Annotated in this window: 103 protein-coding genes, 1 tRNA gene and 2 pseudogenes (1 of these 106 only partly in view); 59 read left to right on the top strand and 47 right to left on the bottom strand. The window is 64.5% G+C overall.

The window, feature by feature from the left end:
- Positions 1 to 412: the 5' portion of a phospholipase D family protein gene (locus tag IH615_RS17860; RefSeq protein WP_291363994.1), read on the bottom strand. Its footprint begins 815 nt before the window's first position; only the first 412 of its 1227 coding nucleotides appear in the window; the start codon lies at positions 410 to 412; its stop codon lies off the left edge, out of view.
- A 249-nt stretch (positions 413 to 661) separates the two neighbouring features.
- Here IH615_RS17860 and IH615_RS17855 point away from each other — a divergent pair, with 249 nt between their 5' ends.
- Positions 662 to 1822 carry a phospholipase D family protein gene (locus IH615_RS17855; RefSeq protein ID WP_291363992.1) on the top strand — a complete coding sequence of 387 codons (1161 nt, stop codon included), beginning with the start codon at positions 662 to 664 and terminating at the stop codon, positions 1820 to 1822.
- A 357-nt stretch (positions 1823 to 2179) separates the two neighbouring features.
- Here the strand turns inward: IH615_RS17855 and IH615_RS17850 are convergent, their stop codons facing one another.
- Positions 2180 to 2419, bottom strand: coding sequence for a hypothetical protein (locus tag IH615_RS17850; RefSeq protein WP_291363990.1), 240 nt, complete (start codon positions 2417 to 2419; stop codon positions 2180 to 2182).
- A gap of 53 nt (positions 2420 to 2472) precedes the next feature.
- Here IH615_RS17850 and IH615_RS17845 point away from each other — a divergent pair, with 53 nt between their 5' ends.
- Both IH615_RS17845 and IH615_RS17840 read left to right on the top strand, forming a co-directional pair.
- Positions 2473 to 2907, top strand: a complete 435-nt coding sequence (locus IH615_RS17845) for an abortive infection family protein (RefSeq protein WP_291363988.1) — start codon at positions 2473 to 2475, stop codon at positions 2905 to 2907.
- Positions 2908 to 3021: 114 nt separating this feature from the next.
- Positions 3022 to 4662 (top strand): hypothetical protein, encoded by a 1641-nt coding sequence (locus IH615_RS17840; protein WP_291363986.1) that lies wholly within the window; start codon positions 3022 to 3024, stop codon positions 4660 to 4662.
- Positions 4663 to 4749: 87 nt separating this feature from the next.
- On the opposite strand, the gene IH615_RS17835 is transcribed toward IH615_RS17840, so the two are convergent.
- From IH615_RS17835 to IH615_RS17825, 3 genes are all read right to left on the bottom strand, one after another.
- A complete protein-coding gene (locus IH615_RS17835) occupies positions 4750 to 5811 on the bottom strand; it encodes an RES family NAD+ phosphorylase (RefSeq protein ID WP_291363984.1) in 1062 nt (353 codons plus the stop codon).
- Between the two features lie 144 nt (positions 5812 to 5955).
- Complete coding sequence (locus IH615_RS17830; RefSeq protein WP_291363982.1) at positions 5956 to 6534, bottom strand: DNA-binding protein; 579 nt, start codon at positions 6532 to 6534, stop codon at positions 5956 to 5958.
- A gap of 756 nt (positions 6535 to 7290) precedes the next feature.
- The gene (locus tag IH615_RS17825) at positions 7291 to 8760 is read right to left on the bottom strand and encodes a hypothetical protein (protein ID WP_291363980.1); all 1470 of its coding nucleotides are present in this window, start codon (positions 8758 to 8760) and stop codon (positions 7291 to 7293) included.
- A gap of 492 nt (positions 8761 to 9252) precedes the next feature.
- Here IH615_RS17825 and IH615_RS17820 point away from each other — a divergent pair, with 492 nt between their 5' ends.
- The 3 genes from IH615_RS17820 (at position 9253) to IH615_RS17810 (ending at position 12849) form a co-directional block, all read left to right on the top strand.
- Positions 9253 to 10173: a fatty acid desaturase gene (locus IH615_RS17820; RefSeq protein ID WP_291363978.1), complete on the top strand. Its 921-nt coding sequence runs from the start codon at positions 9253 to 9255 to the stop codon at positions 10171 to 10173.
- Between the two features lie 56 nt (positions 10174 to 10229).
- Positions 10230 to 10967 carry a phenylalanine--tRNA ligase beta subunit-related protein gene (locus IH615_RS17815; protein ID WP_291363976.1) on the top strand — a complete coding sequence of 246 codons (738 nt, stop codon included), beginning with the start codon at positions 10230 to 10232 and terminating at the stop codon, positions 10965 to 10967.
- 163 nt (positions 10968 to 11130) lie between these two features.
- Positions 11131 to 12849, top strand: a complete 1719-nt coding sequence (locus tag IH615_RS17810) for a hypothetical protein (protein WP_291363974.1) — start codon at positions 11131 to 11133, stop codon at positions 12847 to 12849.
- 204 nt (positions 12850 to 13053) lie between these two features.
- On the opposite strand, the gene IH615_RS17805 is transcribed toward IH615_RS17810, so the two are convergent.
- Positions 13054 to 14901, bottom strand: a complete 1848-nt coding sequence (locus IH615_RS17805; RefSeq protein WP_291363972.1) for a sigma-54-dependent Fis family transcriptional regulator — start codon at positions 14899 to 14901, stop codon at positions 13054 to 13056.
- A gap of 202 nt (positions 14902 to 15103) precedes the next feature.
- On the opposite strand from IH615_RS17805, the gene adh reads away from it, so the two are divergent.
- A complete protein-coding gene (adh, locus tag IH615_RS17800; RefSeq protein ID WP_291363971.1) occupies positions 15104 to 16624 on the top strand; it encodes an aldehyde dehydrogenase in 1521 nt (506 codons plus the stop codon).
- A 128-nt stretch (positions 16625 to 16752) separates the two neighbouring features.
- Here the strand turns inward: adh and IH615_RS17795 are convergent, their stop codons facing one another.
- The 4 genes from IH615_RS17795 to IH615_RS17780 form a co-directional block, all read right to left on the bottom strand.
- A complete protein-coding gene (locus IH615_RS17795) occupies positions 16753 to 17139 on the bottom strand; it encodes a DUF302 domain-containing protein (protein WP_291363969.1) in 387 nt (128 codons plus the stop codon).
- Positions 17140 to 17224: 85 nt separating this feature from the next.
- Entirely contained in the window at positions 17225 to 17854 is a 630-nt protein-coding gene (locus IH615_RS17790) for a peroxiredoxin (protein ID WP_291363967.1), read from the bottom strand.
- 80 nt (positions 17855 to 17934) lie between these two features.
- Positions 17935 to 18417 carry a cytochrome b/b6 domain-containing protein gene (locus IH615_RS17785; RefSeq protein ID WP_291363965.1) on the bottom strand — a complete coding sequence of 161 codons (483 nt, stop codon included), beginning with the start codon at positions 18415 to 18417 and terminating at the stop codon, positions 17935 to 17937.
- Between the two features lie 122 nt (positions 18418 to 18539).
- The gene (locus tag IH615_RS17780; RefSeq protein ID WP_291363963.1) at positions 18540 to 18875 is read right to left on the bottom strand and encodes a metalloregulator ArsR/SmtB family transcription factor; all 336 of its coding nucleotides are present in this window, start codon (positions 18873 to 18875) and stop codon (positions 18540 to 18542) included.
- A gap of 249 nt (positions 18876 to 19124) precedes the next feature.
- Between IH615_RS17780 and IH615_RS17775 the strand changes: the two genes are divergently transcribed.
- The 4 genes from IH615_RS17775 (at position 19125) to IH615_RS17760 (ending at position 23030) form a co-directional block, all read left to right on the top strand.
- Positions 19125 to 19454 (top strand): TIGR01244 family sulfur transferase, encoded by a 330-nt coding sequence (locus IH615_RS17775; protein ID WP_291363961.1) that lies wholly within the window; start codon positions 19125 to 19127, stop codon positions 19452 to 19454.
- A 121-nt stretch (positions 19455 to 19575) separates the two neighbouring features.
- Complete coding sequence (locus tag IH615_RS17770) at positions 19576 to 20661, top strand: pyridoxal-phosphate dependent enzyme (protein ID WP_291363959.1); 1086 nt, start codon at positions 19576 to 19578, stop codon at positions 20659 to 20661.
- A gap of 339 nt (positions 20662 to 21000) precedes the next feature.
- Positions 21001 to 21663, top strand: a complete 663-nt coding sequence (locus IH615_RS17765; RefSeq protein ID WP_291363957.1) for a response regulator transcription factor — start codon at positions 21001 to 21003, stop codon at positions 21661 to 21663.
- Positions 21660 to 23030, top strand: coding sequence for a HAMP domain-containing sensor histidine kinase (locus IH615_RS17760; protein ID WP_291363954.1), 1371 nt, complete (start codon positions 21660 to 21662; stop codon positions 23028 to 23030). Before IH615_RS17765 ends, IH615_RS17760 begins: the two co-directional genes overlap by 4 nt.
- Here IH615_RS17760 and IH615_RS17755 read toward each other — a convergent pair.
- The 4 genes from IH615_RS17755 to IH615_RS17740 all read right to left on the bottom strand — a co-directional run bounded on the left by IH615_RS17755 (position 23027) and on the right by IH615_RS17740 (position 25504).
- Positions 23027 to 23170, bottom strand: a complete 144-nt coding sequence (locus IH615_RS17755) for a hypothetical protein (protein WP_291363952.1) — start codon at positions 23168 to 23170, stop codon at positions 23027 to 23029. The two genes, IH615_RS17760 and IH615_RS17755, sit on opposite strands and share 4 nt — an antisense overlap.
- 6 nt (positions 23171 to 23176) lie before the next feature.
- Positions 23177 to 23380: a hypothetical protein gene (locus IH615_RS17750; RefSeq protein WP_291363950.1), complete on the bottom strand. Its 204-nt coding sequence runs from the start codon at positions 23378 to 23380 to the stop codon at positions 23177 to 23179.
- Positions 23381 to 23553: 173 nt separating this feature from the next.
- Positions 23554 to 24993, bottom strand: a complete 1440-nt coding sequence (locus IH615_RS17745; RefSeq protein WP_291363948.1) for a DUF6600 domain-containing protein — start codon at positions 24991 to 24993, stop codon at positions 23554 to 23556.
- 67 nt (positions 24994 to 25060) lie between these two features.
- Complete coding sequence (locus tag IH615_RS17740) at positions 25061 to 25504, bottom strand: DUF1236 domain-containing protein (protein WP_291363946.1); 444 nt, start codon at positions 25502 to 25504, stop codon at positions 25061 to 25063.
- Between the two features lie 253 nt (positions 25505 to 25757).
- On the opposite strand from IH615_RS17740, the gene IH615_RS17735 reads away from it, so the two are divergent.
- On the top strand, positions 25758 to 26276 hold the full coding sequence (locus IH615_RS17735; protein WP_291363944.1) for a hypothetical protein: 519 nt from the start codon (positions 25758 to 25760) through the stop codon (positions 26274 to 26276).
- 52 nt (positions 26277 to 26328) lie between these two features.
- Here IH615_RS17735 and IH615_RS17730 read toward each other — a convergent pair whose 3' ends face one another.
- The 9 genes from IH615_RS17730 to IH615_RS17690 form a co-directional block, all read right to left on the bottom strand.
- The gene (locus IH615_RS17730; RefSeq protein WP_291363942.1) at positions 26329 to 27102 is read right to left on the bottom strand and encodes an exodeoxyribonuclease III; all 774 of its coding nucleotides are present in this window, start codon (positions 27100 to 27102) and stop codon (positions 26329 to 26331) included.
- Positions 27099 to 27743, bottom strand: a complete 645-nt coding sequence (locus IH615_RS17725) for an alpha/beta family hydrolase (RefSeq protein WP_291363939.1) — start codon at positions 27741 to 27743, stop codon at positions 27099 to 27101. Before IH615_RS17725 ends, IH615_RS17730 begins: the two co-directional genes overlap by 4 nt.
- A 3-nt stretch (positions 27744 to 27746) precedes the next feature.
- A complete protein-coding gene (locus IH615_RS17720) occupies positions 27747 to 28823 on the bottom strand; it encodes a tetratricopeptide repeat protein (RefSeq protein WP_291363938.1) in 1077 nt (358 codons plus the stop codon).
- A 3-nt stretch (positions 28824 to 28826) separates the two neighbouring features.
- On the bottom strand, positions 28827 to 29729 hold the full coding sequence (locus tag IH615_RS17715) for a Ku protein (RefSeq protein ID WP_291363936.1): 903 nt from the start codon (positions 29727 to 29729) through the stop codon (positions 28827 to 28829).
- Between the two features lie 41 nt (positions 29730 to 29770).
- A complete protein-coding gene (gene ligD / locus IH615_RS17710; protein WP_291363934.1) occupies positions 29771 to 32206 on the bottom strand; it encodes a DNA ligase D in 2436 nt (811 codons plus the stop codon).
- Between the two features lie 212 nt (positions 32207 to 32418).
- Positions 32419 to 32820: a VOC family protein gene (locus IH615_RS17705; protein WP_291363933.1), complete on the bottom strand. Its 402-nt coding sequence runs from the start codon at positions 32818 to 32820 to the stop codon at positions 32419 to 32421.
- A gap of 70 nt (positions 32821 to 32890) precedes the next feature.
- Positions 32891 to 34159 (bottom strand): RNA polymerase sigma factor, encoded by a 1269-nt coding sequence (locus tag IH615_RS17700; protein WP_291363932.1) that lies wholly within the window; start codon positions 34157 to 34159, stop codon positions 32891 to 32893.
- The gene (locus tag IH615_RS17695) at positions 34159 to 34530 is read right to left on the bottom strand and encodes a YciI family protein (protein ID WP_291363930.1); all 372 of its coding nucleotides are present in this window, start codon (positions 34528 to 34530) and stop codon (positions 34159 to 34161) included. Before IH615_RS17695 ends, IH615_RS17700 begins: the two co-directional genes overlap by 1 nt.
- 118 nt (positions 34531 to 34648) lie before the next feature.
- A complete protein-coding gene (locus IH615_RS17690) occupies positions 34649 to 35572 on the bottom strand; it encodes an EamA family transporter (RefSeq protein ID WP_291363928.1) in 924 nt (307 codons plus the stop codon).
- A 94-nt stretch (positions 35573 to 35666) separates the two neighbouring features.
- On the opposite strand from IH615_RS17690, the gene IH615_RS17685 reads away from it, so the two are divergent.
- The 4 genes from IH615_RS17685 to IH615_RS17670 are packed head-to-tail and all read left to right on the top strand — an operon-like array spanning position 35667 to position 39379.
- On the top strand, positions 35667 to 36728 hold the full coding sequence (locus IH615_RS17685) for an aldo/keto reductase (RefSeq protein ID WP_291363926.1): 1062 nt from the start codon (positions 35667 to 35669) through the stop codon (positions 36726 to 36728).
- Positions 36721 to 37404 carry a fumarylacetoacetate hydrolase family protein gene (locus IH615_RS17680; protein ID WP_291363924.1) on the top strand — a complete coding sequence of 228 codons (684 nt, stop codon included), beginning with the start codon at positions 36721 to 36723 and terminating at the stop codon, positions 37402 to 37404. Before IH615_RS17685 ends, IH615_RS17680 begins: the two co-directional genes overlap by 8 nt.
- On the top strand, positions 37404 to 38492 hold the full coding sequence (locus IH615_RS17675) for an AAA family ATPase (RefSeq protein WP_291363922.1): 1089 nt from the start codon (positions 37404 to 37406) through the stop codon (positions 38490 to 38492). Before IH615_RS17680 ends, IH615_RS17675 begins: the two co-directional genes overlap by 1 nt.
- Entirely contained in the window at positions 38489 to 39379 is an 891-nt protein-coding gene (locus IH615_RS17670; RefSeq protein ID WP_291363920.1) for a transglutaminase family protein, read from the top strand. The genes IH615_RS17675 and IH615_RS17670 overlap by 4 nt, the downstream gene beginning before the upstream one ends.
- A gap of 130 nt (positions 39380 to 39509) precedes the next feature.
- Here IH615_RS17670 and IH615_RS17665 read toward each other — a convergent pair whose 3' ends face one another.
- Positions 39510 to 40346 (bottom strand): transglutaminase family protein, encoded by an 837-nt coding sequence (locus IH615_RS17665; RefSeq protein ID WP_291363918.1) that lies wholly within the window; start codon positions 40344 to 40346, stop codon positions 39510 to 39512.
- Positions 40347 to 40619: 273 nt separating this feature from the next.
- Between IH615_RS17665 and IH615_RS17660 the strand changes: the two are divergent.
- Positions 40620 to 42389 (top strand): annotated as a pseudogene (locus IH615_RS17660) (cation:proton antiporter); the annotation flags it as partial.
- Between the two features lie 849 nt (positions 42390 to 43238).
- Positions 43239 to 43667, top strand: coding sequence for an Rrf2 family transcriptional regulator (locus IH615_RS17655; RefSeq protein WP_291363916.1), 429 nt, complete (start codon positions 43239 to 43241; stop codon positions 43665 to 43667).
- Positions 43668 to 43702: 35 nt separating this feature from the next.
- Here IH615_RS17655 and purU read toward each other — a convergent pair whose 3' ends face one another.
- A complete protein-coding gene (gene purU, locus IH615_RS17650) occupies positions 43703 to 44557 on the bottom strand; it encodes a formyltetrahydrofolate deformylase (RefSeq protein WP_291363915.1) in 855 nt (284 codons plus the stop codon).
- 341 nt (positions 44558 to 44898) lie between these two features.
- Here purU and IH615_RS17645 point away from each other — a divergent pair, with 341 nt between their 5' ends.
- A complete protein-coding gene (locus tag IH615_RS17645; protein ID WP_291363913.1) occupies positions 44899 to 45318 on the top strand; it encodes a DUF2267 domain-containing protein in 420 nt (139 codons plus the stop codon).
- Here IH615_RS17645 and IH615_RS17640 read toward each other — a convergent pair.
- The 4 genes from IH615_RS17640 to IH615_RS17625 form a co-directional block, all read right to left on the bottom strand.
- Positions 45315 to 46124 (bottom strand): ABC transporter permease subunit, encoded by an 810-nt coding sequence (locus tag IH615_RS17640; RefSeq protein ID WP_291363911.1) that lies wholly within the window; start codon positions 46122 to 46124, stop codon positions 45315 to 45317. The genes IH615_RS17645 and IH615_RS17640 overlap by 4 nt on opposite strands.
- Before the next feature lies 1 nt (position 46125).
- On the bottom strand, positions 46126 to 47079 hold the full coding sequence (locus IH615_RS17635) for an ABC transporter permease subunit (protein ID WP_291363909.1): 954 nt from the start codon (positions 47077 to 47079) through the stop codon (positions 46126 to 46128).
- Between the two features lie 154 nt (positions 47080 to 47233).
- Positions 47234 to 48382, bottom strand: a complete 1149-nt coding sequence (potA, locus tag IH615_RS17630; RefSeq protein WP_291363907.1) for a polyamine ABC transporter ATP-binding protein — start codon at positions 48380 to 48382, stop codon at positions 47234 to 47236.
- A 50-nt stretch (positions 48383 to 48432) separates the two neighbouring features.
- Positions 48433 to 49524 carry a polyamine ABC transporter substrate-binding protein gene (locus IH615_RS17625; RefSeq protein ID WP_291363905.1) on the bottom strand — a complete coding sequence of 364 codons (1092 nt, stop codon included), beginning with the start codon at positions 49522 to 49524 and terminating at the stop codon, positions 48433 to 48435.
- 430 nt (positions 49525 to 49954) lie between these two features.
- On the opposite strand from IH615_RS17625, the gene IH615_RS17620 reads away from it, so the two are divergent.
- From IH615_RS17620 to IH615_RS17605, 4 genes are all read left to right on the top strand, one after another.
- Entirely contained in the window at positions 49955 to 50902 is a 948-nt protein-coding gene (locus IH615_RS17620) for a pseudouridine-5'-phosphate glycosidase (RefSeq protein WP_291363903.1), read from the top strand.
- On the top strand, positions 50899 to 51783 hold the full coding sequence (locus tag IH615_RS17615; protein WP_291363902.1) for a carbohydrate kinase family protein: 885 nt from the start codon (positions 50899 to 50901) through the stop codon (positions 51781 to 51783). Before IH615_RS17620 ends, IH615_RS17615 begins: the two co-directional genes overlap by 4 nt.
- Before the next feature lie 94 nt (positions 51784 to 51877).
- Positions 51878 to 52360, top strand: coding sequence for a hypothetical protein (locus IH615_RS17610; RefSeq protein WP_291363900.1), 483 nt, complete (start codon positions 51878 to 51880; stop codon positions 52358 to 52360).
- Entirely contained in the window at positions 52357 to 52719 is a 363-nt protein-coding gene (locus IH615_RS17605; protein ID WP_291363898.1) for a DUF1304 domain-containing protein, read from the top strand. The genes IH615_RS17610 and IH615_RS17605 overlap by 4 nt, the downstream gene beginning before the upstream one ends.
- Positions 52720 to 52857: 138 nt before the next feature.
- On the opposite strand, the gene IH615_RS17600 is transcribed toward IH615_RS17605, so the two are convergent.
- On the bottom strand, positions 52858 to 54252 hold the full coding sequence (locus IH615_RS17600) for a M20/M25/M40 family metallo-hydrolase (protein ID WP_291363896.1): 1395 nt from the start codon (positions 54250 to 54252) through the stop codon (positions 52858 to 52860).
- Positions 54253 to 54398: 146 nt separating this feature from the next.
- Between IH615_RS17600 and IH615_RS17595 the strand changes: the two genes are divergently transcribed.
- Positions 54399 to 55181, top strand: coding sequence for a FadR/GntR family transcriptional regulator (locus IH615_RS17595; protein ID WP_291363894.1), 783 nt, complete (start codon positions 54399 to 54401; stop codon positions 55179 to 55181).
- Between the two features lie 30 nt (positions 55182 to 55211).
- Here the strand turns inward: IH615_RS17595 and IH615_RS17590 are convergent, their stop codons facing one another.
- From IH615_RS17590 to IH615_RS17575, 4 genes are all read right to left on the bottom strand, one after another.
- Positions 55212 to 56024 carry a universal stress protein gene (locus IH615_RS17590; protein WP_291363892.1) on the bottom strand — a complete coding sequence of 271 codons (813 nt, stop codon included), beginning with the start codon at positions 56022 to 56024 and terminating at the stop codon, positions 55212 to 55214.
- A 117-nt stretch (positions 56025 to 56141) separates the two neighbouring features.
- Positions 56142 to 56795 (bottom strand): phosphoribosyltransferase family protein, encoded by a 654-nt coding sequence (locus tag IH615_RS17585; protein ID WP_291363890.1) that lies wholly within the window; start codon positions 56793 to 56795, stop codon positions 56142 to 56144.
- Positions 56796 to 56966: 171 nt separating this feature from the next.
- A tRNA-Ala gene (locus tag IH615_RS17580) sits at positions 56967 to 57042 on the bottom strand.
- A 138-nt stretch (positions 57043 to 57180) separates the two neighbouring features.
- A complete protein-coding gene (locus tag IH615_RS17575) occupies positions 57181 to 58185 on the bottom strand; it encodes a Gfo/Idh/MocA family oxidoreductase (RefSeq protein WP_291363888.1) in 1005 nt (334 codons plus the stop codon).
- A gap of 200 nt (positions 58186 to 58385) precedes the next feature.
- Between IH615_RS17575 and IH615_RS17570 the strand changes: the two genes are divergently transcribed.
- Both IH615_RS17570 and IH615_RS17565 read left to right on the top strand, forming a co-directional pair.
- Positions 58386 to 59366, top strand: coding sequence for a zinc-binding dehydrogenase (locus IH615_RS17570; protein WP_291363886.1), 981 nt, complete (start codon positions 58386 to 58388; stop codon positions 59364 to 59366).
- Between the two features lie 161 nt (positions 59367 to 59527).
- On the top strand, positions 59528 to 60049 hold the full coding sequence (locus IH615_RS17565) for an HPP family protein (protein ID WP_291363884.1): 522 nt from the start codon (positions 59528 to 59530) through the stop codon (positions 60047 to 60049).
- On the opposite strand, the gene IH615_RS17560 is transcribed toward IH615_RS17565, so the two are convergent.
- Positions 60040 to 61356 carry an SAF domain-containing protein gene (locus tag IH615_RS17560; RefSeq protein ID WP_291363882.1) on the bottom strand — a complete coding sequence of 439 codons (1317 nt, stop codon included), beginning with the start codon at positions 61354 to 61356 and terminating at the stop codon, positions 60040 to 60042. The genes IH615_RS17565 and IH615_RS17560 overlap by 10 nt on opposite strands.
- A 231-nt stretch (positions 61357 to 61587) precedes the next feature.
- On the opposite strand from IH615_RS17560, the gene IH615_RS17555 reads away from it, so the two are divergent.
- From IH615_RS17555 to IH615_RS17540, 4 genes are read left to right on the top strand one after another with little or no spacing between them, the layout of a single operon-like run.
- The gene (locus IH615_RS17555) at positions 61588 to 61878 is read left to right on the top strand and encodes an STAS domain-containing protein (protein ID WP_291363880.1); all 291 of its coding nucleotides are present in this window, start codon (positions 61588 to 61590) and stop codon (positions 61876 to 61878) included.
- Positions 61875 to 62243, top strand: coding sequence for a response regulator (locus tag IH615_RS17550; protein WP_056233101.1), 369 nt, complete (start codon positions 61875 to 61877; stop codon positions 62241 to 62243). Before IH615_RS17555 ends, IH615_RS17550 begins: the two co-directional genes overlap by 4 nt.
- 35 nt (positions 62244 to 62278) lie before the next feature.
- A complete protein-coding gene (locus tag IH615_RS17545; RefSeq protein ID WP_291363878.1) occupies positions 62279 to 64654 on the top strand; it encodes a chemotaxis protein CheA in 2376 nt (791 codons plus the stop codon).
- 53 nt (positions 64655 to 64707) lie between these two features.
- A complete protein-coding gene (locus tag IH615_RS17540) occupies positions 64708 to 65196 on the top strand; it encodes a chemotaxis protein CheW (protein WP_291363876.1) in 489 nt (162 codons plus the stop codon).
- Positions 65197 to 65290: 94 nt separating this feature from the next.
- Here the strand turns inward: IH615_RS17540 and IH615_RS17535 are convergent, their stop codons facing one another.
- The 3 genes from IH615_RS17535 to IH615_RS17525 form a co-directional block, all read right to left on the bottom strand.
- Complete coding sequence (locus IH615_RS17535; RefSeq protein WP_291363874.1) at positions 65291 to 66097, bottom strand: DUF1206 domain-containing protein; 807 nt, start codon at positions 66095 to 66097, stop codon at positions 65291 to 65293.
- 61 nt (positions 66098 to 66158) lie between these two features.
- Entirely contained in the window at positions 66159 to 66914 is a 756-nt protein-coding gene (locus IH615_RS17530; RefSeq protein ID WP_291363872.1) for a phosphatase PAP2 family protein, read from the bottom strand.
- Positions 66915 to 67047: 133 nt separating this feature from the next.
- Positions 67048 to 67401, bottom strand: coding sequence for a hypothetical protein (locus tag IH615_RS17525; protein WP_291363870.1), 354 nt, complete (start codon positions 67399 to 67401; stop codon positions 67048 to 67050).
- A gap of 164 nt (positions 67402 to 67565) precedes the next feature.
- Here IH615_RS17525 and IH615_RS17520 point away from each other — a divergent pair, with 164 nt between their 5' ends.
- The 18 genes from IH615_RS17520 to IH615_RS17435 all read left to right on the top strand — a co-directional run bounded on the left by IH615_RS17520 (position 67566) and on the right by IH615_RS17435 (position 93561).
- Positions 67566 to 68156: a hypothetical protein gene (locus tag IH615_RS17520; protein ID WP_291363868.1), complete on the top strand. Its 591-nt coding sequence runs from the start codon at positions 67566 to 67568 to the stop codon at positions 68154 to 68156.
- A 270-nt stretch (positions 68157 to 68426) separates the two neighbouring features.
- The gene (locus IH615_RS17515) at positions 68427 to 69947 is read left to right on the top strand and encodes a methyl-accepting chemotaxis protein (protein ID WP_291363866.1); all 1521 of its coding nucleotides are present in this window, start codon (positions 68427 to 68429) and stop codon (positions 69945 to 69947) included.
- Between the two features lie 40 nt (positions 69948 to 69987).
- Positions 69988 to 70836, top strand: a complete 849-nt coding sequence (locus IH615_RS17510; RefSeq protein WP_291363864.1) for a protein-glutamate O-methyltransferase CheR — start codon at positions 69988 to 69990, stop codon at positions 70834 to 70836.
- Complete coding sequence (locus IH615_RS17505; RefSeq protein ID WP_291363862.1) at positions 70833 to 71882, top strand: chemotaxis response regulator protein-glutamate methylesterase; 1050 nt, start codon at positions 70833 to 70835, stop codon at positions 71880 to 71882. The genes IH615_RS17510 and IH615_RS17505 overlap by 4 nt, the downstream gene beginning before the upstream one ends.
- Before the next feature lie 118 nt (positions 71883 to 72000).
- Positions 72001 to 72390, top strand: coding sequence for a response regulator (locus tag IH615_RS17500; RefSeq protein ID WP_056233086.1), 390 nt, complete (start codon positions 72001 to 72003; stop codon positions 72388 to 72390).
- A gap of 256 nt (positions 72391 to 72646) precedes the next feature.
- A complete protein-coding gene (locus tag IH615_RS17495; RefSeq protein WP_291363858.1) occupies positions 72647 to 75190 on the top strand; it encodes a methyl-accepting chemotaxis protein in 2544 nt (847 codons plus the stop codon).
- A gap of 157 nt (positions 75191 to 75347) precedes the next feature.
- Positions 75348 to 77405, top strand: coding sequence for a methyl-accepting chemotaxis protein (locus tag IH615_RS17490; RefSeq protein ID WP_291363856.1), 2058 nt, complete (start codon positions 75348 to 75350; stop codon positions 77403 to 77405).
- Positions 77406 to 77610: 205 nt separating this feature from the next.
- On the top strand, positions 77611 to 79695 hold the full coding sequence (locus IH615_RS17485) for a methyl-accepting chemotaxis protein (RefSeq protein ID WP_291363854.1): 2085 nt from the start codon (positions 77611 to 77613) through the stop codon (positions 79693 to 79695).
- Between the two features lie 281 nt (positions 79696 to 79976).
- Positions 79977 to 82061, top strand: a complete 2085-nt coding sequence (locus tag IH615_RS17480; RefSeq protein ID WP_291363852.1) for a methyl-accepting chemotaxis protein — start codon at positions 79977 to 79979, stop codon at positions 82059 to 82061.
- Positions 82062 to 82210: 149 nt separating this feature from the next.
- Entirely contained in the window at positions 82211 to 84235 is a 2025-nt protein-coding gene (locus IH615_RS17475) for a methyl-accepting chemotaxis protein (protein WP_291363850.1), read from the top strand.
- 168 nt (positions 84236 to 84403) lie between these two features.
- Entirely contained in the window at positions 84404 to 86848 is a 2445-nt protein-coding gene (locus IH615_RS17470; RefSeq protein ID WP_291363848.1) for a methyl-accepting chemotaxis protein, read from the top strand.
- 181 nt (positions 86849 to 87029) lie between these two features.
- On the top strand, positions 87030 to 88634 hold the full coding sequence (locus IH615_RS17465) for a globin-coupled sensor protein (protein ID WP_291363846.1): 1605 nt from the start codon (positions 87030 to 87032) through the stop codon (positions 88632 to 88634).
- Between the two features lie 62 nt (positions 88635 to 88696).
- Positions 88697 to 89077: a DUF1801 domain-containing protein gene (locus IH615_RS17460; RefSeq protein ID WP_291363844.1), complete on the top strand. Its 381-nt coding sequence runs from the start codon at positions 88697 to 88699 to the stop codon at positions 89075 to 89077.
- A gap of 36 nt (positions 89078 to 89113) precedes the next feature.
- Positions 89114 to 89476, top strand: coding sequence for a methylglyoxal synthase (locus IH615_RS17455; RefSeq protein WP_291363842.1), 363 nt, complete (start codon positions 89114 to 89116; stop codon positions 89474 to 89476).
- Between the two features lie 121 nt (positions 89477 to 89597).
- On the top strand, positions 89598 to 90368 hold the full coding sequence (locus IH615_RS17450; protein WP_291364132.1) for an ABC transporter ATP-binding protein: 771 nt from the start codon (positions 89598 to 89600) through the stop codon (positions 90366 to 90368).
- A gap of 52 nt (positions 90369 to 90420) precedes the next feature.
- Positions 90421 to 91125 carry an ABC transporter ATP-binding protein gene (locus IH615_RS17445; RefSeq protein WP_291363840.1) on the top strand — a complete coding sequence of 235 codons (705 nt, stop codon included), beginning with the start codon at positions 90421 to 90423 and terminating at the stop codon, positions 91123 to 91125.
- Positions 91126 to 91276: 151 nt separating this feature from the next.
- A complete protein-coding gene (locus IH615_RS17440) occupies positions 91277 to 92281 on the top strand; it encodes a branched-chain amino acid ABC transporter permease (protein ID WP_291363838.1) in 1005 nt (334 codons plus the stop codon).
- Positions 92278 to 93561: a branched-chain amino acid ABC transporter permease gene (locus tag IH615_RS17435; protein ID WP_291363836.1), complete on the top strand. Its 1284-nt coding sequence runs from the start codon at positions 92278 to 92280 to the stop codon at positions 93559 to 93561. Before IH615_RS17440 ends, IH615_RS17435 begins: the two co-directional genes overlap by 4 nt.
- A gap of 172 nt (positions 93562 to 93733) precedes the next feature.
- Here IH615_RS17435 and IH615_RS17430 read toward each other — a convergent pair whose 3' ends face one another.
- From IH615_RS17430 to IH615_RS17420, 3 genes and pseudogenes are all read right to left on the bottom strand, one after another.
- On the bottom strand, positions 93734 to 94294 hold the full coding sequence (locus IH615_RS17430; protein WP_291363834.1) for a dihydrofolate reductase family protein: 561 nt from the start codon (positions 94292 to 94294) through the stop codon (positions 93734 to 93736).
- A 66-nt stretch (positions 94295 to 94360) separates the two neighbouring features.
- Positions 94361 to 94955: pseudogene (locus IH615_RS17425) on the bottom strand (class I SAM-dependent methyltransferase).
- A 63-nt stretch (positions 94956 to 95018) separates the two neighbouring features.
- Positions 95019 to 96221 (bottom strand): ABC transporter substrate-binding protein, encoded by a 1203-nt coding sequence (locus IH615_RS17420; RefSeq protein ID WP_291363833.1) that lies wholly within the window; start codon positions 96219 to 96221, stop codon positions 95019 to 95021.
- A gap of 227 nt (positions 96222 to 96448) precedes the next feature.
- Here IH615_RS17420 and IH615_RS17415 point away from each other — a divergent pair, with 227 nt between their 5' ends.
- The 8 genes from IH615_RS17415 to IH615_RS17380 all read left to right on the top strand — a co-directional run bounded on the left by IH615_RS17415 (position 96449) and on the right by IH615_RS17380 (position 107691).
- Positions 96449 to 97474, top strand: a complete 1026-nt coding sequence (locus IH615_RS17415) for a glycine betaine ABC transporter substrate-binding protein (RefSeq protein ID WP_291363831.1) — start codon at positions 96449 to 96451, stop codon at positions 97472 to 97474.
- Positions 97475 to 97590: 116 nt separating this feature from the next.
- A complete protein-coding gene (locus tag IH615_RS17410) occupies positions 97591 to 99126 on the top strand; it encodes a bifunctional diguanylate cyclase/phosphodiesterase (protein ID WP_291363830.1) in 1536 nt (511 codons plus the stop codon).
- Positions 99127 to 99460: 334 nt separating this feature from the next.
- Positions 99461 to 100489, top strand: a complete 1029-nt coding sequence (locus IH615_RS17405) for an ABC transporter substrate-binding protein (protein WP_291363829.1) — start codon at positions 99461 to 99463, stop codon at positions 100487 to 100489.
- 125 nt (positions 100490 to 100614) lie between these two features.
- The gene (locus IH615_RS17400; protein ID WP_291363828.1) at positions 100615 to 101484 is read left to right on the top strand and encodes a proline/glycine betaine ABC transporter permease; all 870 of its coding nucleotides are present in this window, start codon (positions 100615 to 100617) and stop codon (positions 101482 to 101484) included.
- Between the two features lies 1 nt (position 101485).
- Positions 101486 to 102532: a betaine/proline/choline family ABC transporter ATP-binding protein gene (locus IH615_RS17395; protein ID WP_291363827.1), complete on the top strand. Its 1047-nt coding sequence runs from the start codon at positions 101486 to 101488 to the stop codon at positions 102530 to 102532.
- A 109-nt stretch (positions 102533 to 102641) separates the two neighbouring features.
- Positions 102642 to 103058 (top strand): TIGR01244 family sulfur transferase, encoded by a 417-nt coding sequence (locus IH615_RS17390; RefSeq protein ID WP_291363826.1) that lies wholly within the window; start codon positions 102642 to 102644, stop codon positions 103056 to 103058.
- 102 nt (positions 103059 to 103160) lie between these two features.
- Complete coding sequence (pyc, locus tag IH615_RS17385; protein ID WP_291364130.1) at positions 103161 to 106601, top strand: pyruvate carboxylase; 3441 nt, start codon at positions 103161 to 103163, stop codon at positions 106599 to 106601.
- A gap of 124 nt (positions 106602 to 106725) precedes the next feature.
- The gene (locus IH615_RS17380; protein ID WP_291363825.1) at positions 106726 to 107691 is read left to right on the top strand and encodes a hypothetical protein; all 966 of its coding nucleotides are present in this window, start codon (positions 106726 to 106728) and stop codon (positions 107689 to 107691) included.
- An 82-nt stretch (positions 107692 to 107773) separates the two neighbouring features.
- Here IH615_RS17380 and IH615_RS17375 read toward each other — a convergent pair whose 3' ends face one another.
- Complete coding sequence (locus tag IH615_RS17375) at positions 107774 to 108076, bottom strand: YkvA family protein (protein WP_291363824.1); 303 nt, start codon at positions 108074 to 108076, stop codon at positions 107774 to 107776.
- 56 nt (positions 108077 to 108132) lie between these two features.
- Complete coding sequence (locus IH615_RS17370; protein WP_291363822.1) at positions 108133 to 108342, bottom strand: DUF4287 domain-containing protein; 210 nt, start codon at positions 108340 to 108342, stop codon at positions 108133 to 108135.
- A gap of 124 nt (positions 108343 to 108466) precedes the next feature.
- Here IH615_RS17370 and ispG point away from each other — a divergent pair, with 124 nt between their 5' ends.
- A complete protein-coding gene (gene ispG, locus IH615_RS17365; RefSeq protein ID WP_291363820.1) occupies positions 108467 to 109708 on the top strand; it encodes a flavodoxin-dependent (E)-4-hydroxy-3-methylbut-2-enyl-diphosphate synthase in 1242 nt (413 codons plus the stop codon).
- Position 109709: 1 nt separating this feature from the next.
- Here ispG and IH615_RS17360 read toward each other — a convergent pair whose 3' ends face one another.
- The 3 genes from IH615_RS17360 to IH615_RS17350 are packed head-to-tail and all read right to left on the bottom strand — an operon-like array spanning position 109710 to position 111744.
- On the bottom strand, positions 109710 to 110192 hold the full coding sequence (locus IH615_RS17360; RefSeq protein WP_291363818.1) for a YbaK/EbsC family protein: 483 nt from the start codon (positions 110190 to 110192) through the stop codon (positions 109710 to 109712).
- Positions 110193 to 110204: 12 nt separating this feature from the next.
- On the bottom strand, positions 110205 to 110840 hold the full coding sequence (locus IH615_RS17355) for an MOSC domain-containing protein (protein WP_291363816.1): 636 nt from the start codon (positions 110838 to 110840) through the stop codon (positions 110205 to 110207).
- A gap of 1 nt (position 110841) precedes the next feature.
- On the bottom strand, positions 110842 to 111744 hold the full coding sequence (locus IH615_RS17350; RefSeq protein WP_291363814.1) for a polyprenyl synthetase family protein: 903 nt from the start codon (positions 111742 to 111744) through the stop codon (positions 110842 to 110844).
- A gap of 270 nt (positions 111745 to 112014) precedes the next feature.
- On the opposite strand from IH615_RS17350, the gene IH615_RS17345 reads away from it, so the two are divergent.
- Entirely contained in the window at positions 112015 to 112704 is a 690-nt protein-coding gene (locus IH615_RS17345; RefSeq protein ID WP_291363813.1) for a transglycosylase domain-containing protein, read from the top strand.
- A 103-nt stretch (positions 112705 to 112807) separates the two neighbouring features.
- On the opposite strand, the gene IH615_RS17340 is transcribed toward IH615_RS17345, so the two are convergent.
- On the bottom strand, positions 112808 to 113353 hold the full coding sequence (locus IH615_RS17340) for a gamma-glutamylcyclotransferase (protein WP_291363811.1): 546 nt from the start codon (positions 113351 to 113353) through the stop codon (positions 112808 to 112810).
- Positions 113354 to 113523: 170 nt separating this feature from the next.
- Between IH615_RS17340 and IH615_RS17335 the strand changes: the two genes are divergently transcribed.
- Positions 113524 to 114495, top strand: coding sequence for a DUF2125 domain-containing protein (locus IH615_RS17335; RefSeq protein WP_291363809.1), 972 nt, complete (start codon positions 113524 to 113526; stop codon positions 114493 to 114495).
- Positions 114496 to 114612 lie beyond the last annotated feature (117 nt).

The raw sequence follows: 114612 nt of genomic DNA, 5'->3' as shown, positions 1-114612 counted from the left end.
CATGCGGCAGCGAGGCCCAGATCTCGTCGAACCATTGCCGGATGCCATGCCCCTCCGCTACCTCGAACATGACCTCTCTATTCTGCTGGTATCCGCTGCGGGTCAGGTTGGCGCTGCCGATCCATGCCGTCGTCCGTTCCCCATGGTGGAACAGGATCACCTTCGGATGGAAAAGAGGAGCCTTTGTCGGAATGCGGAGATGACCGCCCTCAGCGAACGCGCGGAGCGCGCTCGGATGCGTCGCCCATCCGGCGATGCCGACAATGGCGCGCAGCGGAATGCTCCCGGCCCGTTCCAGCACGGCGTCCATCGCCTGCCCCGGCGATGCCCAAGCAGTGGCAATATCGATCGCGGTAGCGTCTCGAACCAATTCGGCAAGGCGTCCGAGCAGCATGTCTTGGGTCAGCAGCATGGATTCAGTCCCATCCTTTTGCATCGAGCTTGCACGACTGCCCGAACAAATCCACTGTGGTGCGCATCGCGATTGGACGGCCGCGCTCTGCAGCCGCTACGGCCCCGGGTAGTGCCGATGCGCGCCTCGGTCAGGCGGTGGCATTGCTGGCGCGATCTCAATCGTTGATACAGTAGAAGCAGGCGGCCTTCTCGGGCGTCGACGAAACTGCTGGGCAGCTAAGCCTAGGGGTGGGCACCCGAAGCGGGCATGGAGCGTCAGTTGGAAAGCTTTCGACTCGTCGATTCCGGATGGGCCGAGGAGATCGACCGCGAGATGAAATCGCGGCCGGCGGCCCTGCGGATCATCTGCCCTTTCATCAAGCAGTCCACCGTGCAGCGCTTCCTGAAGCTGGCAGTGCCTCCCACCATCGAGGTGATCACTCGCTTCGACCTGAATGGATTCAATGCCGGTGTGAGCGATCTCGCCGCCCTCGAAACCCTGCTTCGCGCCGGCGCAACGGTGCGCGGCATAAGAGGGCTCCACTCCAAGATGTACGTGTTCGGCACCTCTTCGGCGATCGTCACGAGTGCCAACCTCACGGAAGCGGCGATGTTCCGGAACAAGGAGTTCGGGTTCTGTGCCAGCGATTCCAACATCGTGTCGCATTGCCTCGACTACTTCGCGGACCTGTGGGGGAGGACCTCGGTCGACCTGGATGCAGCACGCCTCGCGCAGTGGGCCAAGACGCTCGCCGGCGTGCGCCTGACTGCGGCTCCGGCCCCCCTGCCGGACTTCGGGGAGGACGTGGACCTTGCATCTCCATTCCTGTCGGCGAGCCCGCTCGATGCGCCCCTCCAGTCATTCGTGAAATTCTTCGGTCGGTCGGAGGACCGAGCCGACCTGTCGATGGACATCGGACAGGAGGTCGCGCGATCGGGGTCGAACTGGGCATGCACCTATCCGACCGGGAAGCGCCCCCGGCAGGTCCAGGACGGCGCGGTCATGTTCATGGCACGGATGGTCCAGGATCGCAGCGACTACCGAATATATGGACGAGCCATAGGAAGGCAGCACGTTCCGGGCACCGACGATGCAACGCCGGGCGATCTCTCGGCTCGAAGCTGGAAGGCCGATTGGTCCCACTACATCCGCGTGCACAGTCCGGTCTTCATCGATGGGCCGCTCTCAACCGGGGTGTCCATGGTGGACATGATGGACGAATTGGGCGCCCTGGCCTTTGCTCCGACCCTCCGCAACCTGTCGGCCGGTTTTGGTAACACGAGCCCTCGGCGCGCCATAATGCGAAAGCCCTCCGTGCAGCTCACGCCCCAGGCCCACGCCTGGATATCAACGCGGCTCGAAGCCGCGCTTCTCAAGCATGGCACGCTGGATCTATCGGGGGCCGCGTTCGACGGACCGCATCCTTGATCGCCGTCCAAGTCCGCGTCAGGGATTTCGCCTGGACTTCCCCGATGAACCACCGACCGCGATCGGGACGCTCTTCGCAGCATTCGCCAAAGGCTTGAAAATTCGTCGGCCGTGACGAATGTATCGATGCCTGTTTCGACTGGAAGGCAAATGCACATCCACTTCGCTCCCCAGCCCATAGATGCGCTGGCCCAGGTCATCTCCGGCGGTGGTGGCAATGACCCCTCGCCTCCGATCGGCATCTACCGGTCGGGCCCCAAGCTCGAGAGCTTCATGCGAGGTTGCAACGTCAGCATGAGCGTCGGAAGCGCATCGCGCCTCCCGACGCTGGTGGACGCGCTGGAAGGCGTGAACCGCTCAGAGGACCAGACAATATTGCGGACCATTGCCGAGCGGGCGGCGGACCCCCGAGACTTCCTCGACGATCCTGAAAGACATCGGGCAGTCCTCGACTATCTCAATGCCAGATTGCGCTACGACGGGCTCGAAATTGCAGCAGATGGGCGGCAAGGTACGACTGACCCAGGCCGGGCAGTCGACGGCCGTGATCGACACGCTGGCCGCGACCGCCGCCGTCATCGATTTCGACACGGTCAACGACCGCCGCCGTCATCGATTTCGACACGGTCAACCACGACCTGGAATGGGCCATGGCGAACGTCGACACCGATCCCGAGGATGCGGTCACCGCGGCATGCTCGGTTCTCGAAAGCGTGTGCCGGTCCATATTGGTGGAACTGGACATTCCGCTGCCGAACCAAAAGGATATACAGGGCCTCTACAAGGCGGTTCGGGATCCCTTGGGGCTCAATCCGGCGAAGACCGGCGTGGCCGACGACATAGCCGACGACGTTCGCACGATTCTGGGGGGATTGAACTCCACCGTCCAAGGCATCGGAGCTCTCAGGACTCACGGCGGCGATGCCCACGGCAAGGAGCGGGGGCGGCCCAGGGCGATCGATCGACGCATAGCGCGTTTGGCGATCCATGCCGCCAGCGCTGCGGCAGTCTTCCTCATCGAGACTTGGCAGTTCAAGTATCCATCCAGGACGCTACGAGCTGCTGTCTCGCCCACGTCAGCTTGAAACCAGTCTGGTAATTCCAACACTTCGCTGTTTCGCCCAGTGCCATGTAGCTGAAGTAGTCGAATTCAACCCAATCTGCCTTGGCCCTGCTCACCTCGTGCCCGGATCATCGTGATGAAAGAACGCGTGAAACTGAAGTTCCGGCGATATCTGTCGAGCGACGAGTTCCTTAGCCAACTATATCGTGGCATCCATCACGGCGACAGCCTTCTCGATTGGTTCGAGGAGAGCGGACTCGTTCGCCCGATCATCAGGCTGGTCTGGCCTGAGGCGATCGCGCGGCGCTGGTGGCGAGAGACTCGCGACTGGGCCGGAGTCATGGTGGACGAAATGGAGCCGGACGGCTTGCGCCTGAACGCTGCGGTGGAGTTGGCCAACGCCCTCTTCAAATTGCGAGGTGCCCACAATGACCTCCCGCACCCGCTCGATGATCCCGATCCGACATGGGAGCCCTTTCTGCAGCGCGATGCAGCTCAGACTTTCGTCCGGCGTGCCGAAAGGCGGTATTCGATCGGGAATGCGCTGCATGCCGTTGCGCACGACCGGGGCCACCTCCGGGACTTCTATTCCGCCTGGCAGGTCCTGGCCGCCGCCGAGATCGCCGAAATGGGCATCTTCTTCCGGCTCGACATGACCAACGACGCCGTGGCCGAGGCGGCGCGCATCGCCCTGCGCGAACGCCGCGCGCCCGACGGACCCGCCCACGAGGTCTTCGCACCAAATCGCGCGCTGCGGGGCCTGCGCGAGCATCGTGCCGCGCTCGACGCTGCGGTTTGGGCGAGCGAGGAAGGAGAAATGGCGCTCCTGCGCGCTGCTCGCAGTCACGGCGGCCGCCGCTTCCAGCTTACCGAAACCGAAGACGCCAGCTATCGCGCCGACCGCGAAACGGCGGCCCGTGTCGCCATGGCGCGACACACGGTCGACGCGAAAGCGGTCCTCGCGCTCTGCCGGTTCCTTGCGGAACAATGGATCCATTGGGACGATCAAGGCCGACCGTTGATCGCAGAGGCATACCGTATCCACCTGGCGGCAGCCGTGCGGATGCTCCAGGTCGCCGAGGGCCTGTCCTTCGAGCAGGTCGTCCAGCAAGCAGATGCGGAAACTACCGGAACCGGCTCGCTGCTCAGGCGGGTTTGGCCGGACTGGAGTGCCGAACAGCAAGAGAGACTGACCCGCACCCTTAGGTCGGCCCTTCCCGTGGAAGGACCAGGCGCTGTGTCGAATGAGGAACTCGAGGAGTTCGCCACCTTCCTCGACCAGGAACGGCAGGACGCGATCTTCCTCCGGCTTGGGTCCTTCGAACGTCACGCCTTCGACACCGATGATCCCGCTGCGATGGGCGGTAGGGCTTCAGACCTTCAAGGGGTGGCGGTGGCGGTGGAGCACGTGGTGCGCGCCATGGGTGGCCAAGGCGACCAGCTCTACGACATGTTCAAGCGATCGTGGCACGGAACGCCAGTCGATCGGCTTCTCAGGGCGAACGAACAGCTCGCCCGCAACGGCGATCGCATGAAGGATTGGCCCGCCCTGAAAGCCGAAATCGCAGCGCTCGCAGCGACGGGCGCCGCTGGCACCGTGGCAGCGAACCTCATCATGGCGCACCGGATGCGCGGGGCGGTGCACAACCCGATGGCTGAGGACGATCAGTTCGAACTCGAGCGAATCTTGGTCCAGGTGCTGGCGGCGGCAGCAATGACCCACGCCCATGTCTCCCGGCAGGCCCTGCGGGCGGCAGCATCGCTCCCGGAGGGTTAGGAGGCCAATGGTGGCGGCAGCAAACACGGTCGACAAGCCCAACCTATCGAGTGGAGGCCGCTTTCCGCCGACCATACCGTCGCGAGATCAGGCGCTAGGTCGGTCCACGCCGACCAGCCTGGTTCGCTCGGCAAAATCCTGCGCGGGATCGAGCAGGACGAAATTCGATCCATTGCTGTCCTTGGTGGAGCCGTACCTTATGGCATCGAAACCGGCCGACCGAGCACAGTCGGCAACGAAGCGGGAGAACACATATTGGGGCTTCGACCAACCCGTACCCGTGTTGGGACCGGCAAGCAGAGCGGAGGATGCGACGGCGCTCAATATCTCGAACGAAGTCGCGTCCTCATCCAGTTCCACCAGATCGAGAACCAGTGAGGGCCCCAACCCGATATCGAGCTCGGCCACGCAAACCTCCTCCGTCTTGCCTCCTATTTCGAGCCTGGCCGTGTTGAGGGTGTCGGCCACGTAGAGCACCGAATTTCCCGCGTGATTGAACCTGCCCTCCCCGACACGATCGGCCGGTGCCGGCCCGAAAGAACCCGCCGAGTCGAACGACTGGCCCAAGCGGATCAGGTCGGCGATCGCACGCGCACGGAACAGCCGGGACGGCAGTGCCTTGCGCGCAACCGCGGCCGAGTGCGAGCGAATGGCGTCGAGAACCTCTTTCGCGAATTGGTGCTCCAGCAGGAGAAAGGGGGTGCGTTTGCCCAGTGCCGAGAGCTCGTCGATGGCGCGCTCGATCTCGGGAACATCGCTGAAGAGGTGCTCGAAGATCCAGAAATTGGTCCGGATGATCGCGTCGCAACGCGGACAGGAGACGAAGTTGATCAACGTCGAGAATTCGGCTTCCGAGTACACTTCGCGCAATCGCGAGGTCTCGAAGAACCACGAGATGTCAGTCGATTGCCGCTGAAACTCCATGTCGCGAAAAGTGACCCCCGGCCAATGGGCGGCAAAATCGTCGTAGCACGCGTCGCAGCAGGCCAAGCTGGACGACATCCAGGAGTCGATCTCGTCGGAGAACGCATCGTTGAACATCGCGATGTCGTGCTGACATACGGGCAAGAACCCACCAATGGCGTGCGCAGGAAGGAAAGTGGCATCGATGTCGGTCGTGACGAGGCGCAAGCCTGAGTCGTCGGTCATTCTTCGTGGTCCAGCAAAGTATTTGCGCCGCCATGGCGACGACATCATGCCACACCGCCACACAACCTTGCAGCCCGATGGAGACGCTATCTCGAGGACATCTTCGGCGGAGACCGCCGAGCAGGCAGGCATCTGCCTGCCCAGCTACTGCTCTTGCAGCGTCCTCGCGCGCTTCGACTTGGCCGATGACGCCTCCTCCACCAAGGCTTCGAAGCATTCCAGCGCTCCAAGCAGATCCGCGGCCGCGGACTCTCGGCCCAAGGCCAGTTCTGCTCTGAGTTCGACGATTGTCCCTTCCGCTGCGGCGAGCCGCTGACCGGATTCTTCCTCACTGGTTCGAGCTTGGTCCAGCAGCAGTTTCAGGCTTTTCACCTCCGCCTCCAGGTTCTGGTTGGCGTCGGACAATTCCTGGATCTGCGCATCGAGATCCTCGAGGGAGCTGGCCAGTCGTTGAGTTGCGGCCCTGGTCCGATCCGCCTCGGCGGTCCGGCCCGCCTGGAAGATGTCCCCGAGGGCCGCTCGGGCCAGCTCAAGCACCGCCGGTGGCACCTCATCGGGTTCGACGGTTCCTGTTCGCAGTGTGCGCAAGTGGTCGAGCACGGTCTTCTTGCCGCCACCGCCGATCAGTTCGATGACGCGGTCGGCGGTGACTCGGACGTCTTTCTTGCGCAATGTTGCGACGGCCTGCCTTACGCGGTCGATCGTGGCGATCTCAGCACTCATGAAGACCTCCCTCGTTGGCGGTGCGGTACTGAACCGTACCGGTGTCGATGGGACTCGAAAATTTTGCACGGGTGACTCCTTATGATTTGAGGACTGCTGGTGGTTCGGTCGCTGCCTTCAGTTGGAAGCGATCCCTGGAACCCTCCCAACCTTTGGCATGCAGCCCCGTTGGACGCAGAAGTAAGCATGCCAACCTGATCGAGGCGCTAGTGCGCCAGGAAGGTTTGTAGGGTCGTCCAGTTGCAGACTGCCATCTGACAAGCGGTGACCGAGACCTTTCTCAGAGCAGATCCGTGCTTCTCAAGTGACGCCGAGGTCAGCTCAAAAAGGACGCAAGGGCCAGAGCGGCCGCGGCGCCGACGGCAATGCCGAGGATGGCCGCAAACCAAACGCGGTAGCCTGAGAGATACATCGCGACCAGATGTGATAGGTTCGAGAAATTCCGGCACCAGCGGCAACAGCACGTTGCGCCCGAAGCCATCCCTTTCGACAATCTACCCGTGACAATCACCCCCGTCATTCCGCCCGTTCCCGCTCTGCACGCTGGTAGAGACCATTACCGGCAGGGAAATTCGCTTTTCGAGATGAAGTTCGACGGGCGATCCGCCTCTATTGATGTCGCCCTTGGTAGCCAACCTAGGCCTATGTTTGAGATGGCCGCCTGATCGGGACAACGGCGACTTTCCGCCGCTTCACCTCTGTCAAACTGCTGGATGGATACCTCACGCATGCCCGAGCGCGAATCCGAGGCGATCCCTATTCTTGGGAGACGAGGGGCGCGAACCTCAAGCTGTTCCAGAAGCTGAACGGTGTCCCCTCGCCGTTGACGAACTTGGGCTTGTTCGGTGTGCCCAGCTCGGAGATGGCTTTTTCGACGTGATGCCGCTCCAAGGCTGCGTGATCGCCATCGGGTTCGCTGATGCGGAAGCTCGCAGGGACCTCCCACTTGGGGCTGTTGTTGGTCAAAGCGGCGATGCGGGAAGCGACATGCCGGGCGTCAAGCTTGAAGCGGTCGCCGTAGCCCGGGAGCGTCTTCTCGACCTCCGCATCGGCCAGCAGGTCCTCCTCCAGCTTGTCTAGAGACACGGGGCGGGCGGTCAGGTCGGTCGACTTGTTGATCGTGGTCGCCCGCAGCGCCAGGCACGAGACCAGGTGGCGACGCTGGTAGGTCGCTGACATCACGACGCCTCCAAATACGTACTCGAAGCTCTCCACGGCGTTCCAGGCAACTGCGATCACCTTAAGCGCGCTCAGAGGCAACTGCTGCAACGGATGGTCCGGATGCCTGAGCCGCTGACCGCCGACGAAGCAGACTCCGTCGTCCAAAGGCAGGACCTCGCCCAGGCTGATCCGATGCTGGGCGCCCATCGATGGCTGCGTGTAGACATGGACAAAACCGAAGGAGTGCTTGTTGCGTGCCTGCGCCTCCTTGCTCCGCTGGTTGGGCGGCTTGATCGCGATGAACGATTTGATGAGTTCGGTCGGGTTCTCGAAGCGTGGACGGTAGCAAATGAAATGAGCGCAGCCGTCGACCGGCGAGGCGTAATGGTCGACGAAGTTCTCCAGCAGCGGAACTTTCTCGCTCTTGAAGGTGTACTCGACATTTATAGAAGGATGGGCGACGCCGGCCTTCGGCGCCTTTCCCGGCGCTTCGAGCCGTGCCAGGACTTCCTCGCGAAGCCTCTCGGGAAGATCGCGCTCGCAATCGGGGGTGGCGAACTCGAGGAACGACACGTCGAATCCCGGCCTGGAATCGGGTTCGCCCTCGTCGGGTTCCGCGTTGCTGTAGTAGTCGTGTTCGAAAAGATCGACGATCAGCAGGACGATGGTGGCGTAGAAGCGAGGGTCCCTGCTGCCCTGCCGCCTCGTGGAGAAGTTCGCGAATGCCTCCAGGTCGGATTCCGCTATGGACTGCGACAGGACCGGTTTGAGGGCGGGATATCGTGCCACGTACCGCTCCAGCTCTCGTTCGAGCTGGACCCACTGCTTCTGCAGGCGTTTGGAGGTTGTACCGCGTCTATGCTCCCCCATGGCAGTGGCGAGATGGTTGAGGTGCCTTCCGACCGGGGCGAAACGGAGCGGGTAGGTGCCGCTGCTCCGCTTTCCATCGTTCTTGATGACGTCGTTCATCTCGAGCAGGAGCGTGCGAACGCTTGCGCCATCGTCGTTCGCGACAGCGCCGACGAGTGTCTCGGCAAGCGTAGCTTTCCCAATTGAGCCAGTCATTTCGGAACCCCCGCCGGAAACTCTAGCGGGACTTTCCGGCACTTGTCATCTTCAATGTAAGTGCCGTGGATTATTTCCAGCGAATTGCAACTCCAGCGGAAACTCGTGTCCGCAGGGATTTCGGCGTGTCTTCGAGAGTGAGAGCGATTCCGGAGATCGCAGGTAGGTAGGCAAGCCGGACTGCCGCCGGCCAGCCAAATGCTTCAAAGCACCATTGACCGGGCAAAATGGGCCGGCCCGGGACCATCGACTTTCCATTTCACAGCAGGGGTCCTGCTGGGGGAGGATCGGGTTAATAAAATGCCGGCGGAGCCTCACGACAACCGCCGGCCGAAGTAGGATCGCCAGAGGCAACCCCTAACACCTCGTCTTTGGCATGGACGGCCCCGCGAGTCAAAGGCCGCCCGAAATCCTCCTTTGGAAAAGCCCGCTCGGCATTCGTGAGGCCGCCGAGCCAACGCCGGGCCGAACAGGCCCTTGGAGGAAAGTCAAATGACGATCGCTGCTGAAAGGCGGCGTGAGCGCGGCTATGCCCGCGCCCGCCAACCGCAACTGAATGCCGAGCTCGCCAAGCTCGACCGTACCAATGCCCTGGTGAGCGTCGCTCACGCGGGCGTCTACCTCGCACAACTCTGGTTTGTTCCGCTCACCGTATGGTGGTTGGCCGCCCAGGGATGGTCCTTCTATCCCCTCGCGGTGCTTACTGGCGGGCTTGCTCTGCTGTGGCAGGCGAGCCGGTTGAGGGCCCTCGAGAACCTCGTCCACGATGGCGCGCACCTCAATTGGTCCCGCCGGAACAAACCGCTCAACGACGTGCTCGTCGACATCTTGGTCGGCGCGCCGGTAATGCAGGTGGTCCAGCTCTACCGTGCTGCCCACGGCTTCCATCACGGCGGGTTCGGCAGCGTGCTCGACCCGTGCATGAAGCGCGCCGTCATGAAGGGGGAGATCACCCGAGGCAACCCTCTTTTCGTCCGCGTCGGGGCAGCCTTGGGAATCCTGCCCGAGCTGGCCTTCGAGTACTACCGCTCCCAGTTCACGGGGACCAAGCAAGGTCCGCTGCGGTTCGTGCTTTGGCACCTCCTGCTGGTCCTGGTGCCCTATTCGCTGCTGCTGGGTGCACCTGCCGCTGCGCTGCTGTGGATCACCTTCTGGGGCATCCCCTTCATCGTCGTGCTGCCCCTGGTGCGTGCCTTGGCGGAGTCGGAGGAGCACGACTACGACAAGGAGGGCGGTGAGCTCCAGGCGACGTTCACCAACGACGGTCCGATCTGGCGCACTTTCGTCCACCCGGCGGGCGATGCATGGCATGCGGCCCATCATGTCCGCATGACCGTGCCGGCCTGGAAGGTCAAACGTCTCCATCGCGTCCTCGCGCAGCACATGCCCGAATACCGCGCGACGCTGGACTGAACGCTGGCGGGCCGCCGGTTGGGTGGCCCGCCGATCACTGCAAACAGGAGGAAAGAATGACAAATCCAGTCGAAACCCATGTCGCAGCCGAAGTCGTCGGGACCGCTCCGTCGCTTCGCGTATTCGGCATGGTCGCCGCAAATCTGCCGAACCACGTCGACGAAGCTGCCCTGTCCGAGATACGGGAGGCAGCCCTGGCGTCGCTGCGCTCGCTCGGCGCCGAGAGCGATAAGCTCTCCGAGATCGAGCCGTTCGCCTCGTGGCGGAAGGTGTTCGGCGCCATGGGGCTGCAACCCTCCAAGTACCGCTCGAGTATCGAGGCACTGGTTCGCCGGGCGCTCAAGGGATCCCTGCCGTCCACTGGTGTGCCGGTGGTCGATATCTACAATGCGGCCTCCACCCGCTTCCTGACGCCCATGGGCGGCTACGATCTGGCAAAGCTGCAGGGGCGTATCGATCTCCGGCCTGTTCGGGAGGGCGACGCATTCGATCCGCTCGGAGGCGATGCCAGCGCCTTCCCGTTGACTGGGCGCGTGCTGGTCTACGCGGATGCCCAGCGCATCATCTGCTACGGTCTCAACCATCGAGACAGCAAGCAGACCTGCATCGAGCCCGTCACCACGGACGCGGTATTCTTCGCCGAAAGTCTCGATCGATCTTCCCCGGCTGCGGCCCGCGCTTCGCTTCGCTGGCTATCGACCGAGCTGGAGGGATTGGGGGCCTTGTGCGGTACCATCTTCGAAGCGACGCCGCACGCCACTCAGGGCGCGGAAAGCTGGGACGAAACCGTCTAGCCGAGGGCTCGACGTCTCGGGCGGCGCCAGCGGTGCCGCCCTGTCTGTCAAACCCGTTCCTGGTCTTGTCGATGATCGCCGCACGCTGCTGAACAGCGAGGAGCCGGGAGCGGGCCACCAGCTTCGACCCCATCCCCGACAATCTTCTTGGAGCTCGTTCGCTATGGAGGATAAGCATTTCTTGGGGGGACATCGAGACATGCTCGGCGCGCGACAGGACCTGCAACGGCGAAAAGCCCTCAAGAAGCTGCACGAACTGGAGGCCATGCTGGCCCTGAGCGATGATCGCGCCTTTCTCCAGCTCGCCTGGGCGGTCAACATCCTGCAGTCCGACTTCGGCGTGAAAGTGGATCGCTTCCTGCGCTTCCCGGCAAGGGCGGCAACCGACGACATGGCGTCCGACCTGGCCGTTCACAAGTGGGATATCGAGGCACTCATCACCCTTCTGCTGACCACGCCGAAGAAGGAATTCGCGCCAGGGGAGCCGCGTCGGTCGCTCCTGACCGACAGGTTCGACACCATGGCGGTGGCGGTCAATCTGCTGCGCGACACTGAGAATCATCAGGCCGGTGCATATCTCGGCGACGGCACCATCCTGCTCGAGATGTCACGCATCGCCCATCGCCAATTCGGTTGGCAGCGCGGGTTCGCCACGACGGAGCGACTGTACCGGTTCCTCTATGTCTACGGCCAAGGCGCCTGTGCGGAGTACTTCTCCGAGCTCAACGGATTGTCGATAGCCGACTTCGTCACCGTGGGTTTCTACCTGTTCACCCAACTCCATCATGCGCCATGGTCGCGACCGGTCGCGATCGAGAAGCTGGGCATCGACGTCCCCTTGGTCGAACGAGCGCTGCCGCTCTTCTCCATGGACGTCGAGGGCATGCGGCGGGAAACGAGGACGTTGATCGATCGCCTGCAAGGGCGGGCGGCGCAGCGCGTGGCCTACCTGCCGAGTGCGTTGCGGCGCTTCCCCATTATCCGGGATCCGCGAACCGACAGCTACATGTCGCCCCTGCCGCAGCTGATCATGTTCCGGATGACCGCGGGTCTCTACTACGATATCGCCTCCGGTCCGCAGAAGCTGATGACCGAGGCGAACGATCGTTTCGAGGCCTATACGAGGAAGCTGGTGGGGGCCTACTTCCCGCGCTTCGACGTCCATCCCAGCCAGGCCTACGGCACTCGCAAGTTCCCGCTCAACTCCCCGGACGTCCTGATCCAGGACGGCGACAGTATCGTTGCCGTGATCGAATGCAAGGCCACGAAGCTCACCTATGACGCCCAGTTCGCCGACGACCCGATGCAGGCCGCCAAGAACGCCTACGCCCAGCTGATCAAAGGCGTGGCGCAGCTGTGGCGCTTCTTCTCCCAGGTCCGCCGCGGCATCTATCGTGGCCCACCGGTGTCGCCCACGGCGCGCGCAGTGCTGCTGACGATGGATTCCTGGATGGAGATGGCAGGCGGCATGCGGCGCGATGCGGTAGCCGCGGCGAGGGCCCTGGTCGAGGGCGAGCCCGAGGTGACCGAGGAGGACATGCGTCCCGTCGTCTTCTGCTCGATGCAGGATCTGGCAGATGTCATGATCGTCTCAAGCGAAGATCAGTTCCTTTCCACACTCGATAATGCCGTCGTCCCCGCGTACGAAGGCTGGAACTTTCGCGAGGTCCACCGGGACAGCGCCGGACCTCAGAACGAGAAGGCCTTTCCCTTCGATGTTGCCGAATTGGCGCCGTCCTGGAAGCTGCTAAGAGCCGATAGGCCTGACCGACTGGGAGTTCTTGCAGGATCGCGCGACCATTGCGCGGGGAGTGGAGCAACCAATGGTGAAGTAAAGCGCGCGCTCCTGTTTCCATCGGTTGCCACGGATACAGTCCGGTGATACAGGAATTGTGATTGACGCGACGGGAAACCCCAGCATTTCCGGGCTTTTTTGGAGCCGGCGGTAGAGTCCATCTCTCTCCGCCACTTTCTAATCCATTGAAATTGCAAGTGTTGAGTCCGGGCGGAGCCGGTCACAGCATCCTGCTTTTTCGCCCAGCCAGAAACAGGCTAGTCAGAGCACCGGTTGAGCCGCCGCGCCTTTCTAGGGTCGAACGTCCTTCCACACGAGGCGGCGATAAAGGGTGGAGCGGTCAATGCCCAGCGCCCGGGCCGCGGCGGACAGGTTGCCCTTGTGTTGCTCGACCGCCCGCCGCATGGCCATGTCCGTCAATGAACCCAGGTCGCCATCGATGGCGGCGGCCGGCGCGCGGGTTGGGTGCGTGGCGCGTGGGAGAGCCGAGAGCGTAATCGGCTCGTCAGGATCATGCAGAGCTGCGATGGCCCTCAGGCAGCCGACCAACTCCCGGAAATTTCCCGGCCAATGATGAGCCGCCAACTGGTCGCGTATCGCGGGGGGCAGGGGAGCATGCCGTTCCGCAAACTGGGACCATAGCGTCTCGACCAACTCGCGTCGGTCCGGCATGTCTGCCAGCGATGGCAAGGCGATGGTGTATTGGGCGATGCGGAAATAGAGATCGGCGCGGAAAGTGCCGGCATCGACCATGGCCTTGAGATCGCGATTGGTGGCGCAGATGGGCACGAAATCCGCTTTTTGGGGACTGCCCCCGCCAAGGGGCGCGACTTCCTTGTCCTGCAGCACGCGGAGCAAGCGGGATTGCAGCAGCAGCGGCATGTCGCCGATTTCGTCGAGAAAGAGGATGCCGCCTTCGGCTTGCTGCACCAGACCCTTTGCGCCGGACTTCTTGGCGCCGGTGAAAGCGCCCGCTTCATAGCCGAACAGTTCGGCCTCGATCAGGGATTCGGGGAGGGCGGCGCAGTTGATGGCGATGAAGGGCTTGCCGGCACGGATGGTCTGGGCGTGAAGGTGACGGGCAAAGACTTCCTTGCCAGCGCCGGTTTCACCGGCGATCAGCAGTGGAATCTGGGCGTTGATAAGGCGGATTGCCTTGGCAAGATCTGCGCGCGTCTGTTGGGTGAAAAATGGTGCGGCCCGGGTCGCCCTGGTGACCCGGGGCAGGGTGCCGGTTACATGCTGTGGGGTGGAGCGGGGTTGCGACACCGCCGCGAAATAGCGCTCGCCGTTGCGGGCGCGCAGTTCGCCACCATCAATGGCAAGGCCTGCGCCTTCGAAGATCTCCTCCCGGGTGGATTGACGCAACGCCTTGCGGTCAAGCCCGACGAGATGAAGGGCACGGCGATTGCCGGCGACGAGCCTGGCCCCGTCAAAGACAAGAATGCCCTCGCGAGCCGTGCCCAGCAGATCGCGGGAGCGGTGAAAGCGGACGACCGTCATCTCGTCGAAGCCGCGATTGAAGAAGCGATGCTCGATCTGCTCGACGGCGAGGCGAACCAGACCCAAAGCGTGGGTGTGCTCGGCCGAGGCGTGGCCGGACATATCAAGGACGCCGGCCAGCTTGCCATAGGGATCAAAGATTGGGCTTGCGGCACAGTGGAGGATGCCGTGCGGCTCGAAGAAGTGTTCGGCGCCATGCACCTCAATGGCGCGGCGCTCGGCCAGGGCGGTGCCGATAGCGTTTGTGCCGGTGACTGTCTCGGACCAGGCAACGCCGGGGCGAAGGGCAACCGTTGCCGCCTGTCCGGCGAATTCAGGGCTACCGGCAGTATCGAGCACCAGCCCCTTGGCGTCGGTGAGGATGACCACGCTATCGGTGAGCTTGGCTTCCGTACGCAGGGAGACGAGCTCGGAGCGGGAGAGCAGGCGAAGCGTTTCGTTCTGCTCGTGCAGGGCCCGCAGTTCGGAGCCGGTCATCGGCTCGGCGCGGATGGCGCTGCCGGCATCGAGCCCCTGCTCGGCGCAACGTTGCCATGAGCGCAGGATGGGCGCCGGGACGAGGCCCTCGGGGAGCGCGGCTCCGGAGAAGAATTTTTCGCGAGCTGTCGCGAGGGCCGCTTCGGACGCGATGTTCACTGCAGTTCCTCCCAGTTGTGGCAGTTTGCAACAGGTGTTGCACCGGCCATCGCTTCTGGTTGTGGCAAAGTGTTGCATCTGAAAATCCGATCCGTCCAGAGAAATGCGGTCCACCAATACTTCCGGTTTTTGATCAACGGCTTAGCCCTTTCTGGCATGGCGGTTGCAACGAGAAGGGCATCCAATAACAAGGGAGGATGCCATGAACAAACCGGAATTCGTCGGCCAGCGGACCAAGTCTCCGTTCAAGGCCAAATATGGCAACTACATCGGCGGACGATGGGTGGACGCGGTGGACGGGGAGACCTTTGAGAACACCTCGCCGGTTACAGGCCAGGTGATCTGCGAGGTGGCACGGTCCAAGGCCGCGGATGTCGAAAGGGCGCTGGACGCGGCGCACAAGGCGGCGCCGGACTGGGGTAAGACCTCGGTGGCGCAGCGTGCGGTGATGCTCAACAAAATCGCCGACCGGATGGAGGAGCATCTGGACGAGATCGCCCTGGCCGAGACCTGGGACAATGGCAAGCCGATCCGCGAGACGATGGCGGCCGACATTCCGCTGGCCATCGACCATTTCCGCTATTTCGCCGGGGCGATCCGGGCGCAGGAGGGCGGGATTTCAGAGATCGACAACGATACGGTGGCCTATCATTTCCATGAACCGCTCGGCGTCGTCGGACAGATCATTCCGTGGAATTTTCCCATCCTGATGGCGGTGTGGAAGCTGGCGCCGGCCTTGGCGGCTGGTAATGCCGTGGTGCTCAAGCCAGCCGAGCAGACGCCGGCCTCGATCCTGTTTCTAATGGAGCTGATCGAGGACATCCTGCCACCCGGCGTGCTCAATATCGTCAATGGCTTCGGCCTCGAAGCGGGCAAGCCGCTGGCCAGCTCGAACCGGATCGCCAAAATCGCCTTTACCGGCGAGACGTCGACGGGCCGGCTGATCATGCAATATGCCAGCCAGAACCTGATCCCGGTGACGCTGGAACTGGGCGGAAAGTCGCCCAACATCTTCTTTGCCGACGTACTGGCCGAAGATGATGACTTCTTCGACAAAGCGCTCGAAGGCTTTGCAATGTTCGCGCTCAACCAGGGCGAGGTCTGCACCTGCCCCAGCCGCGCCCTGATCCAGGAGTCGGTCTATGACCGGTTCATGGAGCGGGCGATCAAGCGGGTGGAAGCGATCAAGCAGGGTTCGCCCTTCGAGATGAGCACCATGATCGGGGCGCAGGCCTCAAGCGAGCAGCTCGAAAAGATCCTGAGCTATCTCGATATCGGCAAACAGGAAGGCGCCAAGGTGTTGACCGGCGGGGAGCGCAACAATCTCGAAGGCGAGTTGGCGGGCGGCTACTACGTCAAACCAACGGTCTTTGAGGGCCACAACAAGATGCGCATCTTCCAGGAGGAAATCTTCGGCCCGGTCGTGTCGGTCACCACCTTCAAGGATGATGCCCAGGCTCTCGAAATTGCCAATGACACGCTCTATGGGCTGGGTGCCGGGGTGTGGACCCGGGATGCCAACCGGGCCTATCGGTTCGGCCGCGGCATCCAGGCCGGCCGCGTCTGGACCAACTGCTACCATGCCTATCCGGCGCATGCGGCCTTCGGCGGCTACAAGCAGTCCGGTATCGGTCGCGAAAATCACCGCATGATGCTCGACCACTACCAGCAGACCAAGAACATGCTCGTGAGTTACTCCCCCAAGAAGCTGGGCTTCTTCTAGGCTGGGCTGTCGATGTCAGGCGAGGGCCGCCCGTGGCCGCCCTCGCCGCACCAGTTCATTCCGGCGGGTGAGCATAAGCGCTGTAAGTCATGCCCAGGCGGCGTTGGCGGACGCCCGGCAAGGGACGTCTAGACCGCGTTAATGGCCTCGCTGAGCAGGTCCTGGACCTTGCTCGCGACGGCCTTAAGCGCATCATTGTCGATGGCGGTCATGGACGCCACCGGATCAATGGCGCTGACTTCAATGACGCCACCTTCCAGCTCTCGCACGATCACGTTGCAGGGCAGCATCGCGCCAGCGCGGGGCTCCAGTTTGAGTGCCTGATAAGCCATCCCCGGGTTGCAGGCGCCCAGGATCACGTAGGCGGGGATATCGGCGTCCAGCCTGGCCTTCATGGTTTTCTGCATGTCGATCTCGGTGAGCACACCGAAGCCTTTCGTGGCGAGCACCTGTTTGGTGCGCGCCACGGCGTCCTCGAACGTGATGCCCCGCAGCTGCTTGTCGAAAGTGTACATGCCGGTCTCCTTGATTGGTTCAATGCGGTGCGGCCACGCGTCCTCCCCAAAAAGTCAAAAGGGTCAGGGCGCAGCCGCTCTCGTCTCAGGTCAAGCTGGTGAGCCGGAGGTATGGACGTGGCGCCTCCCAGCCCTGCGGAAAGTTCTCCCTGGCCATGTCGTCGGTGACCGAGAGAGGGATGATGACCCTGTCGCCCGGGCGCCAGTCTGCCGGCATCGCCACTTTCCTCGCATCCGCTAACTGCAATGCGTCGATGACCCGGAGGATCTCGTCAAAGTTGCGCCCGACATTCATCGGGTAGGTGAGGGTGAGGCGGACCTTCTTGTTCGGGTCGATGATGAACACCGAGCGGACCGCCTCGGTGGCGCTCTGCAAGGGGTGGATCATATCGTAGAGCCTGGCCACTTCGAGCTTGGCATCGGCGAGGATGGGGAACGCGACCGTGGTGTGCTGGGTCGCGTTGACGTCGTCGATCCACTTGAGATGTTCGGCGGCGGTGTCGGTCGAGAGCCCCAGCGGCTTGGTATTGCGTTTGGCGAATTCGCCGGCCAGTTGGGCTGTCCGGCCCATTTCAGTGGTGCAGACCGGCGTGAAATCGGCCGGATGGCTGAAGAAGAACACCCAGGAATCGCCCGCCCATTGATGAAAGCTGATCGGGCCCTTCGAGGAGTCGATGCTGAAATCTGGCGCGACGTCGCCGATGTGAAGTGACATGGTCTTGGTTCCTTTGCGTTCGAAAAGTCGCGCGAAATGGGCCAGCGGGACAGGAGTGGTCGCGACCTTGCTGCCTATGGCTACGCTCTGCCGACCATCCGCTTCAGCACGTCGGTCCTGAACCAGAAGTGCTGGGCAAGCGCGGCCAGCACATGCAGCGCGACGAGCAGGATCAGCAGCTTTTCGGCGATGGAGTGTGCCTGGGCGGCCGGGCTGATGCCGAGTATCCAGGCGGCAGCGCCCGATAGCGGCATGCCGATCAGCAGCGCATAAAACAGGATGTGCGTGCCGGAGGCCACGAGCTTGAGGACGGGGTGCTCACTGGCCGGAAGTGCAGGTACACCGCGCGTAAGGCGAAGCACGAGGCGCCAGATGGCAAGCGCGAGGATGAGGAATCCGACGGCGACATGGACGTTTGGCGTCGCGACGTTCGGTAGCGTGCCATCCATCCGGCCGGTCCAGAGACGCACAATTTCGTCATGCATGACGATCTGAAATAGAACGAGCAGGACGATGATCCAGTGCAGGGCAATCTGGGTCCTGGAGTAGGTCGACGGTGCCATCGGGGCATTCTCCAATTTCGGTGCGCCTGGTTCGTGCAGGCGATGCTATAGACGCTCGCCCATGCCGCACTTGACGGGGATCAATGCGCGACTGACAAACTCGGTGGGGAGCGCTGCGGTGCTCATGCATCCTCCCCGTTTGCACCGGATGGCAGGGCTGCGGCATTGTCCTTGGCGCAATAAATCCCGTGCAGGGTAAAGAGCAGCTGGCCCACCTCTTGGGAGGCCAGCCGGTAGCGGATCGACTGACCAGTGCGACGGGCCGAAACCAGCCGCAGCGCGCGCAGCTTGGACAGATGCTGCGACAGTGGCGACTGCGCCAGATCGACGCGTGCCGACAACTCACCCACACTCAGCTCCGCGTCGATCAGATGACACAGGATCAGCAGCCGCTTCGGGTTGGCCATCGCTGCGAGCAGCTCGGCGGCATCGGTGGCACGGGGTTCCAGATCGATCATTTTCATATTGACACATTAGAATGTACGAATGTATATGTCAATGGAGAGTTGGGCGTCGGGAAATTGCCGCGACACGGGTGGGAGACCACCGTCGCCGACGAGATCGAGCATGCCCAAAACCGATCATCCGTCCTTGCAAGTCCAAATGCAGGCCGGACAACCCCCAGGGATGAGGCTGGCAAGACCTCCTCAAGTCCCCGAAAACGGATTGTGACCATGTGGCCCTTTAGCAGCACGAAAGCCAACAAGATGAACTACCGCTCAATCGATGCCGATTTCGCCGTCGCCGGCCAGGTCCGGCCCGACCAGATCGAGGCGCTGGCCGCCGCCGGCTTCAAGACTATCGTCTGTGCCCGCCCCGACAACGAGGAACCAGGCCAGCCGAGCTTCCGGCAGATTGCCGCCGAGGCCGAGAAACTCGGCATCAAGTCCGTGCATATCCCGATTTCAGGCGGTATCTCGGACAGCGCCGTCAAGTCGATGAAGAAGGCCCTCGCGGGCCTGCCCAAGCCAATGTACGGCTATTGCCGCTCGGGCGCCCGCGCTGGCTCGCTCTACGGCGCTGCTCTCAGGCCCTGAACGGCGGGGCGGCTTCAGCGCCCTGGCGGTTGTCGCCAGGGCACGTTTCCCCGCTTTCTCCCGCGCGCTTTGGCTGTAGGATGGCGCATCCGGCGCGGTCCGGCAGCAAGGGAGACGGGATATGCAGGCTTCAGGCACGCGAACCACCAAGGGACGGGGCAGACTGTTCGAGAGCATTGTCGAGACCGTGGGCGACACTCCGGCAATCCGCGTCAACAATCTGAGCGTCCCGGGCGTCACGATCTATGTGAAAGCCGAGTTCTTCAATCCGGCCGGATCGGTCAAGGACCGGCTGGCCCTCAACATCATCGAGACGGCCGAGCGCAGCGGTGCGCTCAAGCCCGGGCAGACGGTGGTGGAGGCCACCAGCGGCAATACCGGCATTGGCCTGGCCATGGTCTGCGCGCAAAAGGGCTATCCGCTGGTCGTCACCATGGCGGACAGCTTTTCCATCGAGCGCCGCAAGCTGATGCGCATGTTCGGCGCCAAGGTGGTGCTGACACCGCGGGCCCAGAAGGGTCTGGGCATGTATAACAAGGCGGTCGAACTGGCCGAGGCCAATGGTTGGTTCCTGGCGCGACAGTTCGAAACCAGCGCCAATGCCGATATCCACGAGGCCACCACGGCGCGCGAAATCATCAATGACTTTGCCGGTTCGCGGCTCGACTATGTGGTGACCGGCTATGGTACCGGCGGCACCGTGACGGGCCTGTCGCGCGTGCTGCGCCGCGAGCGGCCCGAAACCAGGATCGTCCTCAGCGAACCGGCCAATGCGCAATTGCTGGGCAGCGGCCAGGCGCAGGAACGCGGCCCCGAGGGTGCGCCGACCGTCAGCCATCCTGCCTTCACGCCGCATCCGATCCAGGGCTGGACGCCCGACTTCATTCCCCTGGTGCTGCAGGAGGCGGTCGATGCCAAGGGCTATGACGAACTGGTCCCGGTCGCTGGTCCCGATGGCGTGGCCTGGGCCAAGCGCCTGGCGCAGAAGGAAGGCATCCTGACGGGCATTTCCGGCGGCGCCACCTTCGCGGTTGCCCATCAGGTGGCCGAGCGGGCCGCGCCGGGTTCGGTGATCCTCTGCATGCTGCCCGATACCGGCGAGCGCTACATGACGACGCCGCTGTTCGAAGCGATCGAGGCGGAGATGGACGCCGAGGAGATGGCGCTGTCGCTGTCCACTCCCGGTTACCAGCTACCGCCAGCCTAGGCTGGGTGAGGCCCGGGCGGCACGACACGGGTATGCTTGTGCGGCTGGGCGTAGTGACGGCATCGACAACGCGGGGGGCGGTTGTTGCCGATGCCGGTCACACAGGCACTGACGATCGGGAACGGCATGGGATCTCGGACGTCAATAAACGCATCATAGCAGGGGCCGCGTGAGGGAACCGTGACGGCCCCTGTCAGCGTTCTGTAAGCAAGGGAGGGCTATTCAGGGGCATCAAGAAGCGTCGCCGGGTCCAGCGTTTGGGTCGCGATGCCGGCCCGCCGCAAGAGGCGGTCCGCAGTATCGCGGCGTCCGGTCGGGCCCTAATATGGAGCAGGTGCGATGCGGGTGCTGATTGCGGAAGACGATAACCGGATTGCCGAGACGCTTGAGGCATCGCTGAGCAAGGCCGGATTCGGGGTGGAGCGGGAGCGGGACGGGGAGATTGCCTGGTTCCGTGGCGACACCGAAGCCTTCGACGCGATCGTGCTCGACCTGGGCCTGCCGCAAATCGATGGCCTGACCATCCTCAAGCGCTGGCGCAGCGCCGGGCGGACGACGCCGGTGCTGATCCTGACGGCCCGTGGGCAGTGGGAAGAACGCGTCGACGGGATCGAGGCCGGTGCCGATGACTATGTCGTCAAACCCTTTCATGTGCAGGAAATCGTGGCCCGCCTGCGGGCCCTGGTCCGGCGGGCCAATGGCCTGGCCACCTCGCGCATTCCCTTTGGCAAATATGTCCTGGATCTGCGCACCATGGAGGTCACTGCCGATGGCGTGCCCATGGACCTCACGCCACAGGAGTTCAAGCTGATCTCCTACCTGGTGCATCGGCGGGGGCAGGTGATTTCCCAGCTCGAGATAACCGAGCACATCTATAATCAGGACTACGAGCGCGATTCCAATGCCGTGGAAGTGCTGGTGGCCCGCGTGCGCAAGCGGCTCGGCCCGGATGTGATCAAGACCCGCCGCGGCTTCGGCTATGCCCTGGGTGACGGGTTTTGACCCTGCATTCTCTGCGCCTGCGCATGATGGGGCTGGCGGTTATCTGGGTGGTGGCGTCCCTGATCGCAGCGGGCCTGGCCCTGCAATACCTGTTCAGCATCAATATCGAACGGACGAGCCGCGAGAACATGGAGGCGGCTTTGTCGCGCCTCGCGGCGGTTATCGTTCCCACCACGGCGACGCCCAGCCTCAGCGTGCCCCTGCCCGATCCGCGCTATGCCACCCCGTTTGGCGGACGATATTGGCAGATCGAGGCACTCGACAATGGCGAGATTGCGCGCTCAAGGTCGCTCTGGGATTTTGTCATCGAGGCGCCACTCGGCGACACTGTCACCCATTACGAGATTGGCCCCGACAACCAGCATCTGATCCTGCTGACCCGCCGGCTCGAGATTGAAGGCGAGGACGGCTCCCGCGCCTATCGGGTGACGGTGGGAGAAGATCACGGCCCACTGCACGAGGCCACACTGCGCTTCGGCCGCGACGTAACGCAGGTGCTGCTGCTGCTGGGCGGGCTCATCATTCTGGCCGCCTGGTTGCAGATCAAGCTAGGCCTGGCGCCAATCGGGCGCATCAAACGGGCGATCGAGGCTGTGCGCCGTGGCGATTCCGCCCGGCTCGAGGGCCGATTTCCCTCCGAGCTCAACCCGCTGGTGCAGGAGGTCAATGGCCTGCTGGAAGCCCGCGAGACGATGATGGATCGGGCTCGGGCGCGGGCCGCGGACCTGGCCCATGGTCTCAAGACGCCGCTGGCGGCGGTGCATGGCATTGCCGACCGAATCCGGGAAAAAGGCGGGCAAGCCGATGCCGACCTGCTGCAGGATCTCACCTTCGAAATGTCGGAACGCATCGATTACCAGCTGCGGCTGGCCGCGCTGCGGGTGCGGACGTCGTCACACGCGGCCAGATCCTCGCTCAATACGGCGGTGATCCGCACGCTCACGGTGCTCAAGAAAACCGGGCGGGGCGAGGGGCTGCACTGGACTGCCGAACTCACCGATGACTGCTGGGTCGACATTCACCGGCAGGACCTGATGGAGCTGGTCGGCGTGACGCTGGAGAATGCAGCAAAGTGGGCGTCGAGCCGGGTTACGGTGCGGACGTCCTGCGAGGGTGATCAGGCTGTGATCGAGGTCTGCGACGATGGGCCGGGTATTCCCGAGGCGCAGTTGCAGTCGCTGGGGGTGCGCGGGCGGCGGCTCGACCAGTCCCTGCCCGGTTCCGGCCTGGGACTGGCGATCGCCGCCGAAATTCTCGATATCAACCGCGGCAGCATGGGCTTCAGCCGGGCGCAGATCGGTGGGTTGATCGTCACACTCCGCCTGCCTTTGGCCGGCGGAGCCGTGACGAGCGGCGATGAGGGCTAGCTTTGCGGCTCGCTGTGATCGAGAGCCAGATGAGCCAGAACCTCAGCGGCATCACTGCCGTTGTAGGTGCTGGCAATCAGCCCCGCCGCAGCGGCGCAGCAGGCCGAGATGAAGGTGACGATCAGCACGAGCGTAATCATGGTCGTTTACTGGGTGACGGTGACATTGGGCAGGTCGACGTTGACCGCATCGCCATTGCTGGAAATGCCGCCACTGGCCAGCCAGAGGATCAGCAGTACCGCCACCACGGCGGCGACAATCCAGCCGACGATGGCAAATGGGTTGCCGCCACCGACAACGACAGTCTCGCTCGGCGCACGTTCGATAATGGTTTCGCGTTCAATTGGCATAGTCGCCTCCATCTGATTTGCCGGAACAATGCGCGGGTGCGGCATTGGTTGCCTAAGTGACTGATCTTTAAGGTTTAAAAATGCCTCTGGGCAATGTTATCGCCCTGTAAGGTTTGTCCGGGCGGGGCCGAGCCGAATGCAGATGGGGCGGCCATAAGGCCGCCCACTTTGACTTATTGCTGGGCCGGCTGCTCGCCGGGCAGCGGCGGACACTTTCCATCCACCATCAGCTCTGGCGGGCAGGGCGGCTTCTTGGCCGGCGCTGCGTCTTCGGCAGCAGGTTCGGCCTCAGGGGCAGCCTCCGCTTCGACGGCCGCATCGGCCTCGGACGTCGCTTCGGCATCTGCAGCCGGGGCGGCGTCAGGCGCAGGAGCGGCTTCTTGTGCCGGGGCCTCGGCAGGAGCCGGAGCGGGTTCCTCCACCACCGGTTCAGCTGGTGCCTGCTGCTCGGCTTCGTCGGCCAGGGGCGGGCACTTGCCGTCCACCATCACCTCGGGTGCGCAGAGCAGCTCGTCGCCCGCGGGCTGTTCGGGTGCAGCCTCGTCAGCGGCGGCCGGTTCGGTCGCAGCAGGTTGGTCGGCCTCGGTTGCAGCGTTGGCGTCGGCATCGGCTGCCGGTTCTGCCTCACCCGCCGTGGCGGGAGCCGGTTCGGCCGGCGCATCGTCCGCTGGTGGTGCTTCGCCGGCGGGAGCCGCCTCGCCAGGCTCGGTCGCCGGCACGGTCTCGGCTTCGGCAGCTATTTCGGCTGTTGCGCCGGCCGTGCCACCCTCGGCCTCGATGGTCGCTGCAGCCTCGGTTTCCGCGACGGCTTCAGGGGGAGCCACTTCCTCGGTCGGCTCGGCAACGTCCTGGTCAAAGATGAGAACGGCCTGAGCGTCGACATTCACAGACTGGGCCGCCGGATCGGGGGCGGCTTCGGGCTGGTAGGCGATCACCTGCTGGCCGGTCGCTTGTTCGATATAGTTGACCTCGATCACATTGTTGATGACGAGATCACCCTCGACCACGACCGGTCCGAGGAACTGGGTCTGCGCAAAATAGTCCGGCTGCTGGCTGCCGAGGACGATGCTGACCGAAAGGTCGGGCTCGATGAAGCGCTCGGTCGGCACGAAGACCCAATAGCCTTCGGGCAGGTCGCGCCGCGAAACCTCGATCGAGACGGCATAGCCGTCCCCCTCCGGCGGGAGCGGTGCCCAGCCCACGACGGTGTCGCTGCGCCGCCAGCTGACCCAGGCTGGTGCCCATTTGGTGCCCGGCACCCAGCACCAGCCAAGTGCGGGGTCCGCGAACCAGCGGCCATAGTGATAGGTGGCCCAGGCAAAGGGCTCATCGGAGGCGAAGTACCAGCCGCGCCCCTCGATGTAGAGCCAGCGGCCCTGACTATAGGGGCGCCAGCTGGCGTCGACGCCGGTGGGGCAGAAGACGTGATTGTACCTGGCATGCCTCACCCAGACGCCATGCGGTTCAAGCTGGTCGAAGAACAGCTGGAAGCTGATACTGGCGGTCTGGGCCTGCGCGGCCACCGTACCGAGCGGCAAGCCTGGCGACAGCGCCGCTACAGGCAGACAGAGTGTGGCGAGTGCCACGCCGGTGAGAAGTCGGGACTTTAACATGGCGTTCCTCATGACGGTTGGCCCCCGCAAAAGCCGCGGCGGCCCGCAAGGACCGCCGCGTGAAGGATCAGTCGGCTTCGGCAGCCACGACCACGCCGGGGGAATAGACCACCGTGCGGTCGCTCAGGTTGACGAAGTAGACGCGGTCATTGGTGTAGAAGTAGCCGTGGGTCGCATCGCCCTCGATGGGGTGCAGTTCGATCTCGGCCGGCACGGCGAAGCCGACGTCGATGTCGCCTTCGATCACGACGGGCTCGGTTGGATTGAGACGCACATATTCAACCGAAGACGCCTCGACGCCCGCCGATGCGCCGATCGTGGCGCCGGTGAACCCGCCGATGACTGCGCCGATGGGTCCAAAGATGAGGCCGCCAACCACCGCGCCGGTGGCACCGCCGGCCGTTCCGCCCACCACAGCGCCCGCTTGGGCGTCGGTATCGGCGGTCTGGGCATGGGCGATCGGTGCGCCCAGCAGGGCAATGGCAGAAACACAAATGAGCAGCTTTTTCATGCTGGTTCTCCTCGTTGTATTGGCGAGGACTCAAATGATCGATTCGGCAGCTTGTTCCGCTAGCGCCTATTTTTTCTTTACATTTCAATATGATAACTGGCGACGTCAGCATTCTGTAATGCCGTCGGGCTGGCTCGCCAGATGAACCGCGCCTAAACGAGGGGTTCACGCCAGCGTGAAATGGCCCCGGCTATTAGCAGCCTCATCAAGACCAACGCATCCCCGACGGGGTGCCCCAGATGAGGAAATTATTATGACCAAGACCCTTTCACTGACCATCTCATTCGCCGCCGCCATCCTGTCCATGGCTGCCGCCACGGCGCCCAGCCAGGCCGCTACCCGCCTGATGAGCAGTTCGCTCGAAGGCTTCCAATATCGCTGCGAGAACCATGGCGGCAGCTTCGGCCTCGATGGTGCCCTGGCCAGCTGCCAGACCCCCTCGGTTCCGGTGGCCTGCGAATATTTCGAGGACCGCCAGGCGATCTGCGCCTGGCCGGGCATCGAGCGCCAGATCGACGTGATCCGCGTTATCGGCAGCCTGCCTGCCGGCTATGAGCCCAGCAGCAGCGGCGGGAACCAGGGCAATGGTGGCGGCAATGGTGGCAATGGCGGCGGTGGTATCCAGGGCCCCAAGGACATCAAGGATGCCCCCAACAATCCCGATCCCAAGCCGAACTTCGACGGCCCCGATGATTTCCAGATGGCACCCGACAACAATCCAGACCCGAAGCCCAACTTCGACGGTCCCAAGGACCTGCAGATGGCCCCATAAGGCCTGCATTCTGATCATGGTGGAGGCCCGGCAGCAGCCGGGCCTCTTTCGTCTAGGCGCGCAGCTCGATCCAGGCCGGGGCATGGTCGCTGGCGCCATCCCGGCCGCGCACCTCGCGATCGACCCCGGCGGCCACCAGCTTGCGGGCCAATGACTTGCTCAGCAGCAGGTGGTCGATGCGCAGCCCGGCGTCACGCGGCCAGCGGTTCCGCATATAGTCCCAGAAGGTATAGACGGTCTCGTTGGGATGCTGCTTGCGGATGGCGTCAGTCCAGCCTTGTGCCAGCAGTTGCCCGAACAGCGCCCGGCTCTCCGGCTGCACCAGCGCGTTATCGCGATAGGATGTGGTCTGGTAGATGTCGCGCGGCCCGGGGACGATATTGTAGTCCCCCACCAGGGCGACCGGCAGGCCGGTGTCCCACAGGCCCTGGGCATGGGCCAGGAAGCGCTCCATCCAGGCCAGTTTGTAGCTGAATTTCGGCCCCGGCTGCGGGTTGCCATTGGGGGCATAGAGACAGGCCACCAGCACACCATTGACCGCGGCTTCGATATAGCGGGCCTGCTTGTCATCGGCATCCCCCGGCAGTTCCGACTGGGTCAGCACCGGCTCGCTGCCGCGGGCCAGGATGGCGACGCCGTTCCAGCTCGATTCCCCGCGCCACACCGCGCCATAGCCGGCATCGGCCAGTGCGCTGGCGGGGAACTGGCGGTCGGTGGCCTTGAGTTCCTGCAGGCACACCACGTCGGGCGCGGCATCGGCAAGCCACTCCATCAGGTTGGGCAGGCGCTTGTTGATGCCGTTGATATTGTAGGTGGCGATCTTCACGGCGCGATGGACTTGATCCAGGCGTCGATGCTGCTGGCGATGGTCTGGAGATGATCGCCGGTCGAGAAACCCGACAAAGCCTTGCGCGGCTTGAGGTCATGGTCGCCGTCTTCAAGGAACTGCACCCTGATGGCTGGTGACAGCGTGTAGGTGGCGATCTCCTCGGGCGAGCCGAATTCGTCGCGGGTGCCGTGGAAGATCAAGGTCGGCGTCCTGAGCTCGGCGAGATGGGCGGTGCGCAGCGTTTCGGGCTTACCGGGCGGATGGAAGGGATAGCCGAGGCATACCAGCCCCGCGATGCGGCCGGCATCGAACAGCGCATCGGCCACCATGCTGGCGACGCGGCCGCCCATGGATTTGCCGCCGATCAGCAGCGGACCATTGGTGGGCCCCAGGTCATCCACCGCGACGATGAATTCGGGCATCACCTTGTCGGCGCGCGGCGGCGGCCTCCTGCCGACTTCGGTCCGGCGGCCGGCCATATAGCCGAATTCGAACCGGGCCACGCGAAAACCCTGAGCCGCAAGGGCCTTGGCTGTGGCATTCATCGAGGCCGAATCCATCGGCGCGCCGGCGCCATGCGCCAGGAGGATGGTGACGCGCGCATCTTCAGGGCCGTCGAACAGGAAGCTGGTGGGCATGGACTATCCGACCTTGTTGAGCATCCGATTGGCCAGCCCGACACCAGCGCGGGCACGGCGGGCCCAGTCCGAGCTGCCGTCGAGCTCCAGATAGCGCAGCCACCATCCGCGCGCCGCCGCCAGGTCGTGCGCGTCATATTCGAGCGCGGCGAGGTTGTAGATGGCGTCGGCATAGCTGGGGTCGAGCGCCACGGCCTGACCCAGATGCCAACGTGCGGCGTCGATGCGGCCCATGTCGCGCAATATGCCGCCATGGTTGAACCAGGCTTCGACAAAATCAGGGTCGCGCTTGATCGCGGTAATGTAGGCCGTCGCGGCCTCGCCGAGATTGCCAAGCGCCCGCAGGCAGTTGCCGAAATTGAAGGCGGCCACGGCGTCGGTGGGGTCGATCGCTGCACAATGCTCGTAAAGTGTTGCGGCTTCAGCGAAAAGTTCAGTCGCCTCGGCGGCTTCGGCCAGCCCGAAATAGTCCTCGGCGTCTTCCTCGATCTCAGGCAGCGGCAACAAGCGCTGGCCATCGAGTTCGGCGAGGGAGTGCGCATCCCTGGCGACGATGCGGGCCGGGCCTTCCGATTGGAGGGTCAAGGCGGTGAGCGAGCCGACCGGACCGATCTGGTGCACGGCCTTGGCAATGGCGCTCCAGCTGGCGCCTGACGCCACCAGCCCGGCGTATTTTTTCGCGAGGATCACGTCGCGGAAGGAGAAGGGCTCGGCATGGTGTTCGAAGGCGTCGAACAGTGCCAGCAGGTCCAGCGTGTCGCCATCGAGGCGGGACTGGTCGAGCATGGACTGGCGGGTGATGTTGGCGGTGGCGACCGGGGGCAGGGTGCGGAGGAGGCGCAGGAAGCCGTTTTCGCTCAACAGGGGGATGTTGCTTGCCCGGGCTTTGCCGCAAGCCTGCTCGATGAATTCTTGCGATTTGCTGGCAAGCAGCTTGCGGCCCAGCACAACGGCGGTGGTACCGCGGGTCATGTTGCGGTGCAGCCGCCCACCGAGCGCCTGGACGCGGCGGGTGGCGAGGCGGAGCGGGAAGGCCTGCAGGGCGCCGATGACGCCGTAGCTCTCCCCGCCTGCTCGCATGGTTTAGGCCTTCTTCTTTGCTGCCGCCTTTGGTGCTGCCGCCTTGGATGCTTCCAATGCGGCCTTGAGCGATGCCTTCGCGGCGGATTCCTTGGGTGCGGCCGGTGCCTTGGCCTTGCTGGGGGCGGCCGGCTTGGCCTCGCCCAGGCTGGCCTTGAGCGCATCCATCAGGTTGATGACATTACCGCGTTCGGGCGCCGCTGCAATGATCGGTTTATGGCCCTTGAGCTTTTCCTTGATCATCGACATCAGCGCCACTTCGTAGCGGTCTTCATAGGCCTTGGGGTCGAAATGGGTGACCTTCTGCTCGATCAGCTTCTGCGCCAGGTCGAGCATTTCCGGCTCCGGATTGCCGACCGGAATATTGCCAAAATATTCCGCGGTTCCGCGCACCTCGTTGGGATTGCGCAGCGTGGTGACGAACATGCCGTTGTCGCGGGCGCCGATGGTGACGACGCGCTCGCGGCTTGAGAGCACCAGGCGGGCGATGGCGACCTTGCCGGATTTGCGCATGGCTTCGCGCAGCACGACGAAGGTTTCCTCCGCCATGGCGCCATCGGGGGCCAGGTAATAAGGGGCGTCCTGGTAGATCACATCCACTTCGCTCTCATCGACAAAGGCTTCGATATTGAGCGTGTGGTTGGATTCGATGCGGACGGCCTCGAGGTCAGAATCCTCGATGATGATATACTGCTTGTCTTCGTATTCGTAGCCGCGCACCAGGTCGCTTCGTTCGACTAGGCCCAGTTCGGGATCGACCGGCTTCATGTTGATGCGGTTATGCGTGTCCTTGTGCAGCTGGTTGAAGCTGATGCGTTCCGACGTCGATGTGGCCGGGAACATCTTGACCGCGCAGCTCACCAGGCTCAGCCGGATGTGGCCCTTCCAACTTGCTCTGGGTGCCATTGTCGCCTCCTACGCAAACACTAATCGCAAACAACAGTCATTCATGGCGCCAGATCCCGTGCTGACTCGTTAATGTCGGCCCAGGGGTCGCCCGTCGTGGTTAATAAACCCGGAAGCGTAGAATAATTCAGGTCCTCGGGAGAGTCGATGGACTCCAGATCGCGCCAGTCTATTGGCGTGGAGGCCGGCAGATGCGGCCGGGCGCGCAGCGAATACGCCGCCACCGCCGTCGCGCTGCGGGCATTGCGGTGATAGTCGATGAAGATGCGGCCCTTGCGGTTCTGCTCGCCCATGGTGGTGGTAAACGTATCGCGCCCGGTCCTGGCCAAGGCCACGGCGATGGTGGCGCAGGCGGCGTGAGCCTGCTTCCAGGTGAGTTTCTTGGTCGTGGGCACCACGATGTGCACGCCCCGGCCGCCGGAGGTCTTCACGAACGGCTTGAACCCCATACCTTCCAGTTCGCCGCGCAGGTGGACGGCGGCATTGACCACGTCGCGCCATTGCACGCCTTCGCCCGGATCGAGGTCGAAGATCACCCGGTCGGGCTTGTCGATATGGGCCACATGGGTGCCCCAGGCATGAAACTCGATGACGCCGAACTGGGCGAGCGCCAGATAGCCCTTGGCGTCCTCGACCGAGATATAGACCTGCTTCTCGCCCTCCGAATTCTGCGTTTCGAAGCTCTTGAGTGTCGTCGGCATGCCGGTGAAGGGATGCCGCTGGAAGAAGCAGTCATGCGGCTTGCCAGTGGGGCAGCGAAACAGCGAGACCGGGCGGTTGAACAGGTGCGGCAGTATGTAGTCGCCCACGGCGGCGTAATAGACCGCGATATCGAGCTTGGTCGGCCCGGACTTGCCGAACAGGCGGCGGGTCGGATTGGTCACCCAGATGCCGGCGAGGTCCGCGTCGGAGATGATGCGCCTGACCGGGGTTGCCATGGGGGTGGTCAACTCGGCCTGCCGCAGGCCCTTGAACACGGCATGGCGCAGCATGCCGTCCGTGGTCATGGTGGCATATTGCACCCGGCCGGTGAGGATGGGCCGGACTGCGATGATCTCCTTGGGCGCACCATCGAGCTTGTCGTCGATGCGCAGTTGCGCAAGGCGATTGACCAGCGATTTCATCGTCGCGGCATCGAAGCCGGTACCGACCTTGCCGCGATAGACCAGCTCGCCCTCGACCCATTCGCCCATGGCCAGCGCGCCGATGCCGCCATTGGCGGCACTCTCGCTATAGCCGGCGATGACGAAATCGCCGGTCTTGAGCGCCTTGATCTTGAGCCAGGTGGACGAGCGCCCGGCGGTGTATTTGCCGTCGGCGCGCTTGCTGACGATGCCTTCGAGCCCCAGTTCGGAGGCGTGGTCGAGCAGCGGCTGGCCATCGCCTTCGACATGGTCGGAATATTGGATGGCCGAGCGCGGCGTCACATGGCCCGACAGCAGTTGCGCCAAGAGGCCCTTGCGCTTGAGCAGCGGCACGGAACGCAGGTCCCAGCCATCGAGATGGAGGAGGTCGAAGGCATAGAAGACCAGCTTGTTGCCGGCGCCGGCGGAAAGCGCATCCTGCAGCATGCCGAAGCGGCTGATGCCCTTGCTGTCGAGCACGACGATCTCGCCATCGATGATGGCGGTCTTGCAGTTCAGTTCGGCAAAGGCATCCGGCAGGTCGCCATAGCGCTTGGTCCAGTCGAGCCCGCCGCGGGTGATGAGGCGCGTGGCGCCGCCATCGAGGAAGGCGAGGGTGCGGTAGCCGTCGAACTTGATCTCGTGCAGATAGCCGGCATCGACGCGCGGCACTTTTTCGGCTGGCGAGGCGAGCTGCAGCTCCATGGTCGGGGGCAGTACGGCCTTTACGGCACCGGTCAGTTTCCCCGGCTGCGGCCGGGTGGTCTTCTTGAGCGGCGGTGGCGGTGGGGCCACCAGTTCCTCGATGCGCCGGCCGGTCTTGACGCTTTCAGGGCGGGTTTCGAGGATGTCGATCTCGGTACTCATTGAGGTGTCCCGTTCCTTGAACAGGATCCAGCCCTCCTTGCCCTTGTCCTCGGGCTTGCCCTTGAGCCGGGCCAGCATCCAGCCGCCGCGCAGCTTTTCGCCGACCAGGCGGAACTTGAAGGCACCCTTCTTCAAATCCTCATGTGGATCGCCCATCGGCGCCCAGGTGCCGGTATCCCAGACGATCATCGGCCCGCCGCCATATTCGCCTTCGGGAATGACGCCCTCGAAATCGATATACTCGATGGGATGATCCTCGGTCGCGGCAGCGAAGCGCTTGTCGGCCGGGTTGAGCGAGGGGCCCTTGGGCACGGCCCAGCTTTTGAGCACGCCATCGAGTTCGAGGCGCAGGTCATAGTGGTCCGAGGTCGCATGATGCTTGTGCACGACGAAGCGATTGCTGCCGCTGCCCACCGTGCCGGCGGGCTCGCTGGTGCGCTGGAAATCGCGTTTGGCGCGGTAGGTTTTCAGATTGTCGGCGGCCATGGGGTGAGGTTAGCGCGAAGGGGTGAATGAAGGGCTTAGCAGAGTTTCCCGGCTCCTTCGCCTACTCCCCTCGCCGGATAAGTTGCCCGAAGGGCGGATGAGGGGGCATGCCGAAGCTGCAGTGCCAACCCCCTCACCCGGTTTTCCGCTGGACGCGGAAAACCACCCTCTCCCGCAAAGGGGAGAGGGGAGAACACCGGCGAGAGTGCCGATCAGTCCTGCTTCACGCTCTGGCCGATCGCCCAGGTCACGCCGAACGGGTCCTTGAGCTGGCCGTAGATGTCGCCCCAGAATTCGGTCTTGAGCGGCGAGGTGATCTCGCAGCCGGCGGCAACGGCGCGGTCCCACCACGTTTGCGCGTCATCGACATGGATATGCATGTTGAAGCCCTGCGGGGCGACGGGGGCAAAGCCATAATCGGGAAAGAAGTCGCAGACGAAGACCGGGCTGCCATTGATGTCGATCTGGCTGTGCATCAGCTTGTCGCTGTTTTCGGCAGGAATGGCTTCGCGCTCGATGCCGGCGAAGGCAGTCTTGTAGAAGTCGAGCGCCTTGCGGGCGCCATCGACATTGAGATAGGGCGTCACGCCGCCCTGGGGACGAAACTGGGTCATGGCTGGTCTCCTCTGTTGGCCATGCAAGCACGACGAGCGGCGGCGCGCCAGTTCGACCGACTACTGTCGACTATTTGGCCGACAGGGCGGGTGGCAGCGCCGGCACGGTTCCCAGGCGGTCGAGATGCAGCCGGATATGGGCCGCCTCGGCGGGCGAGCCGGCCAGCGCAATGGCGCGATTGAAGGCCTCGCGGGCGCCCGCAGCGTCGCCCAGTTGCAGCAAAAGGCCACCGCGCACGCCGTGATAGTAGAAGTAGCCATCGAGTTTTTCGCCCAGCTGCATGACCAGAGCCAGGGCGGCGGCGGGGCCGCGGGCCTTGCTCAGTGCCACGGCGCGGTTGAGCGTCACGACAGGCGAAGGCTGCAGCATTTCGAGCGTCTGGTAGAGCCGGTCGATAGCGCCCCAATCGGTATCGGCGGCGCGCTTGGCGCGGGAATGCTGGGCAGCGATGGCGGCCTGCACCTGATAGGTGCCCGGCGCCTGGTGGCGCAGCGCCTTTTCCACCAGGGCCCGCCCTTCGGCCAGCATCGGTCCGTCCCAGAGGCGCCGATCCTGATCCTCCAGCAGCACGATCTGCCCTTCGGCATCGAGGCGCGCCCGGTGGCGGGCGTGCTGCAGCAGCATCAGGGCGAGCAGGCCCATGATTTCGGGCTCGGTGGGGAAGAGGCGCAGCAAGAGCCGGGTCAGGCGGATGGCCTCGTCGCAGAGCCTGGCCGCGTCGGGGTCGGAATGGCCACGCGAATAGCCTTCGTTGAAGACGAGATAGAGCATCATCGCCACGGTGCCGAGCCGCTGTAGCCTGTTGTCGGCATCGGGCGCATCGAAGGGCACGGGATTGGCTGATATGCGGGCCTTGGCACGGGTAATGCGCTGTTCCATGGCGGCTTCGCCGACGAGAAATGCCCGGGCGATCTGGCGCAAGGGCAGGCCGGCGACGATACGCAAGGCCAGGGCAATCTGCTGGTTGGAGGGCAGGTCCGGGTGGCAGCAGATGAACAGCAGCCGCAGGATGTCGTCGCGATAATGCGATCCGTCCAGCCGCTCGGCAATATCGGCCTCGGCGTCGCCCGTGTCGGACAGATGCGCCTCGGAGGGCAGGGCGACATTGTTGCGCGTCCGGCGCACGGCATCGATGCCGCAATTGCGCCCGACGAAGACCAGCCAGGCAACGGTGTCGCGCGGCGGACCCTTGACCGGCCAGGTCCGAACCGCGCGCAGGCTCGCTTCCTGGAAGGCCTCCTCGGCGGTGTCGAGATTGCGGAAATAGCGCAGCAGGGCGCTCAGCGCCTGGGGTCGGGCGGCCATGAGGGCCGCTGCTATCCAGGCGTTGTCGACCATCAGCCAAGCTCACTGGGATGGAAGACGGCCACGGGACGGATTTCGTAGGAGCCCAGACCCGGATTGGCCACCGCAAGGTCCTTGGCGAACTGGATGGCCTCCTCGAGCGAGTCGCAATCGACCGTGTAGAAGCCGAGGAACTGTTCCTTCGTCTCGGCAAAGGGGCCGTCGATGATGAGCGGCTCGCCGGAATTCTTGCGCAGGGTGGTGGCCGAGGTGGTCGGCAGCAGGCGCGCGACCGGGCCGAGCTTGCCCTTGGCCTTCATGGCGTCTTCGACCTTGCCAAGACGGGCCATGACCGCATCGTCCTCCTCCTTGGTCCAGGTGGCGACGGCGTTTTCATCATTGTAGCAGAGGACGGCATAAAGCATTTTCAACATCTCTCATCATGAACATGACGAGCGACTATGCCCAAAACAGACGGCGGGTGAAGGGTTTTCTTACCTCGCTTCGGAGGGGAGAGGGAGCCGGGTCCGGTGGCCGTCAGGATCAAGCCACTGGCGGTGGGGTGTTCCGCGCAATCGTCACCGTGGCGCCGAGCGAGGCGACGATCACCGCCGCAATGCCGGCAAGCTGCCAGATGGTCAGCGTCTCACGCAAAATCAGGAAGCCCGACAGCGCCCCCAGCGCCGGCTGGCCGCTCATCAGGATGCCGAAGAGCCGCGAGGGGATATGGGGCAGGGCCACCATGTCGAGCGCGTAGGGGATGGCGCTCGACAGCAGGGCGACCCCCAGCGCAATGGGCAGGATGGCCGGATCGAGCAAAGCCGTGCCTGCCGTCGCGACGCCGAAGGGCAGGGCGATGATGGCGGCCACCGAGACCCCCAGCGCCGTGATATGCGGCCCGCCGCCGCTGCCGGCGCGCTGGCCGAAGATGATGTAGCCGGCCCAGCAGGCGCCCGCGGCCAAAGCGAACAGCACGCCGGAAAGGCCGATTTCGCCGGTCGATTGCCCGAGCGGCAGCAGCAAGACCAGACCCGCCACGGCCAGCACGATCCAGGCGAAGTCGAGCGGTTTGCGCGAGCCGGCCAGAGCCACGGCCAGCGGCCCGGTGAATTCGAGCGCCACGGCCACGCCCAGGGGAATGGTGGCCAGCGCCGCGTAGAAGAAAAGGTTCATCGCCCCCATGGCGCCGCCATACATCAGCACGGCGCGCCACTGCCTGATATCGAGCCGCTGCCGCCAGGGCTGGAAGATGACGAGCAGCACAATGGCGGCCAGCGTCAGCCGCAGGGTCGTGGCGCCGGCGGCGCCCACCAGCGGGAACAGGCCCTTGGCGAAGGAGGCCCCGGTCTGGGTGAAGACCATGCCCAGCGTGACAAGCGTGACGGAAAGAACGACGGATTGCGGCCGCAAGGGATGGGCTTTCGTGAAGACGGCGGTGCTGTAGCAGGGTTCGCCATACCATGTCACTTTCTCACCTCGTCCTTGGGGGGAGCGGTGAAGAGATTGACCCGACTCTCAATGCGCTTTAGCGCTATCGCGCTGGAACAAACGAGGAATGGCGATGGAATACCGTTATCTGGGCCGCTCCGGCCTCAAGGTCTCCACGCTCACCATGGGCACCATGACCTTCGGCGGCTCGGAAAGGGTCGGCCACACCGAACAGGCAGATGCCAACAGGCAGATCGATCTGTGCCTCGATGCCGGGATCAACCTGCTCGACACCGCCAATGTCTACAATGCCGGCGTTTCCGAGGAGATGATCGGGGTGGCGCTGGCCGAGAATGGCCGCCGGCAGAAGACGCTGGTTGCCACCAAGGTGCGGTTCAGGATGGGCGATGGTCCCAATGAGGCCGGGCTCAGCCGCCATCACATCATCGCCCAGGCAGAAGCCAGCCTCAAACGGCTCAAGACCGACGTCATCGACCTCTACCAGGTGCATGAATGGGATGGGCAGACGCCGATCGAGGAGACGATGGCGGCGCTCGATACGCTCGTGAAATCAGGCAGGGTCCGCTATATCGGCTGCTCCAACTATTCGGGCTGGCATATCAGCAAGGCGCTGGCCGCCGCCGGGGCGCGGCAGGGCGAGCGCTTCGTCAGCCAGCAGATCCATTATACGCTGCATTCGCGCGAAGCTGAATATGAACTGGTGCCAATCAGCCAGGACCAGGGCCTGGGCATCCTGATCTGGTCGCCGCTGGCCGGTGGGCTGCTATCGGGCAAGTATCGCCGCGATGGCGGGCCGCAATCGGGGCGGCATGTCGGTGGCCATCGCGAGCCGCCGGTCCATGACTGGGACAGGCTCTACGACATTATCGATGTCATCGTTGATGTGGCCGAGAAGCGCGGCGTTTCCGGCGCGCAGGTGGCCCTGGCCTGGCTGCTGGGGCGGCCGGGGGTGACCTCGGTCATCATTGGCGGCCGCAGCCTGGCGCAGTTCGAAGACAACCTGGCGGCGGCCGAACTCAGGCTGAGCGCCGACGAGCGGGCGCGGCTCGATGCGATCAGCCAGCCGCCGCTGCTCTATCCCTATTGGCACCAGAGCTTCACCGCACAGGACCGGCTGGGCAAGATCGACCTCGACCTGATCGGGCCCTATGCCGAGGAGTTCAAGCGTGGCTGATTTTTTGTTTGCTCCGCATAGTCCCACAACCATTCCCATCGCGCGGGGCGGGTTGTTCGCGGTGCGCCGCGTCTATTGCGTGGGCCGCAACTATGCCGAGCATGTGGTCGAGATGGGCAATGACACGCGCGATCCGCCCTTCTTCTTCGGCAAGCCGGCCGATGCCATCGTGGTGGGCGGCGCCGACATTCCCTATCCACCGCAGACGAACGACTTCCACCACGAGATCGAGCTGGTCGTGGCCATCGGCAAGGATGGCGCCGATATCGCCGCTGAAGATGCGCTTACCCACGTCTATGGCTATGCCGCCGGCCTCGACATGACCCGGCGCGACCTGCAGGCGGCGGCCAAGAAGGCCGGGCGCCCCTGGGACATGGCCAAGGGCTTCGATGCTTCGGCGCCAACAGGCACGATCGAGCCGGCCAGCGCCATTGGTCACCCCGACCGGGGCGCCATCACGCTCTCGGTCAACGGGGTGGAGCGCCAGCGCGGCGACCTGGCCGACCAGATCTGGGGCGCTGCCGATACCATAGCCTATCTCAGTCAATTCGTGACCCTCAGGGCCGGCGACATCATCATGACCGGCACACCGGCCGGGGTTGGCGCCGTGGTCAAGGGCGACGTGCTCGAGGGTCGCATCGAGGGCGTCGGCACGGTCCGGACGCGCATCTTCTGATGCCGGTCTGGTCACCCCAGCAGGATGCGGCGCTGGTCGCCGTGTCCAATTGGCTCAAGGACAAGAACGGGCCGCAGGTGTTCCGCCTGTTCGGCTGGGCCGGCACCGGCAAGTCGACGCTGGCCGTGCATCTGGCGCAGGATGTCCGCTCGGTCAAATATGCCGCCTTTACCGGCAAGGCGGCCCTGGTGATGCGCAAGCGCGGCTGCAAGGGCGCGCAGACCATCCACAGCCTGATCTATACGCTGGTCAGCGAGAAGGAGGGCGAGCCGCGCTTCGTGCTCGACGATGAAAGCCCGGCCGCCGATGCCGATCTCATCGTCATCGACGAAGTGTCGATGGTGGACGAGCAGCTGGGCAAGGATTTGCTCAGTTTCGGGGTCAAGGTGCTGGTGCTGGGCGATCCGTTCCAGCTGCCGCCGGTGCAGGGCGCCGGCTTCTTCACTGCCGACGAGCCCGATATCATGCTGACCGAAATCCATCGCCAGGCGGCCGACAACCCGATCATCCACCTCTCCATGCAGGTGCGCGAAGGCGGCTATCTCGAACGCGGCACCTATGGTGAATCCGTCGTGGTGGGGCGCGATAATGTCGACCGCAATGCGGTGCTGGAAGCCGACCAGGTGCTGGTGGGGCGCAACAAGACGCGGCTGCAGTATAATGACCGGTTGCGCGAGCTGAAGGGCCTGCCCTTCCATGAGCCGGTGGAGGGTGACCGCATGGTGTGCCTCAGAAACAATCCGCGCAAGAAGCTGCTCAATGGGCAGATCTGGATCGTCACCGAAGTCACCAAGCGCTCCAACGGCAAATATTCACTGCTGCTGGGCGCGGACGAGGGCAAGGGCGAGGCCAAGGTGCTGACCCACAAGGCGTTCTTCTCGGGCGAGGAAGATGCCATGGGCTGGCCGGAGCGCCGCCAGTTCGACGAGTTCACCTTCGGCTATTGCCTCACCGTCCACAAGGCGCAGGGCAGCCAGTGGGACAATGTCTATCTGTTCGACGAAAGCTTCGTGTTCCGCGAGGAGCGGGCGCGCTGGCTCTATACCGGCATTACCCGCGCCGCCGAAAAGATCACGGTCGTCTCGTGACCCTGCTCCAGGTGCGGCACGAGACGGTTTACCGCTATTCGCGGCCGGTCCGGTTCGGCGAGCATCGCATGCTGCTGCGGCCGCGCGACAGCATGGAGCAGACGCTCGAGAGCTTTGGCCTTGCCATCCGCCCCAGGCCGGCCTCGCTGCGCTGGATCCATGACGTCTTTGGCAACGGCATCGCGATTGCCGGATTCGACCAGCCGGGCGAGGAACTCCATATCGTGGCCAATATGGTGCTCGACCATACGCCGGAGCTGACGCCGGCCTTCGAGATCGACGAACGCGTCAAGAGCTACCCCTTCAGCTATGGCGATGTTGATGCCATCGATCTTTCGCCCAACCTGCGGCGGCAGTTCCCTGATGAGATCGAGGTCGACGCCTGGGCGCGGCGGTTCCTCGATCCGCGCGGCGTCACCAATACCGGGCACCTGCTGGCCAATATCACCATGGGCATCAAGGAGAGCTTCAAATATCTCCGCCGCCACGATCCGGGGACGCAGCGGCCCAGCCAGACCCTGGCGCTGCGCCAGGGGACGTGCCGCGACTTCGCCCTGCTGATGATCGAGGCGGTGCGCTCGCTGGGCCTCGCCGCCCGCTTCGTCACCGGCTATCTCTATTCCCCCGCCCGCGACGGCAATCACCGCGGCGGCGGCGCCACCCATGCCTGGTGCCAGGTCTATCTGCCCGGCGCGGGCTGGGTCGAGTTCGACCCGACCAATGGCATTATCGGCACGCGCGACCTGATCCGCGTCGGTGTTGCGCGCGAACCGCGCCAGGCCATCCCCATTGCCGGCACCTTCATCGGCCAGAAGGACGACTATCTGGGCATGGATGTGGAAGTGGTGGTCGAGCGGGTGGTCAGCCCGCAGGACGGGATGGGCTGAGACGGCCTCGAAGGTGCGTTTGTCGCCTCCCTCCCCCCTGAGGGAGGGGTCCGTGGGTGGTCCACCAAGCGCCCCCCACCCCGACCCCTCCCCTCAAGGGGGAGGGGAGGTTGACTGCGGCCAATTATGCCTAGTCCCGCGTCACGCTCACCGCGTCGGTGGTCCATTGCTCGTTCCTGTCGCCATCGAGCGCCTCGCTCCATACCGTGATGGGCTGGGGAACGACCTGGCCGTAGATGGTGGCAAAGGCCGTATCGGCGGCGTCGCGGCCGCAGCCGATGCGAACCATGCCGTCGAGCGCGGCCATGCGCGTGGGGTCGAACAGATACCAGCGGTCGCCCAGATAGGCCTCGAACACGGCATGGAAATCCTGCGGCTCGAGCTGCCAGGCATAGCAGGAGACGAAGCGTGCCGGGATGCCGAGGGCCCTGCAGAAGGTGATGCCCAGATGGGCGAAGTCGCGGCAGACCCCGGCACGCAGCGAGAAGGTATCGGCCGCCGTGGTGGTGGTGTCGCTGGTGCCGAAGAGGTAATCGACCTCGGCATTGATCCAGTTGCAGATTTCCACCACGCGGCCGAAGCCGGGCGCGACATTGCCGAACTGCCTGTTAGCAAAGCGCGCCAGCTGGTCGGACGGGCAATAACGCGAGGGGTTGAGGAAGGGCAGGGTATCGAGCGGCAGCGTCGCTATTGGCACCTCGTCGAGCCTGGCCGGCGCCTGGTGCAGCGGGTCCAGCTCGATCTCGGCGGCATAGCGCAGCTGCACCAGGCCCCTGGGCGCCGTCAGCCGCAGGTAGCGGTTGCCGCTCTCTTCCGAGGTCTTTTCGTCGGCCGCTATATTGGGGGTAATGGTCAGCTGCTCGCTGATCACGCGCTGCCGTCCGCCGCGCATCGCCTCGATATTGAAGATCAGCGTTGCCGCCTCGGCCACGTCGTAGCCGATCTCGCATCCTATGGAAAAGCGCACTGCTTACCCTTTCATGGTCCAGCCTCGACAACATCACGGCGGACCGGAGGTTCCAATCGGGATAGCATGCATCGTGGCAGACACACATGTCCGCGTCATAACAAAGCCAAACTTGAGGCCCCTGCATCGGCAATGGCGAAGCGGAGTTCGCCAAGTCGGTCATATTGCTGAGGTTTCGGTCGCGGGCAACGCTTGCGCATCGCCGTCCGATACCCCATCTTGGCCGTAGAGATTTCCCGCGAGCACCAGGTCGAACCACGCCACGGAGGCAATATGCACCACGACACCCCCCTGATCACAACGATCGTCGCGGGTCTGGTGCTGGCCTATATTTTCGGCATGATCGCCAACCGGCTGAAAATGCCGCCCTTGGTGGGCTATCTCTTCGCGGGCATCCTCGCCGGGCCCTATACGCCCGGTTTCGTCGCCGACCAGGCGCTGGGCGCCGAACTGGCCGAGCTGGGCGTAATCCTGCTGATGTTCGGCGTGGGCCTTCACTTCTCGCTCAAGGACCTGATGAGCGTGCGGGCGCTCGCCATTCCCGGCGCCATCGTGCAGATCGGCTTTGCCACCCTGCTGGGCCTGGGCCTGGCGCTGCTGCTGGGCTGGGGCGTCGGCGCCGGCCTGCTGTTTGGCCTCGCCTTGTCGGTCGCCTCCACGGTGGTTCTGCTCAAGGCGCTGCAGGACAAGCGCCTGATCGAAACCGAGCGCGGCCGCATCGCGGTCGGCTGGCTGATCGTGGAAGATCTCGCCATGGTACTGGCGCTGGTGTTGATCCCGGCCATTGCCGGCCTCAACGGCACCGATACGGGGGTGCATGATCCCTTCGTGTCCTTCGTCGAGCGCCTCATCGGCGACGAGGTCGGCATCTGGGGCGTGCTTGGCCTCACCATCGTCAAGGTCGCCGCCTTTGTCGGCTTCATGCTCATTGTCGGCCGCCGCGTCATTCCCTGGGCGCTGCATGGCACCGCCCATACCGGCTCGCGTGAGCTGTTCCGGCTGGCGGTGCTGGCCATTGCGCTGGGTGTGGCGCTGGGCTCGTCGGTGCTGTTCGGCGTATCGCTGGCGCTGGGCGCGTTCTTCGCCGGCATGATCCTGTCCGAAAGCGAACTGTCCCATCGCGCCGCGCAGGAGACGCTGCCGCTGCGCGACGCCTTTGCCGTGCTGTTCTTCGTGTCGGTCGGCATGTTGTTCGACCCCTCGATCATCATCACCGATCCGCTGCCCGTAATTGCCACGGTCTTCATCATCGTCATCGGCAAGTCGCTGGCGGCCTTTGCCATCGTGCTGCTGTTCCGGCGACCCGTGGCCACGGCCTTGACCATTTCCGCCTCGCTGGCGCAGATCGGCGAATTCTCCTTCATCCTGGCCAGCATGGGCGTGTCGCTCGCCATCCTGCCGCCCGAGGGCCAGGACCTGATCCTGGCCGGCGCGCTCATATCCATCGTGCTCAATCCGGTGGTGTTCTGGGTGCTCGACCTGCTCAAGCCGCGTTTCGAGGCCAAGGTGGCGCAGCGCAGGGCCGACAAGGCCGAGCGTGATGGCGTGCGGGTCGAGCCTACCGACGGGGCTGCAGCCGCCGAGGGCCCTGTCACCACCGACGCGCCCGGTGAAGCCGCGGTGGATCGCGGGGCGCCCGGCGCCGATGACGATACGGCCGAGCCCTCGCGCCAGGTCGGCCACACCGTGCTGGTGGGTTATGGCCAGGTGGGCCGCATTGTCGGCGCCGGCATCAAGGCCGATGGCGGCGGGCTCGTGGTGATCGAGGATTCCGACCATGACGTGGCGGCGGCGCGCGCCGAAGGGTTCGAAGTCGTGTTCGGCAATGCGGCCAGCGAGGATGTGCTCAGGCTCGCCAACCTGCCGCAGGCCCGCAACCTGCTGATCGCGATTTCCAATGGCTTCGAGGCCGGCTCGGTCTGCGAATCCGGGCGCAAGCTCAATCCGGGCATTTCCATCATTGCCCGCGCCTATTCGGAGGAAGAAGAGGCGGTGCTGCGCGGCCTGGGGGCCACGGCTGTCATCCGCGGCGAGCGCGAGATCGGCAAGGGCATCCTGACCTTCCTGCGGGGCGATGGTGGCAACCTGTCCTCGTCAGCCATGCCGGTGCCGGAGGAGCCCAGGCTGCCCGCGGTGGAGAACCTGCTCGAAAAGGCAGCCGCAGGCGCGACTGTGATGGCGGCGTCGGTGGCCGATGCCGCAAGCGGCACGGCTGCTGCTGCCGAGGAGGCCGAGGCGCCCGTGCAGCCGGAAGCAACTCCCGTGGGCGAGCCCACCGATCCGGTCATCATCGATGCCGTGGAGGCTGCGCCGGCCGAGGATGTCATCGCACTGCCTGGCCCGGTTCCGGCAGATGTGCCGCCTGCCGCAGCGCTGGAAACGGTCGAGGCGACCCCGGCCGTCGGCGAGGCGCCGGCCGAAATCGACGAGGTCGTGCCCCCCATGCCCGCCGAGCCAGCCGGCGAAATCGAGGCTGACATCGCCGCCGAAACCGAGGCGGAAGCAGCGGCGGAGACCAATGAGGGTGGCATTGCGCCGGCCGAGCCGCTGAGCGAAACCGAGGCGGAGATTGCTGCCGAAACCGAGGCCGAGGCGGAAGCCGTGGCCGGTGCGGACATGCCCGAAGCCGAACCGGTGGGCGAAACCACCGTCGAAACCGACGCCGAGACAGCGGCCGAAGCGGAGGCCGAGACCAATGAGGGCGGTATTGCCCCAGCCGAGGGCGAAGCCGAAACAGTCGAGAAACCGCCGGTGCCACCGGTGGTGCCCGAGCCGAAAAGCTAGGCTCTTGTCAAAGGCTTGCGGGCTGGCGCATAGATTTTGGCGGGCGGCCGGTCCGCCCTCGATCGCGTATGATGTGCCGGGCGGGTGCGTCGGGAGTGAGTTGGGTCGATGATCTCGCAAAAAGCCAAATATGCCCTGCGCGCGCTGGTCTCCCTTGCCCGGGCCGGGCGTGGCGAGACCATGATGATCGGCGAAATCTCCAAACAGCAGGCCATTCCCAAGAAGTTCCTCGAGCAGATCCTGCTCGAACTCAAGCGGGCCGGCTTCGTCGCCAGCCGCCGCGGCCGCTCGGGCGGCTACGAACTGCTCAAGGCGCCCGAAGAGATCATGTTCGGGGAAGTGCTGCGGCTGATCGATGGGCCGATCGCGCCGCTGCCATGCCTGAGCAAGATCGCCTATCGCAAATGCGAGGACTGCCGGGACGAGGCGAGCTGCGAAATCCGGCATGTCTTCGAGCGGGTGACGCTGGCAACACGGGCGGTGCTGGATGACACCACACTGGCCGATTCGCTGCGGCTGGAGGATTTGCCGGTTTAGCGGGCTTACCTCTCCCTTCGGGGGAGCGGTGACGATTACCCAAACACTACGGTCTTGCGGCCATTCAACATCACCCGGTTTTCGAGGTGCAGCTTGACCGCCCTCGCCAGGACCCGGCTTTCGATATCCCGGCCTGCGGCGACCAGATCGTCGGGGCTCATGGCATGGGTGACGCGGGCAGTTTCCTGTTCGATGATCGGGCCTTCGTCGAGGTCGGGGGTCACGTAGTGGGCGGTGGCGCCGATGATCTTGACGCCGCGCTCATGGGCCTGGTGATAGGGCTTGGCGCCCTTGAAGCTGGGCAGGAACGAATGGTGGATGTTGATGACCTGGCCGAAGAGGCGGGTCGAGAGGTTGTCTGACAGCACCTGCATGTAGCGGGCCAGGACCACTAGGTCGGCGCCGGATTGCTTGACCAGCGCCAGCACCTGTTCTTCCTGGGCGGCCTTGGTGTCACGGGTCACCGGCAGCAGGTGGAAGGGGATACCGGCATCCTCGGCAATTCTGCGGGTATCGGCATGGTTGGAAATGACCGCCGCCACCTCGGCGTCCAGCCAGCCGACGCGGATCTGGTAGAGCAGGTGCAGCAGGGTGTGGTCGAACTTGCTGACCATGATGACAATGCGCTTCCTGCGGGCTTCGTCGGACAGGGAGGTCTTCATCGAGAAGCGCTCGATGGGGGATTTGAGCGCCCGCTCGATGGCCTCGCGGCCGACACCTTCGGGGGCGGTGAAGGCCAGGCGCATGAAGAAGCGGTCGGTCTCGCGATCCCAGAACTGGTTGGACTCGGCGATATTGGCGCCCAGGGCCGCCAGCTCGGTGGTGATGGCGGCGACAATGCCCGGGCGATCCGCGCAGGACAGGGTGAGGACGAAATTGGCCGAGGACATCGCAAGACTCCGAAATCTGGTCAGCGGTATCAATGGCTTGGGCGGCTTCGTCAAGTGCGCAGCAAAAAGGGCCACCCCTGGGGGCGGCCCTTCCTGAGTTTCGGCCTGAGAGCGCAACGCGCTCAATCTCGAATGTTGCGTCAGGCGAGCCCGACGCTTCTGGCCTGGAAGGAGCTGCTAGCCGAGTGACTCCCGAACCAGCACCAAAAATCCAAGACCTTCTTCGAGCGCCGTAATCTCATAAGACATTGGATCACCTCCTTCACGTTGGTTGAACATGACATCAGCATGACATGTTTTTTGCCGAAGTCCAGACAGGGCCGTTCACGAATGCAGCCGCCATGACCAATCCGCGCGACGTCAAATATGCCAATGAGAGCATTGCCCGTTGGCAGGATGCGCTCAAGCAGCGCGCCATGCTGGCGACCCACAACATCACCTTTGCCTGCCTGCGCGGGTTCCTGCACGAACTGCGCGCGCGGCTCGCGCTGGCCGATATCGCGACGGTCGGCAATCATCTGCCGGCCGTGCAGCGCGGGGTGTTTTATCAGGACTGGACACCGACCGACCCGCTGCCGACGCCCGACCTCGCGGCTTTCGAGGCGGCACTCGCAGAGCGGCTGTTGCCGCATGTCCACATGCCCGAGGGGCTGGCGGCAGACATGCTGTGGCTGATCAAGACCGAAAGCGAGCCGTCCGACGCGGCGGCCATTCGCGCCGTGCTCCCTGCGCCGCTGGCGGAGGCCTGGGATCGGGTCTAGGCCCGTGCCTTCTTCGGCCTGCTCCGCAACTGCAGGATGGTCGCGGCCAGTACACCCAGGGCGACGATACCGATGATGATGGTGGCCAGCGCGTTGACGTCGGGTGAGACGCCCAGCTTGACCTTACTGAAGATCACCATGGGCAGGGTGGACGAGCCGGGGCCCGAAACGAAGCTGGCGATGACCAGGTCATCGAGCGACAGGGTGAAGCCGAGCAGCCAGCCCGAGACCAGGGCCGGGGCGATGATGGGCAGGGTGATGTCGAAGAAGGTGCGCAGGGGCGAGGCGCCCAGATCCATGGCGGCTTCCTCGAGGCTGCGGTCGAAATCGCTGAGGCGCGACTGCACGACGACGCAGACATAGGCGGTGCAGAAAGTGGCATGGGCAATGACGATGGTCAGCATGCCACGACCGCGTGGCCAGCCGAGGGTCGATTCCATGGCCACGAACAGCAGCAGCAGCGCCAGGCCGGTGATCACGTCGGGCATGACCAGCGGTGCCGAGACCATGCCGGAGAACAGGGTCCGGCCCTTGAAGCGGCGGAAGCGCACCAGGGCGACCGCCGCCAGCGTGCCCAGCACCAGGGCAATGGAGGCGCTGAGCGCGGCGATCTGCAGGCTCAGCCAGGCGGCGCCGAGCAATTGCGGGTCGCTGAACAGCTCGCCATACCACTTGGTCGAGAAGCCCGACCAGACCGTCACCAGCTTGCTCTCGTTGAACGAGAAGATCACCAGCGAGATGATGGGCGCGTAGAGGAACGAGAAGCCCAGGGCGGCGGCGATGGGCAGGAACCAGCCACGACGCATGCTACTTCTCCACCACGGCGCTCTGGGCGCGTTGCAACAGCATGATGGGCACGACCACGACCACCAGCATGGCCATGGCCACGGCGGCGGCGCGCGGCCAGTTGGTATTGGTGAAGAACTCGTCCCACAGCACGCGGCCGATCATCAGCGTACCGGGGCCGCCCAGCAGCGAGGGGATGACGAATTCGCCGATGGCGGGGATGAAGACCAGCATGGAGCCGGCAATGATGCCCGGCATGGAGAGCGGCAGCGTCACCGAGAGGAAGGTGCGCGCCGGACGAGCGCCAAGGTCGGCGGAGGCCTCGAACAGCGAGACGTCGAGCTTCACCAGAGTCGTGTAGAGCGGCAGGATCATGAAGGGCAGATAGGTATAGACGATGCCGACATAGACGGCGAAATCGGTCTGCATCATCACCAGCGGTTCGATGCCGAACAGGGCCAGGAACTGGTTGATCACGCCATTGCCGCGCATGAAGCCGGTCAGCGCATAAACGCGCAGCAGGAACGAGGTGAAGAAGGGCAGGATCACCAGCATCAAGAGGATATTGCGCCAGCGGTCGGACGACCGGGCGATGGCATAGGCCATGGGATAGCCGATGATCAGGGTAATGATGGTGGCAATGGCCGCGATGCGGATCGAACTCAGATAGGCCGCGACATAGAGGTTGTCGGTAAACAGCCGGATATAGTTGGACAGATGCAGCGTCAGCTGCACCGTGCCTTCTTCGGTCGAGAGCAGAGCCGAATAGGGCGGGCGGCCGAACTGCTTGGTGGCCAGCGAAATGCCGAACACCACCAGCAGCGGCACGAGGAAAAATACCAGCAGCCACAGCACCGGCGCGACCAGCACCAGCATGCGGCCGGTGATGCCGACCCTGGCCAGGCGCCGTTCCACCGCGTTCCAGGGACGCAGGCGGCGCGGTGGCGGAATCGTGGGTTCGTGGGCGGTGGTCATGGCGTTTGCCCCGGAGAAGATTCGGGATCGAAAGTCTGCGCCCCCTCCCCCTTGTGGGGGTGATTCAGTTGGTCACCGACGGACCCCCACCGTCGGTCCCTCCCCTCAAGGGGGAGAGATGCACAAGAGCCGATGCACATGTGCGAATGGTACATCATACCGTCAGCACCGATCCGGCATTGTCGGCCCAGGAGACATAGACCACCTCGTCCCAGGTGATGGCGTCGGGGTTGCCGCGGATGGAATTGGTTTGGCTGACGCGGACGCGTTTGCCGCTGTCGAGCGCCACCTGGTAGAGGCTCATGTCGCCCAGATAGGCGATGTCTTCCACCATGCCCTTGGTGACATTGGCGCCGAACTGGCCTTCCGGCTTGTCGCGGCTCACATGCATCTTTTCCGGGCGGATGGCCCACCACAGGATCTGGTCGGGGGCGCAGTCGACGCCGTGGCCGACATAGATATCGCAGCCCAGTTCCGCCGAGCGGATGCGGACGTGGTCGGGCTCGTCCTCGGTCACCACGCCTTCGACCATGTTGGCCGAGCCGATGAAATTGGCGACGAATTTTGAATTGGGGAATTCATAGATGTCGGTGGGCTCGCCGATCATGGCGATCTCGCCCTGGTTCATCACCCCGATGCGGGTGGCCAGCGTCATGGCTTCCTCCTGGTCGTGGGTGACCACGATGAAGGTGACGCCCAGGCTTTCCTGGATCTTGACCAGCTCGAACTGGGTCTCCTCGCGCAGCTTCTTGTCGAGCGCGCCGAGCGGCTCGTCGAGCAGCAGCAGCTTGGGGCGCTTGGCAAGGGCGCGGGCCAGGGCGACGCGCTGGCGTTGGCCGCCCGAGAGCTGGTGCGGCTTGCGCTTGCCATAGTCCTGGAGCTTCACCAGCGCCAGCAGCTCGGCGACGCGGGCGGCAATCTCTGCCTTGGGCATGTGGTCGCGCTTGAGGCCATAGGCGATGTTCTGCTCCACATTCATATGCGGGAACAGGGCATAGGACTGGAACATCATGTTGACGGGGCGGTTATAGGGCTCCACGTGCGTCATGTCCTGGCCATCGATCTCGATGGTGCCCGAGGTCGGCTGCTCGAAGCCGGCCAGCATGCGCAGCAGTGTCGATTTGCCGGACCCCGAACCACCCAGGAGGCAGAAAAGTTCGCTCTTGTAGATGTCGAGCGAGACGTCGTTGACCGCCGTGACATCACCGAATTTCTTGGTGACGTTCCTGATCCGCACGAATGGCTTCGCCTTGGGATCGCGCCAGGGGCGAGTGTCGACGGCGAGCTGCGGTTTCTTGGCCATTGCGGACTCTGAAAGGCTGAAGGGGCGGCTGATGCCGCCCCTTGGAAAACTTACTGGCCGGTTTTGATGCGGGTCCAGGTGCGGGTCAAGACTTCTTCGAAGGCCGGGTCATGCGCGCCCATGACGAAGGCCTTGGCGATGGTTTCGGCGGGCGCGTAGATGCCGGGGTTGGACTTGACTTCCTCGTCGACGAATTCAAGCGCCGGCAGGTTGGGGTTGGCGTAGAACACGTAATTGGTGATCGCGGCCACGACCTCGGGCTCGAGGATATAGTTGATGAACTTGTGGGCGTTGTCGGGATGCGGCGCATCCACCGGAATGGCGAGGAAGTCGAACAGGGTCGCCGCGCCTTCCTTGGGAATCACATACTGGATCTCGACGCCCTGGCCGGCAGCGGCGGCAGCATCGGCAGCGATGAAGATGTCGCCCGAATAGCCCAGGGCGACACAGGTTTCGCCATTGCCCAGGTCATCGATATACTGGGACGAGTGGAAGTAGCGGATGAACGGCTTGACAGAGTTGAGCAGTGCCTCGGCCTTGGCCAGGTCTTCCTCGCTCTCCGAATTGGCGTCGAGGCCCAGATAGTTGAGGGCGATGCCGACCACTTCGGAGGGGCTGTCGAGCAGGCTGATGCCGCAGGAGGCGAGCTTTTCGGCGAATTCGGGCTTGAAGATCAGGTCCCAGCTATCGGTCGGCGCCTCGGCGCCGAGGATTTCGGTGACCTTGGCGACATTGTAGCCATAGCCGATGGTGTTGATCATATAGGGCACGGCATGGGCATTGTCGGGGTCCTGGCCGGCAGCGGTCGCCATCACGGCCGGGTCGAGATTGCCCAGATTGGTCAGCTTGGACTTGTCGAGCGGCAGGATCAGGCCGGCCTGGATTTGGCGCTCGAGGAAGTTGCCTGATGGCACCACGATGTCGTAGCCGGAATTGCCGGCCAGGAGCTTGGCATCGACGATCTCGTTGTTGTCATAGACGTCGTAATTGACCTTGATGCCGGTCTCCGCCTCGAAATTGGCGATGGTGTCCTCGGCAATGTAGTCGGACCAGTTGTAGACATTGAGCACGGCCTCTTCCTGGGCCAGCGCCGGGCTGGCGACCATCAGTGCGCCGAGGGCAAGTACGAGCGACTTGTTCATCTGGGTTGAGCTCCTTCGGAAAGTTTAGTCTTGGTGTTGCAGCGCCGAGGGCGCGGCAGGTGCCGGCCGCGCGATGCGCGGAAATCAGCTGCGGGCGCTCATCTCTGAGTGCCCGGATCGTCAGATCCGGTCCGACATGCTGGTACGGGAAAACAGCGCTCGGAAGCGCAGGGCAAATCGGCAGGTCCCGGCCCGGTGCCGGGCGCGTATCGATCGCCGCGCAGGGCGGGATCAACAATGATGGTCTGCAGCGAAGTGCCCTTTCCACGCTGAAGTTTTATGAGGGCAACCTAGAGCCAAAATGCAGGGGCGACAAGCGTCGGGGACGGAAGTTTTCGCGGGTATTGACGCCATCCGCCAACAAGGCGCAAAACCCGCGGCAACGGGGCCGCACCGGCCTCAAACCGACATCATACGAGCGAGTGATCACATGACCGCCAAGGCCTATCTTTCCATCAGCCCCGAGGTGAAAAAGGCGCTCGCCGAGGGCAGGCCGGTGGTGGCGCTGGAATCGACCATCATCACCCATGGCATGCCCTATCCGCAGAACCTCGAAATGGCCACCAATGTCGAGGCCGTGATCCGCCAGCATGGCGCGGTGCCGGCAACGATCGCCATCATGGATGGCCGCTTCTGCGTCGGCGTTTCGGGCGAGGACCTGGAGCGCCTGGCGCTCGAGGGCGGCAAGGCGGCCAAGGCGTCGCGCCGCGATGTCAGCGCCTTGCTGGTCAAGGGCGTCATTGCCGGCACCACCGTCGCCACGACCATGCAGATCGCGGCCCTGGCCGGCATCCATGTCTTTGCCACAGGCGGCATTGGCGGGGTGCATCGCGGCGCCGAGGAGACCTTCGACATTTCCGCCGACCTCGAAGAGCTGGGTCGCACGCCGGTTGCCGTCGTCTGCGCCGGGGCCAAGTCGATCCTCGACATCGCCAAGACGCTCGAAGTGCTCGAGACCAATGGCGTGCCTGTTATCGGCTATGGCACCGACGAGTTCCCCGCCTTCTGGGCGCGGCAGAGCGGCCACAAGGTCGATCACCGCTTCGACGACGTCGCCGACATTGCCCGCGTGGTGACGATGCAGACCGATCTGGGACTGGGCGGCGTCCTGGTCGCCAATCCCATCCCCGAGGCCGACGCGCTCGACCCCGCTGCCATTGAGGCGCGCATCGCCGAAGCCATCCGTGGCGCCGAGCAGGAAGGCGTGTCGCGCAAGGATCTCACCCCGTTCCTGCTCAAGCGCATTTTCGAGCTCACCGACGGCAAGTCGCTGGTGTCCAACATCGCGCTGGTCGAAAATAACGCCAAGGTGGCGGCCCAGATTGCCGCGGCCATGGCGGCGCGAGCCACCCCCAGGCCGGCTGTCCGCCGCGCATGAGGAGCAGGGTTCTCGTCGTCGGCGACGTGATGACCGATGTCATCGTGGTTCCTGAGGGTCCCATCGTCAAAGGCAGCGACCGAAGGGCCACGGTGCGCAGCCGCCCCGGCGGCTCGGGCGCCAACCAGGCGGTGTGGCTGGGGGCCATGGGCGCCAATGTGGTGTTCGCGGCGCGGGTCGGGGCTGCCGACAAGGCGATGTATGAGAACTATTTCCGCGGGCTGGGCGTCGTGCCGGTGCTGGCGGGCGACAAGGAGCAACCCTCGGGGGTGCTCGTCACCATTGTCGATCCAGATGGGGAACGCAGTTTCCTGACCGATCGCGGCGCCAATCTCAATCTGTCGCCCGATGACCTGCCCGCGAGCCTGCTCGATGAGATCGGCATGGTTGTCGTCTCGGGCTACAGCTTTTTCGCCCCCGGGCCGCGAGCGGCGGTGCAGGGCCTGCTGGCGGAAGCCAGGGCGCGCGGCATCGCCGTGGCGGTGGATCCGGCATCGGTGGGATTCCTGGTCGAGGTCGGACCGGCGCAGTTTCTGGGCTGGACCGAGGGTGCCGACTGGATATTCGCCAATGAGAGCGAAGCCGAGGCCCTGACCGGCGTGGCTGGCTACGAGGCACAGATGCGGGCGCTGGGCGGGCGGTTTGCCAATGTCGTGATCAAGCGGGGACGCCTGGGCGCTGCCCTGGGCGGGAGCGATGGCGTCCGGGTCCTGCAGCCGGCGCCTGTCGTGACCGTCGTGGATTCCACCGGGGCGGGAGATGCGTTCGCGGCTGGGTTCATCGCGGCGCTGCTGGCAGGCGAGGACGAGACGGCCGCGCTGGCCACGGGCATTGCGGCGGGGGCCAAGGCGGTGCAGTCGATCGGTGGGCAGCCGGCATAGGCCTCTATCCGCCCGCCGCAATTGCGACCTATCCGCCAGCCAGCTTGCCCGCCACCGCCACGGCGTGGCATCACCATATCAGCGGAGACATCACATGAAGCGCTTGCTCGCCATTCTCGCCACCAGCCTCGTGCTGACCATTCCCGTCCTGGCCGATGGCAAGATCTATGTGCAGCTGCCGGACCTGTCGGACATCAGCGGCGCCGAGGCCGAGAAATTCCTCGGCGAGGTGGTGCTGGCCAATGTCATCTCCTCCAATTGTCCCGACTTCGCGGTCACCGACGAGGAATGGTCACTGCTGACCGATTCCGCCGACATGCTGGCGCGCGAGCAGCTGGGCCTCAGCGTCGATGACTATGACAGCCAGTATTACGGGCCGGCCTTTGCGGCTCTCGACAAGGCTGATGCCTGTGCGACACATGGGCCGGATGTGCAGCCTGTTATCGACCGGCTGATCGAGCTGGGCGGCTCGCGCGAGGCGCTGCCCGATCAGGATGCGGCTTACCAGGCCGAGCAGGCGCGGCAGGCATCGTGGGATGCCGGCGCCCAAACCCCACGAAAGACCAAAACCAAATGAGTATCGTCGCCGTCGTCCTTGTCGCCCTCGTGGCGCTGCTGCACCTTTACATACTGGTCCTCGAAATGTTCCTGTGGACCGATCCGCGCGGCCAGAAGGCCTTCGGGACGACGCCGGAATTCGCCCAGCAGACCAAGGTGCTGGCGGCCAATCAGGGTCTCTATAACGGGTTCCTGGCGGCGGGCCTCATCTGGTCGGTGCTGCATCCGCAGCCGGAATTCGGCTGGCAGATCGCCATGTTCTTCCTTGCCTGCGTCGCCGTGGCCGGCATCTATGGCGCGGCGACCGCCAGCCGGAAGATCGTGTTCATCCAGACCGTGCCGGCAGTGATCGCGATGCTGGCGGTGATGTATCTGTAGGGCGGGTTCCCGCGCCAGCAACCATCGTCATCACCCGGCTCGTCCGGGTGATCCATTCATCCAAGCGTGTTGACGGATCGATTGCCCGGACAAGCCGGGCAATGACGACAATGGGGAATCGGAGCCAGCTGTAGGCGACTAACCCGCTAGGCTCGCCAGCACCCGCACCCAGCTGCGGATGCCGCGGTGATAGCTGTCGAGGTCGTATTTCTCATTGGGCGAGTGGATCTGGTCATCGACATGGGCGAAGCCGATCAGCAGCGTATCGAGGTCGAGAATGCGCTTGAAGTCGCCGGCCACTGGAATAGAGCCGCCCGAGCCGGTGATGACAGCCTGCTTGCCCCATTCGCCGGACAGGCCATCCAGCGCCCGGCGCAGATGCACGCCGTCTGATGGCACGGTGATGGCGGGCGAGCCGCCATGGGCGTGGAATTTCACTGAGCAATCGGCCGGGACCATGGCTTGGACATGCTTGCGGAAGGCGGCGCGAATCTTGTCGGGCTGCATGCCGGAGACCAGCCGGAAGGATATCTTGGCGCTGGCCTTGGCCGGGATGACGGTCTTGAAGCCATCGCCGGTATAGCCGCCGATCATGCCGTTGATTTCGCAGGTCGGCCGCGCCCACAGCATTTCGAGCACGCTGCGGTCCTGCTCCCCGGCCGGGACCGAGAGGCCCGCCTCGCCGAGGAACTTGGCCTGGTCGAAGCCGAGGCCGGCCCATTGCGCCTTGAGTTCGGGACTGATTTCGGCCACGTCGTCGTAAAAGCCCGGGAGGGTCACGCTGCCATCGGGCGCGCGCAGGCTGGCGATGATTTCGGCCAGCAGCTGGTTGGGGTTGCGCGCCGCATTGCCGAACATGCCCGAATGGAGGTCCTTGTCGGCGCAGGTGATCTCGATTTCCTCGGCGACGAGGCCGCGCAGCATGGTGGTGATGGACGGGGTCTGGCGGTCCCACATGTCGGTGTCGCAGACCAGCGCGATGTCGGCGGCAGCCAGTTCGGCGCGATTGGCCTCCATGAAGGGTGGCAGGTTCTTGCCGCCCGATTCCTCCTCGCCCTCCAGCATCAGCGATACCCGCACCGGCAGGGCGCCCGTCACCGTCTTCCAGGCGCGGCAGGCTTCGATGAAGGTCAGCATCTGGCCCTTGTCGTCCGATGCGCCGCGGGCCACGATGATCTGGCGGCCACTGGCATCGGTCTTGAGCACGGGCTCGAACGGGTCGGTATGCCAGAGTTCGATAGGATCGACCGGCTGCACATCATAGTGGGCATAGAACAGCACATGCGGGCCGGCCTGCTCGGGGCCATGCGCCACGACGACCGGATGGCCCGGTGTCGGCCGCGCCGCGGCGTCAAAGCCGAGGCCCGTGAGTTCGGCGGCAATCCAGTCGGCGGCGCGCCGGCACTCGGCGGCATAGGCCGGGTCGGTCGAAATGGACTTGATGCGCAGCAGCGCGTAGAGCCGCTCGAGGCTCTGGTCGAGCCCGGCATCGACATGGGCGAGTACGGCATCAAGGTGGCTGGTGGTGGTCATGCAGGTGATTCCCTTTTTGCCGCTACACTCGCCGCCGCTGGGTGCCCTGTCCAGCACCGGTTGCGGTGGGGGCCAGCGTCGGATAGTTCATATAGTAACACTAATGCGGCCAGGGCTGGCTGCGCCGAAGGGCAGGGGGTGCCGTCATGGCCACGCGTGAGACGCCGGAAAGGACGACAGGCGATCTCATCGCCTCCATCGCCGGTCGCGTACCGATGCGGAACCTGCACTCGCAGGTGCTCTGGCAACTGGGCGTCGCCATGGTGCGGGGCGACTATCCGGAGGGCTCCATCCTCCCCTCCGATACCGAATTGCTGGCGCGCTTTTCCGTGTCGCGCACCGTGCTACGCGAGGCGCTCAAGACGCTGGCGGCCAAGGGCATGATCGAGGCGCGGGCCCGTATCGGCACCCGCGTGCTGCCGCGGCAGCGCTGGAACCTGTTCGATTCGGACGTGCTGGCCTGGCATTTCGAAACCGGGCCCGACGTCGAGCTGCTGCGCAGCCTTGCCGAAATCCGTATCGGCGTTGAAGTGGAATCGGCGGCGCTGGCCGCTGCCCGCCGCACGGACGAACAGGCCGAGGCGCTGCTGGCCTGCGCCGGCCGCATGGGGGAAGCCAGGACCGCCGAGGAGTTCGCGCGCACCGACCTGCAATTCCACCGCACCGTGGCGGAAGCGTCGGGCAATCCGTTCATGGCCTCGATCAGCGCCCTGGTCGAACTGGCGCTGACGGCCGCCTTCACCATCAGTTCGCCCGTCGAGGACGAGGCCGCCATGCGGGCCACGGTGCGGGCGCATGGCCGCATTGCCGAGGCGATCAAGGCCGGCAATGCCGACGAGGCGCGCCTGGCCATGAAGGCCGTGATCACCGAGGGCTTCGGCCGCGCCGCCGGTCGCATGGCGGTGACCGAGCCAACCCAGAAGGGCTGATCAGGCGTACAAGCCCGACAGCCCCGGTTATTAGCGGGCCATGAAAACCGGGATTTCCGCGCTGGACAGCACGTGGCGGGTCGCGCCTCCCAATATCCATTCGCGGAACCGCGAATGGCCATAGCCACCCATGACCAGCAGGTCGGCTCCGATCCGGCGTGCTTCTCCGAGCAGGGCATCCCCCGGGCCCTCCATGCTCGCCTCGATCGTGCCGATCACGGCCGCGATGCCATGGCGGCTCAGATGGCGGGCGATATCGCCGCCGAACTCAACCTCGCTTTCCTCCCCGATCGAGACGACGACGACCTGGGTCGCTGCCTTGAGGAGAGGCATGGCCTCGGCGATGGCCCGGGCCGCTTCGCGGCTGCCATTCCAGGCGACCAGGATGGTCCCGAAATTCTTGGGCGCCACGCCCTTTGGCGGGACGAACAGGCAGGCCCGACCCGAACCGAACAATACCGATACTTCCATGTGGACTTCGTCTGCCGGGTCCCCGTAAGGACGGGTGGCGACGAACAGGTCGGCCGTGCGGGCCTCGGCCGCAAGAGCCTGTCCGGCGGTGCCCGACAAGACGTCGAGCTGGCGTACATCATTGGGTAAACGCAGGCGCTCGAAACGCTGGGCAAGCCGCTGCAGGGTCTCCGCGGCCCGAGCATTGGATTGTTCGTACCACACGTCCATTCCGACCATCCCGGCAGAATAGGCGCCGACGACCTCGGGAAGCACATGGACATAGAGGCCCGTCACATGTGCTTCGAAGCGCTCGCCGACAGTCTCGGCATAGGCAAGGCGAACTTCGTCCTCAACCGATCCGGTGAGATGAACCACGATATCCTTGAACAATTCAGGCTCCCTTCAGACGCTGTTGCTGCTGGACGGAGGGTACCGGCGCTCGCCGGAGGACCAGCTCATGCCGGTAGCATAGCTGTTCCGGGGCCGCGGGTTTTGTCCTGGATCAAATCAGGATCGCTTCGCTGATCGCGCCGAAGCCAGGGCCTGCAGCACCGCTTCATCGGGAACCTGCCCGAAGTCGTCATAGTAGAGGCCGATGGCCCCGAATGCCTCATGCGTCTCCAGGCAGATGACGTCGTCGGCCTCGCCCCGCAGGGTGCGCAGCACATCGGGAGCGGCGACGGGCACCGCCACCACGATCCGGCGTGGATGCTTGATACGCAGGGCGCGGATGGCGACGCGGATCGTGGCGCCGGTGGCAATGCCATCATCGACGACGATGAGTGTGCGATCGGCCAGAACCGGGAATGGTCGTTGCCCGAGGTAGCGCTGCCGCCGCCGATCGATTTCCGCTAGCTCCCGGTCGCGTATCGCTGCGAATTCGGACTCGGAGACCCGGGCCATGGCAATGACGTCCTCGTTGCGGAGGGTGACGGGCTCGCTGCCATCCACAACGGCGCCCATTGCCAGTTCGGGCCGCCGGGGCACGCCGATCTTGCGCACGATCAGCAGTTCAAGCGGCGCATCGAGCGCGCGGGCGACCTCGGCGCCAATCGGCACGCCGCCCCGGGGCAGGGCGATGACCACGGGGCGATCGTCCCGGAACATCTGCAGCGCCCGAGCCAGTCGCTCTCCGGCGTCCTTGCGATCGTGGAACGGCATGACGACCCCCCTGCACCGCATTGTCCAGACCTGGCTGGTGCAAGCACTAAAGCCTGCCGAGCGGCGCAGGTTGTTGATGTGCATCAAGAGGCCGGTGACGACCGGCGCGCGCATTCACGGTCGCACACTGCGTGAGAGAGAAGCGCGAAGCCGATTTCACAGAGTCGGAAATGGTGGAGCTGAGCGGGATCGAACCGCTGACCTCGTCATTGCGAACGACGCGCTCTCCCAACTGAGCTACAGCCCCGTTCCGACGGTGGTGATATGGACAATATCACGCCCGAGGGCAAGGGGGATCGTTGATCCCCCGCGCGGCTCCCAGCCAGACCGGGCGGGAGGCGGCGAGGCGGTTTCCCTGGCCGGATCGGGTAGAGCGGGCGCGCGCCTAGACCGTCGCCCATCCCCCCGTTTTCTCGCTTTCGAATATGGCATCGATCACCTTCATGCTGGCGATCGCATCCTCGATGCCCCAGGGCAGCGGCTTTTCGCCGAGCACAGCCAGGGCGAAGGCCTCGGCCTGTTCGGTATATTGATCGACCGAAGGCAGGATTTCGCGGCGGGCCAGCGAGCCGTCAAAGGGGGCGCCGGTATCGATGGTGATGGCCGTGCGCTCATCGGCCGGGGCGTTGAAGGGGATGATGATTTCGAGCTTGGCCTTGCTGCCCAGCACCTGGACGCGCTGGTGCCCTGTCGTCTGGGTGGAGCAGATGAAACTGAGCTGCCGGCCGGCGCCGAAATCGGCAAGGACGCTGGCGAGGCGATCGGTGCCGAAATTGGCATCGCGCTCGACCAGCGAGACCACGCGCTTGGGCTCGTCTTCGAACAGGTAGCGGGCCGCCGTGATCGGATAGCAGCCGATATCCATGATGCCGCCACCGCCGATATCGGCCTGGTTGCGCACATTGGCCGGGTCGGCGTTGAAATAGGTGAAGACCGCATTGATGGCGCGGACCTCGCCCAGTTCGCCCGAGCGAATGATCTCTCGCGCCCGCTGCCACTGGGGATGGAAGCGGACCATGAAGGCTTCGAGCACGATCCGGTCGGGCGGGCACTGACGCAGGGCCTCGGCGTCGGCGGCGCTGAGCGCGATCGGCTTTTCGCAGAGCACATGCTTGCCGGCCTTGGCGGCGGCCAGGGTCATGGGCACATGGAGGTGATTGGGCAGGGGATTGTAGATGGCGTCGATATCGGGATCGGCGAAGAGTTCTTCATAGGAGCCATAGGCCTTGGGGATGCCGAGCTGGGCCGCGGCCACCTGCGCCTTGCCCAATTGGCGCGAGGCGATGGCGACGACCTCGGAATGGGGGGACTTCATGATCCCGGGCGTGACCTTCTGCATGCCTATATTGGCAGTGGACAGAATCCCCCAGCGGACTTTCTTGGTGCTCATTACCGTCTCCCGTGTTGGCAGCAGACTTAGCGGGGCATGGCGGGTTTGGCTAGTATGGAAGAAGTGCGGAAGCGCCGCCTGGAGGCGTGCCGCTGTGCGATGACCTCCCGGCGGGAAGGCATCGATCTCGGTGGGATGGTTGACTGGGTGCGGCGTCGGTCTATCTAGAGGCAACTCCGACTCTGACGAAAGTGGCCGCGATGCGCAGTGCAATTTATGAGACTTTTGGCCCGCCGCAGCAGGTGCTCCATAGCGCCGAGCGCGACAAGCCGGTCGCCGGACCGGGCCAGGCACTGGTGCGCATGGTGCTGTCGCCGATCCACAACCACGACCTGGCGACCATTGCCGGCAATTATGGCTTCAAGCCATCGCTGCCGGCCGTGCCGGGCACGGAGGCGGTCGGGGTGGTCGAGGCGTTGGGCGCCGGTGTCACCCATCTTGCGGTGGGCCAGCGCGTGGCGGGTGGGGCCGCCGAGACCTGGGCCGAGTATTACCTGGCCGATGCGCAGCGGCTGGTGCCGGTGCCTGACAGCGTCAGCGACGAGACGGCATGCCAGCTGGTGTCGATGCCGCTGAGCGCCAAGATGCTGCTGGTCGACCTGCAGCTCCAGCCGGGCGACTGGATCGTGCAGAATGCCGGCAATGGCGCGGTGGGCAAGCTGGTGGCGCAGTTCGGCCCGCAGCAGGGGATCAACGTGGTGAGCCTGGTGCGACGCGACGCCGCCGTGGCCGAACTGGCGGCGCTGGGCATCGGCAATGTCGTTTCCACCGAAAGCGCGGGCTGGCAGGATCGGGTGCGGGCGATTACCGGGGGCGCACCCATCGTGCGGGCCGTGGATTCGCTGGGTGGCACAGGCGCCGACCAGGTGGTCGAGGTGGCGGCGCAGGGCGCCGAACTGGTGAGCTTTGGCGCGATGACCGGGGCGCCGATCACGCTGACGCCGGCGCAATTGCTGTTCAAGGGGCTGACGGTGCGCGGCTTCTGGGGTGCCAAGCCCAGGCTGGCGGGCGAGGTGATCGGCCGGCTGCTGGGGGAACTGGTGGCCAGCGCCGCCAAGGGTGAGCTGATGCTGCCGATCGAGGCCGAATTCCAGATAGCCGACGTGGCCAGGGCGGTGGCCGCCAGCGGCGAGCCGGGGCGCAAGGGCAAGGTAGCAATCCGTGGGATGGCGCGCCGCTAGGCAACGGCGCGCGTCAGATCCAGCCGAACATCTTTCCTGCACTGGCCGTGCGGGCACGGCCCCGATGAGTGAGCGATGGTGGGGTGGCACCCAGGCCTGCGCAGGCGTGGGATGCGTTCGGGTGGCTTTCGCCGGGCTGCGGAGGCAGGTAGCGTGTGGTCATGCTTGCACTGATCGCCCGTTTCATCGCCCGGCACGAACCTCGCAGCGACTGGCGGGTGCATGCCAAGTCGGCGGCGGCGACGGCGGCCAGCGTCACGCTGATCGGCTGGCTGTCGGCGATGACGGGCCTGCCACTGCTATTGGCCCCGCTGGGACCGACGGCGTTGGTGATCTTCGGCCAGCCGCAATCGACCAATGCCCAGCCCATCAACATCTTTGCGGGCTACTTCATCGGCACGACATTGGCGGTGCTTGCCATGTCCGTGGTGCCTGAGCCGTGGTGGCTGGCGACGCTCTGCGTGGGCCTGGCCATGCTGATCATGCTGGTGCTGCGGGTGACGCATCCACCCGCAGCAGCGGTGCCGCTGCTGGCCTATACAGGCCCGGTGGAGCCACTGGTGCTGTTTGGCGTGCTGTTCGTGGCCTGCGCCTTGCTTGTCGCGCTGGGGGTCGTGGTGCATCGGCTACCGCCCCGGGGGCGCTATCCGCTGCCGCTGATCCAGGAAATCGATCAGGAATAGCCCAGCATGCGATCCTGGGCCTGGCGCAGGGCGAAGAGCCGCGTCGTGGTGTCGGGCGTGCAATTGGCCAGGGTGAGCAATTCGCCCTTGGCGATCGCCGTGGTGGTGCGGCCGCCCTCGAGCAGGCCGACCGGCACAGCTCCGGCTGCGCGGCTATCGGTCACGGTCATGGTGTAGCTGCGATAGCAGGTTTCCCCGATGGCATCGAGGCTCTCTCCAGCCTTGAGATCGCGCTTGGCGACGGCGCAGACTTCGGCGACCGGATGGGGCAGCGGCACCATGTCGGGCTTGCCGTAGAGCATGACGCGGGCGCAGGTCAGCGGGACTTCGAGGCTGGTCAGGTGGTAGGGCCGGAAGAAGCTGTAATAGGGGCCATGGCCGATATGGAGATCGTCCATGCGCTCGATGATGCGCGGATGCTCCGCCTTGACGATGACGAAGACGCCAGGCGCGACGCCCTTGCCGACGGTGAAATCGACGACGCCCATTTTGTTCAGGATGCCGCCATCCGCCTTGGGGATCAGCACCCTGGCCATGTCGTCGCGATCGGCCTTGGGGCCGTGCATGCCCGGCACGTCGGGGACGAGCCCGGTGGCATTGGCGATCGCGCACATTTCCACCATGGTCTTACTGCCATCGACAAACTCGACCAGCATGCGCGGGTTCATGTTCCGGCGGGTGGCTTCCTCGCGATAGTCGTCGGGCACGGCATCATGCTTGAGCGGATTGTTCTTGCCCTTGCCGGCGGCAACGATGGGCAGGCCGAGGGCGGAGACGAATTCGATCAGCTCCATGCAGGAGCTGGGTTCGTCGCCGGCGCCGACGGAATAGACGACGCCGAGCCGGTCGGCCTGGGCCTTGAGATAGGGGCCGATGGTGACGTCGGCCTCGACGTTCATCATCACCACATGCTTGCCATGCTCCATGGCGGTGAGATCGTAGTCGGCGGCGACACCGGGCTTGCCGGTGGCATCGATGACCACGTCGATATTGGGGGTGGTGACCAGGGTTTCGGCCGAGGTGATGGCAATCTTGCCGGCCTCGATGGCTGCCAGGGCCTGGGCCGGGCTGTCGGCGACCTTTCCCCTAGAATCCTCGCCATAGGCGATGGTCATGGCGTCGAGCGCGGTATGCGGCCGGCGGGTGGCGATGGCCGCCATTTCGATGCCGGACATCAGCGACATCTGGGTCACCAGGTCCGTGCCCATTTCGCCCGAGCCAATGACGCCCACGCGGATGGGCTTGCCTGATGCGGCGCGGGCGGCAAGGTCGCGGGCAAGGCCGGTCAGGGCTATTGAGGTGGTCATGGCAGGTCCAACGCGAAGAAGCGTGCTTGGGTTACCCCCCTCCCCATTGGCAAGCAAGAGAAAGTGCAGTGGGCGCGCGACACTGCGATTTCAGACGTCGCCCTCAGGATCGGTGCGCTGAATCGCGCCAGTGGTGTGATTTCGCCCCCGAAGGGAGCCGCGTTTAGGCTTCTTAAACCGTTCCCATGGAAAGTGGGGCTTGGAGAGAACTCCCGGGGGCATGCATTCGCAATGGTCAGCCAGGCCAAGAAATCCGTCGCTTTGCCAGCGGTCATCGATCTTGACTCGCTGGACGGCATTCGCGACGGCCTGATCGACGCCATCGAGGAGGGGCCGGTCACGGTCACGGCCGGTGCAGTCGAGCGCGTGTCGACCAATGCGCTGTTCATGCTCATCAGCGCGGCGGAAGCGGCGCGCAGAAACCATTTCGACTTCGCTATTGAGCAGCCAAGCGCGGCCCTTATGACCGCGATCGAGCGCCTGGGTCTCAGCACCCAGTTTTCAGGGATGATCAGAGGATGACGACTTTGCGGGTTCTGACGGTGGACGATTCGAGGACCATCCTCGCCATGCTGCATCACACCCTCTCCAATGCCGGGTTCGAGGTGCTGCAGGCCGAAGACGGCAAGCAGGGGCTCGATGTCCTCAAGACCGAGACGGTCGACGTGGTCATCACCGACATCAACATGCCGGTCATGGACGGCATCGAGTTCATCAAGAATGTGCGGGCGACGGGCAACCACCAGAGCCTGCCCATCCTGATCCTCACCACCGAGACCAGCCAGGACAAGCGCGACCAGGGCAAGGCGGCCGGCGGCACCGGCTGGATCGTCAAGCCCTTCGATCCCGAGAAACTGATCTCGGTCATCCACCGCGTCGTGCACTAACCAGAGACTTACCCAGAAGGGTTGGACGTGTCCGCATGAGCGATCTCGACGACTTCAAAGCCACCTATTTCGACGAATGTTCCGAGCTGCTGACCGAGCTCGAGGAGCAGTTCGCGGCGATCGAGGCGGGCGAGCGCGATGCGGACCGGCTCAATGCGGTGTTCCGCGCCATTCACTCGATCAAGGGCGGCGCCGGTGCCTTCGGCTTCTCGGCGCTGGTCGGCTTTGCCCATGCCTATGAGACGCTGCTCGACTATGTGCGGGATGGCCGCATCGAGATGAGCGACGACGTGGTGGCGCTGTGCATCCGCGCCAACGATATCGTGGCTGATCACGTCAAGGCCGCCCAGACCGGCGAGCCGCTGCCGGCCGATTACGGCATGGATGAAAAGGAACGTTTCGACGCCCTGGCGCGCGGCGATGCCGCGCCCGGCGACGACGAGGGCGGTGATCCGCTCGAGGAGTTCGACATCGAATTCACGCCGGTCATGGTGAACCTGGATGCGCCGCAGGCTGCGGCGGCCGGTGAAGCCCCGGTGGACGATGCCTTCGAGGCGTCCCCCATGCAGGTCGAGCCGGGCCATTGGGAAGTGCGCTTCACGCCGCACCGGGCGCTCTATGCCCGCGCCAACGACCCCCTGCTGCTGTTCCGCGAGCTGGCTGCGCTGGGCGAAATGCATGTCCGCGCGGTGCTGGAAGATATCCCGCCGCTGGCCGATTTCGAGCCGTTTGCCGTCTATTGCTCGTGGGAGATCACGCTGATCTCTCCCGCCCTCACCGAGGCGATGATCCGCGAGGTCTTCGAATTCGTCGAGGGCGACTGCGATATCGCGGTGGTCCAGCTGGGTGGCGCCGCAGTGGGGTTCGATATTCCGCCCGCCGCCGAGCCGGCTGCGGCCAAGCCGAGTGCCAAGGCCATGCTTGCCGCCAACCAGGAGCCCGATCCGGCCGACCTGCTGGCGCTGGCCGATGACGAAGTGGCAAGCCTGCTCGATTTCGACGTGGCGGCACCTGCTGCGCCACAGCCGGCCTTTGCGCCGGAGCCGGAAGCCGCGCCCGTCAGCGCCCAGGACAGTTTTGAGCAGGCACCCGGCCTGAGCTTTGCCGAACTGGCCGAGACCATCCAGCCAAGCCCCGTGGCACGGCCGGCCGCTCCGGCGGCCACGCCGCTGCGCGCTGCAACGCCGACCGCCCCGAGCGAAGGCGAAGAGAGCGGCGGCAATCGCAGCAATGGCGTGCAGTCGATCCGCGTCGATCTCGACAAGGTGGACCGCGTCGTCAACATGGTGGGCGAGCTGGTCATTACCCAGTCCATGCTCACCCAGCAGATGGATGAGACGCTGCGGGCGCGCTACACCGAACTGGTGCGCGGCCTCGAAGTGCTGGCGCAGACGACGCGCGGGCTGCAGGATTCGGTGATGGCGATCCGTGCCCAGCCGGTGAAGTCGGTCTTCTCCAGAATGCCGCGCCTGGTGCGCGAGCTGGCGACCAAGACCGGCAAGAAGATCAAGCTCGAGACGATCGGCGAGAATACCGAAATCGACAAGACGGTGATCGAGCAATTGTCCGATCCGCTGACGCACATGATCCGCAATTCGGCCGACCACGGCATCGAGACGCCGGACAAGCGCCTGGCGCGCGGCAAGAGCGAAACCGGCACGATCCGGCTTTCGGCCGAGCAGGCTGGTGGCAATATCCTGATCATCGTCGAGGACGATGGCGCCGGCATCAACCGCGAGCGCGTGCTGCAGGTGGCGCGCGACAAGGGCGTGGTGGCGCCGGACGTCAACCCGACCGAGGAACAGATCGACCAGCTGATCTTCGCCCCCGGTTTTTCCACGGCAGAAGCCCTCAGCGACATTTCCGGCCGCGGTGTCGGCATGGATGTGGTGCTGAGCAACATCAAGAAGATCGGCGGCTCGGTGCATGTGCGGAGCTGGACGGGCAAGGGTACGCGCATGACGCTGCGCCTGCCGCTGACGCTGGCGGTGCTCGACGTGATGCTGGTCAAGGTCGGCGAGTCGCCCTATGTGGTGCCGCTCTCCTCGATCGTGGAAACCATTCAGTGCTCGCGCGCCAGCTTCGAGCGGGTGCCGTCGGGCGGGCAGGTGCTGCAGGTGCGCGGCGAATATGTGCAGGTCATCGACCTGGCCAGGCGCTTCGAGATGGTCACCGAGACGGATCCGGAAAACCGGTTCGTGGTGCTGTGCGAGGCCGAAGGCTCGGCCAAGGTGGCGCTGATCGTGGACGACATCATCGGCCAGCAGCAGGTGGTGATCAAGTCGCTGGAAGAGAACTTCGAACGGGTGGACGGCATTGCCGGCGGCACGATCCTGGGCGACGGCAATGTCGCGCTGATCGTGGACGTGCAGGGCCTCAAGACCACCATCGTTCACAAGAATGCGGCCTGACAGCCGAATTGTAATGCGTAACCGTCCAGAACAGGCGGTAGAAAGGCAGTAAAATGGAAGCGCTCGGTTTGCGTGACGACATGGGCGACAAGTCGGCCATCGCCGCCCAGAATTCCCTGCAGTTGATCGCCTTCTCGATCGGCGAACAGACCTATGGCGTGGAGATCACCACGGTGCGCGAAATCCGCGCCTGGAACGGCGCGACGCCGCTGCCCAATACGCGTGAATTCGTGCGCGGCGTGATCAACCTGCGCGGCACGATCGTGCCGATCTTCGACCTCCGCGCCCGCTTCGGCGATGGCCAGACCTCGCCCACCAAGAACCATGTCGTGGTGGTGATGAGCGTGGGCGACAAGTGGGTCGGCATTCTGGTCGACGCGGTCAGCGACATTCTCACCGTGTCGCGCGACGACATCCACAATGTGCCGGAAGGCAATTCCATCGACACCGAACTGCTCAACGGCATCGTGACGCATGACAGCCGCATGGTCGGGCTGATCGACCTGCATGCCGTGGTCAGCGGCGCCAAGATGGATGGCTAGGCGGACCAGCCGGTCCTGACGACTGCGACATCGGAAAAGGCGCCCTCGGGCGCCTTTTTCGTTTCAGGCGAAGGGATGCCATTGAGTTGGCTCATCATGCCGGCTTCAACCTGGCCGTGGATGGCGCATTGATGGAGCGGTAGCGCGCTTCGATCAGGCCATAGGCGCCGAAGGCGACAAGGCCCAGGGCGATGAGCCCATAGAGCCAGCGGCCGAATGGCAGGCTGTGGACATAGTCCAGCGCTTCGGCGGTGCCGCCGGCATGTTCGGGTGAGACCGTCCAGGCGGCGTAGAACAGGAAGCCGCCGATGATCAGCAGGACTACCCCGCGGGCGATGAGGCCGAACTTGCACACTTTTTCCATCCAGGACCGGTGCGCATGCGGCAGCGAGAGCCGCTTGCGATAGCCATCGGTGGCGCCGTACCAGATCTGTATGGCACCCGCGGCCAGCACGCCGCAGGCCACCAGTCCGAGGAGAAACGCGCCGAAGGGTTGCTGGATCAGCCATGCGGAGGCTTTCTCCTCTCCGTTGCCGCCCCCCGCGCCGCCGCCATTGATGGCCAGGCGGGCGGCGGTGAGCATCAGGAAGAGGTTGACGCCGGCACTGACCAGTTGGCCGGCGCGGGCCAGGACGCCCTTGGCATCGTCCCCCACGCCATCGGCGTCAAGCAGGCCCTGGGCCAGCTTCCACAAGACATAGCCCAGCAGACCAAAGGCAATGAGGCCGACCAGCACCCGCCCGAAAGGCAGGTCGAGCAGGCCCGACAGCGCGCCCGACGTGTCCTCCGAACCGCCGCCCCAAAGGGCTGAGGTCAGGGCCAGTGCCCCCAGCAGGAGGTAGACAACGCCGCGCGCCGTGTAGCCGGCACGTGCCAAGGTTTCCAATCGATTATGCTGCATAAATACTGCCTCCAGGAGAGGCACTTGCAACGCCGGGAAACGTCGTACGTTCCCCGCCGCCCTAGTTTGCGGGACTGGCGCCCTCGCTGTCCTGCCCGGCGGGACGATCCACTGAACCGCGGCGCTGCAGCACGATGGCGACGCTGCTGCACAGCAGGGCCCAGGCTGAGCCCAGACACCAGCCGGCAAGAATATCGCTGGGGTAGTGAACCCCCATATAGAGGCGACTCAGTCCGACCAGCAGAGTGAGCAACAAGGCGCCGCCAAGGCTGAGGACCTGCAGGCGTCGGGTCGGCGCAAAGCGGGCCAGCAGCGCGCCAAGCGTCAGAAAGGTGACAGCGGACAGCATGGCGTGGCCGCTGGGAAAGCTCGCGGTGAACTGCTCGGACATGGTGGTGAGGTCGGGTCGCGGGCGATTGTATCCCATCTTGAGGATCGTACTGAGCAGGGTTCCGCCCAGCACCGACACCAGCACGAACAGGGCCGCCGACCGCATCCGGGCCAGGTACAGATAGGCGCAGACCGCCAGCACGATCAGGCCAAGCAGGGAAAAGCTGCCGAGCGCGGTGATATCGCGCACCATTTCGTGCATCCAGGGAGGGCCGATCACCAGATCGGGATTGGCGGGGTCGCGGAACATCAACAAGATGGAGCGGTCGAACGCCTCCATCTCGCCCTCGATCATTTCATCGGCGATCTGCAGGAAGGCCAGGATCAGCCCGCTGACGACAGCCAGCGCCATCAGCAGGGGGGCCTCCGCCACCACAAAGGAGGCGAGCTTGCGGGGGTGCAGGGACCGGGGCAGGCGGTTGAGCATGGCTTCTCCTTAGCGCGCTACGGAACGCCCCTGGGGAGGCCGCGTTCCACCGCGTCGTCGGAAAATGGCCCAGCAGGTTCAAAAACGAAACAGGCGTCTTGCGACGCCCTCGATCTACGCGGCAGTGCGGTGCCTAGAACAGTTCGGCGTCGCCGTGGCTCTGATGGGCGGCGATGCCTGACAAAGAGGGGACGCGCAATTCGTCGAGCGTCAGGCTGGACCAGATCTCGTCATAGACGCTGTCAGGGGCATTGGAGGGCAGCAGGGCAAACTGGCGCACGGCCAGCGCCATATTGTGGCAACGCTGCTCGATACGGTCCTGCCCCTGCATGGCAGTGACGATCATCTGTACGGCTTCGCGGATGGACGCGTCCTTGGTCAGGTTCTTGTCGGCGAGCAGTTCAAGCGCTTCCGTGATGCCTTCTAGCATCGACGCGGTCTGGCGCGCCGTCTCATCGAGTTCTCTCGCGAGTTTCTGCAGTGACATAAAGATAGATCCTAGCCCCGTTCAGACCACCCTATCCCAGTATTTCTAAAGCTCTTCTTGCCGATTTTTGGAGGGCCGCATCACTGTGTCGGCGTGGTTAGCGATTGGCTAACGAGTTTTCCCTTAGGATCGCCCCAATGGCACGTTAAGGTAGCACGACGACAATGGCACTGCCGAATTCTCTACCGCCCGAGTTTGACCGTGGGGTGGTTACCACCGTGCATCAAGGCGACTGCCATGTCTCGGACGCTAGTGACCTGACCTACTCCACCGTGCTGGGTTCGTGCATTTCGGCCTGCGTACGCGACCGGGTGGCCAATGTGGGCGGCATGAACCATTTCCTGCTGGCGGAGCAATCCGGCTCGGCCAAGGATCGCTATGGCGCCTCGGCCCGCTACGGCGCCTTTGCTATGGAACAGCTCATCAACAAGGTGCTGAGCAAGGGAACGGGCAAGAAGGCCAATCTCGAAATCAAGGTCTTCGGGGGCGGCAAGATCAATTCATCGCTCGATGATGTCGGCCGCAAGAATATCGAATTCGTGCGCCAGTTCCTGGCCGATGAAGGCTATGTCGCCATGAGCGAGGACCTGGGTGGCAATTATGCCCGCCGGGTGCTGTTCAAGCCCCATTCCGGCCGCGCCTTCGTCAAGCGACTGGACAGCGACGCCGGCGATAACGTGGCGCGCGAAGAAGCCGCAATCGCCAAGCGCCGCATCGTGGTGCCGGCGCCGGTGGACGATATCGAACTGTTCTAGTCTTGCTGTAATTGCGCTGGCGCCGCCTGCATTGGGCCGCTCGCCGCGCGCCCGGTGCTCGCGTAGTTCTTGCGCTGCGCTAGGGTTCGCGAGCCGAGAGGCATGTTTCGCAAATCGGCGCCCCGAAATGGGACAAATGTTCAGACTGTGACAATCAGGCTTACCGAAGTCTTACGCCGGGCCAAGGCTTTATAGACTTGATTAACCATTGCCCGCGTAAAGTCCGGCCATGTCGGAATCGCATCTACTGATTTGTGAATCGGGCGCATCATGCCGAATCTGCGGCTAGCGCTGATCATCACCGGACTATGGCTCGCCAGCATGGTTCTGGCCGCCGGGCTCATGGTCGCGCTCGGTACCGGCCCTGCCTGGCAGGGGAGCGTCGCGGGCCTGGTGCTGGCGGCGCTGATCGGGACCGTCTTCGTTGCGGCGCGACGCGACCGGCAGGACAGTGCCATGCTGGCTTCGGTGGCCCTGGCCGCCGGGCTCTGCGACAAGGCCGGAGAGACATTCACCATTGCCGGCATCGTAGCGCGGCTGGGCAAGCGCCTTGAAAAGGCTCATCATTTCAAGAGTGCCATTGCCGTAATGCACCAGCCGGCTGTGGTCGTGGACGACAATGGCCTGATCCTTGTGGCCAGCGCCGGCGCGTCAGCGCTGGTGAAGGGCACTGTCGAGGGGGCCACGCTGGACCAGCTGTTCGGCGCCGGCTACCTGGCCGCCGGTGGCGGGGCGCCAGAGGAAACCATGATCACGCTAGGCATGGGCCGGTTCACCGTCAGGCGCCGCTCCATCGCGGCCGGACGCTACCTGCTCGAGCTGGTGCCGGCCGGCAGCTACATCGAGGACGATGATCTGGACGCTTTCGCCGGAGCGCTGGCGGGCGGGCAGACCGGGTTCCGCTTCGAAACCCGTGCCGCCGCGACCCATCCGGCCCTCGCCGCCCTCAACACGGGCCTTGCCACCCTCGATAGCGGCCTGCGGCAGCTCGAAGGGCTGGCGGCGGGCAGCGGGGAGATGCCCGATGCGCTCGACGGCCCGCTGGGCTCGCTGGCAAGGCGGCTGCACGACTTCATCGGCGCCATGCTCGAAAAGCTCGACGAGGAACGTGATGCTCGAGCAGGGCTTGAGGAGCGCCTGGCGGCGGTGGGAGGCCTGCTCGATGGCTTCGAGCGAAAGGCGGCCCACTATGGCGCACTGGCCGCTGCGGGGCGGGACGATGCGGGTGCGACCGGCAGGGCATTGAGCGAGGGTGGCGGACGCCTGCGCCAGGCGCAGGCGATGAGCCGCGAGGCGCAGCAGCTGGTGGGCGAGGCGGAGCTGGCCGTGCGGCGCACCCATGCGCTGGTGGGCGAGATCGACCAGATGACCCACGAAATCGACACGATGGTCCAGGCCATTGAAGATGTTTCCTTCCGCACGAACCTGCTGGCGCTCAATGCGGCGGTGGAGGCGGCGAGGGCCGGAGAGAAGGGCGCCGGCTTCGCCGTGGTGGCCGACGAGGTGCGCCAGTTGGCACAGCTGACCAATCGCTCGGCCCGCGATATCCGCGGCGTCGTCAAGCGCGGCAGGGCGCAGTCGGAGACGGGCGTGAACGAGGCGCGGGCGCTGCAAAATATGATTGCCGGGCTCGATCTGCATTTACGCAATCTAAGCAATGAAACCGATATGGTCGCAGCGACACTGGACGAAGGTGATGTGGCGCTCCGGCGCCTCACCGGGCGGATGGCGTCGTTCGGCGAGGCAGAGGAGACCGTTCTGGTACCTCCAGCGCGGCGGGCGCACGCCTGAAACCGGGCCTGCGAACCGGTTGGCAATTGGGGTAAGCCGCATGGAACAGGGAGAAATCTCCCTCAGCGACCGTGAGTTTTCGCGGATCAAGAACCGGGTCTATCAGGTCGCCGGGATCTCGTTGAGCGATGCCAAACGAACGCTGGTGATTTCGCGGCTGAGCAAGATCGTGCGGGCACTCGGCCTGCCGGGTTTTGATGCCTATGTCGATTATCTGGAGCGTGGCGGCTCGGCCCAGGACGGGCAGGACTTCGTCAATGCGCTCACCACCAACCTGACGCGCTTCTATCGCGAGGACCACCATTTCGAGCATCTGCGGTCCTATGTGGGCGCGCTGATCGCCGAAAAGCCGCGCGGTACGCGCTTGCGCCTGTGGTCGGCCGGCTGCTCGACCGGGCAGGAGCCCTATACGTTGGGCATGGACCTGCTGGCGGCCTTTCCCGAGCTCAAGCGCTGGGACTTCAAGATCCTGGCCACCGATATCGACACCGCCGTCATCGCCAAGGCGGCGCGGGGCGTCTATCCGGAAAACGAGCTCAACGGCCTCAGCGCCGAGCGCGCGCGCCATTTCGAAAAGACCGGCGACGGCAGCATTCGCATCCCGGCTGCAGTGCGCGAGCTGGTCTCGTTCAAGCCGCTCAACCTGATCGGGCCGAACTGGCCGATGAAGGGGCCGTTCGATGCCATCTTCTGCCGGAACGTGGCGATCTATTTCGACAAGCCCACGCAGGGCGAAGTCTTCGGGCGGCTGGGCAAGCTGCTGGCGCCGGAAGGCTTCCTCTATATCGGGCATTCCGAAAATCTCGGCTCGGGCGGCGAGGGATTCCGCCTGGTCGGCAAGACCATCTATCAATCCAAGTTGAAACTCAGCAAACGAGAAGCAGCATGAGCATCAAGGTCCTGGTCGTCGACGATTCGGCGCTGATCCGTGAAGTGCTGTCGCGCATGCTGACGCGCGACGCCGATATCGACGTGGTGGGCACGGCGATCGACCCGAACGATGCGCGCGAAAAGATCAAGCAGCTCAATCCGGATGTGGTGACGCTCGACATCGAAATGCCCGGCATGAACGGGCTGCAGTTCCTCGAGCGGCTGATGCGCCTGCGGCCGACGCCGGTGGTGATGGTGTCGACCCTGACCAAGAAGGGGGCCAGCGAGACGCTGCTGGCGCTCGAACTGGGTGCCGTGGATTTCGTGGCCAAGCCGAGCGCGGAAGCCGAGGGTGGTATCGAGGCCTTCGGCGCCAACCTGCGCGACAAGATCCGCGCCGCGGCAAAATCGGATGTGCGCGGGCGCTCCACGGGTCGCGCCGAGGCCCCCAAGATCGCGGTCAAGACCGCGGCTGCCCCGGCTGGTGCGCTGATCGCCATCGGCGCTTCCACCGGTGGGGTCGAGGCGATCCGCGCGGTGCTCGCCAACATGCCGGTTGACTGCCCGCCAATCGTCATAGCGCAGCACATGCCGGCCGGGTTTACCAGCCGCTTCGCGGCGCGGCTCGATGAGGTCTGCGCGCTCAGGGTCGTGGAAGCGGAAGACCGCATGCCGCTGCTGGCGGGTCACGCCTATGTGGCGCGCGGCGACTATCACCTGCGGGTCGAGCGTTCATCGGGTCAGCTCAAGACCCGCCTCACCCATGACGAGCTGGAAAGCGGACACCGTCCCAGCGTCGATGTGCTGTTCGAATCGGTGGCCAAGACCGTAGGCGCCATGGCTGTCGGGGCGATCCTGACCGGCATGGGCCGGGACGGGGCGCGCGGCCTCAAGCTGATGCGCGATGCCGGCGCCTATACGGTTGGCCAGAGCCAGGCCTCGGCCCTGGTCTATGGCATGCCGCGGGTGGCGTTTGAGGAAGGTGCGGTGGTGGAACAGGCGCCGGTCGAGGCCATCGCGGCCCGGCTGGCCAATGCGCTGGTGCGACTGAAATCGGCCGCATGAGGCGCATCGCGCACAATGCCAAGTCCCAGGTTGAGAGATTTGTAACGCTTGTTGCCTAGTGTTTCGGGAGAAGAATTGGGGTTCCCGGACCCCACGCGCCAGAAGGTGAAATACGACCATGCCTAAAGCCAGCGCAGTCAGCGTCCTCATTGTCGACGATCAGCAGTCCATGCGCGGTATCTGCAAGTACATCCTCACCCAGCTCGGCTTCAAGGACATCATCGAGGCCAAGAGCGGTCGCGATGCCCTGGGCAAGCTCGAGAAATCCAATGTCGACCTGATCATTTCCGACTGGAACATGGAAGACATAGACGGGCTGACGCTGCTCAAGGTCATCCGCAAGCATCCGCGCACCCAGGCCATGCCCTTCATCATGGCGACGGGGCGCTCGGACAAGGAACAGGTCAAGGAAGCCATTTCCTTCGGCGTCAACAATTACATCATCAAGCCATTCGACGCCTCGACCATGAAGAAGCGCATCGAGGCGGTGATCGGCGCGCTGAGCTGAGAGACAGCCAGCTAATGCACACAAAGGCCACCCAGCGGGTGGCCTTTTGTCTATCAGGCTGTCACTGCCGAAATTTCAGGCAGGTCAAAATCATCCGTAAGGAGTGGTTAATCGCCCGCATGTATCGTTTCCATAGCTCGGCCATGCGTGCCGACCGAGGGGGACGATCACTGCGATCCGCGCCGAAAAGGCGCGGTATTTCCATGCCATCCAGGAGGAGGCGCGGCGCGGCGGTCGACAAGAGCTGGAGTTTTCGATGGGATTTCTGCCGCAACTGAAGATCGCCCAGAAGCTGCCACTGGCGCTGGTCGGATCGGCGCTGCTGGTGAGCGCGGGCGTGGGCATTGCGAGCTACCTGATCGGTTCGGCCACGGTCGATCAATTGTCGCGGCGGCAGATCGAAACCATTGCCACCCAGACATCGGACGAACTCGGCTCGTATCTCGATGGCGTCGCCAAGGATCTGACGATCACTGCGGCGACGGAATCGACGCAGACCGTGCTGCGCGACCTCAACATCAATTGGGGCCAGTTCCTGACCGGTTCGCTGGCGACCGACCCGGTGGCGGCGCTGCAGACGGCCTATATCGCCAACAATCCCGATCCGGCCAACCGCGAACTGCTCGACGTGTCGACGGCCGACAAGCGGACCAATTACGATTTCACCCATTCCAAGATCCATCCCGCCTTCCGCCGGCAGCTGCAGGCGCGCGGCTATGCCGACCTGATCGTGCTGAGTCCGGCAGGCGACCTGGTCTATTCGGTCAAGAAGCGCGATGACCTGGCGACCAATTTCGCCGCTGGCGGCCCGGGGGCCGAGACGGGCCTGGGCAAGGCGTTCCAGGCGGCAGCCGCCATGACCGAAGGCGGGCAGGTCGCGTTCCAGGATTTTTCGGCCTATGCGCCTGCGGGCGGCGTGCCCGAGGGCTTCATGGCAACGCCGGTCTTCGACAACCGCCAGAAGCTGGTGGGCGTCCTGGCCGCAGCCATCTCGACCGCACCGATCAATTCCATCATGAGCAAGAGCGAGGGCCTGGGCGAGACCGGGGAGAGCTTCTTTGTCGGTCCCGATTTCCTCATGCGCTCGGATTCGCGCTTCTCGGAAGCCGATGACTCACTGGCCACTACGTTCCAGAATCCGGTGGTGGAAGCCGCGCTTGGCGGCACCGCGGCCGTGGGCATGTCCTCGGACTATCGTGGCATGGACATGATCCTCACCGCGCAGCCGCTGAGCTTTGGTGGCGCCAACTGGGCGGTGGTGACCGCGGTGGGCGAAAACGAGGCTTATGCCCCCATCACCGAGATGCGCAACCTGATGCTGGCCATCGGTGGCGGGCTGCTCGCCATTGCGGCGATTGCCGGCTATTTCTTCGCGCGCTCGGTCAGCCGCCCGATCAGCCGTTTGACCACGACGATGGAAGCGCTGGCCGATGGTGACCTGGATGTCGAGGTGCGTGGCGCCGACGGCAAGGATGAACTGGGCGCCATGGCCCGCGCCGTGGAAGTGTTCCGCGAGAACGGGCTCAAGATGGCCCAGATGACCGAGGCGGAAGCCGCCCAGATCATCCGCAACCAGGCCGAACGCGCCGCCATGATGCAGGATCTGCAGCGCGCCTTCGGCGCTGTCGTCGATGCCGCGATTGCCGGCGACTTCAGCCGGCGGGTCGATGCCGAATTCCCCGATGACGAGCTCAACACGCTGGCCCGCTCGGTCAATAACCTGGTGGCGACGGTGGATCGCGGCCTGAGCGAAACCGGCACGGTGCTGGCCTCGCTCGCCGATACCGACCTTACCCGCCGCATGGAGGGCGACTATCAGGGCGCCTTCGCCCGACTCAAGGCCGATACCAATGCGGTGGCCGAAAAACTCACAGATATTGTCGGCCAGCTCAAGGACACCTCGCGCACGCTCAAGACCGCCACCGGCGAGATCCTGTCGGGCGCCAATGACCTGAGCGAACGCACCACCAAGCAGGCGGCAACGATCGAAGAGACGTCGGCGGCAATGGAGCAACTGGCTTCGACCGTGCTGCAGAACGCCGAGCGCGCCAAGGAGGCGAGCACGGTTGCCTCGACGGTGACCCGGACCGCCGAAGAGGGCGGGCAGGTGATGCACCAGGCCACCGAGGCGATGGAGCGCATCACCCAGTCTTCGGGCAAGATTTCCAACATTATCGGACTGATCGACGATATTGCCTTCCAGACCAATCTGCTGGCCCTCAACGCCTCTGTGGAGGCCGCGCGCGCCGGCGATGCCGGCAAGGGTTTTGCCGTGGTGGCCGTGGAAGTGCGGCGCCTGGCGCAATCGGCGGCCAATGCATCCAGCGAGGTCAAGGTGTTGATCGAGCAGTCGGCCGGGGAAGTGAAGGGCGGTTCGCGCCTGGTGCTCGATGCCGCGGCGAAGCTCGAGGCCATGGTTGCCGCGGCCCGGTCGTCGAACGAGTTGATGAGCGGCATTGCCAAGGAAAGCCGCGAACAGGCCGGGGCGATCGACGAGGTGAATTCGGCCGTCCGCACCATGGACGAGATGACCCAGCACAATGCCGCGCTGGTCGAGGAGATCAACGCCGCCATCGAGCAGACCGAGTCGCAGGCCACCGAGCTCGACCGCATCGTGGACATCTTCGCCATCAGCGAAACCTCGGTCGCGCCGCAGCGCCGTGCGGCTCCGGTGCAGGCTTCGCCGGTCAAGGCCTTTGCCGATGGCGCCCGGGGCCTGCAGGACAAGCTCAAGACTGTCGCCAAATCCTATCTCAGCCATGGCAATGCCGCCGTGGACAAGGATTGGAACGAATTCTAGCCGAGACAGAACGATCGGGATATCGCGCAACGGGGCCCGCTGGGCCCCGTTTTACTGTGTGTTATCAGGCACCAAGCGCAACCGGGCGTTAAGGTCCGCCGGAATATCTTGCTTCCATACAAGTTGGCGCCGGGGGCGGCAGGGGGAGCGGCAGATCATGAAGACCATTGCGGGTTTCTGGGGTAACGTAAAGCTGACGACGGCCGTGGCGGCCCTGGTGCTGACAAGCATCACCATCACCATCATCGCCTATTCCGGCAGCGGCTATTTCGACATGCGCCGGCAGTCGGTCACCCAGGCGATCGAGCAGCAGGCGGCAAACCTGCAGGTGGCGGGCACCATTCTGGAAAAGCGATTGTCCGGTTCGGTGCTGACCTGGGCGGAGGATGGCCAGATCGCGGCATTCCAGGCCTATTCCCTTCCCTTCTTCCACGATACGGCAGCCATCGATTCGGTGACCCGCATCACCAAGGGGGCGGCGGCCATTTTCGGCATCGACGCCACCAGCGGACAATTCATCGCCAAATCCACCAGCTTCGTGCTGCCTGACGGCGAGCGCGCCATCGACTTCGCGCTCGATCCCGCCTCGCCCGAACATGCGGCACTGGCTGCGGGACAGCCCTACCATGGCACGGTCACCATGCAGGGCGTCGAGTATTTCGGCGCCTTCCAGCCCTTTACCGATCTCAAGAACAATCCGCTGGGCGCCTTCTTCGTGGGCAGCGAAACAGCGCTGGCGGCGGTGGCCGCCAACAATGCACTGCCGGGCATGGCGACGATCGGGCTGATCCTGCTCGTGGTGCTGGGTGGGCTCAGCCTGTGGATCAGCCACCTGCTGATGCGGCCGATTCCGCGCATTGCCGGGGCGATGGGCGCCATTGCCGAGGGCGATTACGGCACCGAGGTGCCTTATGTGGCGCGCGGCAACGAGCTGGGCGAGATGGCGCGGGCAGTGGAAGTCTTCCGCGCCAATGGCCTGCGTGTCAGCGAGATGACCGAAGCCGAAGCGGCGCGCATTATCGCCGATCGGGACAATCGCCAGCTGATGATGAGCGAATTGCAGAGCGCCTTCGGCCAGGTGGTCGATGCGGCAGTGGCCGGTGACTTCAGCAGGCAGGTGACGACAGAATTCCCCGATCCCGAACTCAATGGGCTGGCCGGCAGCGTCAACGCGCTGGTATCGAGCTTCAATCGCGGCGTGGTCGAAATGGGTACAGTGCTCGGTGCGCTGGCCCATACCGACCTGACACGCCGCATGGAGGGCGCTTACGAGGGCGCCTTTGCCACACTCAAATCCGACATCAATGCGGTGGCCGAGAAGCTGACCGAAGTCGTTGGTCAATTGCGCGAGACCTCGGGCACGCTCAAGACGGCCACGAGCGAGATCCTGTCGGGGGCCAACGACCTCAGCGAACGCACGACGCGGCAGGCAGCCACGATCGAGGAAACCTCGGCGACCATGGAGCAGCTGGCCACCACCGTGCTGCAGAATGCCGAGAGGGCTGCGCAGGCCAGCGGCGTCGCGGCAACGGTGAGCGAGGCGGCCGAGGATGGCGGACGGGTCATGCATCAGGCAACCGAAGCCATGGAGCGCATTACCCAGTCTTCCGGCAAGATCTCCAATATCATCGGGCTGATCGATGACATCGCCTTCCAGACGAACCTGCTGGCGCTCAATGCCTCGGTCGAGGCGGCGCGGGCGGGAGACGCCGGCAAGGGCTTTGCCGTGGTGGCGGTCGAAGTGCGGCGGCTGGCCCAGTCGGCAGCCAACGCCTCGGCGGACGTCAAGACGCTGATCGAGCAGAGCGCCGGGGAAGTTCGCCAGGGCTCGGGCCTGGTCAATGACGCAGCGGCGCGGCTGGCCACCATGCTGGCGGCAGCCCGCTCGTCCAATGAGTTGATGACCGGCATTGCCCGGGACAGTCGCGAGCAGGCCTCCGCCATCGAAGAGGTGGGCGTTGCGGTGCGGCAGATGGACGAGATGACCCAGCACAATGCCGCGCTGGTGGAAGAAATGAACGCCGCCATCGAGCAGACCGAGGCGCAGGCCACTGAACTGGACCGCATCGTCGCGGTCTTTGCGGTGGACCAGGCGCCCGTTCGGGCCGCGCAGTCGGCTGGCGCACGGGGCCTGCAGCAGAAGCTCAAATCGGCCACGCGCTCCTACGCCAGCCACGGCAATGCGGCCATCGATGCCGACTGGACTGCGTTCTAGCAATGGAAGAATCAGGGCGCCATTGGCGTCCTGATTGTCCGGTTTGCCAATAAATCTGCATCCCATGGGCGAAATCGTCACCGGAAACGATACCGGGACTGCCCCGCACAACTTTCGATTAACCGCTTTCCCGTAATTTTCCTCCTCAGCAGGTCCGCTGCGCGCGAGGAATTCGCTGCATCCGGACGTCCGGGGGGAAATGACCATGCGGAAGTTCTTTGAGGTCTTTGGTAACATCAAGATGACCACCGCCATCGCGGCGCTGGTCCTTGTCTCCATCATTGGGTCGATCGCGGCAGTGTCGGGTGCCATCTACTTCAACCTGCATGCCCAGTCGGTTACCGACAGCAAGGCGCAGCAGGAAACCAACCTCGCGGTTGCGGCCACGATCCTGGAGCGGCGCATTTCCGGTTCGGTGCTGAACTGGACCGAAGAGGGGACGATGGCCGCTTTCCAGAGCTGGGCCGTCCCGCCATTCTACGACACCGAGATCATCGATTCGGTGACCCGCGTCACCAGGCAGGATGCCACCATCTACGTGCTGGACGCGGCCACTCAGGTCCTGGCCGGCAAGACGACGAGCCTCATGGCGGCCGATGGTACACGCGTCGCCGACCTGGCACTGGACGCCACCAGCCCCGCGTTTGCCTCGATCCTGGCGGGCGAGCCGTTCGTAGGTGCACTGCCGATCAACGGCATCAGCTATTTCGCGGCCCTGCAGCCCATCGAGAAGATGAGCGGCGAGGTCATGGGTGCGATCTTCGTTGGTACGCCAATGGCCAATGTCGAGGCCGCCGCCAACGGCGTGCTCGGGCTGATCCTGATGGTTGGGGGCCTGGTGACCGTTGCCCTGGGGCTGCTCGGCCTGCTGCTGTCGCGCACGATCACCAAGCCAATTCCCAAGCTCGCCAGCTCCATGGAAACCATTGCCGAGGGCAATTACGAGATCGAAGTGCCCTATACGCGGCAGGGCAACGAAGTGGGCGCCATGGCCCGCGCCGTGGAAATATTCCGCCAGAATGGGCTGCGCGTCAGTCAGATGACGGAGGCAGAGGCCGCGCGCATCATCGCCGATCAGGAAAACCGGCAGAAGATGATGAGCGAGCTGCAGTCCGCCTTTGGCGAGGTCGTTGACGCGGCCGTGGCCGGCGACTTTTCGCGGCAGGTGATGGCGGAGTTTCCCGATCCGGAACTCAATGCGCTGGCCGAGGGCGTCAACAATCTCGTGCGGACGTTCAATCGCGGCGTGACCGAAATGGGCCAGGTGCTGGGCGCCATGGCCGATACGGACCTCACTGAGCGCATGGAGGGCGAATATGAGGGCGCCTTTGCCACGCTCAAATCCGACATCAACGCGGTGGCCGACAAACTGACCGAAGTGGTCGGCCAGCTGCGCCACACGTCCGGCTCGCTCAAGACCGCGACCGGCGAGATCCTCTCGGGCGCCAACGACCTCAGCGAGCGCACGACCAAGCAGGCGGCGACGATCGAGGAAACCTCGGCTGCCATGGAACAGCTGGCGGGTACGGTGCTCAAGAATGCGCAGCGTGCCAAGGATGCCAGCGCCAATGCCGCCCAGGTCACCCGCACCGCCGAGGAAGGTGGGCAGGTGATGGATGCGGCGACCTCGGCCATGGAGCGCATTACCCAGTCGTCGGCCAAGATTTCCAACATTATCGGCATGATCGACGACATTGCCTTCCAGACCAACCTCTTGGCCCTCAATGCCTCGGTGGAGGCGGCGCGGGCCGGTGATGCCGGCAAGGGCTTTGCCGTGGTGGCGGTGGAAGTGCGGCGGCTGGCCCAATCGGCAGCCCAGGCCTCCAGCGAGGTCAAGGTGCTGATCGAGCAGTCGGCAGGCGAGGTCAATGCCGGCTCCAAGCTCGTGGGCGATGCGGCCGGCAAGCTCAAGGTTATGCTGGAGGCGGCGCGGGGCAATAACGGCCTGCTCGAATCGATCGCCAATGACAGCCGCGAACAGGCTTCGGCCATCGAGGAAGTGACGACGGCCGTGCGCACCATGGACGAAATGACCCAGCACAATGCCGCGCTGGTGGAAGAGACCAATGCGGCCATCGAGCAGACCGAGGCGCAAGCCACCGAGCTCGACCGCATTGTCGAGGTGTTCCGTATCACCCAAAGCGACAGTCCCGCCGTCCGGCAGGACCAGCGGCCTGCCGCCGCCGCTGCCAGTGGCGGTGCGCGGGGACTGCAGCAGCGGTTGGCTGCGGCCTCGGTCAATCTGACCCATGGCAATGCCGCGCTGGCGCCCGACTGGAACGAGTTCTAGCTCTCGGTCGACACACAGAGCCGGGACCCGCGCTGCTCCGGCAGCGCGGGTCTTTCGTTTCGGGGGCGTCAATTCTGCGCCGGTTGCCGTGCGCCGCAACTTGTCGGACAAGTCCGAAATCTGCCTGGCAACTGAATGACATGGTGTGGTTTGGTGGGTGCCCCGACCGTCGGAAAGGCCCGGATTTCCGGGCGATAAACATTCGCTTAAGCCTATGCTGATAATTTTCCCGGATTGGCGCGGAGGACTTCTCGACGCGCATAATTTTGGGGCTGACTGGCATGTTGAAGCGCGCTGGCCACTTTATCGGCAATATCAAGCTGACGACGATGATCGCGATCCTGGTGATCTCGGCGATCATCGTTTCCGTATCGGTGGTGACAGCGGCGATCTATCTCAACCTGAGTGCCTCCACGCGCGCCACTGCGCTCGACCAGCAGACGACCAATCTGAAGACGGCGGCGACCATAGTGCAGGCCAGCCTGCCGGGCGCCGAAGTGGTGTGGAGCGAAACCGGCGACATTGCCGAGATCCGCACATGGGCCATGCCACGGCAGTTCCTCAACCACGAGATCGTGGATTCCATTGCGCGGATTACCGGCGAGGCTGCGACCATTTTCGGCTGGGACGAGGCCAGCCAGGATTTCTTTCGCATGACCACGACCATTGTCGGCGATGATGGCGAACGCATTGTGGGGACGCCGCTGGGCCAGTCCAGCCCGGCCTATGCCCCGATGATGGAAGGCAAGGCCTATTTTGGCGAGGCGACGATTGTCGGCAGGCCCTTCTACACCGCCTATCAGCCCATTTTCGACCAGACCAACAAGCCGGTGGGCATCGTGTTCGTGGGCATCGACAAGGGCGAGATCGAGGCCGTCGTCTATGATGCGGTCAAGGTGCTGCTCGTAGTGGGCCTCGCCACCCTGGCGGTCCTGGGCGCCCTTGGCTACCTGCTGTCGCGAGCGATGATGGCGTCGGTTCCCAAGCTGGCCGGCACGATGAAGGCGGTTGCGGAAGGCGACTATCACGCCGAGGTGCCGTTCATCGAACGGGGCAATGAGGTAGGCGAGATGGCCCGGGCCGTGGAAGTGTTCCGCGAGAACGGCCTCAAGGTCAGCCAGATGACCGACGAAGAGCGGGCCGCCTCGCAGCGCCGGCGGGTGGAGCGCACCGACATGATGGTGGCCCTGCAGGCCGCCTTCGGCGAGGTGGTCGATGCCGCCATTGCCGGCGACTTCTCCAAGCGCGTGCATGCGCAATTTGCCGATCCCGAGCTCAATTCGCTCGCCGCCAGCGTCAACAACCTGGTCGAAACGGTCGACCGCGGTATCGCCGAGACCGGCGAAGTGCTGGCAGCGCTTGCGGACACCAACCTGACGAAGCGGATGGCGGGCGACTATCAGGGCTCCTTCGCCAAGCTCAAGGGCGATACCAATGCGGTGGCCGACAAGCTGACCGAGGTGGTCACGCAGCTGCGCTCGACCTCGCGGACCCTCAAGACCGCGACGGGCGAAATCCTGTCGGGCGCCAACGACCTTTCCGAACGGACCACCAAGCAGGCGGCGACGATCGAGGAAACTTCGGCCGCCATGGAGCAACTGGCCAGCACGGTCGCCGAAAATGCCCGCATGGCCGAAGACGCCAATGGCAAGGCCCAGTCGGTATCGCAGAGCGCCGCCCATAGCGGGGTCACGATGAGCGAGGCCAACCAGGCCATGGAGCGCATCACCTCCAGTTCGGCGAAGATTTCCAATATTATCGGCATGATCGACGACATTGCCTTCCAGACGAACCTGCTGGCCCTCAATGCCTCGGTGGAAGCGGCGCGGGCAGGCGACGCCGGCAAGGGTTTTGCCGTGGTGGCCGTGGAGGTGCGGCGCCTGGCGCAGTCGGCCGCGCAGGCGTCCAGCGAGGTCAAGGTGCTGATCGAGCAGTCGGCAGGCGAGGTCCAGGGCGGCAGCAAGCTCGTCTCCAGTGCCTCCGAGCAACTGACGGCCATGCTCGAGGCCGTCAACCAGAATGCCAGCCTGATGCAGTCGATCGCCAAGGCGAGCCGCGAACAGGCCGCGGCGATCGACGAGGTCTCGGTGGCGGTGCGCACGCTCGACGAGATGACGCAGCACAATGCGGCGCTGGTGGAACAGACCAATGCCGCGATCGAACAGACCGAGGCGCAGGCCAGCGAGCTCGACCGCGTGGTGGATATCTTCACCATCGAGGCGACTGCCGAAGCGGCGCCGAGGCGGGCCCCAGCGCGCGGCTTGCCGACGCAAGAGCGCGGCGTCGTGGACAAGGTGCGGTCGGCGGCGCGTTCCTACCTGTCGCAGGGCAATGCGGCCATTTCCAAGGACTGGTCGGAATTCTGATTCCGCACCACCCGCCGGGGCAAAGGGGCGCCGCAAGGCGCCCTCTCCGCTTTTGGCGGTGCGTGAAGCGCATGGTTTACCGGGTATTAAGGCAAGGATGAGATTTGTTCCGTCGGGGCACTTAGTCATCGCCCCCTGGAGTAATTGAATTGTCCCGCTTGTTTACCGGCAGCATTGCCCGGCGTCTCTACAGTCTGCTGTTCGTCTTCGCCCTCGGCTTTGCCGGCGTTGTGGCCTACCAGCTCTACGCCCTGCGGCAGAATCTGGACGCTTTCAAGCGCACGGAAATCCAGAGCGTCGTGCAGGCTGGCGCCGGCATCGTGCAGCACTACCATGCGCTGGCCGAGGCGGGGACACTGTCAACCGAGGCGGCGCAGGCCGCTGCGCTCGATGCCCTGCGGGCCATGCGCTACCAGGGCGAAGAGTACATTTTCGTCGACAATTTCGACTATGTGAACGTGCTGCACACCTATCAGCCGGAGAAGGAAGGCACCAACCGGCGCGAAACGACCGACGCCAATGGCAAGCTCTACATGGCCGAGATGATCGACGGCGCCAAAGCCCAGGGATCGTACTTCGTCTCCTATGCCTTCAAGGACAAGGATGGCCTGTCCAAGGACAAGGTCACCTATGCGCAGGCCTTCGCGCCCTGGGGCTGGACGATTGCCAGCGGCGTGCTGATGACCACGGTGCAGGCCATCTTCATGCAGGCAGCCGTCACCAGCGCCGCGATCACCCTGGGCGTGATGGCCGTGGTGCTGGCGTTGGGCGCCCTGATCGCCCGCGCCATCCGGCGGCCGATCGCGGCGCTAACAGCCGACATGGTGCGACTGGCCAACAATGACTTCGACATCGTGCTCGAAGGCCAGGACCGGCGCGACGAAATCGGAGACATGGCCCGGGCGGTCGACGTGTTCCGCGAAAACGGGCGCAAGATCAGCCAGATGACGGAGGCGGAGGCTGCCCGCATCGTGGCTGAGGAGCAGAGCCGTCGCGCCATGATGACCGACCTGCAGGCTGCATTCGGCCAGGTGGTGGATGCGGCCATATCAGGCGATTTCACCAGGCGGGTCGAGACGGAATTTCCCGATCCGGAGCTCAACGGCCTGGCCAGCAGCGTCAACAGCCTCGTCACCACGGTGGACCGTGGCCTCGACGAGACCGGGCGGGTCCTGACGGCGCTGGCCAATACGGACCTCACCCACCGCATGGAGGGGGACTATCAGGGCGCATTCGCTCGCCTCAAGACCAACACCAATGCGGTGGCCGACAGGCTGAGCGAGGTGGTGACGCAGTTGCGCGAGACCTCGGGCACGCTCAAGACTGCCACGGGCGAAATCCTGTCGGGCGCCAATGACCTGAGCGAACGCACCACCAAGCAGGCGGCGACGATCGAAGAAACGTCGGCGGCGATGGAGCAGCTGGCCTCGACCGTGCTGCAGAACGCCCAGCGCGCCAAGGAAGCCAGCGCCAATGCCGGCCAGGTGACCCGCACGGCCGAAGAGGGCGGGCAGGTGATGCAGCAGGCCAACGAGGCCATGATCGCCATCGAGGCCAGCTCGGGCAAGATCTCCAACATCATCGGGCTCATCGACGACATCGCCTTCCAGACCAACCTGCTGGCGCTCAACGCCTCGGTGGAAGCGGCGCGGGCGGGTGATGCCGGCAAGGGTTTTGCCGTGGTGGCCGTGGAAGTGCGGCGCCTGGCGCAATCGGCCGCCAGCGCCTCGGCTGACGTCAAGATGCTGATCGAGCAGAGCGCCAACGAGGTCAAGGGCGGCTCGCGGCTGGTGGCGGACGCTGCGGCACGCCTGTCGTCCATGCTGGAGGCCGCCCGCGCCAACAACCAGCTCATGGAAGGCATCGCGCGGGAAAGCCACGAACAGGCCTCGGCCATCGAAGAGGTCAACGTCGCGGTCCGCACCATGGACGAGATGACGCAGCACAATGCGGCGCTGGTGGAGCAGACCAATGCCGCCATCGAGCAGACCGAGGCGCAGGCGAGCGCGCTCGACGCGATCGTGGCAGTGTTCAACACCGGCCGCGAGCCGGCCGCCGCTGCAAAGGTCCGCGCAGCACCGGCACCGGCCAAGCCGGCCAGTGTCAGGAAGGCCGCCCAGACCTATCTCAGCCAGGGCAATGCCGCCATCTCGGCTGACTGGAACGAATTCTAGGCCAGGTGCTGCGGCGGTCCCCGGGTCAAGATCCGGGGACCGCCGCGAGCCCGAAGGGCTTCCTTAACCTCCTGGGGCCTATGGTTTATTCGCGTCATGGCCGTGGAAGAGGAGCTGCGGGCATGCCTTGGCAAAGGCAGCAGTGCCACAACTCCGGAAGTATCCTCGATGACGACGCAGCTCAAACTTGCCTTCAAGCTGCCAGCGATGGTCGTGGCGATCGCGCTGGTCACCGGCGCGAGCCTGGCCCTGGCCGGGTACTTCGCCAGCAACAGCATTGTCACCAGCCAAGCCGAGCAGCGGCTGACGGCGGCGGCGGCCAATGCGCGCTCGACGCTCGAGGCCTATCTCAGCGAGGTCGCCGAAGATCTGACGCTGTTTGCGGGGCGCTCGGAAATTGCCGCCGATATTGACCTGTTCTCGGGCGCCATGCGTTCGCTGTCGGGTCAGGGCGACCCGACCGAGCTGCTGCAGGACGCCTATATCACGCAGAACCCGCATCCGGCCGGGGAGAAACTGCTGCTCGACACATCGGACAAGCTGCCGGTCTATGACCTGCACCACCGGGCCCTGCACAGCGACTTCCGCAGCCTGCTGCAGGCGCGCGGCTATTACGACATCTTCCTGTTCGATACCGACTTCAACAACGTCTATACGGTGTTCAAGGAGGCCGATTTCGCCACCAATTTCGCCGAGGGCGGCGGGCCTTGGGCCGATAGCGACCTGGGCAAGGTGGTGCGCGACGCCATGGCGGGTGAGGAGGGGCAGGTGTTCCTCTCCGATTTTGCGCCCTATGGACCGAGCGCGGGCGCCTCGGCCAGCTTCATCGCTGCGCCAGTCCATGACCAGGGTTTCCTGATCGGCGTGATTGCCTTCCAGCTCTCCACCGCACGTATCGGTGACGTGCTGAACCGTACGCAGGGCCTGGGCGCGAGCGGCGAGATCTATCTGGTCGGCCAGGATGGTCTGGTGCGCAACGATTCTCCCAGGACCGAAGGCAATGATGCGCTGACTCTGTCGCTCCAAGGCGAGGCCATCGACGCCGCGCTGACGGGCAGCGTCGCCCTGGGCAAGCTGGCCCATCACGAGGGGGCGAGCTATGTCGCTGCGAGCGAACCGCTGAGCTTTGGCGGCGTCGACTGGGCCGTGGTGGCGCTCGAAAGCGAGGCCGACATTGCCGCGCCATCGGTGGGCCTGCGCAATTCCATGCTTGTCATCGGCCTGGTGCTGCTGGCGCTGGCCGCTGCGGCCAGTGTCTTCATCGCCCGCACGATCACGCGGCCGATTTCCCGCCTCACGGATGCCATGGCCAACATTGCCGCCGACAGGCTCGAGTTGGCCGTGCCCGGCCTCGAGCGCGCCGATGAACTGGGCGCCATGGCCGAAGCCGTCGAGGTCTTCCGTGGCAACGGGCTCAAGATGCGCGACCTGCGCGCCGCCGAGCTCGACATGAGCGATGAGCGGGCTGCGCGGGTCAGCGTCGTCCAGGGATTGCAGCAGGAGATCGGTGCGGTCGTGGGCGCCGCGATCGATGGCGACTTTTCGCGGCGCGTTGGCACCGAGCTCAGCGATCCGGAACTGCGCCAGCTGGCGTTTGATGTGAACGACCTGGTGGCAACGGTCGATCGCGGGCTGACCGAAACCGGCAATGTGCTGGCCTCGCTCGCCCGCGCCGACCTCACGCACCGCGTGACGGGCGACTACAAGGGCGCGTTCGGCCGCCTCAAGGCGGATACCAATGGCGTGGCCGAGCAATTGGGTGACATCATCACCCAACTGCGCGGAACGTCGGGTGCGCTCAAGACGGCGACGGGGGAAATCCTGTCGGGCGCCAATGACCTCTCCGAGCGCACCACGCGCCAGGCGGCCACGATCGAGCAAACCAGCGCCGCCATCGAGCAGCTCAGCCGTACCGTTGTCGACCATGCCACGCAGGCCGAACAGGCCAGCCGCGAGGCGCGGGCGGTGTCGGCCGAGGCTGAGGCCAGCGGTGAGGTGATGGGTGAGGCAACCGGGGCGATGGAGCGCATCACCCAGTCGTCGGGCAAGATTTCCAACATTATCGGGCTGATCGACGATATCGCCTTCCAGACCAACCTGCTGGCGCTCAACGCCTCGGTCGAAGCGGCGCGGGCGGGCGATGCGGGCAAGGGCTTTGCCGTGGTAGCGGTGGAAGTGCGGCGTCTGGCTCAATCGGCGGCCAGTGCGTCGAGCGACGTCAAGGCGCTGATCGAACAGTCGGCCAACGAGGTCAAGGGCGGAACGCGCCTGGTGGCCAGTGCTGCCGAGCGCTTGCAGGCCGTGCAGGGAGCGATCCGCGCCAATGCAGCGCTGCTTGACGGCATCGCCACGGCCAGCCGCGAGCAAGCCGCTTCCATCGACGAGGTCAACGTGGCGGTGCGTCATCTCGATGAGATGACCCAGCACAATGCGGCGCTGGTCGAAGAGACCAATGCAGCGATCGAGCAGACCGAGGCACAGGCCAATGAACTCGATCGGGTGATCGGGGTGTTCACAGTGACGCGGCCGGCGCAAACTACCCCCGCCACGGAGGCGTCCGGCAGGCCATCCGGCCTCACCGCGGCGGCAGGGAGCCGTTTCGGCCGCCGTTGAGCGCCAACAGGATGGTGTCGTTGGGGAAAGCGTCGCGGCGGATCGATTAAGTTCCGCCGAGAACTTATCAATGAATAATTTACCATGAACCGCTAGAATGACCGTGAGTTGATCCAGGTCAAGATTTGGGAGTCTGGGCCATGACAAGTCTCAAACCCGCAATGTTCATGGTCCAAACGACATGCAAGCGAAGAACTCCCTCCAGACTCGCCTCGACTTCATAGGACTGGACGCGGCTTCGCGTGAGCAGCTGGCAAGTGTGCAGCGGCACATCGACACTCACCTGCCGCTTGCCCTCGACAAATTCTACGCCAAGATCGCCAAGGTGCCTGCGGTCGCGAAGTTCTTTGACGGCAAGCCGCAGATGGATCGTGCACAATCCAAGCAGATCGGGCACTGGAAGGCGATTGCCGCCGGCAAGTTCGACGATGACTACTTCGAGGCCAGTACCAGGGTAGGGCTGCGCCATGCGCAGATCGGACTGGAACCGCGCTGGCATATCGGGGGCTACGGCGTGATCTTCGAGACCCTGGTGCTGGGACTCATTCACGACGCCATGGCAGAGGCTCTGACTCCCACGCGGGGCCGTTTCGGTGGAAAGACTGCGCAGTCTCCGGAGGCTGTACTGGAGCGGGCCGATGCAATGGCGGAGGCGCTTGGCGCCGTGCTCAAATCCATGCTGCTCGATATCGACATCGGCGTTACCGCCTATTTTGACAAGATGACCGAAGAGGCCCGCGCGGCCGACGATGCCGCCAAGGCCAAGATCAATCGCGCCGTTGCTCTCACCGGCGCGGTGCTCAAGGATATGGCGCAGGGGGATCTGACCAGCCGCATTACCGACGCGTTCGAACCCGAATTCGAGCAGATCAAGGACGATACCAATGCCGTTGCCGAGAAGCTGACCGGCATCGTCAGCCAGTTGCAGCAGACATCGCGTTCGCTCAAGACGGCGACAGGGGAGATCCTGTCGGGCGCCAATGACCTAGCTGATCGGACCACACGACAGGCCGCCACGATCGAAGAGACCTCGGCGGCGGTCGAGCAGCTGTCGACGGCCGTGGTGGAGAATGCCCGCCGTGCCGGGACGGCGAGCGAGAAGGCGCAGGCGGTTTCTGCCAGCGCCGCGCAGGGCGGCGACGTCATGCGCAGGGCGAGCGAGGCCATGCTGGCCATCGAATCCAGTTCGGCCAAGATTTCCAACATTATCGGGTTGATCGACGATATCGCCTTCCAGACGAACCTGCTGGCCCTCAATGCTTCGGTGGAGGCGGCGCGCGCCGGCGATGCCGGCAAGGGCTTCGCGGTCGTCGCCGTCGAAGTGCGGCGGCTGGCGCAGTCTGCCGCGCAGGCCTCCAACGACGTCAAGGCACTGATCGAGGCGAGCGCCAATGAGGTGCAATCCGGTTCGCGGCTGGTGGCGCAGGCCGCCCAGACGCTGCTGGGCATCGTGAGCGGGGCAGAGGAGAGTGCGTCGCTGATCGACACGATCGCGCAGGCGAACAAGGAACAGTCCGGCGCCCTCGAAGAGGTTGCGGTTGCTGTCCGGGCGATGGACGAGATGACCCAGCACAATGCGGCGCTGGTGGAACAAACCAATGCCGCCATCGAGCAGACCGAAGGCCAGGCGGGGGAACTGGACCATATCGTGGAAGTCTTTCGCATCGGCGCCACGCCCGGACCCGTGCTGGCGCCGGCGCCGGTCAAGCGCGCGGCGGCGAAGCCCGTTCGCGCCGCCCAGAGCGTGGGCAATACTGCTCTCGCCAAGGACTGGGCCGAATTCTAGCGTGCTGACACGAGCTGTCAGCAGGTCCTGACAGGATCTGGGTGTTCATCTGGATTTCACCCATGCTCACGTCAGCCGTCGATCCCGTCTATTCCAGCGATTTCGCCACGCTGATCGCGCCGCTGCCGGCGGCGGTGGGGGAACTGACGGCGCGGCTGGTGGCGTTGATCGCGGCGCATCCGGGGCTAGCGGGCAAGGTGATGAACGGCTGGAAGTCGGTCAATTTCCGCCATGCCGTGGCCGGCCATGTCTGTTCGGTGTTTCCGCAGGTGGACCGGGTGACGCTCTATTTCGAGCATGGACGGCTCTTGGAACATGGCGATGGGCTGCTGGCCGGCGACGGGCTGAAGAAGGGTCGATACCTGCGTCTCGTGCCCGGCGACGATATTCCAGTGGACCGGATCGGCATCCTGCTCAGCGAGGCCATTGCCCTTTTTGCCTGAAGCATGCTTGTAGAAATCTTGCATCTGGAGGGCAGCATGGCGCGGATTGGCCTGGTGGCACATGACGACAAGAAGGATGACCTCTGCGTCTGGGCCGAGCATCACAAGCACAAGCTCAGCCAGCATGAGCTATGGGGCACCGGCACGACCGGCAGCCGGGTCATGGCGGCCACGGGATTGACCGTGACGCTGCTCAAGAGCGGTCCGCTGGGCGGCGACCAGCAGCTGGGCGCGATGATCGCCGAGGGCAAGCTGGACGTCTTGATCTTCTTCATCGATCCGCTCTCGGCGCAGCCGCATGATGTCGACGTCAAGGCGCTGACCCGGCTGGCGACGCTCTATGACGTCCCCTGCGCCAACAACAAATCCACAGCCGACGCGGTGCTCGCCTACCTTTGATCGGGCCGGCAAGGTTGACCCTTGCGTTACCTTATGAGCAGATGCCCCAAAATTGCCCGGATGATGAACCGGACATGAATGGCTTTTGGGAAACGGGACGGCTTTGGTGCCCTCTGACTTGGTGATTGACGTTCGCAACGTCAGCAAACGCTTTGGCGGCCTGACGGCCGTGAACAATTGCTCGCTCTCGGTGCGGCGCGGTTCGGTGACCGGCTTGATCGGGCCGAACGGGGCGGGCAAGTCGACCCTGTTCAACATCGTGGCCGGCAATATCGTGCCCGACGAGGGCTCGGTGATCTTTGACGGTGCCGATGTGACCGGCTTCAAGCCGCATCAGCTGTTCCGCACGGGCATGCTGCGCACCTTCCAGATCGCGCATGAATTCTCCAACATGACGGCGCTGGAAAACCTGATGATGGTGCCGGGCGACCAGCCGGGCGAGTATCTGGGCAATGCCTGGTTCCGCCCGGGTCTCAGCAGATCGCGGGAGACCGAGGTGCGCAAGAAGGCGCTCGATGTCATCGACTTTCTCAAGCTGGGCCATGTACGCAACGAGCTGGCCGGGAACCTCAGTGGCGGGCAGAAGAAGCTGCTCGAGCTGGGCCGCACCATGATGGTGGATGCCAAGGTGGTGTTGCTCGACGAAGTAGCGGCCGGCGTCAACAAGACGCTGCTCAATGACCTGGCCAGCAATATCGAGCGCATGAACAAGGAACTGGGCTACACCTTCTTCGTCATCGAGCATGACATGGACCTGATCGGGCGTTTGTGCGACCCGGTCATCGTCATGGCGCAGGGCGAGAAGATCGCCGAGGGTCCGATGGCCGAAATCCGCGCCAATCCCCAGATCGTCGAAGCCTATTTCGGCACGCCCGTGGAGGCGGTCTCCTGATGCGGGTCTCCTTGTCCGAAAACCGGTTCCCACTTTTCCGGGAGACCCGTGCATGGCTCTGATCGAACTCAGGAATGTCGTGGGCGGCTATGGCGGGGCGCCGATCCTCAATGGCGTCAACATGGCCATTGAGCAGAGCGATATCGGCGTCATCGTTGGGCCCAATGGTGCAGGCAAATCGACGACGCTCAAGGCCATCTTCGGATTGCTCAAGGTGACCGGCGGCACGATCGAATTCGGCGGCCGGAATGTCGCCAACTCGCTGCCCGATGCGCTGGTGCCGATGGGCCTGAGCTTCGTGCCGCAGGAAAAGAACGTCTTCACCTCGATGAGCGTCGAGGAGAACCTCGAAATGGGCGCCTTCACCCGGCGCGACGATTTCAAGGGCACGATGGACTGGGTCTACCAGATGTTCCCGGTGCTGGCCGAGAAGCGCAAGCAGCCGGCGGGCGAATTGTCGGGCGGGCAGCGGCAGATGGTGGCCATGGGCCGGGCGCTGATGAGCAAGCCGAAACTGCTGATGCTGGACGAGCCCTCGGCGGGCCTGTCGCCGCGCTATGTGATCGAGATTTTCGAGACCATCGTGCGCGTCAACAAGGAAGGCGTGGGCATTCTCATGGTCGAGCAGAATGCGCGGCAGGCGCTGGCCTTTGCCTCCAAGGGCTTCGTGCTGGCGGGCGGGCAGAACCGCTTCACCGGCACGGGCGCCGAACTCATTGCCGACCCCGAAGTCGCCAAGAGCTTTTTGGGGGGTTGATGATGTTGCATCAGGCCCAGCCCAACCCACCACGTCATTCCCGCGCAGGCGGGAATCCCTGTTTACAGCGCCAACCCGAAACGGAGATTCCCGCCTGCGCGGGAATGACGCCGTGGGTGGGAAATGTGCCGTGCGCCGCTGAGGCATCCGCATGACCGAATTCATCTTCTTCATCAACCAGGTGGTCATTGCGGGCGCGGTGCTCGGCTGCATCTATGCCCTGGGTGCTGTCGGCATCACGCTGGTTTTCGGCATCCTGCGCTTTGCCCATTTTGCCCATTCGGAACTGATGACCTCGGGCGCCTTCTTCGCGTTCCTGCTGGCGCTGCTGTTTGCCCATTGGGGAATCGTGACGCCGATCCCGACCGGGTTCGTGGTGCTGCCGATCGCCATGGTGCTGTCGGCCATCTTCGCGCTGGGCATCGACAAGGGCTTTTATGCGCCGCTGCGCCAGCGCGGGGTGAGGCCAGTGACGCTGCTCATTGCCTCGATCGGGGTGACGCTGATGGTGCAGGGGTTGATCCGGCTGTTCTTCGGCGCCGGCTCCTGGTCGTTCTTCGAGACCGAAACCAAGGACGTGTTCCGCATCGACACGACGTTCCTGGGATCGACACGGCCGCTCGTGATTACCGAGCCGCAGCTGCTGATGATCGTGGTGACGCTCATTTCCGTGCTGGCGCTGCATTTCTTCCTGACCCGGTCGCGGCTGGGCAAGGCGATGCGCGCCATGGCCGACAATGCCGACCTGGCGCAGGTCTCGGGTATCAATACGGCGCTGGTGGTGCGGGTGACCTGGATCGTCGCCGGAGCGCTGGCCTGCATGGCCGGCACCATGCTGGCGCTGGACGTGACGCTGAAGCCGGACCTGGCCTTCAACATCATCATCCCGATCTTTGCCGCCGCCATCGTGGGCGGCCTGGGCCAGGCCTATGGCGCCATTGCTGGGGGCCTGCTGATCGGCTTTGCCGAGTCGCTGGCCGTGTTCAACTGGACCATGGTGCTGCGGCCGCTCAATGCGGTGCTGCCCGAATGGCTGCAGCTGCCGGCCACGCTGGCGCTGGTGCCGACCGAATACAAGCTCACCGTGGCCTTCGTCATCCTGGTGGTGGTGCTGCTGGTGCGGCCCACGGGAATCTTCAAGGGAGCCTCGTCATGATCCGGCGCTCGCTTACTCTCTTTGCCGGGCTGTTCGTGCTGATCCTGGTGATCGGCTGGCTGATGGGCATGCCCTTTACCTCGTCGCGCCTGGTCGAAGCCGCCGCCTATAGCCTGATCGCGCTGGGCCTCAATATCCAGTGGGGCTATGGCGGGCTGTTCAATTTCGGCATCATGGGGTTCCTGATGCTGGGCGGCTTTGCGGTCACCTTCATCTCCTATCCGGTCAATCCGCAGTTCTGGGGCTCGGACGGCCCGATGCTGCTGGGGCGGGCGCTGCTGGCCTTTGCCGCCGGGGCGCTGCTCGTCTATGGCGCGCGCAAGAGCGACAGGCTGGGCATTCGCGGCGGCTGGAAGAGCTTCGTCACCGTGCTCGCCTGGTTCGTGGCTTATGTCATCTATCGCAGCCAGATCGACCCGGCCGCGGCCTATATCGAGGCCAATGCCGGCTTTGTCGGCGGGCTGGGGGCGCATCCGGTGCTGGGCTGGCTGTTCGGCGGGGTGCTGGCGGCGGTCATCGCCTTCATCGTCGGCAAGATCGCGCTGGGCCTGCGCACCGACTACCTGGCCATTGCCACGATCGGCATTTCCGAGATCATCCGGGCGCTGATCAAGAACATGGACTGGCTGACGCGCGGTACGCTGACGGTGTCGCCGATCCCGTGGCCGACGCCGCTGCCGCAGGCCTATCAGGCCACCGGCTCGGACCAGTTCGCCTCGCTGCTGCTGGCGCGCGGCGGCTTCCTGCTGCTGGCTCTGGTGGTTCTCGCCATTGCCATGTGGCTGATCTCCCGCGCCTATTCCGGCCCCTGGGGCCGCATGATGCGGGCCATCCGCGACAACCACATCGCCGCCGCCTCGATGGGCAAGAACGTCACGGCGCGGCAGCTCGAAATCTTCGTGTTCGGCTCGGTGCTGATGGGCATTGGGGGCGCCATGCTGGTTAGCTTCACGCAGATCTTTGATCCATCGAGCTACCAGCCAATCAACCACACGTTCCTGATCTGGGTGATGATCATCGTGGGCGGGGCCGGCAACAATTGGGGCGCCGTGTTCGGCGCAGTGCTGATCTGGCTGGTCTGGGTGGTGTCCGAGCCGCTGGCCAAGGTGATCTTCGAGAATGTGAGCTACTGGTCGACCAATGTCGGCTGGGGCGCGATTCCGGAAATCGAGTCGCGCTCGGCGCAGATGCGCGTGTTCGTGCTGGGCCTTGTGATCACCATAGCGCTGCGCTTTGCGCCCAAGGGGCTGATTCCGGAAGCGGTGCGGCGGGACGCTTAGGCCATACCGGGGGCCAAACTACCCCCATCCTTGATCCAGCCTTCCGGGCACAACCCTCAAGGCCTCGTCACCTAAAATCGCTCCACCGGAGCGATTTTGTCTGCGGCCGGCTCGGAGCCCCCAAAGGGGGAGGGTGTCGACTGCAGCATTTCGGGCCACCAAATGTGCCGCCTCAGTGTTTCGCCTCATAGGTCAGGGCTATGGCGCCTGAGGCAAAGCTGCGCTGGCTCTTGAGGGTCAGGTCGAGGGGGGAAAGCAGGCCCGAGAACAGGGTCGGCCCGTGTCCGGCAATGCGCGGGTGGACGAGGAAGACGAAGTCGTCGATGAGGCCCAGGGCGGCGATCGAGCGGGCGAGGTTGAGGCCACCGAGGGAAATGATCCCGTCCTCCTCGCGCTTGAGCTGTTCCACGGCGCTTTTTAGATCGCCCTGCAGCAGACGGGCGTTCCAATCGACCTCGGTCAGCGTTGTCGATGCCACGAACTTGCGGGCCTTGTGGATGGACTGGGCGAAGGGGATGACCCAGCCGGGCGTGCCGTCGGGCACCACGCCGGTCTCGGCAATCGGCCGCCACGCCGGTTCCATCATCTGATAGGTGACACGGCCATAGAGCAGGGCGTCGGCACTGGTGATGACGTCGGACCAGAACTCATGCATTTCCGGATAGGCCACGATGGCCATATGGTCGCAGCAGCCGTCGAGCGTGACGTTGATCGAATATTGCAGTCGCGCCATGATCTCTTCCCCTCGTTCGGCCCGAGGCGACCATAGCAAAGCCTGGCCCGCAGGCAGAGCCTGATATCAGCCGCGCTTGCGCGCCTCGACCCAGAGCCAGCGGGTCGGCTCGCCGTCATAGCCAGACCCGTCATTTTCGGTGATGTCCAGGCTGGCCCATGCGCCTGATGCGGCCAGGTGGGCCCGGAGCTGGTCGGCGTCGATATAGTTGTAGTAGCGCCCAAAGCGGTCGCGGCCTTCACTGTTCCCGGCCTTGAAGCTGGCGGTCAGCACGCCGCCGGGGCGCAAGGCGCGGAAGATGCGGGCGAGGTCGTCGGTTAGTTCCTCGCGCGGGGCGTGCAGCAGGCAGGCACAGGCCCAGACGCCGTCATAGGCGGCGACATCATCGAGTTCGTGGAAGGCCATGATGCGCACGGGGCAGCCGAGCCGCGCCTGGGCCTCTGCCGCCAGTTCCGGCGAGGCGTCCGACGGGGGTGACGGCAAAGCCTGATGCCAGCATGGCGGCGGCGTCGCGGCCATTGCCGGTGCCCAGTTCGAGCACGGTGCTGCCCGAGGGCAGGCGCGCCATGAAGCCGGCGAGCTGCGGCGTGGGGCGCTGGGCATGCTGCACATAGGTCGCGGCATTGTCGGCGTAGAATTTGAGTGTTTCGGGATCGGGCATGGGCTCCTCCAACAAAAAAGGCCCGGGATCGCTCCCGGGCCTTCGGATTTCAGCGGATCCAGATTACTGGATCAGGCCCTTCTCGACGAAAGCGCCTCCTTCGACGGCGAGTTCGACGATGATGCCGTCCACGTCGCCGGCTGCGTCGAAGTCGAGCGCGCCACCGGCGCCTTCATAGTCGATGTCGGTGCCGGCCTTGATCAGCTCAACAGCCTTGCTCCACTCGCCGGGCAGGATCTTCTCGCCGGGCGCCGAGGCGACTTCGCGCAGGGCAGCCGAGAGACCTTCGCGAGTGGCCGAGCCGTTCTTCTCGATGGCGAGAGCCAGCAGGAATGCGGCGTCGTATGCCTGGGGGGCGTAGGTGGCGTTGGCCACAAAGCCATCGCTGGCGAAGGCGTTGTAGATGTCGACGGCAGCGCCTTCAGGGGCACCGGCGCGGGTGGCGACGAGGCCTTCGACGGCGGCAGCGTCGATGCCCGAGAGCAGGTCGTCGCCGACCATGCCGTCACCACCGACATAGAGGGTGAAGTTGCCGGATTCGACAGCCTGGCGCAGCACGGTGTTACCCGAGGCGTTGGCATAGGCCAGGATCACCAGGTTCTGCGAGGCGACCAGGTTGCCCAGCTCGGCGCGGTAATCGGCCTTGCCTTCTTCGTGGGCGACATTGGCCGCCACGGTGCCGCCGCCGGCGGTGTAGGCAGCGCTCAGGGCATCGGCGAAGCCTTTACCGTAGTCATTGTTGACATAGGTGATGGCGATGTCCTTGACGCCCTTGGCGAGCAGGAGTTCGGCCAGCTTCACGCCCTGGAGCGCGTCCGAGGGGGTGGTGCGGTAGACGAGGTCGTTGTCTTCCAGCGTGGTCAAAGCCGGGGCCGAGGAGGCCGGGGAGATGAACACGACATTGCCCGAAAGGCCCGAGCCGTTGAAGGCGCCGATGGTTTCACCGGTGCAGAGCGCGCCGACGATGCCCACGACGTTGTCGGTGTTGATCACCTTGTCGGCGGCCGCGGCGGCAGCGGTGGCGTCGCAGGCGCCGTCGGCGGAAACGATCTTGAGCTCGCCGCCCAGGATGCCGCCCTGTTCATTGACCTGCTTCACGACCAGCTCGGCGCCGGCAAAGATCGGCGGGGTCAGGGATTCGATGGGGCCGGTGAAGCCGCCGATGAAACCGATGGTGGCACCGGTATCCTGGGCAATGGCTGGCGCGGCGACGGCAAGGGTCGAGGCGGCAACGGCCAGAGTCAGGGTGTTCTTGAGATTGAGCATGTACGTCCCTCTGCTGGGTCGATCCGCCGAGAGGCTCTTGGCCGAGCCAGTCTTTTCGCACGGAACGACGCGATAAAGGGGGCGCAACCCGCGCCCCGCTGCGGCGAATGTTGCACATTTGATTGGCCGGAGTCACCTTGTATTGATTGGGAATTCGGCGTGCCGCGGCTGTTGCTTAACGGGGGCGACTTTTGCATAGAGTGAGGCCCCTGAGGAGGCGTGGCGGCATGAAGGCGAGGCTATTGCAGGCGGGGTTGATGCTGGTCGCCATGCTGGTGGCGGCGCCGGCTCTCGCCCAGATCACCGTGCTCGACCAGGCCCAGGATGCGCCGGCTTCCGAAGCGGCGCCGCCGCCGCCACCTTGCGGCACCCAGCCGCTCAGCATTGCCCGCATGGGCTGGCCCTCGGCCGAACTGTTGGCCGAAATCCATGCCCGCATCCTGGTGCGCGCCTATGGCTGCGACGTGCAGGTGGCGCCGGGAGACCTGGGGGCCACGGCATCGTCGATGGGCTCGACCGGGCAGCCGGCCGTGGCGCCCGAAATGTGGGCGACCCGCGTGGCCGATGTGTGGAATGCCGGGACGGAGGCACAGATGCTGCGGCCGGCGGCGCCCACCTATGTCGAGACGCAGTTCGAGGGCTGGTTCATGCCGGACTATGTGGCGCTGGCGCATCCCGAACTGGTGGCGGCGGCCGGTCTCGCCGTGGCGCTGCCGACCCTCAATGCCGGGGCGCCGGTGCGGTTCATCTCCTGCCCGCCCGACTGGGCCTGCGCCCTGATCAACCGCAACCTGGTGCGGGCGCTGGGGCTGAGCGGCATGGTGGACATGGTCGAGCCGGCGACCCGCTTCGAGATGGATACGCTGATTGCCGAAGCAGTGAGCCGCAGCGAGCCGATCCTGTTCTATTACTGGCAGCCCAATGCGGTGCTCAGCCAATTCAACTTCGTGCCGCTCGACATGGGCGCCTATGATGAAGAGGCGGCCAAGTGCCTGGCGCGGGTGGCCTGCCCGACACCGGTGCCCAGCGCCTTTCCCAGCGAGACGGTGGTGGTGGCGCTGGCCGAATGGGTTTTCACCGACATTCCCGAGATTGCGGGCTATTTCCAGCGCTCGAGCCTTGCCCTCGCCGAGATGAATGACCTGCTGGCCGCACTGAACGAGCCTGGCGCGACCGTCGAGGGGATTGCCGACCGGTTCGTCGCCGAGCGGCAGGACATCTGGCAGGGCTGGGTGGGCACGCCGGCACAATAGGCGTCGCATCACTGTCATCGAGTTGTCGTATATTGCCCGGCTTGGCGTTGCTAACCATTTGTTTTATATACAATTTTCTGGGCGCTTAACGCCGTGTTCAGATTTGGTGCCGCTAGATGGGGCAACCTGTCCGGACGCTGCCGATCATGAAACCCGATTTCACCGTCATTCTCGCTGGTTATCGTCGCATCGCCGTGGCGGTGACCCTGGTTGTGCTTGGCATTATCGCGGCGCGGGGAATGGTGTTTTTCGGGCTGGCGGATGCGACGTTCATCGACATGCTGCCCGCGGGGAGCCTGCTGAGCGGCCTGCTGCTGCTGGCCATTCTGGGCTATGGTCATCACTGGCTGTCGCGGCATCTGAGGGACATTCAGCGGCAGGTGCAGCAGGCGCAGGCGCAGAGCCATCGCGACGCGCTGACGGGGGTGTTCACGCGCGCCTATTTTCTGGATGCGCTGGCCGTGCATGTGTTTCACGGCTCGCAGACGCCGGTGGGCTATCTGCAACTGGACATGGACAATCTCAAGATTCTCAATGACACCGCCGGCCACGCCGCGGGCGATGCGGCGCTGGTCCATCTGACCCGCGTCATCGACCAGGTGGCGCCGGGCGCCGTTGTCGGGCGGCTGGGCGGCGACGAATTCGGCATCATGATACCGGGCCATGACAACAAGGCGGCCCTGCGCCGGCTGGGCGAGGCGCTGTTGCGCGCGCTGGAGCGCCCGGTCAGCATTGCCGGCCGGCCGGTGCGGCTCTCGGCCTCGATCGGGGTGGCCCTGTCGCCCCAGGATGCGGTCGACACCGCGGACCTGATCTCGAAGGCCGACCTGGCGCTCTACAAGGCCAAGAAGAACGGCCGCCACGCGGTGGTGAGCTTTGACTCCGACATGCTGGGCGATGAACGCCACCGGCGCTTCGTGGAACGCGAGCTGCGCGCTGCCCTGCTCATGGAGGAGCTGGAGCTGCACTACCAGCCGGTATTCGGCGCCGACATGACCATTCGCTCGCATGAGGCGCTGGTGCGCTGGCGCCACCAGGTTCGCGGCATGATACCACCGGCGCAGTTCATTCCGATCGCCGAGGAAAGCGACCTTATCGGCAGATTGGGCGAATGGGTGCTGCGTCGCGCCTGCAACGATCTGCCGGATCTGGGCGGGCTGCCGGTTGCCGTCAACGTCTCGCCGGTGCAGCTGCGCCATGCCGATTTCGCGCGCAGCTTCGTGGCCATCCTCGACGAAACCAGCACCGACCCCCGCTCGATCATCGTGGAAGTGACCGAGACCGTGCCGCTCAATGCCGGCGATATCGAGATGGCCAACCTGGCGGCGCTGCGCAAGCTGGGCGTGCGCATCGCCATCGACGATTTCGGCGCCGGGCATGCGAGCCTGCAATATCTGCGCGGCTTTGCCTTCGACATCATCAAGATCGATCGCAGCTATGTCGCCAATATGGGCAGCAGCCGCATTGACGGCATGATCGTCTCGGCCGTCTGCGATATCGCCCGCGCCCTGCCGGTTGAAGTGGTGGCCGAGGGTATCGAGACCCAGGAGCAGTTCACGCTGCTGCGCCAGGCCGGCTGCACGAGCTTCCAGGGCTATCTGCTCGGCCGCCCGCGCGCCCTGGAAAGGGCCGCAAGCTCGGTTGCTGCCTGAAACGTCGCCGAGAGCCCGCGTAACTGCGCCAGGCCCGGCCGCCCTGAACAAGCGCAGCTCCGCCAGTCGTGCGCGCCAGCCGGAAACGGGCAGCTTTGCGGCAAAATCGCGGCGGCCAAAAATAGTTTTTCTTGCTTGGCAATTTACGGTCAATCCACAAAAACTTCGATGAGCAAGTTTTGCGTATTCTATAGTTGATCTATTGTATAACTTCGTCATGATGCCAAGAAAACCGACGAGTCGACAACAGACTATGTCGAAGTATCTGTCAATTTGACAACGAGATATTGCTGGCAATATAGTCCGGCATCACATAAATCCAGGAGACGACCTGATGATATTGAAATCCGGTGGCATTGCCGCCGCGATGGCTGTTGCGCTTTTGTCTGCAATCAGTCTTCCCGCAACGGCCCAGGACACCGACGCCGCTGCCTGCGGCACCGACCGCACCATCGACATTGCCGAGATGACCTGGCCCTCCGCGGCCGCCTTGGCCCATATTCACGCCACCATTCTCGAAGCCGGCTTTGGCTGCGACGTCGAGATCGTGACCGGCGATACCGTTCCCACCTCATCGTCCATGCTGACACGCGGCACCCCAGCCGTGGCGCCGGAGCTGTGGACCAGCGCCATCGAAGAGCCCTGGGCCGAAGGCATTGCGGCCGGCGAGGTCGTGCAGCTCTCCGAGGCCATTACCGATGGCACGGTGGAAGGCTGGTTCATCCCCCGCTATGTGCAGGACGCGCATCCCGAGCTGACGACTGCGGAAGCCGTCATCGCCCGCCCGGACCTCTTCGCCGATCCAGAAGATCCTGAGCAGGGCCGCATCTATTCCTGCCCGCCGGGCTGGGCCTGCGAACTGTCCACTTCGGCGCTGTTCGAGGCCTATGACATGGAAGAGACCTGGAACCTGTTCTCGCCGGGTTCAGGCGGGGCGCTCGATGCCTCGATCGCCCGCGCCTTCACGCGGGAAGAGCCGATCCTGTTCTACTATTGGGGGCCGACGGCCATCCTGGGCAAGTATGATGCGGTGCAGCTCGACATGGGTGAGCCCGACCAGGCCGTCTATGCCTGCAATACCGACCCCGATTGCGACAAGCCGGCCGGCAAGACAGCCTATCCGAGCTCGCCCGCGGTGGTTGGCGCCGCGGCATGGCTGCAGGAAGAAGCGCCGGCTGTCGCCGAGTATTTCAGCAAGGTTGGCCTGACCAATGCCGAGATCAGTGAACTGCTGGTCTATGGCGACGAGAACCAGGCTGATGCCGAAGCCACGGCCGAGAATTTCCTTCTGACCAAGGAAGACCTGTGGAGCGGCTGGGTGTCGCCCGAGGTGGCCGAAAAGGTCAAGGCAAGCCTTAGCTAACGTGCTGCCTCACAGTGGCAAGTCAGGACGGCCGGGTTACGACCCGGCCGTTTTCCGCGTGATGCCCGAAGGCGCAGAGGAACGCTTTCCGGCATCGCGCGCCCAAGCTCCAAGAGAGAAAAAGCGTGTTTCCAGAACTGATTGATACCCGCCCGCTGCGCCGCGCTGTCGATGATGGCCTTAACTGGGTCGTGCGCAACTGGGGCGGCGAGTTCGAAGCGGCGGCCTATCCGCTGCTGATGCTGCTCAAGGCCATCGAGAACCTGCTGGTCGCCACGCCCTGGTGGCTGATCATGGCCGTGCTGGTCTCCATAGCGTGGTTGGCAACCCGGGGCTGGAAGCTGCCGGTGACCGTGCTGGTTTCGCTGCTGTTCCTGGGGGTGATGGACCTGTGGAAAGATGCAATGACCACCACAGCGCTGATGATCGCGGCGACCATCACGGCCATCGTCATCGCCATTCCGGTCGGCGTGTGGATGAGCCGCTCGCTCAATGTGCGCAAGGCCATTACCCCGCTGCTCGACCTGATGCAGACGCTGCCGAGCTTCGTCTATCTCATTCCCACGGTGATGATCTTCGGCCCCGGCAAGATCCCGGCGCTGATCGCCACCATCGTCTATGCCTCCCCGCCCCTGGTGCGGCTGACCGATTTGGGCCTGCGCTCGGTCGATCCGGCGGTGATGGAAGCCAGTCGTGCCTTTGGCACCAATCCGCGCCAGCGCCTGCTGGGCGTACAGATTCCGCTGGCGCTGCCGACGATCCTGGCCGGCGTCAACCAGACGACGATGATGGCGCTGTCCATGGTCGTGATCGCCTCGATGATCGGGGCGGGTGGCCTGGGCTACCAGGTGCTGCAGGGCATCGGACGGCTTGAAGTCAGCCGGGGCCTCTTCGCCGGGCTGGGCATTGTCGCCCTGGCGATCATCTTTGATCGCGTGACCCAATCCTTTGGCAAACAATTGCAGGCCCGCATCGGCCTGGCGGAGGCACGCTGACATGAATGCGATCGATACACGGCAAGACCTCGCCATCGCCATGCGCGGCGTCACCAAGATTTTCGGAGACGACGCAGCCGGTGCCCTGACGCTGCTGCAGTCGGGCAAGTCCAAGGCGGAGGTGCAGGCCGAAACCAACCATGTCGTCGGGCTGGACAATGTCTCCCTCGATATCGCCAAGGGACAGATCTATGTGGTCATGGGACTGTCCGGCTCGGGCAAGTCGACGCTGATCCGCCATGTCAACCGGCTCATCGAGCCGACCGCCGGTGAAATCGTGGTCAATGGCACTGACGTGCTCAAGATGAGCCTGGACGAGTTGCGCACCTATCGGCGCAGCCAGATCGCCATGGTGTTCCAGAAATTCGGTCTGCTGCCGCATCGCTCGGTGATCGACAATGTAGCCTATGGCCTCGAAGTGCGGGGCATGGGCAAGGCCGAACGGCTGAAAGAGGCCGCCAAGTGGATCGAGATTGTCGGCCTCTCCGGCTATGAGCAGAGCCGGCCGCGCCAGCTTTCGGGCGGTCAGCAGCAGCGGGTGGGCCTCGCCAGGGCGCTGGCGATGGATACCGACATCATCCTGATGGACGAGGCCTTTTCCGCGCTCGACCCGCTGATCCGCTCTGGCATGCAGGATCAGCTGATCGAACTGCAGAAGTCGCTGGGCAAGACCATCCTGTTCATCACCCACGATTTCGACGAGGCGCTCAAGATCGGCGACCGCATCGCCGTGCTCAAGGATGGTGCGGTGCAGCAGGAGGGCAAGCCGGAGGATATCGTGCTGCGCCCGGGCAACGCGCATATCGAGGAATTCGTGCGCGATGTGAACAAGGCGCGGGCCATCCATGTTCGATCGATCATGGAACGGGGGGCGCACGAGCCCTGTGAGCACTCGGTGCCCAAGGATGCGCGCTGCGAGGACGTGTTGCCCCTGTTCGCCGAGCACGAGTGGGTGGGTGTGGTGGACGAGGGTGGCCAGCAGATCGGCCGGGTGACCGCCAAGCAGGTGATAAAGGCGCTGGCCCGATACACGCCAGGCGTGGGTTGATCAGCGCGACAGGTTCACGACAGCCATCCTTCTGTCGCAGTTGCGTCCGACGCGAGCGCGCGGATATAAGGGGCCCGGGAAGCCTTGATGCGGCAGCGGGAGTAGCGCCTTGGATTTGAAGCGGATCAACGATCATGTCAGCGTATCGGGGCAGATTCAGCCCGCTGATATCGCAGCGCTCAAAGCCGCCGGTTTCGTCGCCATCATCAACAATCGCCCCGACGGGGAATCCTCCGACCAGCCCGCGGGCGCTGAAATCGAGGCGGCCACCAAGGCTGCCGGACTCGCCTACCATTTCATTCCACTGGGCCGTGAAGGGGTTTCCCCCGACATGGTCGAAAGGACCAAATCCGTGCTCGAGGGGAGCGCGGGTCCGGTCTTCTGCTTCTGCCGATCAGGAACGCGCTCGACCACGTTGTGGGCGCTGAGCCAGGCCGGAACGATGGATGCGGGGGAAATCATTCGCGAGGCGGCCGAGGCCGGCTACGATATGAGCCATCTCGCCGGCCATCTCAGCCGCGACTAGATCTGCCCGCGACGGTTGGGCGGTCAACCGTCCCTGCCGTCCGTGACTACCTGAGCCGGACCCGTCATGGGTCCCCAACCCCTCCTGCTCGGACGGACCTATATGCCGATCAAGAAAATCCTCGTCGCCAACCGCAGCGAAATCGCCATCCGCGTGTTCCGCGCCGCCAATGAGCTCGGGCTCAAGACGGTGGCGGCCTATGCCGAAGAGGACAAGCTGGCCCTGCATCGGTTCAAGGCCGACGAGGCCTATCTGATCGGCAAGGGCAAGGGGCCGGTCGAGGCGTATCTGCAGATCGACGAATATATTCGCATTGCCCGCATTTCGGGCGCCGATGCGATCCATCCCGGCTATGGGCTGCTGTCGGAGTCGCCGGAATTCGTCGATGCCTGCGAGGATGCCGGCATTATCTTCATCGGCCCGCGCGCCCAGACCATGCGTGACCTGGGCAACAAGGTTGCGGCGCGCAACATGGCCATCGCGTCCAATGTGCCGGTGGTGCCGGCCACCGAGGCGCTGCCGGATGATCCGGAAACCATCAAGAAGCTGGCCGCCGAGATCGGCTATCCACTGATGCTCAAGGCCAGCTGGGGCGGCGGCGGGCGCGGGATGCGCCGCATCATGGACGAGAGCACCCTGATCGCCGAAGTGTCCGAGGGCAAGCGCGAGGCCAAGGCCGCCTTCGGCAAGGACGAGATGTATCTCGAAAAGCTGATCGAGCGGGCGCGCCATGTCGAGGTGCAACTGATCGGCGACGACCATGGCAACCTCGTCCACCTCTATGAACGCGACTGCTCGGTGCAGCGGCGCAACCAGAAGGTGGTGGAGCGGGCGCCGGCCCCCTACCTTTCGGAAGCCGTGCGCAAGGAACTGACCGACGCAGCGGTGCGCCTGGGCAATGCCGCCAATTATCGTGGCGCCGGCACGGTCGAATTCCTGATGGATGCCGATACCGATAAGTTCTACTTCATCGAAGTGAACCCGCGCATCCAGGTGGAGCACACCGTCACCGAGGAAGTGACCGGCATCGACATCGTCAAGGCGCAGATCCATCTGCTCGATGGCGCTGTGATCGGTACGCCGGAATCAGGCGTGCCGCTGCAGGAGGATATTCACCTCAACGGCAATGCCATCCAATGCCGGGTGACCACCGAAGACCCGGAGCAGAACTTCATCCCCGACTATGGCCGCATCACCGCCTATCGCGGCGCCACCGGCTTTGGCGTTCGCCTCGATGGCGGCACGGCCTATGCGGGAGCGGTGATCACCCGCTATTACGATCCACTGCTGGAAAAGGTCACCTGCTGGGCGCCGAGTGCCGAGGAGGCGATTGCCCGCATGCACCGCGCTTTGCGCGAGTTCCGCATCCGCGGGGTCGCGACCAACCTGGCCTTCCTCGAAAACATCATCACCCATCCTGACTTCGTCGAGAACCGCTACACGACGCGCTTCATCGATACGACGCCGGAGCTCTTCAACTTCAAGCCGCGCCGGGATCGCGCGACCAAGCTTCTGAGCTATATCGCCGACGTCACGGTCAACGGGCACCCCGAAGTGCGCGATCGGCCGCGGCCGCCGGCCGAGGCCGCGGCGCCTGTCGTGCCGGAATTCCCGGTTCTCAGCGCCATCGAGGGCAGCCGGCAGATCCTGGACCGGGATGGTCCGGAGGCGCTCGCCAGGTGGATGAAGAAGCAGAGCCGGGTGCTGTTCACCGACACCACCATGCGCGATGCCCACCAGTCGCTTCTCGCCACGCGGATGCGCTCGTTCGACATTACCCGCATTGCCCAGGCCTATAGCCGGGGCCTGCCCAACCTGTTTTCGCTGGAATGCTGGGGCGGGGCGACGTTTGACGTGTCGATGCGCTTCCTCAACGAGGATCCGTGGGAGCGGCTGGCCAAGGTGCGCGAAGGCGCGCCCAATATCCTGACGCAGATGCTGCTGCGCGGCAGCAATGGCGTGGGCTACACCAATTATGCCGACAATGTCGTCAAGTTCTTCGTCAAGCAGGCAGCGGCCGGCGGCGTCGACATCTTCCGCGTGTTCGATTGCCTCAACTGGGTCGAGAACATGCGCGTCTCGCTCGATGCGGTCATCGAGGAGGGCAAGGTCGCCGAGGGCGTCATCTGCTATACCGGTGATGTCCTCGACCCCAACCGCGCCAAGTATGACCTCAAATACTATGTCGGGCTGGCACAGGAACTGGAAAAGGCCGGCGCGCATGTGCTGGGGCTCAAGGACATGGCGGGTCTGCTCAAGCCCGCCGCGGCGCGCAAGCTGATCGCCACGCTGCGCAACGAGACCAGCCTGCCGATCCACCTGCATACGCATGACACGTCGGGCGCTGCTTCGGCCACGGTGCTGGCGGCGGTGGATGCGGGGGTCGACGCGATCGACGCGGCGATGGATGCTCTTTCAGGCACCACCAGCCAGCCGACGCTGGGCTCGATCGTCGCGGCTTTGGCCGGTGGCGAGCGCGACCCCGGGCTTGACGCAAAGGCGATCCGCCAGATCTCGTTCTATTGGGAGGCTGTGCGCACCCAGTACCGGGCCTTTGAAAGCGATCTCAAGGGCGGGGCTTCGGAAGTCTATCTGCACGAAATGCCCGGTGGGCAGTTCACCAATCTCAAGGAACAGGCGCGCTCGCTGGGGCTCGAAACGCGCTGGCACGAGGTCGCGCAGACCTATGCCGACGTCAACCAGATGTTCGGCGATATCGTCAAGGTGACGCCATCGTCCAAGGTGGTCGGCGACATGGCTTTGGCCATGGTTTCGGCCGGGCTGACCCGCGCCGATGTGGAAGATCCCAATCGCGATATCGCCTTCCCGGACTCCGTAGTCGGCTTCTTTGCCGGCGATCTGGGTCAGCCACCGGGCGGCTTCCCCAAGGCGCTGCAGAAGAAGGTGCTCAAGGGCAAGGCGCCGATCACCGAGCGGCCGGGTTCCTATCTCAAGCCCGTCGATCTCGAGGCCGAGCGCAAGAAGATATCAGACGAGGTGGGACACCCGATCGACGATTTCCGGCTGGCCTCGTATCTCATGTATCCCAAGGTCTATTCGGATTTCGAAAAGACCCAGGAGCGCTATGGGCCGACGGAAGTCCTGCCGACGCCGGTCTATTTCTACGGCCTTTCGGAAGGCGATGAGCTCTTCGTCGATATCGAGAAGGGCAAAACGCTGGTGCTGCAATATCTCGGCCGCGCTCCCACCAATGAAAAGGGCGAAGTGCGCGTGTTCTTCGACCTCAATGGCCAGCCGCGCACTATCCTGGTGCCGGACCGGCTCAAGGTGGGCGACGTCAAGGTGCGGGCCAAGGCGGCCCTGGGCGACCCCAAGCAGGTGGGCGCGCCCATGCCGGGGGTGATCTCGACGCTGGCGGTCAAGCAGGGGCAACATGTCACGGCCGGCGACGTGCTGTGCTCGATCGAAGCGATGAAGATGGAGACCGCCATCCATGCCGAGGTGGATGGCGTGATCGCGGAACTCTTGATCAAGCCGGGCGACCAGATCGACGCCAAGGATTTGCTGGTGCGGTTCGAATAAGCAGAAGGCCCGGGAGACCGGGCCTTTTCACCTTAATGCGCGGACGTTCTGCAGCAGATATACTACTCATTCCTAACGGACGCCCAATAGTCTATCTTACCTCAGGTCTATGGAGGGATAGATTGTGACAGATTTGGCGGATGGAAGAGAATCCGGGTTTAGTTCTTACCTGGGCTGGCAGTTGTACTTGGGGCTCCTGCTGATCGCGCTTGGCGTCAGCCTGGGCCTTCTGGTCGATCATAGCAACATCTGGCAAAAGATAGCCTTTGCAGGCATCACCGAGTTCGGCTTCGCTTTCGTCATCGCCCACGTGATCATCGTCGTTGTTGATCGTCGGGAGAAGAAGGACTTCAGCGACTTCGTCAAGAACGAATACCGCAGGACAAAGAGCGACCTTGAAATTGCCGAGCGGCGACTGTCGACGCGCGCGGTTCTATCCCATCTACTGGCAACCGACCTGCCGACCTCGATAACGGACGAACTGGAGGAGTTCATCCTCAGTTCGAAAATTCTCAAGCGCCATCAGAAGCTTACTTTTGAACTCAAGGCGATGGGCAAGTATACGGCTCTCCACTTCGAAGCCGAGGCCCTGTTCGAGAATACCAGGCGGGAGACATATGACTGGCATCCGCCCTATACGAGTTTTGGCGAAGACATGATTGCCGCGCATTTCCTCAAGAACTTCCCCGAGGAAAAGTTCGGTATAGTAACCTACGCGATCTTCATAAAGCGGTCGGGCCAACCGGATTTCGACCTTGTCTATGACAGGACGGCAGGAGATCCGCGTTACGCACAACTGGCGGAGCACTATGCGCTAAGTCCGGGCGACCAGGTTCGCGTCATGGTCTCTGATCGCAAGCCGCGGTTCGGCATCGACAACGAGATTTTCACAAACTTCTCATTCTGCGAGAAGATGGAGGTCTACCTGAAATACCGGGACGCCGAATACGAGGTCGGCTACCGCGCCATCCACCCCAAGTCCAAGGTTCTGCATACCGAGCCCTATTTCGAGGGCAAGAAGCTGGTGCTGGATATCCCATTCATGCCGAGCAACGGGATATTGGTGTGGTGGAAGGCGCGCAACGCCTAGCAGCGAGCGCGGCACGCCTCACGCTGACCTTCGCTGAACGCGTCATGTCGTCCCCTTCCCTCAGGGGGAAGGGAGCGGGCGTCTACAGCCGACGCGCGCGGCCGTCGATGGTGCGGTCGTTGCGCTCGCGGTGGTCGGCGCGGACCTTGACCGGCAGGCGCGAGACGATCCAGCTCACCATCAGCGGCACCAGGATGATGTCATCCACCCAGCCCAGGAACGGAATGAGGTCGGGGATGAGATCGATCGGGTTGACCAGGTAAAAGGCGACGAACAGGGTCGCGGCCTTGAGGTGGAGCGGGGTTTCGGGCGCGAAGAAGGCCTTCCAGAGCTGGACGACTTCCTTGCGGAAGAGGACGAGGCGGGGGAGGAGCATGTTCATCATGCCCATTAAATGGTCCTCGCCCGGCATGGTTCAAGGCCGGGCCGATCACATCGGCATCAGGTGAGCACGCCGCGGTCGCGCAGCAGCTTGACGATGGCCATGGCGTGGCCGTGGCCCAGGCCATATTCGGCCTTGAGCCAATCGGTGATCGGCGTGGCCTTGGTGCCGGGCCGAGTCAGGCCCTTCTCGGTGGCGAGGCGGATGAATTCGTCGGGGCCGATGCCCGTCTGCTTCTCGATATTGTCGATATAGGCCTGGAACGACATTCTTTGGGCTCCTAGTGTCTTCTGTCAGACGACGAGCCGGGCCGCGTCCCTTCGACACAATCGAGAAACATTGCGTCTCTAACCTAGCAGGCTTATTTCTGCCTCTCCAAGTTCGAGGTGTTTGATGGCTGGGCCGGCAATGCGCAGGCAATCTGTTGGTGTGGATGTCGGCGGCGTCATGGTCGGCGGCGGCGCGCCCGTCGTCGTGCAGTCGATGACCAATACCGATACGGCCGATATCGACGCGACCGTGAAGCAGGTGATGCAGCTGGCCCGCGCCGGTTCGGAAATCGTGCGCATCACGGTCGATCGCGACGAGGCGGCGGCGGCGGTGCCGATCATCCGCGATCGACTGGCCTTGATGGGCTATGACGTGCCGCTGGTGGGGGACTTCCACTATATCGGCCACAAGCTGCTCACTGATCATCCGGCCTGTGCCGAGGCGCTGGCGAAATATCGCATCAATCCGGGCAATGTGGGCTTCAAGGCCAAACGCGATACGCAGTTCTCGACGCTGATCGAGATTGCCAATCGCTACAACAAGCCAGTGCGCATCGGGGTGAACTGGGGGAGCCTCGACGAGGAACTGCTCACCAAGCTGATGGACGAGAATGCGGCTTCTCCGGAGCCGGTTACGGCGGCGGCGGTGCAGCGCGAGGTGATCATCCAGTCGGCCTTGCTGTCGGCGCGGCGCGCCGAGGAGCTGGGCATGGGGCGCGACAGGATCATCCTGTCCACCAAGGTCTCCGACGTCCAGCACCTCATTGCGGTCTATCAGGACCTGGCCGCGCGGTGTGATTATGCGCTGCATCTGGGGCTGACCGAGGCAGGGATGGGCACCAAGGGCGTGGTCGCGTCGTCGGCGGCTTTGGGCATTTTGCTGCAGCAGGGAATCGGCGACACGATCCGCATTTCGCTGACGCCCGAGCCGGGTGGTGATCGCACTACCGAGGTCAAGGTGGCGCAGGAGCTGCTGCAGACCATGGGCTTCCGCCAGTTCCTGCCTGTGGTCGCGGCCTGCCCGGGTTGCGGGCGGACGACGTCGACCACGTTCCAGACGCTGGCCAAGGATATCCAGGATCATCTCAGCACCTCGATGCCGGAATGGCGCGAGCGCTATCCGGGGGTCGAGACGCTGTCGGTGGCGGTCATGGGCTGCATCGTCAACGGGCCGGGCGAGAGCAAGCATGCCAATATCGGCATTTCGCTGCCGGGCACGGGCGAGACCCCGGCCGCGCCGGTTTTCGTCGATGGCCAGAAGGTCGCGACCCTGCGCGGGGCCGATGTGGCGGACCAGTTCAAGGTAATGGTGGCCGACTATATCGAGCGCAAGTTCGGCACCGGAGCGCGGTCGGCGGCGGAGTAGGCTACTCCGCCTCGACGGCACCTGGCGGCACGCAGGCGTCGACCCATTTGTTGCCGCAGAGTTCGGCGAGGCGGGCGACGCTGAGGGTGACCGAGGCGTGGGTGTCGCCACCGGCGGGGATCATCACGTCATAGACCTTGATCGAAACATCGAGGTAGATCGGCAGCTGATCAGGCAGGCCGAAGGGGCAGACGCCGCCGACGGGGTGGCTGGTCAAACGCAGCACATCCTCGGCGCCCAGCATGCGCGGGCGGCCGCCAAAGGCCGCCTTGGATTTCTGGTTGTCCAGCCGGGCATCGCCGCGCGTCACCAGCAGGAATTCCTCGTCGCGCACGCGGATGCACAGGGTCTTGGCGATCTGGCCGGGCTCGCAACCATGCACGGCTGCGGCGAGCTGCACGGTGGCAGTGGAGGCGTCGGTAACTTCGACGGCAAGGTCGGGTGCCCGAGCGGCAAGGTCGGCTTGGACGGAGGCAAGGCTCATGAGGGCGGGCTTTCAGAACAGGCGGGCGAGGCGGTCTTCGAAATCGGCGCGCATCTTGTAATGCACCGGAGCGGTCAGGGCCCGGCGCAGGAAAGCAGGATCGACATCGCGCGCGCCATCGAGCGTCGACATCAACTCGGAGACGGTGATCCGCTCACCGGCGTAGAGCTGGCAGGTCACCGGCTTGCCGGCCTCGATCACGCCGGGGGTGATAACGCGGCAATAGGCGCCGGGGCGGCCGGCTCTGTGGAAGCGCCGGACGAATTTGGGGTCGCCCATGCGCAGGGCGAAGACATTGCAGGGCGTGCGGTGGCTGGTAACTTCGATTACTACCGGCCCGATGTTGAAGCGATCGCCCACGGCGACGGAGCGGCCCTCGACACCTGATAGCGTCAGGTTTTCGCCGAAGGTGCCGGGTGCGACGGTCTCGCCGAGTTCCTGGCTCCACCAGGCATAGTCGTCGGCAAAATAGAGATAGACCGCCTGATCGACGCCACCATGGTGCCTGCGGTCCATCACCGCGTCGCCCTCGATCCCCTGTGTGGTGAGGGTGGCGCTGGGAACGGGCTCCTTATAGATGCCTGTCCTGGCCGACTTGGTCGGAATGGTCCGCGGCTGGCCGATATTGATGCTGTCGAGTATGGCCAAGTCAGTGCTCCCGGCTGGCGAAATAGCGCACGGTGGCGCGCAGGCCGTCGGCCTTGGGGCCGAAGGTGCGCAGCGCGGACAACGCCTCGCTGACGGTCTGGTTCAGCCGGGCGCGGGCGCCCTCGAGGCCAAGCTGGGCGACCAGCGTCTGCTTGCCATGGGTCGCGTCCTTGCCGGTGGCCTTGCCCATGGTCTCGGCCGTCGCCGTTACGTCGAGGATATCGTCAGCGAGCTGGAAGGCGCGGCCGGCGGCCTCGGCATAGACCGTGAGCACCGAGAGTGCCCTGGCATCGGCGCCGCCGAGAATGGCGCCGATGCGCACGCTGGCCCGGATGAGGGCACCGGTCTTCATGGCCTGCATGGTCGAAATCTCATCGGCGGCGAGGCCCGCTTGTTCGCCCGCGATGTCGCGCATCTGCCCGCCGACCATGCCGCCGGCGCCGGAACCGGCAGCCAGTTCACGCACCAGGGCGATGCGCACGGCGGGATCGGGGTGGCAGGTCGGATCGGCCAGGAGGCCGAAGGCGTGGGTCAGCAGCGCGTCGCCGGCAAGGATGGCGGTGGCTTCGTCATAGGCCTTGTGCACGGTGGGGCGGCCGCGCCTGATATCATCATCGTCCATGGCCGGCAGGTCGTCGTGGACGAGCGAATAGCAGTGGACCATTTCCACCGCGAGCCCGGCCGTCAGCGCCTGGGATGCGGGGATATTGAAGATGGCGGCGGCCTGGCGCACCAGCAGCGGCCGCAGGCGCTTGCCGCCTTCGAGGCTGCCATGGCGCATGGAATCGACCAGCCGCCCGGGGGCAGGGCCGGGGCCGGACAGGCGCGCATTATCGAGCTGCTGCGCCAGCGCGGTTTCGACGGCGCTGGCCACATCGGTCAGGTCTGCGGGGAAATCGTACATGGGGATGTTGCTAGCTGGTTTGGGGGAGGGGCGGCAAGTGCTTGTCGGTGGGCGCCTCCCAACTACCGGACGTCATCCTCGGGCTTGACCCGAGGACACTACACTTGCCGTGCGTGAAGCAAAGTGGAGAGCCCTCGGGTCAAGCCCGAGGGTGACGATCGAGGAGGGGGAGGTTCGCGCGGTCACTCTACCCAGCAGAGATTCCCGCTTTCGCGGGAACGGCGCGGTGGGTATTGGATGGGCATGGCAAGACGACGCAAACCGCGGGGCATGTGGCGCATTCTGCGCTGGCTTGGTCTTGTTGCGGCGGTGCTGGTCGCCATCCCGGTCGTGCTGACGCCGGTCTATGTCTTCGTCGACCCGGTATCGGTGCCGATGCTCGAGCGCTATCTCACGGGCCGGCCGGTGGATCGCGAGTGGCGCGAAATCGGCGATATTTCGGACCGGCTCAAGGCGGCGGTGATCCTTTCGGAGGACGGCCAGTTCTGCCGGCATTGGGGCGTCGATCTGGGGGCGCTGCGCGAGGAGGTGCAGAATTTCCTTGATGGCGAGGAGGCGCGCGGCGCCTCGACCATCGCCATGCAGGTGGCGCGCAACCTGTTCCTGTGGAACGGGCAGAGCCCGGTCCGCAAGGCGCTGGAAGTGCCGCTGGCGCTCTATATCGACCTGGTGTTGCCCAAGCGCCGGATCATGGAAATCTATCTCAACATCGCCGAATGGGGGCCGGAGGGGCAGTTCGGCGTGGCCGCGGGCGCGCGCCGGGCCTTCGGCATCGTGCCTCAGGATCTCGACTGGCGTACGGCCACCCTGCTGGTGACGGCCCTGCCCAATCCGCTGCTGCGGCAGCCTGGACGGCCATCGGCCGGGATGGTGCGGATTGCGGGGATTATCCAGGAGCGCGTTGCCCAATATGGCGAGCGGGCCAATTGCGTGGGCGAGGGCGGCCGGCTGGCGCTTTGATTGCCGGTAGACCTCATCCTGAGCTTGTCGAACGACGAGGTCGTGGCAGGATGGTGGTGCCCGACCTCGTGGTTCGACAGGCTCACCATGAGGTCTCGAAGGTTCAGGCCGCTTCCTTTGCCAGCAGATCGGCCAGGGCCATCAGCTGGCGATCGCGAATGCCCAGCTCGCGCAGATATTTATAGGTGTTGAGCACATAGTCGACATTGCGGCCCGAAATGCCGACGCCCGCGCGCACCATGGCCAATTGCTGCTCGAGGCTCAGATGGCCGGCGAACTGCTCGTGCCGCTCATCGACCAGGAAGGCGAGCGCCTTGATGGCGCGGCCATCGGCCAGGCGAACGGGCCGCATGACGTCGCGATAGACCGAGGTGACCTGTTCGCGCTCATGGAGATAGGCGTAGACATCGGGCCACTGCGCGTCGGCAACTTCGAACACCATGCCGCGGCAGGCACCGCCACGGGTGAGGCCAAAGACCAGGCCGGGCTGCTCGACCGTGCCGCGATGGTGATGGGAAACAATCGAGAGGCTGCGATGGGCGCCCCGGAGCAGGCCCTGCTGCGCCGACACATGGGGAAATCCCGGATTCCAGATGAGGGAACCGTAGCCGAAGACCCAGTGGGTCGCTGTGTATTCCAAATCGCTCATCGCCATAACCCGAACAGAAATCTAGGCTTGCTTGCCGTCCAAGGCAATTGCCCCCGTGTCGATAGAGGTCATGCAATGATGTTGCGACCCGGATTTGCCGGCGGTGAATATCGGCAAGCGGCAGCGATGGCGCTTTGGTCCCTCGGCCCGCGCAGGTAAGAGTGCCGCCCATGAAAAAACGAATCATCATTCTTGGCAGCGTCGTGGTGGCAGTGGTCGTGCTGTGGAGCGCGGCATGGTTTGTGCTGGCCGGCATGGTCCGGCAGAATGTCGAGGCCCTGGCGCTGGCCGATGGCGTCACCGCGCCCAATGTCAGCTGCCAGACGCTTGATGTGGGAGGCTTTCCGTTCCGCTTCGATGTCGATTGCGGCACGGCCCGCATCGTCAGCGGCGACCTCGTGGTAGATGTGCCCGGCATAAGGGCGAGCGTGCGCGTCTATGCGCCCACCCATATGCTGGCTTCGGCGCTGGGGCCGGCGCAGCTCACCGACAGCTTCACCGGCACGCGCAATGGCGTGGCCTGGTCGGGGCTGGAAGCCAGCATGCGGCTCGACAACTGGCGCATTGCCCGCGGCTCGATCTCGGCCAAGGACGTGGTCTGGTCCGATACGCTGTTTGGTGACGCGGTCATCGCGCAGAGTCCGCTGGTGGAGGTGCATCTGTTCGATATTCCCGAGCAGCATGACAGCGCGCGGCGCCTGGCGGCGCTGGCGCTGTATGCGCGCGCCCAGACCCTGGTCTGGCCGGGGCTGACGCTGACCGACACCAATGCGGAAATCCAGCTCGAACTGTCGGGACTACCCGATGATATCAGAAATTGGGGCGATCCGCTGCTGCTGCAAAGCCTGCAGCAGGCCGGCGGGGCGCTGAAGATCGTCGCCATCCGCGGCACGGATGCCGATTCGGTACTCGACGCGCAGGGCGAGTTGCGGCTCGATCCGCAGGGCACGCTCGACGGGTCCATCGGCATCACCTCGACCGGGGTGGCCGAGCGCATCGGCCCCTTGCTCGAAGAGCCGTGGCGCACGCTGGTGCTGGGGACGCCGACGGCGGAGGGCGCGCATGCCAACCAGCTCAATTTCCGGGCCGGCGCGATATTCTCGGGCCTGGTGCCAATCGCCAGCGTGCCGCCGCTGTTTTAGTCGGCGCCGTGCCGCGACCTCGTCCTTCGACAGGCTCAGGATGAGCCACGAGGGCGGTTAGGTGGCGCTACGCATCATCCCCGCCGCCGTGTTCGCGGACGAAGGGGATTACCGGGG

Source organism: Devosia sp., assembly GCF_014860165.1.
In the GTDB taxonomy this organism is placed as follows: Bacteria; Pseudomonadota; Alphaproteobacteria; order Rhizobiales; family Devosiaceae; genus Devosia.
Note: the sequence above shows the minus strand (reverse complement) of the source record. Positions and strands in the feature narration are given on the sequence as shown.

Excerpts from the sequence above, each read along its gene's own strand:
- IH615_RS17725 (WP_291363939.1), bottom strand. The coding sequence starts at position 27,743 with ATGCCCACCAGCTTCCTGTTCGACGGCCCTGAAGATGCGCGCGTCACC.
- IH615_RS17335 (WP_291363809.1), top strand. The coding sequence starts at position 113,524 with ATGAAAAAACGAATCATCATTCTTGGCAGCGTCGTGGTGGCAGTGGTC.
- IH615_RS17775 (WP_291363961.1), top strand. The coding sequence starts at position 19,125 with ATGAACTACCGCTCAATCGATGCCGATTTCGCCGTCGCCGGCCAGGTC.
- IH615_RS17780 (WP_291363963.1), bottom strand. The coding sequence starts at position 18,875 with ATGATCGATCTGGAACCCCGTGCCACCGATGCCGCCGAGCTGCTCGCA.
- IH615_RS17485 (WP_291363854.1), top strand. The coding sequence starts at position 77,611 with ATGCGGAAGTTCTTTGAGGTCTTTGGTAACATCAAGATGACCACCGCC.
- IH615_RS17685 (WP_291363926.1), top strand. The coding sequence starts at position 35,667 with ATGGAATACCGTTATCTGGGCCGCTCCGGCCTCAAGGTCTCCACGCTC.
- IH615_RS17375 (WP_291363824.1), bottom strand. The coding sequence starts at position 108,076 with ATGATGAACATGCTCCTCCCCCGCCTCGTCCTCTTCCGCAAGGAAGTC.
- IH615_RS17700 (WP_291363932.1), bottom strand. The coding sequence starts at position 34,159 with ATGGTCGACAACGCCTGGATAGCAGCGGCCCTCATGGCCGCCCGACCC.
- IH615_RS17555 (WP_291363880.1), top strand. The coding sequence starts at position 61,588 with ATGGTCAGCCAGGCCAAGAAATCCGTCGCTTTGCCAGCGGTCATCGAT.
- IH615_RS17755 (WP_291363952.1), bottom strand. The coding sequence starts at position 23,170 with ATGATTACGCTCGTGCTGATCGTCACCTTCATCTCGGCCTGCTGCGCC.
- IH615_RS17490 (WP_291363856.1), top strand. The coding sequence starts at position 75,348 with ATGAAGACCATTGCGGGTTTCTGGGGTAACGTAAAGCTGACGACGGCC.
- IH615_RS17480 (WP_291363852.1), top strand. The coding sequence starts at position 79,977 with ATGTTGAAGCGCGCTGGCCACTTTATCGGCAATATCAAGCTGACGACG.
- IH615_RS17350 (WP_291363814.1), bottom strand. The coding sequence starts at position 111,744 with ATGTACGATTTCCCCGCAGACCTGACCGATGTGGCCAGCGCCGTCGAA.
- IH615_RS17720 (WP_291363938.1), bottom strand. The coding sequence starts at position 28,823 with ATGCGAGCAGGCGGGGAGAGCTACGGCGTCATCGGCGCCCTGCAGGCC.
- IH615_RS17560 (WP_291363882.1), bottom strand. The coding sequence starts at position 61,356 with ATGACCACCTCAATAGCCCTGACCGGCCTTGCCCGCGACCTTGCCGCC.
- IH615_RS17815 (WP_291363976.1), top strand. The coding sequence starts at position 10,230 with ATGACAAATCCAGTCGAAACCCATGTCGCAGCCGAAGTCGTCGGGACC.
- IH615_RS17830 (WP_291363982.1), bottom strand. The coding sequence starts at position 6,534 with ATGAGTGCTGAGATCGCCACGATCGACCGCGTAAGGCAGGCCGTCGCA.
- IH615_RS17360 (WP_291363818.1), bottom strand. The coding sequence starts at position 110,192 with ATGAGCCTTGCCTCCGTCCAAGCCGACCTTGCCGCTCGGGCACCCGAC.
- IH615_RS17705 (WP_291363933.1), bottom strand. The coding sequence starts at position 32,820 with ATGACCCAGTTTCGTCCCCAGGGCGGCGTGACGCCCTATCTCAATGTC.
- IH615_RS17715 (WP_291363936.1), bottom strand. The coding sequence starts at position 29,729 with ATGGCACCCAGAGCAAGTTGGAAGGGCCACATCCGGCTGAGCCTGGTG.
- IH615_RS17460 (WP_291363844.1), top strand. The coding sequence starts at position 88,697 with ATGCTCACGTCAGCCGTCGATCCCGTCTATTCCAGCGATTTCGCCACG.
- IH615_RS17500 (WP_056233086.1), top strand. The coding sequence starts at position 72,001 with ATGCCTAAAGCCAGCGCAGTCAGCGTCCTCATTGTCGACGATCAGCAG.
- IH615_RS17495 (WP_291363858.1), top strand. The coding sequence starts at position 72,647 with ATGGGATTTCTGCCGCAACTGAAGATCGCCCAGAAGCTGCCACTGGCG.
- adh (WP_291363971.1), top strand. The coding sequence starts at position 15,104 with ATGAACAAACCGGAATTCGTCGGCCAGCGGACCAAGTCTCCGTTCAAG.
- IH615_RS17520 (WP_291363868.1), top strand. The coding sequence starts at position 67,566 with ATGGCACTGCCGAATTCTCTACCGCCCGAGTTTGACCGTGGGGTGGTT.
- IH615_RS17545 (WP_291363878.1), top strand. The coding sequence starts at position 62,279 with ATGAGCGATCTCGACGACTTCAAAGCCACCTATTTCGACGAATGTTCC.
- IH615_RS17405 (WP_291363829.1), top strand. The coding sequence starts at position 99,461 with ATGATATTGAAATCCGGTGGCATTGCCGCCGCGATGGCTGTTGCGCTT.
- IH615_RS17740 (WP_291363946.1), bottom strand. The coding sequence starts at position 25,504 with ATGAAAAAGCTGCTCATTTGTGTTTCTGCCATTGCCCTGCTGGGCGCA.
- IH615_RS17675 (WP_291363922.1), top strand. The coding sequence starts at position 37,404 with ATGCCGGTCTGGTCACCCCAGCAGGATGCGGCGCTGGTCGCCGTGTCC.
- IH615_RS17445 (WP_291363840.1), top strand. The coding sequence starts at position 90,421 with ATGGCTCTGATCGAACTCAGGAATGTCGTGGGCGGCTATGGCGGGGCG.
- IH615_RS17345 (WP_291363813.1), top strand. The coding sequence starts at position 112,015 with ATGTGGCGCATTCTGCGCTGGCTTGGTCTTGTTGCGGCGGTGCTGGTC.
- IH615_RS17855 (WP_291363992.1), top strand. The coding sequence starts at position 662 with ATGGAGCGTCAGTTGGAAAGCTTTCGACTCGTCGATTCCGGATGGGCC.
- IH615_RS17535 (WP_291363874.1), bottom strand. The coding sequence starts at position 66,097 with ATGCAGCATAATCGATTGGAAACCTTGGCACGTGCCGGCTACACGGCG.
- IH615_RS17845 (WP_291363988.1), top strand. The coding sequence starts at position 2,473 with ATGGCGAACGTCGACACCGATCCCGAGGATGCGGTCACCGCGGCATGC.
- pyc (WP_291364130.1), top strand. The coding sequence starts at position 103,161 with ATGCCGATCAAGAAAATCCTCGTCGCCAACCGCAGCGAAATCGCCATC.
- IH615_RS17790 (WP_291363967.1), bottom strand. The coding sequence starts at position 17,854 with ATGTCACTTCACATCGGCGACGTCGCGCCAGATTTCAGCATCGACTCC.
- IH615_RS17415 (WP_291363831.1), top strand. The coding sequence starts at position 96,449 with ATGAAGGCGAGGCTATTGCAGGCGGGGTTGATGCTGGTCGCCATGCTG.
- IH615_RS17825 (WP_291363980.1), bottom strand. The coding sequence starts at position 8,760 with ATGACTGGCTCAATTGGGAAAGCTACGCTTGCCGAGACACTCGTCGGC.
- IH615_RS17595 (WP_291363894.1), top strand. The coding sequence starts at position 54,399 with ATGGCCACGCGTGAGACGCCGGAAAGGACGACAGGCGATCTCATCGCC.
- IH615_RS17530 (WP_291363872.1), bottom strand. The coding sequence starts at position 66,914 with ATGCTCAACCGCCTGCCCCGGTCCCTGCACCCCCGCAAGCTCGCCTCC.
- IH615_RS17430 (WP_291363834.1), bottom strand. The coding sequence starts at position 94,294 with ATGGCGCGACTGCAATATTCGATCAACGTCACGCTCGACGGCTGCTGC.
- purU (WP_291363915.1), bottom strand. The coding sequence starts at position 44,557 with ATGTCCTCGGCCAATTTCGTCCTCACCCTGTCCTGCGCGGATCGCCCG.
- IH615_RS17435 (WP_291363836.1), top strand. The coding sequence starts at position 92,278 with ATGATCCGGCGCTCGCTTACTCTCTTTGCCGGGCTGTTCGTGCTGATC.
- IH615_RS17835 (WP_291363984.1), bottom strand. The coding sequence starts at position 5,811 with ATGACCGACGACTCAGGCTTGCGCCTCGTCACGACCGACATCGATGCC.
- IH615_RS17810 (WP_291363974.1), top strand. The coding sequence starts at position 11,131 with ATGGAGGATAAGCATTTCTTGGGGGGACATCGAGACATGCTCGGCGCG.
- IH615_RS17635 (WP_291363909.1), bottom strand. The coding sequence starts at position 47,079 with ATGACCACCGCCCACGAACCCACGATTCCGCCACCGCGCCGCCTGCGT.
- IH615_RS17820 (WP_291363978.1), top strand. The coding sequence starts at position 9,253 with ATGACGATCGCTGCTGAAAGGCGGCGTGAGCGCGGCTATGCCCGCGCC.
- IH615_RS17340 (WP_291363811.1), bottom strand. The coding sequence starts at position 113,353 with ATGAGCGATTTGGAATACACAGCGACCCACTGGGTCTTCGGCTACGGT.
- IH615_RS17655 (WP_291363916.1), top strand. The coding sequence starts at position 43,239 with ATGATCTCGCAAAAAGCCAAATATGCCCTGCGCGCGCTGGTCTCCCTT.
- IH615_RS17440 (WP_291363838.1), top strand. The coding sequence starts at position 91,277 with ATGACCGAATTCATCTTCTTCATCAACCAGGTGGTCATTGCGGGCGCG.
- IH615_RS17370 (WP_291363822.1), bottom strand. The coding sequence starts at position 108,342 with ATGTCGTTCCAGGCCTATATCGACAATATCGAGAAGCAGACGGGCATC.
- IH615_RS17420 (WP_291363833.1), bottom strand. The coding sequence starts at position 96,221 with ATGCTCAATCTCAAGAACACCCTGACTCTGGCCGTTGCCGCCTCGACC.
- IH615_RS17570 (WP_291363886.1), top strand. The coding sequence starts at position 58,386 with ATGCGCAGTGCAATTTATGAGACTTTTGGCCCGCCGCAGCAGGTGCTC.
- IH615_RS17470 (WP_291363848.1), top strand. The coding sequence starts at position 84,404 with ATGACGACGCAGCTCAAACTTGCCTTCAAGCTGCCAGCGATGGTCGTG.
- IH615_RS17770 (WP_291363959.1), top strand. The coding sequence starts at position 19,576 with ATGCAGGCTTCAGGCACGCGAACCACCAAGGGACGGGGCAGACTGTTC.
- IH615_RS17695 (WP_291363930.1), bottom strand. The coding sequence starts at position 34,530 with ATGCTTTATGCCGTCCTCTGCTACAATGATGAAAACGCCGTCGCCACC.
- IH615_RS17605 (WP_291363898.1), top strand. The coding sequence starts at position 52,357 with ATGAGTATCGTCGCCGTCGTCCTTGTCGCCCTCGTGGCGCTGCTGCAC.
- IH615_RS17620 (WP_291363903.1), top strand. The coding sequence starts at position 49,955 with ATGACCGCCAAGGCCTATCTTTCCATCAGCCCCGAGGTGAAAAAGGCG.
- IH615_RS17550 (WP_056233101.1), top strand. The coding sequence starts at position 61,875 with ATGACGACTTTGCGGGTTCTGACGGTGGACGATTCGAGGACCATCCTC.
- potA (WP_291363907.1), bottom strand. The coding sequence starts at position 48,382 with ATGGCCAAGAAACCGCAGCTCGCCGTCGACACTCGCCCCTGGCGCGAT.
- IH615_RS17750 (WP_291363950.1), bottom strand. The coding sequence starts at position 23,380 with ATGCCAATTGAACGCGAAACCATTATCGAACGTGCGCCGAGCGAGACT.
- IH615_RS17615 (WP_291363902.1), top strand. The coding sequence starts at position 50,899 with ATGAGGAGCAGGGTTCTCGTCGTCGGCGACGTGATGACCGATGTCATC.
- IH615_RS17785 (WP_291363965.1), bottom strand. The coding sequence starts at position 18,417 with ATGGCACCGTCGACCTACTCCAGGACCCAGATTGCCCTGCACTGGATC.
- IH615_RS17610 (WP_291363900.1), top strand. The coding sequence starts at position 51,878 with ATGAAGCGCTTGCTCGCCATTCTCGCCACCAGCCTCGTGCTGACCATT.
- IH615_RS17625 (WP_291363905.1), bottom strand. The coding sequence starts at position 49,524 with ATGAACAAGTCGCTCGTACTTGCCCTCGGCGCACTGATGGTCGCCAGC.
- IH615_RS17510 (WP_291363864.1), top strand. The coding sequence starts at position 69,988 with ATGGAACAGGGAGAAATCTCCCTCAGCGACCGTGAGTTTTCGCGGATC.
- IH615_RS17735 (WP_291363944.1), top strand. The coding sequence starts at position 25,758 with ATGACCAAGACCCTTTCACTGACCATCTCATTCGCCGCCGCCATCCTG.
- IH615_RS17765 (WP_291363957.1), top strand. The coding sequence starts at position 21,001 with ATGCGGGTGCTGATTGCGGAAGACGATAACCGGATTGCCGAGACGCTT.
- IH615_RS17515 (WP_291363866.1), top strand. The coding sequence starts at position 68,427 with ATGCCGAATCTGCGGCTAGCGCTGATCATCACCGGACTATGGCTCGCC.
- ligD (WP_291363934.1), bottom strand. The coding sequence starts at position 32,206 with ATGGCCGCCGACAATCTGAAAACCTACCGCGCCAAACGCGATTTCCAG.
- IH615_RS17585 (WP_291363890.1), bottom strand. The coding sequence starts at position 56,795 with ATGCCGTTCCACGATCGCAAGGACGCCGGAGAGCGACTGGCTCGGGCG.
- IH615_RS17410 (WP_291363830.1), top strand. The coding sequence starts at position 97,591 with ATGGGGCAACCTGTCCGGACGCTGCCGATCATGAAACCCGATTTCACC.
- IH615_RS17645 (WP_291363913.1), top strand. The coding sequence starts at position 44,899 with ATGACCAATCCGCGCGACGTCAAATATGCCAATGAGAGCATTGCCCGT.
- IH615_RS17505 (WP_291363862.1), top strand. The coding sequence starts at position 70,833 with ATGAGCATCAAGGTCCTGGTCGTCGACGATTCGGCGCTGATCCGTGAA.
- IH615_RS17465 (WP_291363846.1), top strand. The coding sequence starts at position 87,030 with ATGCAAGCGAAGAACTCCCTCCAGACTCGCCTCGACTTCATAGGACTG.
- IH615_RS17795 (WP_291363969.1), bottom strand. The coding sequence starts at position 17,139 with ATGTACACTTTCGACAAGCAGCTGCGGGGCATCACGTTCGAGGACGCC.
- IH615_RS17395 (WP_291363827.1), top strand. The coding sequence starts at position 101,486 with ATGAATGCGATCGATACACGGCAAGACCTCGCCATCGCCATGCGCGGC.
- IH615_RS17640 (WP_291363911.1), bottom strand. The coding sequence starts at position 46,124 with ATGCGTCGTGGCTGGTTCCTGCCCATCGCCGCCGCCCTGGGCTTCTCG.
- IH615_RS17525 (WP_291363870.1), bottom strand. The coding sequence starts at position 67,401 with ATGTCACTGCAGAAACTCGCGAGAGAACTCGATGAGACGGCGCGCCAG.
- IH615_RS17540 (WP_291363876.1), top strand. The coding sequence starts at position 64,708 with ATGGAAGCGCTCGGTTTGCGTGACGACATGGGCGACAAGTCGGCCATC.
- IH615_RS17455 (WP_291363842.1), top strand. The coding sequence starts at position 89,114 with ATGGCGCGGATTGGCCTGGTGGCACATGACGACAAGAAGGATGACCTC.
- IH615_RS17600 (WP_291363896.1), bottom strand. The coding sequence starts at position 54,252 with ATGACCACCACCAGCCACCTTGATGCCGTACTCGCCCATGTCGATGCC.
- IH615_RS17840 (WP_291363986.1), top strand. The coding sequence starts at position 3,022 with ATGAAAGAACGCGTGAAACTGAAGTTCCGGCGATATCTGTCGAGCGAC.
- ispG (WP_291363820.1), top strand. The coding sequence starts at position 108,467 with ATGGCTGGGCCGGCAATGCGCAGGCAATCTGTTGGTGTGGATGTCGGC.
- IH615_RS17565 (WP_291363884.1), top strand. The coding sequence starts at position 59,528 with ATGCTTGCACTGATCGCCCGTTTCATCGCCCGGCACGAACCTCGCAGC.
- IH615_RS17575 (WP_291363888.1), bottom strand. The coding sequence starts at position 58,185 with ATGAGCACCAAGAAAGTCCGCTGGGGGATTCTGTCCACTGCCAATATA.
- IH615_RS17745 (WP_291363948.1), bottom strand. The coding sequence starts at position 24,993 with ATGTTAAAGTCCCGACTTCTCACCGGCGTGGCACTCGCCACACTCTGT.